Below are 115,343 nucleotides of genomic sequence, written 5' to 3' on the forward strand. Positions count from 1 at the left end.
GGCTGATCCCGATGCTGTGCCGCATCGGTAAGATCACCAAGCAGGAAATCGGCGCCATCAAGATGCAGACCGAAGAAACCTATATCGAGATCGCGCGCGACTGGGTGGATCGTTTCGTCGAGGCGATCGGTCCGAAGCGGGCGCTCGAAAAGGGCATCACTGTGACGCAGCTCGACGGTATGCCCGATTTGTCCGGCGGCTCGCGTGGTGCGCCGTTTGCCGGCAAGAAGCCATATCCGGCCAAGCAGGCCGACTGGAACGGCGAGAAGCCCAAGCGCAAGTTCGAGGGCAAGCCCGATTTTGCGAAGGCCGACAACCGCCCGGCTGAAAAGACCGACAGCAAGCCATGGACCAAGAAGGCCGGCAAGCCTGCTTTCGACAAGCCGAAATTCGATAAACCGAAATTCGACAAGCCGAAGTTTGACAAGCCTGCGACCGAGGGCGTCAAGCGCAAGCCGTTCAAGAACAAGACGAACTGATTGAATTATCTGGCGAGTAGGTACAGCCTGCTCGCCAGAGACTGAAAAATCCGCGTATCGAAAGATGCGCGGGTTTTTCGTTGGAAGAGAATGCGTGCTCTATGCGCTTGCTGTGCCAAGCCGCTTGATCTTGCCGGCAAGCGTGGAGGCGAGCCGTGTGCTGGCGCCGCAGGCGATGACCATCTGCGGCAGGATCATCCATTCCAGGGTCCAGGCTGCGCCGGACCGTTCCTGTTCATGCACCATCGACTGGTGAATGCCGGAAAGCTGGACGGCATTGAAGCGGGCTAGCGACACAAGCGTTTCGGCATTGACCGGGTTCTGCTTGTGCGGCATGGCCGACGAGCCGCCGCCGCCCGAAAGCGTAATTTCGGTTCCCGATTGAGCGAGCAGGGTGATATCCTGGCCGAATTTGCCAAGGCTGCCTGAGATCAGCGACAGGAGGTGGGCGATATCGCCGATGATAGCGCGCTGGCTTTGCCATTGCGGGCGATCGGAAAGGCCGAGGGTTTCGGCCAGCGTCGCCCGAACGGCGCCCGCCTTGTCGCCCAATTTATCGAGTGTTCCTGCGGCTCCGCCGAATTGTACCGGGAATGACGTTTTTTGCAGCCTGTCGCCATAATCGGCAAGCGGCGATGACCATGCGGCGATGCGATCGGCGACGGCGATCGGGATGGCCGCCTGCATCCGGGTGTGGCCCATCAGCTGGCCTTTCCCCCAATCGCGGCCAAGACTGGCGAACGAACCGAGCAGTTCCGACAATCTGTTGGAAAGCACATCCGAAGCCGCCTTCAGCCGCAGCATCAGGCTGGTGTCGATGACATCCTGGCTGGTGGCGCCGAAATGGACCCTTTCCGCTGCTTCCCGGCCGACCGCCTTGCGCAACTGTTTGACAAGTTCGGGGATCACCACGCCATCACTTGCAACGGCTTGGCGCAATGCAAGGACGTCGGGCTGAAACGTGGCACAAACTTCGGCGATACGAACAGCCGCTTCCTTTGAAACGACACCGTGATCCGCTTGCGCCTGTGCCAAGGCCGCTTCGAAGGACAGCATGGCGCGGATATCCGCGTCCGCCGAAAACAAGGCGGAAATTTCCGCGTCGCCGAGAAGGCCCGAGAGATAGGGATGGTCGAAGGGCGAAGCGGTCATGTCTGTCCTTGGTCCAGGGGCTCTAGCAGGCTGCTGAAAAATCCTGAAGATGATGATTTGACGAAAGCGGTACCCCACCCTCCGTCATCCTCGCCCTTGTGGCGGGGATCCAGCGACCCGACGTCTGTCGGGTCAAAAGACTCTTTCAGCTCAAGGACTTGAGCCGGCTGGATTCCTGTGACGAGCACAGGAATGACGCAGGAGTTGGCAATCGCACAATTTCCAAAATGATCTACCAAATGCCGAGAGAATGACTTTATCAGCAGCCTGCTAGATGTCGAGGAACACGGTTTCCTTGTCGCCCTGCAAATGGATATCGAACGTATAGACCGATCCGTCGCGCGGCGCGACCAGGGTCGACACGCGGTGGCGGTGTTCGATGCGGGCAAGCAGCGGATCTTCGGCATTGGCTTCCGGCTCATCGGCAAAATACATGCGGGTGTGCAGGCCGATATTGATGCCGCGGGCGACGATCCAGACGGTGATGTGCGGCGCCATCCTGCGCCCGTCCTTGTAGGGCGCGCGTCCGGGCTTGATGGTTTCGAACGTGAAGACACCGTCATCAGCGCCGGTCGGGCAGCGGCCCCAGCCGGTGAAATTGGGATCGGCGGTGCCGCGCAGGTCCGACGGGCTGTTGTAGAGGCCGGCGGCATCAGCCTGCCAGATTTCGACCAGCGCGTCCTTCAGCGGCGCACCGGCACCGTCGATGACGCGGCCGCGCACGGTGATGCGTTCTCCCAGCGTCCGGTCGTTGACCATCGTGATGCCGAGATCGGTTTCGTAGACACCGGTAATGCCAGCAAAATTCGGGGTGCAGCCGATATGGACGTAAGGACCGGCCGTCTGCGACGGCGATTCCTTCAGGTAGCCGAGATCCTGGACCATCAGTTGCCCTCCATCCGGTTTTCAAACAGCGTCGAACGGCGGCCGCGCAGGACAATGTCGAACTTGTAGGCGCGCGCATCCATCGGAATGGTATTGGCCCAGTCGAGCGGCGCGATCAGCTGTTCGATGGCGCTTTTGTCCGGGATGGTGGTGACGATCGGACACTTCCAGATCATCGGATCGCCTTCGAAATACATCTGGGTGATCAGCCGCTGAGCAAAGCCATGACCGAAGATCGAGAAATGGATATGGGCCGGGCGCCAGTCGTTGACGCCGTTCGGCCAGGGATAGGCGCCGGGCCGGATGGTGCGGAACCGGTAGCTGCCGTCCTCGTCGGTGATCGCACGGCCGCAGCCGCCGAAATTGGGGTCGAGCGCGGCGAGATAGCTCTCCTTCTTGTGACGGTATCGTCCGCCGGCATTGGCCTGCCAGAATTCCAGCAACGCGCCGGGAACGGGTTTGCCGCGTTCGTCGAGCACACGGCCATGGACGATGATGCGTTCGCCGATGGCGCTCTCGCCGGGCTTGGCGAAATTGTGGATGAGATCATTGTCGAGTTCGCCGAGCAGCGAATGGCCGAAGACCGGGCCGGTGATCTCGGACAGCGTGCCATCAAGCGACAGCAGCGCCTTTTGCGGCGAGCGCAGCACCGAGGTTTTGTAGCCCGGGGTCAGGGCAGGGGCATGCCAGGCGCGGTCGCGCTGGAAGAATGCGCCGGTCTCAGGCTTGTTGTTGGAAAGATCGGACATGTCATTCTGCCTCATGCCGCCTGTTCGGCGTCCATCTGTTCGAAAACCTGCTTGGCGATCTTGATCGCCCGGTTGGCGGCGGGAACGCCGGCATAGATCGCCACATGCAGCAGCGCTTCGCTGATATCCTCGCGGCTGGCGCCGGTATTGGCGGTGGCGCGCACATGCATCGCCACCTCCTCGTCATGGCCAAGGGCAGCCAGCAGGGCGATGGTGACCATCGAGCGCTCGCGTTTCGTCCAGGTCGGCCGCGACCAGAGGTTGCCCCAGGCGGCCTCGGTGATCAACTCCTGAAACGGCTGGTCGAAATCGGTGGTCGCGGATTGTGCCCGATCGACATGGCGGTCGCCGAGCACGGCACGGCGGGTGACCAGGCCCTGACGGTAACGTTCGGTGGGAACTGCGGCCTCACTCATGGGCTTTTTCTCCAGACAGGACGGTATCGATGAAAGCGCGCAGCACGGCGGTCAGCGTCTCCGGTTGCTCGACGCAAGGGATATGGCCGGCATCCTTGATAACCTCGTAGTGCGCGCCGGGAATGAGTTTTGCGGTCGACAGGACGAGATCGGGCGGCGTCGAGCCATCCTGATCGCCGACGATGCAGATAGCCGGAACGGCGATGCGCTTGGCTGCGTCGGTAAAGTCGGCATCGCGGATCGCAGCGCAGGTGCCGGTATAACCGGTGACTGGCTGGCGGATCAGCATGTTGCGATAGCCGTGCAGGGCGTTGTTTTCCGGCCGGCGAAAGGCGGGCGTGAACCAGCGTTCGAGAACGCTGTCGGTAATGCTGGCTATGCCATTCTGTTCGATGGCGGCGATGCGGGTGTTCCACAGATCCGCCGTGCCGATCTTGTGGGCGGTATCGCAGAGTGCCAGCGCCCGTACGAGATCGGGCCGGGCGGCATAGAGGCCCTGTGCGATCAGGCCGCCGACCGAAAGGCCGCAGATGATCGCCTGCTTGACGGCTAGGAGATCGAGCAGGCCGGCGAGATCGGCGACGTGCAGGTCCATCGAATAGGGCATGTCGCCGACATCGGAGAGGCCATGGCCGCGCTTATCATAGAGAACCATGGCAAAATCCCCGGCGAACCGGACGATCACGTCGCGCCAGATGCGGAAATCCGTGCCGAGCGAATTGGCAAAAACCAGCACCGGCTTGTCATTGGCAGCGCCGATGACCTGATAGTGAAGCGTGACGTCGTTGATGCGGGCAAACTGCACGGGAACTCTCCTCGGGAAACAGATTGGAACTTTAATCTGGTTCGGTAAAATGACATTTTATTGCCTATCATTAACTCCTGAGTTATGAGTTGCCATGATCGACGCTCGCGTGAAATTCCGCCATCTGCAGACCTTTGTCGAGGTCGCCCGCCAGAAGAGCGTGATGAAAGCCGCTGGTCTCCTGCATGTCAGCCAGCCGGCGGTGACCAAGACCATCCGCGAGCTGGAAGAGGTTTTGGGCGTTTCCGTCTTCGAGCGCGATGGCCGCGGCATCAAGATCACCCGCTATGGCGAGGCTTTCCTGCGGCATGCGGGAGCGGCGCTGACGGCGCTCAGGCAAGGGCTGGATTCGGTGTCGCAGGTGCGCTCCGGCGATGGTCCGCCGGTCAGGATCGGTGCGCTTCCGACGGTTTCAACCCGGATCATGCCGCGCGCCATGGCGAATTTTCTCAAAGAGGAAACCGGCAGCCGCATCAAGATCGTCACCGGCGAGAATGCCGTGCTTCTGGAACAGCTGCGGGTCGGCGATCTCGATCTGGTTGTCGGGCGGCTTGCGGCACCGGAACAAATGACCGGGTTTTCTTTCGAGCATCTCTATTCCGAGCAGGTCGTCTTCGTCGTGCGGACCGGCCACCCGCTGCTGTCGGCCAAACAGTCGGTGTTCGACAATCTCAGCGTCTATCCGGTGCTGATGCCGACACGCGCCTCGATCATCCGGCCGTTCGTCGAACGGTTCCTGATCACCAACGGTATCGCCAGCCTGCCCAACCAGATCGAAACCGTCTCGGATTCCTTCGGCCGGGCTTTCGTGCGGGCGAGCGATGCCATCTGGATCATTTCTGCTGGCGTCGTGGCCGGCGATATCGAGGATGGAGTGCTGGCGGCCTTGCCGATCGATACCAGCGAGACCAAGGGTCCGGTCTGACTAACGATGCGGGCCAATGCCATTCCCTCGATGCCGCTGTCGATCCTGATGCAGACGATCCGCGAGGCTGCGGCCGACGTTTCGGCTGCTCCGGTTGAGCGCCGGTAGGCTGCCCCAAGGCTGCCAGCAGCCGGATGGTTTGCCTGTACCAAAACGCCACCGGCTGATAATCTGCATTCAACTCCAAGTTTTGGATTTCATTGGCGTTTAAAGGGTCAAAGGAAAAGCATGTCGGAAGCAATGGGTGAGCCTGCCGCAAACGGCCGGCCGACGGTCTGGACAAAGCCGCTGAGATCGCTTCTGGGGCTTGCCATGGCGGCTCTGCTGATCGCCGTTTCGGGAACGCTGATCAGTCTGGGCTATGTGCGGGCGCGCGACGCGGCGCTGACCAATGCCGAGGCCGACATGCGGGCCTTTTCCGAGCGGCTGATCGACCGGCTGGGCATTCTTTCCGGACGAACGACGGCGCTGGTCGGGTTCACGGCGTCGATCGCCAATTCCTTTCTGGTGCCGCCACCAGAACGTATGACCGACAAGATCAAGCTGCTGCGCGAGATCATTGCTCAATCCTCCAATCTGGACGGCATTTACGCCGGCTACCCGGATGGCGAGTTCATCCAGGCGGTCGATCTGAGAGCGCCGGCCTGGCGCACAGCTCTTGAGGCGCCGGACATGGCGGTGATTGCGGTTCGCTCGATGCAAATGGAACAGACGGGCGACCGCAGCAACCGGCTGATCTTCCTCGACAAGGACGGCAATCAGTTATTGGAGCGGCGTCTCCTTTCAACCGGATTCGATCCGAGGAAACGTCCCTGGTATCAGGCTGCAGTCAACGGCACGATGCCGGCAGCGATCGGTCCCTATACGATGGTGACGACCGGGGCGTTGGGCATGAGCATTTCCCAGGCGCATAGCGGCAATGGCGGCATCGTCATCGGTGCCGATATCGACCTTGGAACGATTACCGAATTCATGGCGCGCGAACGGCTAACCGCCGAAACGGTCGCTTTTGTCATGGACGCCGCCGGAAAACCGATCATGCATTCCGATCGCGGGCTAATGGCGCATATGGCGACGCAGAAGGAAAAGGGGGAGCTGGATGTTTCAAAGCCCGTCGATCCGCTGCTGACAGGTATCAAGGCCAATCTTCCGGCTGGCAACGGTGTGAGTTTCGCCGATATCGAGGGCCGCACCTACATCATCATGGCGACCTCGGTGAAATCCGTGCTTTTGCTTGCAGGACACCGGACCGTGGTGGCAGCCCCGCTTGACGAATTGACGGCCGCCGCCAATCGCAACCTCTATCAGGGGCTTGCCATCGCCGCTGCCATCGTCATTCTCGGACTGCTCGCAGCGCTGTTCCTGGCGCGGCTGATCACGCAGTCGCTGAGCCAGCTGACCGCCAATGCCAACCGGCTGCAGGATCTCGACTTTACAGCACCAAGCCACGTGTCCTCGCATGTCACCGAGATATCGACGCTTGGCCGGGCGATGAACCGGGCGCGCGATGCGATCTTCACCTTCGCGCTCTATGTGCCGAAGGAACTGGTGCGCAAGGGCATCGAATCCGGCCAGTTTGCCGGCAGGGGCGCGCGGCGCCAAGAGGTGACGGCCTGGTTTACCGATATCTACGACTTCACCACGCTCAGCGAGCAGCGGACACCGGAAGAGGTCGTGGCGTTGCTGTCGGACTATTTCGATATCTTCAACGAGACCGTCAGCGCCCATGGCGGCGAGATCATCCAGTTTCTCGGGGATTCGGTGTTTGCCATGTGGAATGCGCCGGTGGCCGATGAGCACCATGCGGAAAACGCCTGCCGCTGCGCTCTGGCGGTCGAGAGAAAACTTAAAGTATTCAATGCCAATCTGAAGGCGCAGGGGCTGCCGGAATTGCGCACCCGCTTCGGCATTCACACAGGCACGGCGGTGGTCGGCAGCGTCGGCGCCAGAGATCGGCTGCAATATACCGCGATGGGCGACACCGTGAACGTGGCGTCGCGGCTCGAGGGCATGAACAAGGTCTATGGCACGGCGATTCTCGCCAGCAGTGCCGTGGTTGCACTGTGTGGTGACGCAATCGCCTTTCGTCCGCTCGGGGAGGCGCAGGTCAAGGGCCGGGCGACGGCGTTGCAACTGTTCGAGGTTGTCGGTGAAAAGACCGAAGCGGACTGGTCGCAGACGCAAGCTGCACTCCAAACCTGACGATCAGTCGTCCGAGTAGCGCTGCTCGCGCCAGGGATCGCCGAGCATGTGATAGCCGTTCTTTTCCCAGAACCCGGCCTGGTCACCGGCAAGGAATTCGATGCGGCGCAGCCATTTGGCGCTTTTCCAGAAGTAGAGATGCGGGATGACGAGGCGCATCGGGCCGCCATGGTCGCGCGTCAGCGGTTCATCTTCCCAGGCTGTTGCGAGAATGCCGTCTTCGGAGGCGAAATCGGCGAGCGGCAGGTTGGTGGTGTAGCCGTCATAGCTGGTCAGCATGACGAAATTGGCCTCTGGTCTTGGCACGACCAGATCGAGCAGATCGTGGGTCGAAACGCCCTGCCAGCGATTGTCGTAGCGCGACCATGTCGTCACACAATGGATGTCGGACAGCTTGCGGCTTTGCGGCAGCCGGTGGAACGCATCCCAGTCGAGTTTGACAGGATTTTCGACACCGCCGACGATCTGCAGCGTCCACTCCGCCTGTGGGATGAGCGGCTGCTGGCCGAGATCGAGCACCGGCCAGTTGGTGACCAGATGCTGGCCGGGCGGCAGGCGGTCGGTTTCCGGATGGGTGATTTTTCCTGTCAGGAACTTGCCTTGCTCGGCCCAGCGGCGTTTGGACAGCGTCAGTTTCGTTTCCGGGCTTTCATCGGTCATGATGGGAACTCGCTGCTTGTAACTTGCCTGTCGATGGGCAGCCGAATTACAGGTTTAATGGCCTGATGTGTCAAGGCATCCCGCAAAGCCAGCCGCACTTCTGAAAGGAACAAGGCCGCACAGCTTTCGATGCGCGCCCTTGTATTATCTTGCTCCGATCTGATCAGACCGGCAGCTGGAAGTATGCGTTTGCGGCGAGAACGACGGCGAGGCCGCCGGCGAGTGCTACATAGGGCAGGATACCGGCTTTCTTGACGCCGAGGTCCTGGCCGACGAGGCCAAGGTCTTCCATTGCGCCTGCCGGGAATTTTCCGCCGTCACGCACATAGTGGCGATAGGCAAAGACCGGCAGGATGAGGGCGGCGAAGATGAAGCCGACCCAGAGCGCGTTGGAATAGCCCCAGACCTTGGCACCGGCGCCGAGGAACAGCGCGTTGACGAAGGCAAGAACGGTGTTGAGGCCGATCAGCCAGGTCGGTGCCTTCCAGGGGCGCTGGATGTGGCTGGAGTCCATCCGGTGGATCCAGCCGGCATTGAGGTTGAGGAAGTTGAAGATGATGTAGCCGACATTGGAGACAGCAAGCACGAAGAAGTAGCCGGCCACGTCGGAGGCGATGGCAAGCAGGATCAGGTTGAAGGCGAAGTCGGTCCACATGGCGCGGGTTGGTGCGCCGTGTTCGTTGACGTGGTCGAGATATTTCGGCAGCCAGCCATCCTTCGAGCCCTGGTAGAGGGTGCGCGACGAACCGGCCATAGCGGTCATGATGGCCAGGAACAGCGCCATGATCATCAGGATGACGAGGATCTGGGTGACGATCCGGCCGCCATGGACGAGGCTTGCCAGTGCTTCCGCAACACCCGTTCCATCGACGATGCCGGGTGCGAGCATGCCGGCATGGCCGAGAACGCCCTGGAAGGTGAAGGGAATGAGGAAGAAGAACAGGCAGCAGAGCAGGCCGGAATAGAAGATCGCCTTGAACGTATCGGTCTTCGGGTTCTTCAGCTCGCGGGTGTAGCAGACGGCGGTTTCAAAGCCGTAGGTCGACCAGGCGGCGATATAGAGGCCGCCGAGGAACAGCGTCCAGCCGCCATTGCTCCACACGCCGTCAATGCCGGAATAGCCGGCGGTCGGCGGAACCAGATTGGTGATGTTGGCGCTGTCGATCTGGCCGGAGAAGATCGGATAGAGGCCGATGATCAGCAGCGGCAGGAGAACGATGATGGCGAGCCATTTCTGGACGCTGGCCGTTCCCTGGATGCCGCGATGTTGGATCGCAAAGATCACCAGCATCAGGATGCCGCCGATGACGAAGGTGGCGTTGAGATTGGCCTTGGCGAGGAAGGGAATGTCGAAGGTGATCAGCGACCAGCTGCGGATCGCCGGGGTCAATGCCGCGATCGCATCGGTCGAGAGCAGAGCGGAAATCGCATCCTGTGGAGCCTTGCCGGCATTGGCAGCAAGCCATTCCGCAACGCGCGGGCTTTCGGCCGTCAATGTGGCCATATTGGCGTTGATCCATTCCATCACTGCCGGGCTATCGGCACCGGGAATGGGGAACAGGGCGTTGAGGATATAACCTGCCGCGATGGCGCAGCCGAGCGACAGGACCGGCGACCAGGCGAACCAGTTGCACCATACAGACAATGGCGCGATGAATTTCGAATAGCGCAGCCAGGCGGTGGCGCCATAGATCGATGCGCCGCCGGATTTGTTGCCGAACATGCCGGCGATTTCAGCGTAGGTAAAGGATTGCAGGAAGCCCATGACCATGGAAATGATCCAGACCACGAAGGCGAGCTTGCCCGTCGTGCCGGCAATGCCGCCGATGGAGAAGAGCACCAGCGGCGGTACGCCGGCAGCGACCCAGAATGCCCCTTTCCAGTCCAGCGCGCGGATCAGGCCGGTGCTGGGCGCAGCGGTCGACCCGTCGGTCTCAACGATAGATGCCATAAACAGTCTCCTCGACCAGTTTTGTCTTGAAGCGCGTTGCCGCGCGTTCCCTAAGGATGGTTATCGCTGCGGCTTCTTCGCTGGATGGCGCCTGCGTTTTCGCAGTGTCACCACCTGTTCCCGTTCGTATTTCGCGGCCGCAACTTATCTTCATAGTGAATTTTTTTTCTTCTCGGTCAAGTCTCTCTTTACTTTCGACGGCCTCCCATAGGATAGTTTGGCCATATTGCCGGTGCATAAAGTGGTGCTTATAGACCACTGAGCCGACTGTGCCTTCGGGTGGGAGTTGAGATGAGCGATTCCGGACAATTTGCCGGCACCTTGATGCCGCCGCGGCCCAGCACGATTCTGCGGCCGGGCATTCCAGCGCTCGCCCCCGGCGTCGAGCGCTACCGCGTCAAGGGGCGCGGCACGACGGTCGTCAAGGTGATGGCCGGCGATCGGATCAGCATCAAGGATATCGAGGGCGGCCAGCTTTGTGAGGTCAGCTTCATCGATGCGGGAGGCCGTTTCAATGCGGCGGGTCTTGGTGTTGGGTTTTCAGGGCCCGCCTATGGGCTACAGGAGATATTTGCCCGCGATGAGGACAGCGCGCGGCGAACGCTCAGCGCTTTGAAACGGCGAAACGTCGATCCGGCAGGCGCGCAGGCGCTGGTATTGTTCGGTGAAAGTTCGTCGCCGGGTGTTTCGGCCGAATTGACCATCGGACTTGACGGGCTGCTGATCGTCGCGGCACCGGCGCCACCGATGGATGCGGCGGCACAGAATACCGCGACTGCGCTGGAACTGCGGGTGACCCGCTCTCGAGTTGAACGCACCTACGAGGAAATGCTGCCGGAACCGATGGCCGATCCGGTGCAGGAGCTGCGCATCATGGCGGCGCGGGCTTCGGCCTATTTCGTGCGGGCCGGTGAGTTCATTCAGGTCATCGATGTTTCGGGACGGCAATGTACCGATTTTCAGGCTTTTTCGGCCCGCAAGGTCGACAAGGGGCTGGATCTGGCGCTCGATGCGACGGTGACGCGCACGCTGCTCGGGCGCAGCTACCCGACGCCAGGCCTGCCTTCGAAGGCGTTCGACCGTGATTTCGAGCCGCTGGTGGAGATCGTGCAGGATACGGTCGGGAGACACGACGCCTTCGCCACCGCCTGCAATTCGCGTTACTACGACGACATGGGCTATCCAGGGCATGTCAACTGCACCGATAACTTCAACGATGCGCTGGCGCCCTACGGCATTGCGCCGCGCAAGGGTTGGGAAGCGCTCAATTATTTCTACAACACCAATGTCGATCATCACAATCAGCTCTATCTCGACGAGCCATGGTCGCGGCCGGGCGATTATGTGCTGATGCGGGCGCTGACCGATCTGGTCTGCGTGTCGTCGTCCTGCCCCGACGATATCGATGCGGCCAATGCCTGGAACCCCACCGACATTCATGTCCGCACCTATTCGGACACGGAAAAATTCTCGCGCGCCGTCGCCATCCGAATGACCCCTGATGCAGAGCCCGAAATGACCCAGGAAACCGCCTTCCATCCGCGCCTGTCGGCACTGACGCGCAACCACACCGAATATCGCGGCTATTGGCTACCCAACCGCTTCAACAACGAAGGGCCGATAGAGGAATACTGGGCGTGCCGGGAAAAGGCGGTGGTGATGGACCTGTCGCCGCTCAGGAAATTCGAGGTGACCGGGCCGGACGCCGAAGCGCTGCTGCAATACTGCTGCACCCGCGATATCCGCAAGCTGTCGCCGGGGCAGCTGGTCTATACCGCGATGTGCTACGAGAATGGCGGCATGATCGACGACGGCACGGTGTTCCGCCTGGGCGAGAACAATTTCCGCTGGATCGGCGGCGACGACGTCAGCGGTATCTGGCTGCGCGAGCAGGCGGAGAAGATGGGCTACAAGGCCTGGGTGCGCTCCTCCACCGACCAGATGCACAATCTGGCGGTCCAGGGGCCGAGCAGCCGCGAGATTATCAAGGAGATCATCTGGACCGCACCGTCGCAGCCGTCGATCGGCGAGCTCGAATGGTTCCGCTTCGCCGTCGGCCGCATCGGTCATTTCGAAGGCGCACCGGTCGTCGTCTCAAGGACCGGCTATACCGGCGAACTCGGCTATGAAATCTTCTGTCATCCGAAGGACGCGCTCGCCGTGTTCGATGCGGTCTGGGATGCGGGCCAGAAACATGGGTTGAAGCCGATGGGGCTCGAAGCGCTCGACATGGTGCGCATCGAGGCGGGGCTTGTCTTTGCCCACTATGACTTTTCCGACCAGACCGACCCGTTCGAAGCCGGTATCGGCTTTACCGTGCCGCTGAAATCGAAGACCGAGGATTTCATCGGCCGCGAGGCGCTGATCAAGCGCAAGGAAAACCCGCGCTACAAGCTGGTCGGGCTCGATATCGACGCCAATGACGCCGTCGGTCATGGTGACACGGTGCATATCGGCCGCGCCCAAGTCGGCGTCGTCACCAGCGCAACCCGCTCGCCGCTTCTCAAGAAGACGATCGCGTTGGCGCGGATGGATGTGCTGCATTCGGAGATTGGTACCGAGGTGGAAATCGGCAAGCTTGATGGTCAGCAGAAGCGTCTACCGGCGAGAATCGTGCCGTTTGCCCATTACGATCCGCAGAAGCTGAAGCCTCGGTCGTGAGTTGGCGGCTGATTGCCGATGAACCGTGACCACGTTCTTAAAGTTTCAGGAGGCGTACGCTTCTTGCCGGAACGACTGCGAGGATGACGACGGTACAGTTGGTCTCCTCATAGAGAATGATATGGCTCTGATGCTCGTGCCGCCGTACCCCTTCGCCTATTGATGGGGCGAGCCTTCCCATCTTTGGACGCGATGCGATCAGCCGGAAACAATGTCCAAGTTCGTCCTTGTAGCGACGGGCCTGGGGTAGGCCGAACATCTCGATGCCATCGAGAAACAGAGCGAGCAAGTCATCTTCCGCCCGCTCTGTCAGCGTGTAGCTAGTCACGCACGACGCCCCTTGCTTTGGCAAGACGTTCGGCATTCTGGAAAATTTCGTCGATGCTCTGCTTGCCAGGGCCACTGAATCGTGATTCTGTAACGATCTGGCGTAAGTCTTCGATCGTCAGTTCCTGGTCCCGGCGGGATCGGTCGCGGCGCACAAGGTCGCGGACATAGTCGCTGGTGCTTGCGTATTCACCCTTGCTGATCTGGGCTTCGATCCATTCTTTCATGGGGTCGGGCAGGGATATGGTCATGGTCGCCATTTGGAATACTCCTTTCGGGTATTCTATCATGGATAAGAATAAATCACAAAAACGCTTATTATACGCCGCGCGCCATCAGCCCGATTTACCCTGCGCCGTTGCAATCTGCCGCGCGACGGCTTCGGAATCGTTAGCCAGCGTGCGCATTTCCGAGGCAAGCACGGCAAAGCCGGCGCCGGCGGTTCCGGCGCGTGCTGCTTCGATGCCGGCGTTGACGGCGAGCAGTTTCAGATAGCGCAGGGAATGCAGGATTTCGGCTGTTCGAGAGGCCGTAGCTCGCATGTCGGCGGTCTGTTCGTCGATGCGCTGGTAGAGGGATTCGATGTTGACGATGCTGCCTTCGAGGTAGAGCAAATCGCCATTTGCGTCCCAGACACCGCCACCGGTTTCCGTCACCCAGATGAAGTGACCGCTGTTGTGGCGGATGCGGTATTCCAGCGTCCAGTCTGTGCGGCTTTCGAGCGCCTTGCCGACCACCGCATCCATGGCGGGTACGTCATCCTCGCACATGATCGAGGTGAAGGTGCGCACACGGTTGCCGACGATTTCGTCGGTGGGATAGCCGAAGATCCGCTGGATGCCGTCTGTCATGTCGAGCATCGTATAGTGCTCGTCGGCCCGGCACCGGTAGAGAAACCCGTTCATGCGGCCGAGAACGCTGCTCAGAAAGTCCATGGCTGATCCGGTCATGGCTGGAGGGTGGGCGAAAAGACGAATGAATTTATCTTGGAATATTTTGGCGATCTGAAATCGTTGCGCCGAAGGCCGTTGCATTGGCCTTCGGCTGCGTCAGCGGGAAATGCGATCAGTTCTTCAGATAGACTTCCAGCGTATCGTCCATCGCTTCCAGCCACGGCGTATGGTGCTTGGGCGCCATCGTGCCGGTCATCAGCGATTTGTAGGCATTGTCGCGGAAGCCCATGATGTTTTCGCCCTTGTGGTGCTCCCATTCCATGAAGGTCTTGTTGGTACCTTCGACGTCGAACTTCGGATAATCGGTATCCTCGAGCAATTCGATGACGTAATCGCCCTGGAACCAGATCATCTGCTCGGCATCCTCAAGCGTTTCCTCGCGGGCGCGCCATGTGTCGAAATGGGCCTTCATCTCCTCCTTGGAGGGGAGCTTGATGCGGTCCATGATCACGTCGCGGGCGAACCAGGCCTGCGCGTCGAACATGTTGAACGTGTAGAACTGATCCTGCATGCCGATGTACATCAGCTGCGGATTGTCCTCGTAAACCACGCCTTTGTAGAGATTGTCGGACCACAGGCGGTTGGCGGTCTTCAGGCGCAGGTCGTCCGGCAGGAACGGGAAGTGGTGGAGATAGCCGGTGCACAGGATCAGCGCATCGACTTCCTTGGTCGATCCATCGGCGAAATGCGCCGTCTTGTTGACGAGCTTCTGCAAGAGCGGGCGTTCCTCAAAACGCTCCGGCCATTTGAAACCCATCGGCTTGGAGCGGTAGGTGGTGGTCACCGACTTGGCACCGTATTTCCAGCATTGCGAACCGATGTCCTCGGCCGAATAGCTGCGGCCGACGATCAGCACATCCTTGTCCTTGAACTCCAGCGCATCGCGGAAATCATGGGCATGCAGGACACGGCCGCCGAAGGTTTTAACGCCTTCGAAATAGGGGACGTGGGGGGTCGAGAAATGGCCGGAGGCGACGACGACATAGTCGAAGATCTCGTCATACATGACGTCGTTGACGCGGTCGTGGGCGGTGACAGTGAAGGTCTTGGATTCCTCATCGAAGCGGACCATGCGCACCGGCGTCGAGAAGCGCACCCATTTGCGCACGTCGGCCTTTTCGACGCGGCCCTTGATATAGTCCCAGAGCACGGCGCGGGGCGGGTAGGAGCCGATCGGTTTTCCAAAGTGTTCTTCAAAAGAATAGTCGGCGAATTCCAGGCATTCCTTCGGTCCGTTCGACCAGAGGTAACGGTACATGCTGCCATGGACCGGTTCGCCATATTCGTCGAGGCCTGTGCGCCATGTGTAGTTCCACAGACCACCCCAGTCGGCCTGTTTTTCGAAGCAGACCACTTCGGGGATATCGGCGCCCTTCTGGGCAGCGGACTGGAAGGCTCTCAATTGAGCGAGGCCCGAGGGTCCCGCGCCGATCACGGCTACTCTGCTCATGTCTGTCTGTTCCCTTTGTTTTTGTTCGTACGTGCATTGCTTGTGGAGAAGCCCCCTCCCAACCCTCCCCACAAGGGGGAGGGCTTAACGTGCCGGTCCCTCTCGCCAGCGCATTCCAGCGCCGCTATTCCTTGTGACTGCCGAAAAGAACATCGGCGGAGCCCAGAAAGAGGTCGCTCCCTCCCCCTTGTGGGGAGGGGTGGGGAGGGGCCTTAAACCCCCTTAATCCGGATAGATCCCCGCACTTGTCGGTGCCCCGTCGTCATATTTCGCCAGCCAATCGATCATGATCGGCCGGTTGCGGGTCAGGCCCTTGTAGTCGATGATCTCAGGCGGCAGGGTTTTTAGCACGCGCGGCAGGCGGCGGGCCCATTTGGGGACGGTCACCAGCTCGTCCAGGCTGATCAGGTAGCAGCGGATGACGAAGAGGATGGCGTTGGAGCGCGGCAGGCGCCAAAGGCTCTGCAGTTCGACGCGCAGGTGCATCTTCTCGCCGACATTCTCCGGTGTCACGGTCAGGCGGTCGGGACCCCATTTGTGATAGTTTTCCGGTGAGGTATCGAGCCTCGGGTTGACGGTCATCGTCCAGTTGAGGCGCCGCGTCGGCTTGCCCTGCTGCAGGTTGAGCAGGAATTTCAGCGCCCGGTCGAACACGCCGATCTGGTGGGCGAGCGGCACGGGACCGTGCCATTCCATGAAGTTCATGCCGATATCGAAATCGAGCGACCAGTCGGCCTGGGTGGTGACCATGCCGGCGTCCATCCAGAGATTGTTGTCGCGCTGATCGACGATGCAGAAATCGCCCTGGGCCTGGCGGGTGATATATTCCATCGGCGGATGGGGCAGAGTGGAGGGATCACCGAAGGTGAAGGTGTCGTCGATACCCATCGGCCGGTTGATCCAGCGCCAGCGGTCGCCGGTCTTCGTCAGCGTGAAATGCTCGGGATAGTCCTGCGCCTGATGCTCCATCAGCAGTTCCAGCACATCCCACTGCGCCGCCATCATGTGCGGCAGCGCCTGGCAGCGCAGCGGATCCTCCTTCAGCACCATCGCCCGGTCCTGCATCTCGGCGACATAGTGCTCGTCGACATCGATCAGGTTTTCAAAGACGCTGTCGGCCTTGCCGCGGATATGCGGCTCCATGTTGACCGAATACATGTATTCGTCGCGGTCGAACGGGAAGGGAAAGCGCCTGATATTGGTGAGGCTGTTGCGGAAGGTGAAGTCGTCACGGAACGTTTCGCTCCTGAACGTGATGGTCATCTGTCCGGTCCCCTTGATCTAGAGTTGAAGAACGAGTTGCTGGCCTTTGAAACGCGAGACGCAGATCATGACTTTGTTGCCGGACGCCTTTTCCTCGTCCGACAGGTAGATATCGTTGTGCTCAAGCGTTCCATCGCAGGACGAGACCGCGGTTTCGCACTGGCCGCAGGCGCCGCCGCGGCACATATACGGAGCATCGCAGCCATGGGCTTCGGCCGCTTCCAGAATGCTCTGGTGTTCGCCGACGGTCATGTGGATGTTGGATTTTTCGAGGAAGACCTGGAACGGCAGGCCGGCAGGTGGCGCCAGGAAGCGTTCCGAGTGCAGATTTTCCTTCGGCCACCCGGCTTTCAGCGCCGTCATCAGCACGCCGTCGATCATGCCGGCCGGGCCGCAGACATAGAGATGCGTGCCGAGCGGCTGGTTGTCGGCGATTTCGGCAACGGGAATGTAGGTCTTTTCCTCGTCGACATGGATCTTGATGCGGCGCGGGCCGTAGCGGTCGAGCAGTTGCTGCCAATAGGCGCCGTGTGACCGGGAACGGATGGCGTAGTGCAGTTCAAAGGCGATGTTGTCGCGGCTGAACTGTTCCATCATGGCGATGAAAGGGGTGATGCCGATGCCGCCGGCAATCAGTATATGCTTGCGGCCGCGATGATCAGGTGCAAACAGATTGACCGGCTGGCTGACGGTCAGCTGATCTCCGGGACGCACCTGTTCGTGCATGAAGATCGAGCCGCCACGGGAATTCGGAACCCTGAGCACGCTGATTTCATAGGCGCTGTTGTCGTCGGGATTGGACATCAGCGAATAGGGGTTGCGGCGCAAAAGGCCATTGTCGTTCATCGAGACGACGACATGGGCGCCGCCGGAAAAGAACGGCATGGGATGGCCGTCCAGCCGCTCGAAGCGGAAGCGTTTGACCAGATCGGTCACCTGCGTCACCGCGGCGACCCGGACAGGCATGTCGGTATTGAGGCTCACGGGAACATCTCCTCAGGGGCAGGCGCAGTACCCGGTTCTTCCGCATCGATATTGACGCCCTGGAAGGCGCCGAGGCGTCTGGAGTAATGATCGCGCACCAACAGCGGCAAGCCGCAATGGCTGCAGGCAAAGGGGCTGGTCGTCACATTGTCGGTGATGCCCTTGCAGTGCACGCATTGCACCCGGCGCGCCGTCGAGCCACGATGTTCGGTGTGGATCGAGTTGAAATCGATGCCGAATTCGAGCGCCACCTGCATGATCTGGCCGATGAAGCCCTCGGTGCCGGCGATGTAGAGCCGCGTTCCCATCCGCGCCTGCTCAAGACAGGCGCGCAGGCGAAACAGCAGCGGCTGAAGTGTCGGCGCCTGCCAGAAGATGTCCGGCGACAGAGCAGACAGCACTGCATCATAGGCTTTGGGCGCAGCACCAGCGGCATGATAAAGGATTTCTGATCGTGTGAGGAAATCCTTGCCCTTTATGTCCACCTGATCGGTGAGGGCAGCCGCCCCTTCGCCCTCGAGGACGAAGAGGTGGCGTTTTGCGTGGGGATCGATGTCGAGCCCCTTATATTCCGGCCTGCTTTTGATCCCTTGTACGAGCATGCCGTCAGCCTTGCGCCGTCCGTTTCGTCTTTTTCGGATCATCGAAGGTGATCGTGTGGGCGATCGCCGGTGCGTTGACCGTCTTGCCCTTCACCTGGAGCCTGGTGCCCTGGACGGCATAGGGAACCTCGACGCGCATGATCGCCATCGAGCGGTTGGTCAGCTTGGAATAGGACGGGCAGGTGATGACGCCCACCTTTTTATCGCCATCCCAGACCTCGTCGCCGAGATCGGCTGGGCCATCGGCCTCGACCAGGAGCCCGAAGATCTTGAAGCGTTCCTTGCCTTTGAGACGGGCATGTTCCTCGGCGCCGCGAAAACCGGTCTTGCCGGGGCTGACGGTGAAATCGAGGCCGAGTTCCCACAGGCTGTCGCCGGGCTGCTCGTTGGCAAAGGGGTACATCTGCGAATTGTCGTAAGGATAGAACAGCAGGTAGCTTTCGACGCGCAGCATGTCGAGAACGCTGAAGCAGACGGGGATGATGCCCATCGCCTTGCCTTCGTCGACGATCCGGTCCCAGACCATGCCGGCATCCTGGCCGCGCACGAAGATTTCGTAGCCGCGTTCGCCGGTATAGCCGGTGCGCGAGATCATCACCGGGGCGCCGAATAGGGTCGTCTGCATGTGATGGAAATATTTGAGGTCGCGGATGCCGGGCACGTATTTTTCGAGATAGTCCACGGCGAGCGGACCCTGCAGGGACAGGTCGTGCAGGTCGTCGTCGAACAGCACGGCGCAATTGCGGCCCTGTGCCTGCTTGACGATTTCCTCGAAGCCGGAGCCCGAGCCGTGCACCAGCATCCAGGAATTCGGGCCGGTGCGATAGACGATGCAATCGTCGGTGAAATGACCGCGATCGTTGAGCATGCAGGCATAGACCGACTTGCCGGGATAGACCTTGGTCATGTCGCGGGTGGTGATATATTCCAGGATGGCGATGGCATGCGGGCCGACCAGATGGACCTTCTTCAGGCCGGAGACATCCATGATGCCGGCCTTGGTGCGCACGGCGATGTGTTCTTCGGAGATATCCTTGTCGTAGGTCCAGGCGGTTCCCATGCCGCTCCAGTCTTCCAGATTGGATCCCAGTGCCCGATGCCGATCGCCCAAGGCGGAGAAACGCCAGCTAAGTGCCATGATTTGTTCCCTTATTTATTTCACTCTGTGGAAATAATTATTCCTGAGTATATTCGCGTTTTTGGGAACGGCAAGCCCGGGATGCGGATTTCTCGCCGGAAAGTGCGGTGTCGCGAACGGCGAAAACCATGCCGCATTTGTGCTTCGGCAGGCATTCAACGCCGGGCCGGCGGCATTTTCAAGCGGCAAATATTGGAGGGGAACCCAAAACAAAAATGCCCGGATCGAAGGTCCGGGCATCGGGGTCAATGGAGAGGCGGGGAATCAGGCGAGCATGCCCTCTTCCTTCATGGCAGCGGTAAACGAGGCCCAAGCCTTCTGCGGGCTGCGGATGCCATCGAGAGCGTCGAGGCAGTGCTGCAGGGCACGGCGATAGGCGAGGCCACGGTTGCCGGGCCAGCGGCGCAGGAACTCCACAGCGTCCCAGGCGGTCGCGATGACGTTTTCCTGGCTCTGTTTGATGATCACTCTGACGGGGGTTGGAAAGCGTTTGTAGCTCACGTCGTCCTCATGCCTCTTCTCGAAATTGCAGCACTGGAACGTCCGAGATTCGAGAAGGTTCCTGAGCGGGATTCATTTCGGAATCTGCTTGTGAAACGATGTTCTGAACAACGGTCTATTCGATCTCCCGCATGAGTGCAGATCGATCGGTAGCCGACATCCGCGCCAGCCATTCCGCGCCGATCTTCCATCGCCGCAGGACATCCAGCGGGTCTTCCGCATCAAGCCGCGAACAGATGCGGTAGACCTCCAGCACTTCGGCGCTCATCTCTCCCTGATGGTAGAGGAAGGTGGCGGCGGCATAGCGGGTGCGGCCGGACCATTCGATGCCCGGCGGTGTTTTGATCAGCTCCCAGTTCTGGCGCGTTTCTCCGTCCATGTCTCACCCGTCAGAACAGGCCAGGCGGGGAAGCGGCGCGGCGGTCGAGCTTGATGAAGGGGCGCGGCACGATGCGGGCGCGTTTCATCATCTTCTGGTATTGCAGCTCGCGCAATGCGTAGATTTCCACCCAGAGGTCTTCGGTGAGGCGCGTGCCATAGGGCCGCGTCAGGCTGGCGATGGCGATGTTGCGCTTGGCAAGCGGCGACCAGATCGCGGCGCTGACGAGACCTGCTTCGTGCTTTTTCCGATGATAGACGATTGCCCCGTCAGCCGGAATATTGCCTTCAATTTCAAGGCCGACGAGCACGTGCTTCAGAGTTTGATTCCGCCTGGCTTCAAGTATCGCTTTACGTCCGTTGAAGTTTACCTTTTCGGCATCGACCAGCCAATCCAGTCCGATTTCGTCGGGCATGCGGGCACGGTCGGCGCGCAGCGCCGTCTCGGCCGTCATGAAATCGGCATTGGCGACGATGAAGCCGGCTTCGATGCGGGCGCGGTTGAGGGCGGCATAGCCGATGGCGCGGATGCCATGAAGCTGCCCCGCCGCCCAGAGACGATCCCAGAGGCTGAGTGCTGCTTCGGCCGGGACGAAAAGTTCATAGCCGAGATCGCCGGTGAAGCCGGTGCGCGAGATCGTGACCGAGCCGCCCTCGTGCCGGAAATCTGCAAGCTGGAATGGTTTCAGCCGTTCGATGCCCTCAAAGCCGGCTTTGGAGAGCACGGCGAATGATGTGGGTCCCTGCAGGGCAAGCCCGGCGATCTGCATCGTTTCTTCCTCGATCCCGACATCGAAACCGATGGCGCTGTCGATGAGCCAGGGCAGGTGGCGTTCCTGGCAGCAGAGGCGAAACGTGTCGGGCGCAAGCCGGAACAGCGTGCCATCGTCCAGCACATGACCGTGGTCGTCGCACCATGCGGTATAGTGGACGCGGTAGGTGCCGAGCTTGGCGACATCGCGCACGGTGAGGCGGTTGAGATAGCGCTCGGCGTCCGGTCCGGCGATACGATATTTGACCATCGGTGAAATATCGAACAGCGCCGCCGTCGAGCGGATAGCGAAATATTCGAGTTCCTCGTCAAAGACCGAATGCGGCGCCTTGTAGCCCGCCCATGTATACCAGTCGCTGGTTTCGCTGAGGGCGGCGATACGCGGATGAAACGGGGTTTCGAAACGCGGAGTGGAGATATGGCTTTGCAGGACGCGGCGGGTGTTAATCTCCAGCATCATCTGTCTCCCGAAAGAATGTGGCGCGCGGCGAGGAGCCCCGGCAGGCCGGAAATGCCGCCGCCCGGATGCGAACCGGCGCTGGCAAGATAGAGACCGGACAGCGGCGTCGTATAGCCGGCGGCTGCATTAACAGGGCGGTTGACCAGCAGCTGATCGGCCTGCAGCTCGCCATGATGCCAGTGGCCGCCGGGCAGATGATAATGGGTTTCCATATCGGCCGGTGTCATCAGGTTGCTAGCGACGATGCTCTGGCTCAAGCCCGGCGCGTAGACCTCGAGTGTTTCGAGGATCATCCTTTCGAAGGCCACCTTGCCGCTTGCCCAGCCGCCCTTGAGGTCGTAAGGCGCGAACTCGACCAGAGCCGAGAGCGTCGCGCCACCGGAAGGTGCGAGCGCCGGATTGGCGAGGCTTGGCAAAATGATCTCCATCACCGGATCGGCGGAGAATTCGCCGTATTTTGCCGGGTTGAAGGCATTTTCGACATGGACGATGGAGCGGGCGATGACCAATCGGCCGCGATGATCGTCCGCCGAGACGCCGGTGAATGTGGGCGGCTTGTCGAGCGCCAGATCGAGTTTGGCGACATTGCCTTTCGAACGGATATTGCTGACGGCGCGGACGAAGCCGGTGCCGAGTTCGGCGGTGTCGCAGAGTGTCAGAAATGTCGCCTGCGGATGGATGGCGGAGACAATGACGGGTGCGTTCAGCTGCTCGCCATTGCCGAGAATGACGCCGGTTGCGGTGCCGCGATTGGCGATGATGCGGGCAACACTGGCGCTCGTGCGGATAAAGACTCCGGCGGCCGTTGCTGCCTTTTCGAAAACCGGGGCAAGGGTGTTCATGCCACCCTGAGGTACGTATTGCGCACCCGTCTCGCCACCGGTTTCTCCGGTCAGGCGATAATAGAGGCCGAGCAGCGATGTCGGCGATCTCGGCCCGAGATGAATGCCGAGCGTGGCGTCGAAGGCGATGAGGCCCTTGAGGCGGTCGTCGCTCAGATATTCGTCGGCGACATCAGCGACATTCATCAGCAGCATGCGCAGGAAGTCGCGGCCTTCTTCGCGACCTTTGGTGATGAGGCTGAGGCCCGCGCCGGCAAAGGCGCCGAGATCACGCATGGCGACATTGCCGATCTCCGGAGGACGACGCTTCAGGAAACGTTTGAGAATACTCGCCTGGAACATCAGCTTCTTGCGCATGGCGGCAAAGGCCTTGGCTTCGGCGGGGATGACTCCGTCGATGGTCTCGCCATAGGCGCCGCGCAGGACGGCGTGCCTGCCGTCCGGGGAGAGCGCGACGGTTGGCAGCGGCGCTCCGGATGCGGTGCCGGCATCCAGCTTCAGCAGTCTGGCGACCTCCGGGGCGAGCCGGTTGACGATATGGGCGAGACCGGCAGAGCGGTATCCGGGGTGGAATTCGAAACCGCGCATCGCGCCGCCGGTGCTTTCGGCTGCCTCGAGCACAATCACCTTTCGGCCGTTCTGGGCGAGCAGGGTGGCGGCCGTCAGGCCGTTATGGCCGCCGCCGATGACGATGGCGTCGAAGTCTGCGGCATCAAAGTCTTTGGTCCGGGCGAGATCAGATGACGTCATGGGCCGGGCTCATTTCAGCGAGTTTCAGTTTCAGGTCGCGCAGGATTTCGGCGGCGGCATTGCGGCCGGGCGCGCCCATGACGCCGCCGCCTGGATGAGTGGAGGAGCCGCAGAGATAGAGGCCGGGCACCGGCGTGCGGTATTGCGAGTAACCGGGCACCGGGCGGTTGAACAGCAACTGGTCGAAGGTCAGTTCGCCCTGGAAAATATTGCCTTCCGTCAGGCCCACTTCCGCTTCGATCTCGCGCGGTGTGCGCACCTCCATATGCAGGATGCGGTCACGGAAACCGGGGGAATAATCGGCGATCTGGCTGACGACGGTGTCGGCAAACGCGTCGCGGTCGGTATCGGTCCAGTCGTGGCCGTCCAATTGCGGCGGCAATATTGCACGAAACAGCTCATGAAATGTTTGCCCGGCGGCGCCATGGTCGGATCGAGCGTCGTGGGGATCACCATATCGACGAAGGGATCGGCGGAATAGCGCCCACCCTTCCAGTCGTCATAGGCGCGCTCCATCCGCTCCATCGAATCGGTGAAATGCAGGTCGCCGCGAATGCAGGAGGAATTTTTCGGCAGTGCGGGGAATTCCGGCAGGCTGTCGAGCGCGATATTGCGCTTGCCGGACGAGCCGCGCATCTTGAAGTGCTTGACCCGGTGGACGAAGGTTTCGGGCAGGGCGTCTTCTTCGACGAGCTTGAGGAAGGTGCGCTTGACGTCGGCATTGGAGACCACGAGGTTGCCGCGCACTTCTTCGCCATCGGCAAGCACGCCGCCGGTGGCGCGGCGGCTGCGGGTCATCACCCTTGCCACATCGGCGCCGGTGCGGATCGTGCCGCCCGATGCCTTGAAGGACGAGGCGAGCGCCTGCGTCACCGCGCCCATGCCACCGCGCGCGTAACCCCAGGCGCCGACGGAGCCATCGACTTCGCCCATGTAGTGATGCAACAGCACGTAAGCCGTGCCGGGGGACATCGGTCCAAGCGCCGTACCGATGATGCCGGACAGCGCTAAGTAGGCCTTGATGACGTCGGTTTCGAAATACTCGTCGAGAAAATCGGAGATCGACATGGTCCAGAACCGCAGCGTCTGTGCCATGTCATGGGCGGAGAATTCGCCGAACTTTTTGCCGAGATAGAGCAGTTCGGAAATGTCGCGCGGCTTGAACGAGAACGGATCGGGGGCGGTGCGCATCAACAGCGGCTGGATGAAGCGGCATTGGCGTGTGACGTCGCGGGCGTAGCGGTCATAGGCCTCGGCGTCGCGCTTCGAATAACGGGCAAATTCGCGGCGGTGGCTGTCATGGTCGCGGTAAGAGGCGATGTAGTCGCCGTCGCGGGTGAAGACCGCGCCGCCTTCATAGGCGATGACCTGCAAGCCGTGTTTGGGCAGTTCGAGGTCGCGCATGATTTCCGGCCGGAACAGCGAGCAGACATAGGAACAATTGGAGTATAGGAAGCCCGGTGTCAGCTCGCGGCTGGTGGCAGCGCCACCGACCCAGTCGTTCTTTTCAAGCACCAGCACATCAAGCCCGGCGCGCTGCAGATAGCAGGCCGCGACAAGGCCGTTATGGCCACCTCCGATCATCACCACGTCGTATTTTTTCATGATGCCGTCTCCCTCAATGCGAAAAATCTGGCATGAAAAGCAGAATGTTGTCCAGTTATATTGAATGAGTATTCAGCAAGTATGTTGCAATCCTCTGATAATGCGATAGGATTTCGTGTCAGAGGTCAGGCGGCGGAAAAGCGGGCATGCAGAAGGTTCTTGACACTGGTGAACATTGTCCCACTCATCTGCGCGGTGAAAAACCGGGCGGGAGCGCGTGATGAGCGTTGTTCTGAGCCTGAAGGACAAGAAGGTAACGTTGAGAATGAAGGCAGTGTCTGCGGCGGTGCAAGCCGGCGAAAGCGAAAAGCGGGGCCGCAAGGCGTCCAAGGAAACGCGGCGCCAGCAGCTGGTCGAGGCGACGATCGATTCGCTCGCCAAGCGCGGCTATTCCGAGACGACGCTCGCCGATGTTGCCGATGGCGCCGGTCTATCACGCGGCATCGTCAACTTTCATTTCGAGAGCAAGGAAAAGCTGCTGATCGCCACGCTGCAGTTCATGGCCGATGAGTATGCCGCCCATTGGGGCGTGGCACTGGACAAGGCAGGCGAGGCGGCATCGTCGCAGCTCTGGGCGCTGGTGGCGGCCGATTTCGACCGAAAAATCTGTACCAAGCGCAAGCTGGCCGCTTGGTGCGCCTTCTGGGGCGAGGCGAAATCGCGACCGACCTATCAGGCGCTTTGCGGCGCCCGCGACACCAAGTACCAGGAGCTGTTCGTGGCGCTCTGCGCCCAGATGAAGGCCGAAGCATCCTATACCTATGACGCCGAAACCATCGCGCTGGCGCTGAGCGCCATGATGGAAGGCCTGTGGTTCCGGCTGATGATGGGCGACGGGCTGACGCGCGAAAAGGCCCATGCGGCCGCGATCGAATATCTGGTCTCGGTTTTTCCGGGCCATATGACCCACAAGGGTCCGAAATAGGGGAAAAGCTGAAACAGCGAAGGAGACCGGAATGCGGATAATGGGAATGCTCAGACATTCGAGCAAGGCCGCGTTGCTGGCCTTGCTGCTGTCCGGCGCGGCTTTTACGGCTCGCGCCGCCGATAATATTACCGTCTTTGACTGGTCCGGCTATGAGGACCCGGCCTTTCATCCGGCCTATACTGCGAAATATGGAACCGAGCCGGATTTCAGCTTCTTTGGCGATGAGGAAGAGGCGTTCCAAAAGCTGCGTTCCGGCTTCAAGGCGGATCTTGCCCACCCCTGTTCGCAGAGCGTCAACAAGTGGCGCGAGGCTGGCCTGCTGGAGCCGCTCGATACTTCCAAGCTCACCGGCTGGAATGACATCTTGCCCGGCATCAAGGCGATGAAGGGGCTGATGACGTCCGATGACGGCACCGCCTGGTTCCTGCCGTTCGAATGGGGCAATACGGTGCTGACCTATCGCACCGACACGGTGAAGCCGGAAGAGGTTCAGTCGCTGAAGGCCTTTGCTGATCCGAAATTCAAGGACCGTGTCTCGATCGGCGACAATGTCGATGATGCCTATGCGCTGGCCAGCCTTGTCGTCGGCGTGAAGGACTGGACGAAAATGACCGATGCGCAGTTTGCGCAAGCGTCCGCGTTCCTGCGCGAGGTGCACAAGAATGTCCGCCTCTACTGGACCGACAATACCGAAGTCAGTCAGGCGATGGCGAGCGGCGAGGTCGATCTCGCCTGGGCCTGGAACGAGACTGTGACGACGCTGCAGAAGGACGGCGTGCCGGCCGACGTCAAGCGGGATACGACAGAAGGGCTTTCCACCTGGGTCTGCGGCTATGTCCGGCTGAAGGGCGCCGAGGGCGACACGGCAAAGCAGTACGATTTCCTGAATTCGATCAGCGATCCGGCCATCACCACCTATGTGGTCAACGACTGGGGTTACGGCCATTCCAACGGCAAAGGGATGGCTGCGGTGGATCCGAAGATCCTTGCCGATAAGGGTTATGCCGATGTCGATAAGTTTATCGACAAGACGCTGTTCCAGTCGCCGATGCCGACCGAGTTACGCCAGAAGATGATTGCAGAATTCGAGAAGATAAAGGCGGGCTATTGAGCGGATATGATGCAGATGTGATCGTCGCCGGGGCCGGTTTTACCGGCCTTTCGGCGGCTGATGCCCTGGTTTCGGCCGGGCTTGATGTGATTGTGCTCGAAGCGTGCGACCGTGTTGGCGGACGAGTCGAGCGCACGGCTTTTGCCGATGGCGTGGCGATGGATACCGGCGGGCAGTTCGTCTGCGACGAGATGCCGAATGTCACGGCACTGGCGCGGCGCTTCGGCTTGAGGCTGGCGGAAACGCCGTTGGATGGGGAATTCGTGTTTCGACCGCAAGCGTCGGCCAACCCGGAGGCCGTCTTTGCCGAAACCGACCGAATCCATGCCAGGGCCGAGGGGATGGATCCACGCGATCCAAAGATTGCCGGGCTGACGGCGGGTGAGTGGCTTGCCCGGCAGAACGATCCACCGGACGCGAAAGCCGGCTATCAGGCTATGGTTGAGGGGCTTTGGTGCCGTCCGGCTGGGGAAATCCCACTCTGGTATCTGATCGATAACGACCGGCGCACGACCAGCGACGGCAACGAACTGCAGTATTTCGTCGAAGGCACGATCCATGCCGCTGCCGAAGCTTTGGCGGCAACGCTGGGTCAGCGCCTGCGGCTCGGAACGCCTGTCGTTCGCATAACGCGTGCGGGTGATTCGGTATCGGTGAGGACGGGCAACGGCGACGTTTTAACTGCGCGGCAGGTGATCATTGCCGTGCCGCCGGTGATGGCCTCGCGCATTGTCCATGAGCCGGGCTTGCCGGCGTCTTTGGCCGGGGCGCTCGGCGCCTGGAAAAGTGGTACGGTGATCAAGGCGCTGGTGCGCTTAGAACGGCCGTTCTGGCGCGATCGCGGTTTGAGCGGCATGATCCTGTGGCGCGATACCCTAGGGCTGTTCGCCTGTGATGTCAGCAGCGCGCAGGCAACGGCTTTGGTCGTTTTCGCAGGCGGCCCGCTTGCCGTCGAATGGAGTGCGAAGGGGCGGGCGTTCATCGAAGCCGAAATTCGCCGGCGGCTGGTGGAAGCGTTGGGAGAAGCTGCCGCCGGTGTCACGGGCCTCTTGATTCGCGACTGGGTTGGCGACCCATGGAGTGGTGGCGGCTACAGCGATGTGATCACGGACCTTCAGGCCTATGATGCCGAGGACATTCTTCGCGCCGGTGCACCACCGGTGCATTTCGCCTCATCGGAACTGGCCTCGTCGTTTCCCGCCTATATCGAAGGCGCGATCGTTGCCGGCCGTGAGGCGGCCGTAAGGGTGATCGCGGCGCATCAATCGGCCATCGCCACCAGCGCATCCGGATCATAGGCCAGCCGGATCGGTGCGCCGACAGGAATATCGTCGGCGCCGAAATTGTTGGTTTCCGATACCGACAATGGTTTTTCCAGGCCCGGAACATCGACGATCAGGTGGGTGATCTCGCCGAAATAGTGCCGGTCGACCACATGGCCGGTCACCTCGCAATCGGCCTTGGCATCGTCCCAGAGCACCCGCAGCCGTTCCGGCCGGATGCCGATGGTGGCCAAACCGTTGGTGGCGGCAAAACCTTTGGGCTTGGCGACGGTGACGTTGCCGAAGCGGGTGGTTTCGACGCAGAGATTGACGGCACTTTCGCTGGTGATCTTTGCCTGCATGAAATTCATGCCGCCGAGAAAATCCGCGACCTGCCGGGTGAGGGGGTGCTGGTAGATCTCTTTCGGCGTCGCCACCTGGGCGATCCTTACACCGAACATCACGGCGATCCGGTCCGACATGGCAAGAGCCTCGTACTGATCATGAGTGACCAGCACGAAGGTGATGCCGACGGCCTTTTGCAGGGTGCGCAGCTCGACCTGCATTTCCTCGCGCAGTTTCTTGTCGAGCGCCGAGAGTGGCTCGTCGAGCAGAAGTACCTTCGGCCGCATCACCAGTGCCCGGGCAAGGGCGACACGCTGGCGCTGGCCGCCGGACAATTCCTGCGCCTTGCGTTTGCTCAAGTGGGCGAGCCGTACCTGTTCGAGCGCATTGCCGACACGCTGGCGTTCGGCGCTCGCGTCCAGTTTGAGGCGCTTCAGGCCATAGGCGACGTTTTCCTCGACATTCAGATGCGGGAAGATCGCGTAGTTCTGGAAGACCATGTTGGTCGGCCGCTTGTTGGGCGGCAGGTCGATGGCGGACTGGCCATCGATGCGGATATCGCCGGATGTCGGCGTGTCGAAGCCGGCGATCGAACGCAAAAGGGTGGTCTTGCCGCAGCCGGATGGGCCGAGCAGCGAGAAGAATTCGCCAGCGGCGATATCGAGACTGACATCGTCGAGCGCGCGGTAGATGCCGTAATAGCGGCTGACGGCATCGATTTCGATCATCGGGGTGTCAGCCATGGACAGCGGCTCCAGCTTTGAGGCGGTTTTCGGCACGGCGGCGCAGGATTTCGGCGGTGGTGACCAGGACGATCGACAGCGCGATCATCAAGGTTCCAAGCGCCAGAACGCTTGGCAGCTTGGCGGCAAAGCGCAACTGCCCCCAGATATAGACCGGCAGCGTCGGTTCGGTTCCCGACAGGAAAAAGGCGAGGATGAATTCGTCGAGCGAAATGGTGAAGGAGACCAAAAGGCTGGAGATGATCGCCGGCGCCACCACCGGCAGCGTCACCCGGCGGAAGGTGCCGATCGCGGTTTCGCCGAGATCGAGCGAGGCCTCTTCCAGTGAGCGGTCGAAACCATCAAAGCCGGAGATCAGCACCGACAGCGCATAGGGCAGACAGAACACCGTCTGACCGAGAATGACGGTTGCCAGCGACAGCTCGATGCCGAGCTGCAGCACGATCATCAGCAGTGACACGGCAACGATGATTTCGGGCAGAAACAGCGGTGCCATCAGCAATCCGGTGGCGGCGCGCTGTCCGCGAAACTTGTAGCGGGTGACGGCGCGGGCGGCGCAGATGGCAAGGCCGGTGGAGAGGATGGAAACGCAGATGCCGACGATCAGGCTGTTGCGCGCCGCCTCAAGCATCACCGTATTGCCCCAGAGTGCGGCATACCATTTGGTGGTGAAGCCGGCGAGCGGGAAGGTGGTGGAAGCTGCGTTGTTGAATGAGAAGAGCGGCAGGAGCAGGATCGGCAGGTAGAGAAAGGCAAGGTAAGCCGTCACGTAGACAGGCAGCCAGCGGGATTTTCGAATGCCGTGACGACCGCTCATCTAATCCGCCTCACAAACAGTTTCAGCGCCAGAACCATAAGGCCTGCCATGGCCGAAACGATCACCATGGTGGTGACGGAGAGGGCAGCACCCAGCGGCCAGTTGGCGCCCTTGCCGAACTGCGCCTGGATGGCGGTGGCGATCATCACGCCGTCCTTGCCACCGACCAGTTTGGGTGTGACATAATCGCCGACGGTCGGGATCATCACGATCAGGAAGGCCGAAATCACCCCCGGCAACGACAAAGGCAGCGTGACGCGCAAGAAACTCCAGAGCTTGTTGTCGCCGAGATCATGTGCCGCCTCAATCAGCGAGCGGTCGATCTTTTCCAGCGAAACATAGATCGGCAGGATGGCAAAGGCGGCCCAGCTGTGCACCAGCGTGATGATCACAGCGTTGGAATTGTAGAGCAGCGAGGTCACCGGCGTGTCGATCAGGCCCGTGGACATCAGCCCGGTATTGAGCACGCCCTGATAGCCGAGGATGACCTTCCACGACATCACGCGCAGCAGGTAGCTCGTCCAGCAGGGCACGGTCATCAGGAACAGCCAGAGGTTTTTGTGCACCCCGCCATGGAAGGAAATGAACCAGGCGACCGGATAGGAAAATGAGACCGTGATGACGCTGACGACGAGCGAGATGGTGAGGGAGCGCCACAGCAGGTCGCGGTAGATCGGTTCGGTCAGGGCGACGCGGTAATTCTCAACCGTAAAACTGCGGTCGATGGTCAGGTAGTCCTGGGACCAGAAGCTGTAGGTGATGACGATGAGGACCGGCAGGAACAGCAGCGCCAGCGCATAAAGCAAGGTTGGCGAGATCAGCGTCAGACCTTTTGCCTCGTCGCTGGACGTCCATCGGCGGCCGCTATCAAGTGGCCGTCTATTCTCCGTTTCAACGGCGCCCGGCAACGCCACCATCAGCGCCGCCTTTCCGGCGGCATGCCGGTACAACAGTGAAAATACAGGGATCGTATCATGTCGTCCGTCCCGGGCGGTTTTCCGCCATTCTTGGTTCCCGGATGCAGAATGAGCGCAAAACAGGATTGAACGCAAGTGTTTTTTCTGTCAATATTGATTGAACGAACATTCAAAATAATCAGAATTATGAATTTAATTCAGATGCTTGATGATAGATACGACCGTAAAATTACCTGTGGAGACGGCATATGGCGGCGAAACGTGACGATGCGACCGGTTCTTTCGAAGCCTCGGAGGGCATGGTGGCGCTGGCGAAAGACCATCTTGTTCAACCCTGGCCGACGGCAGGCGAAATCGGTGCCGAGGCGCGGGGCGGCATCGTCAGCGGCAATGGCATCTATGTCGTCGATGGCGAGGGCCGAAAGCTGATCGATGGCCCTGCCGGCATGTGGTGCGTCAATGCCGGGCATCGGCGCAAGGAGCTGGCCGATGTGCTCTACCAGCAGGCGATGGACCTCGCCTACAATTCGCCATGGTACACGATGAACGAACCGTCGGTGACGCTGTCGGCGCGGCTTGCCGGGCATGCGCCGGGTGACCTCAATCATGTTTTCTACACGACGGGCGGTTCCTCCGCTGTCGAGACTGCGCTGCGCTTCATGCAGTTCGCCAACAATGTGAAAGGCCGCCCGGAAAAGAAGCTGATCGTCTCGCGCCAAGGCGGCTATCACGGCTCGACCTATCTGTCGGCCTCGCTGAACGGCCGTCCGCGCGATCACGACTGGATGGACAGCGCCGGTGAGCAGGTGGTGAAACTGACCTGCCCCAATCCCTTCCGCCGCCCGGAGGGGATGAGCGAGGCAGCTTTTTGCGATTTTCTTGTCGAGGAATTCCGCGTTGTCATCGAGGCAAGGGGAGCTGACCGCATCGGGGCGTTCATTGCCGAGCCGGTGATGGCATCCGGCGGTGTCATCGTGCCGCCGGATGGTTATCTCAGCCGGATGCGGCAGCTTTGCACGGACAATGACATTCTGTTTATCGCTGACGAAGTGGTGACTGCCTTCGGGCGATTGGGGCATGTCTTTGCGTCCAAGGATGTTTTCGGCATCGAACCCGACATGATCACGTTCGCCAAGGGTGTGACCTCCGGTTATTTTCCGCTCGGCGGGGTGATGATCGCGTCGCGTCTGTTCGAAGAGCTGCGCCGGTCCAACCATCCGGATGCGATGTTCGCGCATGGGCTGACCTATTCCAGCCACCCGATCGGCTGCGCCGTGGCGTTGAAGAACCTTGATATCCTGGAGGAGGGACTGCTCGAACATGCTCGCGTCATTTCCGGCCATTTCCAGGCGAGCCTAAAGACGCTCGAAGATCTGCCGCTGGTTGGAGAAGTGCGCGGCGTAGGCCTGATGGCGTGCGTCGAATGTGTCGCCGACCGCGTGCACAACAATCCGCTGACGCTTGATCTCGAAGTCGGCAAACGCATCGACAAGCATTGCCAGGAACTCGGTCTTCTGGTGCGGCCGCTGATCAACATGTGCGTGATGTCGCCGCCACTGACGATCACGATACCGCAGATCGACGAGATGACCGCGATCCTGCGCACCAGCATCCGCCGCACCATGAATGAACTGGTGCGCGAAGGTCTCTGGCACGGCTGAGCGTTGTCTTGAGCAGGGCATTCATTTCCCGCCATGCTCAATTTTAAAGGGCCGGTTTTTCCGGCCCTTTCTTTTGGCTTGTCAGAGCGTGGTTGACCGCAACCGGCCGTTCACGTCTGCCATCTCTCGCTCATCGGGAGCCGAGGCAAGGTTCATCACTGGCAGGATGGCCCGCAGGTGGTCGTGATGGGTGCGCACGCCGTATTCGAGATCGGACAGGTAAAAGCCGCTGAAGGCCTTCGAGGTCATCGATTCGTTCGACCAGATCGTCAGTTGCACGTCCTCGGCCTGGGTGTCGCGATCGATGCGGTGCGCGAGATAGCGGGCGGCGCGTTGCTGCCTTGTCTCGTCGCGGTGCCGGTAGACGCCGCCCCGCAATATCGTTTCGCCCGTCGAGAGCGGAAACTCCTGATAGAACTGCACGGCCTCCGGCGTCACCGCAATCACCGCATTGGCGAAGATGCCGTAATAGATCCAGGCCTTGCGCAGATGCTCCAGCAGGTGTGTTGCTTCCGGGGCGATCTTGACATAGTTGCGCACGCTCCAGCGGCGGCCGGCATGCGGATTGTAGGTGGCGAACGATCGGCAGAGGCCGTTGACGAACGGCTCGTCGTAATAGGTCGAGCCGTAGAGATCCTGCAGCGCCGGATGCGCCATCGCCACGTGATAGCCCTCATTGTCGACATCGCGCACCGATTTCCAGTTGACCGGCGAGGCCTGGGTCCAGATATCCCCGGCGGGAACCATGTCCTGTGTCTTGTATTCCCCCAGTTCGGCGGCGAAGGGCTGCATCAGTTCGGTGACGGAAGGTTGCGGACCGGGCGCGAAACGGATGAAGACGAAGCCCATCCAGACTTCGAGATCGAGTGCGATCAGCCCAAATTCCTGCTTGTCGAGCGGCGGGAAGGAGCGGGGGCGGGCGGCGCCGCGGAGCGTGCCGTCCAGATTGTAGACCCAGCCATGGAACGGACAGACCAGCGCATTGCGGCAGGTCCCCTTGTCGTCGGCAACGACGCGCGAGCCGCGATGGCGGCAGATATTGTGGAAGCCGCGCACCGTGCCGTCCTGGTCGCGCAGGATCAGCGCGCGCTCGCCGACGACATCCATGGTGACGTAATTGCCGGCCTCTGGGATGTCGGAGATGTGGCAGGCGATCTGCCAGTGTTCGCGGAAAACATGTTGTTTTTCAAGCTCAAGCAGGGCGTCGCTGTGATAGCACCAGCCGGGCAGGCCGCGCCGGTCCCAGTCATTGGGAATACCGATGTTCCGGGTCATTTCGTTCATGAATTTCCCCATATCTTGCTGAACGTTCATTCAATATAATCACATTTTTCTATCCGAAGGAATAGGTTGAGGCATCATCGATCCTTGAAGTTTGCCAATTGATGGCGACGTTGGGGAGGTTACTGGTTCGCGCTATTGTGCGAAGGGCGTATGCCAAAGCCTGATATTGTCATGCCGCGAGACGAGCGTGCTCGCTACAAAGTCTACTTTTCCAGTTCCGGATAAATCCGGTCGAGAAAGCCGGGACGCAGCTTTTCACCCATCATGCAATCGGTGGGCGGCGTCATTTGCACGGGGATAATCCGCATGCCCGAACCCTTGCGGCTGACCTCCATGACCAGTTTCTGGCGGATGGCGACGGCGAAATCTTCCGGCTGGTGAACCGGCAGAACGAAGGATCCGGGGCCGCCGATGACGCAATCGGCATAGTACCTGTCCAGCGAAACCGTGCCGCCGGACGGGCGGATGAGAATGGCAAGTCCGTTGATGACGATGCCGCTGGCAACGGCTGCGTTGCGGGCCGGATCGACCGGGGGGCCCAGATTGTTCGGCCCATCGCCGGAGATATCGACTACCCGGCGCATCGCATCGTAGGGGCTGGCTGATATCAGTTTCGATGCGAAGGTTATGGCGTTGGAGATCGATGTGCCGCGGCGGGTGAAAACCGGCCGGGAGGCAAGATGTTCGGCCAGGTCTGCGGCATCCTGTGCGTCGTCGATCAATTGCCAGTTGATGACGGAGGTTTCGTTGACGCTGCCTGCCCATTCGAAATAGCTGACGGCGATGCGGCCGTTGAGGCCGGCAGTGACCGCGTTGATGAAATCCGGATGACGCAGGGCCTCGACATAGCCCCTGCGCTGCACTTGCGCCTCTTCAAGATCCATCGACCCCGACATATCGACGGCGAGCACCAATGCGACATCCACCTGAGCGACGTCGGCGACAGGTGTTGCACTTGGGGTACCCGAAATCGTGAGAAACAGTGCAAGTGTTGTGAACATAAGGTCATCCAATCACTGCTAAGGATCGTATGAAACTAAAATGTAACACAAATAGTAGGTGAGGCGACCGTTCCGGATGCGGGCGACTTCAACAATCGGTGATTTGTACCGGCTGTCATTTTTAGTGAACTTTCGATCGACTGGAGTAAGCCTGCAATGCTTCTGAAAAACGATACCGACACGGTTATTATCGACCGGTTGCAGAAAGCGGCGTTCGGATATTTTCTGGAGTTCGTCAATCCCGAAAACGGCTTGATTGCAGATACCTCGTTGCCGGATGCTCCCTCGAGTATTGCTGCGACCGGCTTTGGCCTTTCCGCCTATCCCACCGGCGTTGAGAGAGGCTGGATGAGCAGGCAGGATGCTGCTGCCAGGACGCTGGTCACCTTGCGATTCTTTGCGCAAAGCCCGCAAAGCCGCAACAAGGATGCGACCGGCTACAAGGGGCTCTACTACCACTTTCTCGACATGAAGACCGGTCTGCGGACATGGCGCAGCGAGCTTTCGCTGATCGACAGCGCGCTTCTGATCGCCGGCATGATCACCGCGGCTGCCTATTTCAATCAGGACAATGAGGTCGAGACGGAGATCCGGTCTCACGTCGATATGCTCTATGCCCGGGCGAACTGGGCGTGGGCACTCGACGGCAAGGGCGCCTTGTGGCTCGGATGGAAGCCCCGGACGGGCTTTATGCCCTATCACTGGGAATCCTACAGCGAAGCGATCATTCTCTATACGCTGGCTCTGGCCTCGCCATCCTATCCGATCGGCAAGGAAAGCTATGATGCCTTTGCCGGGAAATTCGATTGGATGACGGTCAAGGGCAAGCCGTTCCTCTACGCCGGGCCGCTGTTCATTCATCTGTTTTCACATGCATGGATCGATTTCCGGGGCATCCGCGATGGGGCTGTCGCGGCGCATGATACGGATTATTTTGAAAACACGCGTCGTGCCATTGCCGTTCAGCGCGATTATGCGATCGCCAATCCCGGCAATTTTACCGGCTATGGTGCCGACACTTGGGGGCTGACATCCTGTGACGGCCCGCAGCGTCCGCGCCGTTTGCAGGATGGACGGCGCCAGCAATTTGCAGGCTACGCTGCGCGCGGTGCGCCGCTCGGGCCGGACGATGGCACGCTTGCACCCTGGGCACCGCTGGCATGCCTGCCGTTCGAACCGCAGGCGGCGATGTCGGCGACAAGGCATATCCTTTCGAGCTATCCCGACGTCGTTGACGAGGGCCGTTTTATCGGCAGTTTCAATCCCAGCGTTCCCGGCAAGACGGCTGAAGGGTGGATCAACAACCGTTGCGTCGGTCTTGACCACGGGCTGTTGGTGATGATGATCGAGAACTATCGCACAGGCCTTTACTGGAACATGCTGCGCGAAACACCGGTTATCCGGCGCGGCCTCAGACGGGCAGGCTTTTCTGGCGGATGGCTTTAAGGTAAACGGGCTGCCATGCGATGACGGGCGGCCCCTTTGGACGAAAATCGAAAATCAAGCAGTTTTTGCGAGGGCGATCGAGGGCAGGCAGAGGCCGCCACCGCCTGGCAGGCGGAGCATTTTCCGCAGGTTGCCGTATCGCTGGGGGTAAAAGGCGGCGATTTTCTGCCGGTCACCGAGGCATGGCGCCGTGATGGCGATATGGTCGCCGGCCTGCTGGACTATCAGAACCGTTTTGCCACCGGCATGGATGACCGCGTCAGGGCCGCCCATCTCATTTCCTTCTACAGCCATCATCTCAGCATCGCGGCTGCAGCGGTCTATCTGGGGACGATGCTCGTTCCGGACCTCAGCCCGGATGGCCTGGCGTTCCGTTTCGAGCCCGTCGTTCCGCACGATCGCATTTCCCCCATGGAAATGCGTCCATCCGATATCAGCCGTCTTCATTTTCGCTTGGAGCGTTTTGTGCGTGGCGACGACCGGGCATTACTGTTTCACGATCTATTTGTCGCAAGCGTCCTTCCGGTGATCGACGCGCTGCACGCACGCACTGGCCTCTCTCCTGTCGCGCAATGGCGGCTGGCGGCCGATGGCATTGCGGGCGCTTTCCTAGAGGTTGGTACAGCCTTGGGCGACGAGGAGCGCGCCATGGCTGAGGCACTTGCCATCATCAATAGAACGGGATCGCCGCTTTTCTCTAATGCCGTGCGCTATCAGCGAATTGAGGCTGTTTGCGATGGCGTTGCGGTCGAGCGCGTGTTCCGCCTGCGAAGCGGCTGCTGTCTCTACTATCGAACAGAGGGCGGGGATTTCTGCGATGTTTGCGTTCTTCTCGATACGAAGACGCAAAGAGACCGCCTGCACGCCCATATCGAGCGTACCGGCGGCCTCTGATTGCCGTTGCCGCGCAAGCAATGCCTGCGCGGCAACGATTTAGGCTCAGGCCGATTTCAGAAGCTTGTCGTTCAGGTAGCCGGAGATCACGCCGAGCACGATCCAGAATGCCAGTGTCGTTGCCAAGGCGGCGACCGCGAATTCCGCTCCGAGAACGGCCGGAACCGGGCTCGAAATATCAGACGGCTGCGGCGCACCATAGGCATGCGGTGCGGCGATCAGGACGAGCCCGATGATCTTTGCAAGGATTTCATCGCGCAGGACGATGAGATAGACCCCGGCGACAGCGAGAACGATGGTTGCGATCCACCAGATCTGCCGGTCATGCAGATCGGCGGCCGGAAAGCCCGGCAACTCCGGCGGCAGGCCGATGGCGGGCAGAAGATGAACCGTCAACCAGCCGCACGCGCCCCACACTGCGCCGTTGCGCAGGGTGATCGGATAGTTGAAGGCGAGACTGGCACCCGCGAGCAACAGGCCGAAGCCGGCGCCGGCCACCAGATTGGCAAGAAGCGTGCCGGAGAACCGGCTCATGCCGAACATGATGCCGCCCTCGTCTTCATGTTCGCCCTCATGGGCGTAGGCCGGCGTGACCGGCGACAGTGCCGACAGCATTTCGCCGATCACCGAAGAGTGGTTGAGCGACGAATGCTGCTGCTGGCCTTCTGTCGCCGCCGGCGGTTCGGCAGCGGGTTCCTTGACCTCATATTCCTCAGCATGAAGGATGAGCGGGACCACCCGCAATTCCTGCGCCGCCGTCATGAAGACGCCAGCGATCAATCCAGCCACCAATGCGGCCAGCAGTGTTTTGACAATCATTTGATACCCCCAAATTCAAGCGGAGCCGATCTCTCGTCAGTGCTCAACGCTTGTCGTGTTTCAATTCCTCAAGGCAAAAACCGCCCGATGCCAGAGCATGGGCGCAGCCCGCGGCCGCGCGATTTCCAAAAGGAAATCCGCCATCCGCTTCACCGATAGAATGTGGAAAGCCCTCAAGCCTTCCACGGCTCACATCAATGGCACGGGAAGCCGTAGGAATGGCGGACGTCGTGGGCGGTATCATGCAGCACGGCCGAATTGGCAAGGCCGGCGCCGAAAACCAGGAAGCCGCCGATCAACAGGGCGAGAATAGCCGTGGTAATGCGGTCGTTGAGCGAAAGCGGAACGCTTGAAACTGTAGTCGTAGCCATGACAACCTCCGTGATGGCGCGTGGGAAATATCCCACCAATTGGGCACCATGCCCCTCATCAACCGGCAGGTTTCCTGGCTCGCGGCGTCAGGCGCTTTCGCGCCAAGGAGCTTGTCTCACCTTCCCGGGGCAGGGGCCAAGGGCCCGTCGCCGCAGTGGTTTCTACCGGCTGCACATACCGGCATGACAAACTCTGACCGCTCTACAGTCGCGGGGTCGGCCGTGATAAAGATGCCCAGAATGGGTCCATCCGTCACGTTCCCATTTACTCCCCGAAAGCACCTCGCCGCCAGGGAACCAATTGATCCAACGATGATTATGCCGTCGCCCCGGTCATGTCAATTCAGCGCTGCGACCTACAATGACGCATTGTCTGTCTTGATTTTTTAGTACAATATCTAAATCTGATATGTAATGGATTGCCGAATACTCCCTGGTTGCAACTGGTTGCCTCGCGGTAACACTCCGTGGTTGTTTTTTTACGGAAAATACTCTTCTCAAATGATGGAACAATAGTTCTTTAGGAACCTTGGCATAGGGTAAACCGCGCTGATACGCGAAGAATCCTCCACAGAGAAAACCATGAACGCGGCGAGGTCCGAACAGGAATTCCAGAATATTCTTCGCCGCTTGGGAATTGCGCTTGACGCTTCTCAGATCGGTGTGTGGGAGCACGACACCCAGAAAGACGAAGTCGTCTGGGATCTGCAGATGCACCGGCTCTACGCGACTGGCAAGACCAAAAAGCGGGTCAAGGCGGAAGTCTGGATGAACGCGATCCATCCTGAGGATTTTGCTCAAGCCCAAGCCGACTTCGATCGGGCGATTTTGACCAAGGACGTTTATTGTTCGGAATACCGGATCATTCTGGCAGATGGCGAAACACGCTACCTGCGTTCGCGTGCCTATTGTTTTGAGGAAGACGGCCATATCACCTTCATCGGAGCCGAATGGGATGTCACAGCTGACGTGCTGCTCAATCGCGAACTGCGGCGGCAGAAGGCGATCGCCGAGGCGCGCGCTGTCGCGCTGGAAGCAACCACGGAGCGGATCGAATATGCAGCCGAGCACGATTACCTAACGGGACTTCCCAATCGCCGGTTCTTCGACCGGCGATTGGCGGAACTCGCCGGCGAGACCGGCCCCGAAAAGCTGGCGATCCTGCATATCGGCCTCGACCGGTTCAAGCAGATCAACGACACCGCTGGCCACGCAGCCGGAGACGACGTTTTGAAATCCTGCGCCCGGCAGATCGAAGCCGGCGTGCCGAAGAACTCGTTCATCGCGCGTGTCAGCGGCGACGAATTTGCGGTTCTGATCGCAAACTTTACCTCGCTGGATGATCTCAAACACCGCGCTGAGCAGCTGGCGCAGCAATTGAAGCAGTCTGTCTGGCATAATGATGAGGTCTTGCGGACCGGCGCCTCGATGGGGGTCGCGGCGGCGAGCGGCCGCAATATCGCCAGCCTGCTGGCGGAATCCGACATCGCGCTGCAACGGGCCAAAAAACTCGGACGGGGCAGGGTAGAAGTGTACTCGGCGCACTTGAAGGCGCAGCTCAACAACGAGCAGCGCGTCGGCCGGCAATTGGCGCATGGACTGGAGAAAGGGGAGTTCATTCCCTACTATCAGGCTCAGGTCAATGCGCGGACCCGGCGCATTGTCGGAATGGAGGTCCTGGCACGCTGGCGCCATTCAAAGCGCGGAATGATTTTGCCGGGCGAATTCATCAAGGTTGCGAGCAGTCTCGGCCGGCTAGATGACCTCGACGCTGCCATCCTGAGGGCGGCGCTCAAGGATCGGCAGGCCTGGATGCGGCAGGGTGTGCAGGTTCCGCGTATCGCGGTGAACGTTTCGGCCGCCCGTCTGTCGGATCCGCTTTTGATGGATCAATTAAAACATCTGGATATTCAGCCGGATATGCTGTCATTCGAATTGCTGGAAACCATTTTTCTGGACGATAGCGAGGATGAGGTGTTTTCCAATGTGGCCGGTTTGAAGGCCATGGGCATCGACATCGAGATCGATGATTTCGGCTCCGGCCACGCGTCGATCATCGGGCTGGTGAAGCTGAAACCGCGAAGAATGAAAATCGACCGGCAACTGGTGATGCCGACCACGACATCCCGCGAACAGACGCGTTTATTGCGTTCCATCATCGACATCGCCAAAGCGCTGCACATCGAAGTCATCGCCGAGGGCGTCGAGACGCTGGAGCACGCCAAACTTTTGACGCGCCTTGGATGCGATATCCTGCAAGGCTATGCGATCGCCTATCCCGTTCCGGCGGACGATATGCTGGCTCGGTTGATGCAGGACCAGGAACAGAGCCTCGTTGCGCAGTCCTGACGGCGTAAAACGTTTCCTGCTTCCTATTGTATCAACAGGTCCTGCATGGCGCCGATGATGCGGCGGTGCTGGTGCGCGTGGCGTGTTCGGATGCTGGTAGCGGCATAGACGGCCTGTTGAATATGGGGAGCGTCTGTGATCGGAAAGGCGGCGCCTTCGCGTTCGAGCCGCAAGGCAGTGCTACGGGTGACATAGGCAGCGCCGCCCAGCGTTTTAAGCAGACCGGTAATGGCGATATTCTGTCCAGAGGCCAGGGGAGCCGAGGACAGCTGCGGCAGGGCCAGACGATGTGCCCGGTCGAATGCCGGTGAATAGACGGCCTGGATGTATTTTTCGGGCAGTAACTCACTGACCGTCCGCGCCGTCGTGCCGACCAGCGTATAGGTCATGTCACCGATCCGCTCATAGTGAAGATCCGGCAGATAGTGTGGCGTATAGAGGATGGCGAGATCGAGATCGCCGGCCGCCAGATCACGGTTCATCTGATTGGAGTAATCGGTTTCCATATAGATTGAGGTCGTCGGCAGTTCGGTGCGGACGGCCGATAGCCATTGTCCGGCAAAGGCTTCGGCCAGATCATGCTGGATACCCAGCCGCATCGAGCGCTCGTAGGTGCCGGCGTTTTCCACCGCCCGCGTCGCCTCATGCCATTGGTGCTGTAGCGCCTTGGCATGATCGAGAAACCGCAGGCCGGATGCTGTCGGCACCGTGCCGCCCTTGTTGCGGATGAAGAGCTTGCGGTCGAACTGCGCTTCCAGCGCCTTGACGCGATGGGAAACCGTGGATTGCGTGATGTTCAACCGGTCCGCCGTGCGGTTGAAGCTGCGGGTTTCCATCAGGTCGAGGAAGGTTTCGATGAGGTCGATCTGCATGGATGTGTCCCGTGCGTTGTGGTTCAGACCCCTCCCCAACCCTCCCCACAAGGGGGAGGGAGTTTACCGAGAATGCCGTCCGCTCTTTGCAACGTCCGCTTTTTGCAAGAAGTACAGAAGGCGAGACGGAGCACTGTCGCTCCCTCCCCCTTGTGGGGAGGGTTGGGGAGGGGTTTTTCTTCATCCCCCAATCTAATCGAATTCTTCGATCAATAAAGCGAATTCTGGCTGCTTGATGCCATCGTGCTTCGTTGCGAAAACTGATCCCAAACAAGGGAACATACATGTCGAATTTGCCGTCTTATGCGCGCGTCGTGATCATCGGGGGAGGTGCTGTCGGGGCATCCTGTCTCTACCATCTGGCCAAGGCCGGATGGACGGACTGCGTGCTTCTGGAAAAGAACGAATTGACGGCCGGATCGACCTGGCATGCGGCCGGCAATGTGCCGACATTCTCGTCGTCCTGGTCGATCATGAACATGCAGCGCTATTCGGCGTCGCTCTACCGCGAACTCGGCGATCTCGTCGATTATCCGATGAACTACCATGTCACAGGCTCGATACGGCTTGGCCATTCCAAGGAGCGGCTGCAGGAATTCAAGCGCGTCGTCGGCATGGGCCGTTATCAGGGCATGGACCTCGACATCCTGTCGCCTGATCAGATCAAGTCGAAATATCCCTTTCTCGAAACCCATGATCTCACCGGCGCACTCTACGATCCCTATGACGGCGACATCGATCCGGCGCAACTGACGCAGGCCTTGGCAAAGGGCGCCCGGGATATGGGCGCAAAGATTTTCCGCTTCTGTCCCGCCACCGGTGCGCGCCGGGAGAACGACGAGTGGGTGATCTCGACGCCACAGGGCGAGATTCGCTGTGAGAAGGTTGTCAACGCCGCTGGTTATTATGCCCGCGAGGTCGGCAAATGGTTCGGCCGCGATGTGCCGATGATGGTGATGAGCCATCAATATATGCTGTTCGAGGAAATTCCGGAGCTGGCCGCGTGGTCGAAGGAAGCCGGGCACAAGCTGCCGCTTTTGCGCGACGTCGATAGCTCCTATTACCTGCGCCAGGAAAAGACCGGGATGAACCTCGGTCCGTACGAGAAGAACTGCAAGGCCCACTGGATCACCCCTGATGATCCGATGCCGGAGGATTTTTCGTTCCAGCTTTTCCCCGACGATCTGGAGCGGCTGGAATGGTATCTGAATGACGCCGTCGAGCGCGTGCCGATCCTCGGCACCGCCGGCCTGTCGCGGATGATCAACGGCCCGATCCCCTATGCGCCGGATGGCAATCCGCTGATCGGGCCGATGCCGGGCGTGCCGAATGCATTCGAGGCCTGCGTCTTCACCTTCGGCATCTGCCAGGCAGGTGGCGCGGGCAAGGTTCTGGCCGAATGGGTGACCGAGGGCCAGACGGAGTGGGACATGTGGTCCTGCGATCCGCGCCGCTTTACCAGTTTTACCGATCAGGATTATTGCGTCGCCAAGGGCATGGAAATCTATGGCCATGAATATGCCATGCACTTTCCGAAACACGCTTGGCCTGCCGGCCGCAACAAGAAGCTGTCGCCGATCCATGACCGGATCGCTGCCCTCGGCGCCCAGTTCAAACCCTATAACGGCTGGGAGCGCGCCAACTGGTACGCCAAGCCGGGCGACGATCTGTCGGAGGGCGCCACCCAAACCTGGAACCGGGCGGGGCCATGGCAAAAGCGCATTGAGGAGGAATGCCTTGCGGTGCGCGATACCGCCGGCATTCTCGATCTGCCGGGCTTCTCCCGTTTCCGCCTGAAGGGCGAGGGTGCCCGCGACTGGCTGCTTGGCCTCACCACCGGCAAGGTGCCGAAGCCTGGCCGGATCGGCCTTGCCTATTTCTCCGACGACAAGGGCCGCATCGTCACCGAGATGTCGGTCATGGCGCTGGAGGAGGATTTCTTCTTCCTGATCACGGCAGCGACCGCGCAGTGGCACGATTTCGAGTGGCTGCAAAAGCACCTGCCGAAGGACGCGGCGTTTACGCTGGATGATGTCACGGAAGGCTTCACCTGCCAGATTTTGTCAGGTCCCAAATCGCGCGATATCCTTGCAGAGGTCTGCGATGCCGATCTCGCCAAAGGCTGGTTGACGCATCAATCGGTGCAGATTGCCGGGCTGTGGTGCCAGCTGGTGCGGGTGTCCTTTGCCGGTGAACTCGGCTGGGAAATCCATACCAAGATCGATGATACCGCTGCGATCTTCGACGCCGTTTGGGCTGCCGGGCAAAAGCATGGGCTCAAGCCTTTTGGCATGGAGGCGCTGGACAGTCTGCGCATCGAGAAGGGCTATCGCGCCTGGAAGGGCGATCTTTCGACCGATTACACCATCCTGCAGGGCGGTCTTGAGCGCTTTATCGATTGGGCCAAGCCCGACTTCAAGGGCAAGGCGGCGCTGGAGCGTGAGAAGCAGCAGGGCGTCACCAAGCGGTTCGTGACGCTGGTTGTGGACGCCGGAGATTGCGACGCGCCCTATATGTCGACGCTTTGGCATGGCGGCAACGTTGTCGGCGAGACGACATCCGGCAACTGGGGGTACCGCATCGGCAAATCGGTGGCGCTCGGCATGCTGCGCGCCGATTTGGCTGAGCCCGGGACCGAGATTGAGATCGAAATCTACGGCGACCGCTACAAGGCTGTCGTGCAAGCCGATGAGCCGCTGTTTGATCCCAAGAATGAGAGACTGCGCGCATGAGCAAGGCCATCCCCACCAAAGCACGCGCAGTCATCATCGGCGGCGGCGTATCCGGCTGTTCGGTCGCCTATCACCTGGCGAAACTCGGCTGGACGGACGTCGTCCTGCTCGAACGCAAGCAGCTGACCTCGGGCACCACCTGGCATGCGGCCGGCCTGATCGGCCAGCTGCGCGCCTCGCAGAACATGACCCGGCTCGCCAAATATTCGGCCGATCTCTACACCAAGCTGGAGGCTGAGACCGGCATCGGCACCGGCATGCGCCAATGCGGTTCGATCACCGTGGCGCTGACGGAAGAACGCAAACAGGAAATCTACCGGCAGGCCTCGCTGGCCCGTGCCTTCGATGTCGATGTACGGGAAATTTCGCCGGACGAGGTCAAGGCGATGTATCCGCATCTGAATATTTCGGATGTCACCGCCGCCGTGCACCTGCCGCTCGATGGCCAGTGCGATCCGGCCAACATCGCCATGGCGCTGGCAAAGGGCGCCCGGCAGAACGGCGCGACCATCCTCGAAGGCGTCAAGGTAACGGCTGTCCACAAGAAGGACGGCCGGGTGTCGGGCGTCACCTGCGAGCAGAATGGCGAGACGTTCACGATCGAGACCGAGAACGTCGTCAACGCCGCTGGCATGTGGGGCAGGGAGCTCGCCAACATGTCCGGCGTCACCGTGCCGCTGCATGCCTGCGAGCATTTCTACATCGTCACCGAACCGGTCGCCGGGCTTCAGCGCCTGCCGGTCTTGCGTGTGCCGGACGAATGCACCTACTACAAAGAGGATGCCGGCAAGATGCTGGTCGGCGCCTTCGAACTCAAGGCCAAGCCCTGGGGCATGAACGGCATCAGCGAGGATTTCTGTTTCGACCAGCTGCCGGAGGATTTCGATCACTTCGCGCCGATCCTGGAAAAAGCGGTCAACCGGATGCCGATGCTGGAAACGGCGGGGATACACACTTTCTTCAACGGCCCCGAAAGCTTTACGCCGGACGACCGCTACTATCTCGGCGAGGCGCCGGAGCTGAAGGGCTACTGGGTGGCGGCCGGCTACAATTCGATCGGCATCGTTTCTTCCGGCGGTGCCGGCATGGCGCTCGCCCAGTGGATGAACGATGGCGAGCCGCCATTTGATCTCTGGGAAGTCGATATCCGCCGGGCCCAGCCGTTCCAGAAGAACCGCACCTATCTTAGGGAACGCGTCACCGAAACACTTGGCCTGCTTTATGCCGACCATTTCCCCTATCGCCAGATGGCCACGGCACGCGGTGTTCGCCGCACGCCTATCCATGAGCACCTGAAGGCGCGCGGTGCCGTATTCGGCGAAGTGGCGGGCTGGGAGCGGGCCAACTGGTTTGCCAGAGAAGGCCAGGAGCGGGACTACAAATACAGCTGGAAGCGGCAGAACTGGTTCGATAACCAGCGCGACGAACATCTGGCGATCCGGAATGGCGTCGGCCTGATCGACATGACGTCGTTCGGCAAAATCCGCGTCGAGGGCCGCGATGCGCTGGCTTTCCTGCAGAAGCTCTGTGCCAACCAGCTGGATGTTGCGGCCGGTCGCATCGTCTACACCCAGATGCTCAATGCCCGTGGCGGTATCGAAAGCGATCTGACCGTCACGCGGCTTTCGGAAACCGCCTTCCTGCTGATCGTCCCAGGCGCCACGCTGCAGCGTGACCTCGCCTGGCTGCGCAAGCACCTGGCCGATGAATTCGTCGTTGTCACCGATGTCACCGCTGCTGAATCGGTGCTCTGCGTCATGGGGCCGAAGGCGCGCGCGCTGATGCAGAAGGTCAGCCCCAACGATTTTTCCAATGCGGCCCATCCGTTTGGCACGGCGCGCGAGATCGAAATCGGCATGGGCCTCGCCCGCGCCCACCGCGTCACCTATGTCGGAGAACTCGGCTGGGAGCTCTACGTCTCTACCGACCAGACGGTGCATGTCTTCGAGACGCTGGAAGCAGCGGGCGCGGATATCGGCCTGAAGCTTTGCGGTATCCATACGCTCGATAGTTGCCGTATCGAAAAGGCCTTCCGCCATTTCGGCCATGACATTACCGACGAAGACCACGTGCTGGAAGCCGGTCTCGGTTTCGCGGTGAAGACAGGGAAGGGCGATTTCATCGGCCGGGATGCCGTGCTGAAGAAGCAGGAAAGCGGTCTATCGCGCCGTTTGGTGCAGTTCCGGTTGATCGATCCGGAGCCGCTGTTGTTCCACAACGAAGCCGTGGTCCGTGATGGCAAGATCGTCGGCACGATCACGTCAGGCAATTATGGCCACCATCTCGGCGGCGCGATCGGGCTTGGCTATGTGCCGTGCAAAGGCGAGAGCGAGGCGGATGTGCTGGGCTCCGCTTACGAGATCGAAATTGCCGGGACACGGGTGAAGGCGGAGGTCTCGCTTGTGCCAATGTATGATCCGAAGTCGGAGCGGGTGAGGGTTTAGGTCTACCCCTCATCCGCCCTGTCAGGCATCTTCTCCCCGTAAACGGGGAGAAGGGACAAGCGGCAAACTCTGTCGTTCCCTATCCCCGCTTGCGGGGAGAGGGCTAGAGTTAGGGGCGGCTTTTTCTTCTCCCCAGCGGGGAGAAGTGCCGAGCGGATGCGAGGCGATGAGGGGGGCGGTTCGGCAGATGTCTAATCTGCAGCTCCCCCCTCATCCGGCCCTTCGGGCCACCTTCTCCCCGTTGGGGAGAAGAGGGAGCCATACAGCTCCGCAGCATTGAGTGCGCGCGCCGGGACGCGATTTTTCCGGTGAGGTCTTTCAGGAGATAAAAGCATGCTCGCGCCCGAACTTTCCAACAGCGTTGCCGAGGGCGACCGCATCGACCAGCTCGTCGCCGCCCACAAGCCTGGCCATGGTCTCGCCCGGCCGTTCTACCGGGACGTGGATATTTACGAGCGTGATCTGGAGCGTGTGTTTCGACGCCACTGGCATTGCGTCGCGCATGAGAGCGTCATTCCGAAGCCGAACGATTTCGAGGTCTTTCGCATGGCCTCCGAGCAGGTGATCCTGACGCGGCATGCGGACGGGACCATTCATGCTATTCTTAATGTCTGCCGCCATCGCGGCGCCGAGGTCTGCACCAAGGACAAGGGCAATGCCCGTGTCTTCGTCTGTCCCTATCATGCCTGGACCTATGGCAATGACGGATCCTTGCGGGCAGCCCGGTTGATGCCGAAGGATTTCAGGCGGGAAGATCACGGGCTGAAAAAGCTGCATGTCCGCGTCGTCGAAGGCCTGGTGTTCATTTCCTTTGCCGACAATCCGCTTGATTTCACCGAGGTCGAAAATTTGTTGCATGCCACCTGCGGCCAATATGGCTGGGGGCAGGCCAAGGTCGCCTACCGGCAGAGCTATCCGGTCGATGCCAACTGGAAGCTGGCGGTCGAAAACTATGTCGAGTGCTACCATTGCGGTCCGGCGCATCCGGAATATTCGCAGACCCACGCGCTCGAACAGCCGCTGCACATGATCGAGGCGCTGAACGCGGCGATGGAGGAGCGCACCTGCGCGCTCGGCATCCAGGTCGGTTCCGGCGATCACTGGCAGACCTCGGAAAACGGCAAGGAAACCATCCATGCCTTCCGCTATGCGCTCTATGATGGCGTCAAGACCGGTAGCCAGGACGGTTCGCCGCTCAGCACCCTGATGGGCCGCTTCACCGAATTCGACGGTGGCGTCACCTCCGTCCATCTCGGCGGCACATCGTTCCTCGTCTGTTATCCCGACCACGGCATGATCTACCGGTTCATTCCGAAAGGGCCGGAAGCCTGCGAGATGGAGCTGATCTGGCTGGTCAATGGCGAGGCGCAAGAAGGTGTCGACTATGATCTTGAAAAGCTGAAATGGCTCTGGACAGTGACGACCGACGAGGACAAATCGATCATCGAGCACACCTCGCGCGGCGTCCGCTCGCATTATTTCGTGCCCGGTCCGATCGCACCGATGGAGCAGAACGAGCTGCGCTATATCAACTGGTATCTCGACGAGATCAGCCGGCCCTGACCAAGAGCGGGTGCATTATTGCGCTGCCACACCGCGGATGTTGGAAATCTGCGCCGTCCATTTCGGCGCTGCGGGCTCAACGCCGAAGCGGGAGGGGAAGGTGAAGAAGGTTTCGAACGTCTGTTCCCGGCCGGCGGGAACGCGGGCAAGGATCAGGGCCGTGTCTTCGCCGACCGTCTTGCAGACATCATCAGGGCAGTCCTGAAGCGTCACGGTCAGATTGAAATTGGTCAGATTGGCGGCACTTTTGTTCACGACCGTACCGGTGACCCGGTAGCTCGTATCCGGCCGGTTGCGGGTGAACTGCAGGCCTTCCAGCGCAATCTCTTCCGGCAGGATGACCGGACGGTTCTGGGTGAAGGGGGGCGGATCGGTGTCGTTGCTCTCGCCAGCACCGTCTCTCATCCAGACGACGAAAGCCGACACAAGCCCCAAAGCGACAAGAATGCTCAGCACCGGTTCTGCAAAACGCCGGAAGCGCGACGAGCGCATGGCGAAATATACGATTAAAAGGCCTGCTATCGCAGGGAAAATCCAGATCATCAAAGTCCTCCAGCCTCCTATATAGGCGGGGCGGCGCCGCGATGGAAGCGGCTGTGGCACGAACCGGCGATCGTAGGCGCCAGCGGAACAAAGTACGGGATCGACCGTTACTTGCTCGTCGCCCCCGACATGTTTCAATTGCGGAAAAGGAAGAGAACAATGGCCGAGAAAGCCCTGGAAGACCTGTTCTATGATATGCTCAAGGATGTCTACTACGCCGAGCGCAAGATCCTCAAAACCTTGCCAAAAATGGCCAAGGGCGCGCAGAGCCCGAAGCTGAAGGCGGCGTTTGAAAAGCATCGTGATGAGACCGAAGGCCAGATCGAGCGCCTGCAGCAGGTGTTTGAAATCTTCGGCAAGCGCGCTGTCGGCAAGACCTGCCCGGCGATCGACGGTATCGTCGAGGAAGGCGAGGAAATCCTCGAAGAATTCAAGGGCTCGCCAGCGCTCGACGCCGGCCTTTTGGCAACAGCCCAAGCTGTCGAACATTATGAAATGGCCCGTTACGGCACCCTGAAGACCTGGGCCGGTATGCTCGGCCTCACAGATGCGGTCAAGCTGCTGGACGAGACTTTGCAGCAGGAAGGCGCTACCGATCACGCGCTGACCGCACTGGCGGAAGCTTCAGTCAACGCAACGGCGATGAAAAAAGCCGCTTAACGGGACTGCACCACATTGGCCGGAGACCCATCTCCGGCCAATTTTCTATTCCAGGCTGATCCAGTACGAACCACGGAACGGAACTGCGGCAAAGCGCTCGTTGATTTCCTTGAGCGACTGGTCCGGATCGATATCCCCAAAGATCTGCGGCCGCAGCCAGCGGGCAAAAGCCTCCGCTGCCAGAATATTCAGCGGCACGGCGTTGAAAAAATTCCACACCCCATGCACGCGGCCTTTTTGCACGCCCGCCAGGTTGGCCAGAACCGGATTCTTCACGGCTTCGCCGAGCGTCTTGCGGGCCTCGTCGGCCGGAACGCCGGGGCCGATTGAAAAGACGCTATAGGTTCCGCCCGGCGAAGCAGTGGCGATATAGACCTCCGGGTCGGCCTCGATCAGGTACTCGCTGCTGACGATGCCGCCTTGGCGCGGCAGGTTCTTGTCGGCAATGTTGCGGCTGCCGGTAATGCCGATAAATTCGCCAAGGCCGCCTGTGCCATAGGCATAGCAGCAGCGATCCGGATTGGGGAAAGCATCCATCAGCACGGTCGGGCCGGGCGCCGGATTGGCGGCGACCCGGTCGGTAATGCGCTTCAGGTGTTCCTCGTAGAAATCGGCAAAGGCGTTGGCCTGGTCTTCGCGCTCCAGGATCTTGCCGAGCAGCCGCATGTTGTCAGGCGTGTTCTTCAAGGGATCGCTGTTGAAATCGACGACGAAGACGGGAACACCGGTGCTTTCGAGATAGTCTATCGCCCGCTTGCCGAGATCGGTATCGGCCTGCCAGTTGGCCATGATGGCAAGATCGGCTTTCAGCGACAGGATCGTCTCGAAAGACAGGCCGTCGCCGGTGCCATTGCCGATGATCGGAACATCCGCAAGCGCCGGAAATTTTTCAACGAAATCCTTGTAGATTTCCGGGTTGTCGCCCTTCAGGTCTCCAGACCATCCGGCCAGCAGGCTGACGGGATCGGGATGGATCAGCGACAGCGCCACCAGATTGAAGCCGCTGCCGAGCAGGATCGCCTTGGGTTTTTCCCTGATCGTCACCTGGCGGCCAATCGCGTCGGTCAGCGTCAGCGGCCAGCGTTCCTGTGCGTTCGGCATGGCGGTACAAGTCAGAAACAGACAGAGGGTCAAGAGGAGGAGGCGTTTCACCATCATTGCTTTCTTTGGCATTGCTTTCTCTGGGCGGGCAGAGCGCAGAGTTCGCCGCAGCTTGGTATGCCCGGCAAGAGATAACGCAGGCAGCAGACCTTCGGCGGCAGAGGGTTTCTTCGCCTTCCACTTCGTGGCGCAGGCAGCCGAGGAACGGGTTGGCGCTGCCGTCCGGCAGGTGCGGCTGCGAAAACAGCGCGCGCGACGCCCAGGCGTCGCCATCGGCCGGGCGCTCCCGCTCGGTGGCGTTGAAGGCGTAGTCGATATAGACAGCCGCATTGTTCCAGGCGAGTTTTGGCGCAATGCCGCCAAGTGACTTCAATTGCACAAAAATTTCGGCGAGATGCTGGCTGATCAGTGGCATGACGAAGTGCAAAAGGCTCGCGTCCTTGCCTTCGCTCCAATCGCCTTCACGGGCGAGACCGAGCGCGCGCGGCAGCCCGTCTTCGGCAAGCGCGATGGTCATGTCGCTGGCTGCGACCGGCAGAACATGGTCAGCGCGGCGCGCAACGATATAGGGGATCGTCAGCATCGAGAAATAGTAGAGCGACCACATGGACGCAACGGCGCGCCGGTCGGGTTTGCCATGGGTGCTGGCATAGGTATCAAGGGCTGCGGTAAAGCCGCCGGAGCCGAAAAATTCGGCAAGCGGAACGCCACCTTCCAGCTCCGACGACAGCATCATCTTTTCGCCGCACCAGGCATGCTCGCCGGCAAACACCTCCTTCAGGCCGGATGGCCTGAAGGAGGTGTTTGTGTCGTGAGTGGAGGCAGTCGCGTTTGTCAAAAGATCACCAGTCGTCTTCAATGATTTGATGCCTCCCGGCACCAATAGCGGGGACATGGCAAGGGCTTCAAATCGCCTTGTAAGGTGACTTCTTCTATCAAGTTTATTCGGCCGGAAAAGCAAAACTATTCAACCGAGTGAAAATTTCCCGATCCCTGTGGCAGAGGGCTCAGCTGCTTGAAACCAGTTCGTAGTGCTGCACGAGATACAGGAAAGGCCTCGCGCATTGATAGAGCGAGGCCCGTGGCCGGTGATCCTGGTGGCCTGACAGCCTATCCGTGATTGATCATCACATGCCTGACGGCTGTGTAGTCCTCCAGCGCGTAGATCGACATATCCTTGCCGTAGCCCGATTGCTTGACGCCGCCGTGGGGCATTTCGTTGGTCAGCATGAAGTGGGTGTTGATCCAAGTGCAGCCATATTGCAGGCGGGATGCGGCTTTCATCGCCTTGGAGATGTCCTTGGTCCAGACGGAGGAGGCGAGGCCGTAGTCGCTGTCGTTCGCCCATTTCACGGCCTGGTCGTTTTCGGTGAAGCGGGTGATGGAGACGACGGGGCCGAAGACTTCGCGGCGGACGATCTCGTCTTCCTGGGTGGCGCCGGCAACGACGGTCGGCTGGAAGAAGAAGCCGTCCTTGCTGCCGATTGCGCCGCCGGTGGTGATCTCGATATGTTTCTGCTCGGTGGCGCGCTCGACGAAGCTTGCGACCCGGTCGCGCTGGCGCTTTGAGATCAGCGGGCCGATCTCGTTTTCAGTATCGTCGGCCAGATTGTACTTGATCGTCGAGACGGCGGAGGTGAGGTCGGCGACCAGCTTTTCGTAGATGCCGTCCTGCGCGTAGATGCGGCAGGCGGCGGTGCAGTCCTGGCCGGCATTATAGTAGCCGAAGGTGCGGATGCCGTTGACGACGGCTTCGAGGTCGGCGTCGTCGTAGACGATGACCGGCGCCTTGCCGCCGAGTTCGAGATGGGTGCGCTTCACGGTTTTGGCGGCGGCCTGCAGCACTTTCTTGCCGGTGGCGATATCGCCGGTGATCGAAACCATGCCGATCTTCGGATGGTTGATCAGCGTATTGCCGACGGTATCACCGCGGCCGAGAATGACGTTGACGACACCCTCCGGCAGGATATCGGCGAGCAGGCGGGCCATCTTCAGCGCGGTTAGCGGCGTCTGTTCGGATGGCTTGAAGACGACGGTGTTGCCGCCGGCAATGGCAGGCGCCAGCTTCCAGGCCATCATCATCAATGGGTAGTTCCACGGCGCGATCGAGCCGATGATCCCAACGGGATCGCGGCGGATCATCGAGGTATGGCCGGGCAGATATTCACCGGCGACGGTGGCATGCAGCGTGCGGATGGCACCGGCAAAGAAGCGCCAGCAGTCGACGATGGCCGGCAGTTCGTCGTTGCGCACGGCATTGATCGGCTTGCCGCAGTTCAAGGCTTCAAGTGCGGCGAAGGCATCCGCATCCTTTTCGATGGCATCGGCGATCTTCAAGAGATAGCCGGAGCGCTCACCCGGTGTGGTCATCGACCACGTGTCGAAGGCCTTCTCGGCGGCGTCGACGGCACGCTCGATCTGCGATTGCGAGGCTTCGGCGAGGTCGATGATCTTGGCGCCGGTGCGCGGATTGAGGATCAGTTCCTCTGCCTCGGTTCCGGCTTCGAATGTCGATCCGATCAGCAATTGCGTGTCCATAGAAGTTCTCCGTTGTTTTGACGGAGCGAATAGCGAGTAGCGAGTAGCGAACAGGGTCTTTAAACCGCTCGTGGACGTAACACCCTATTCGCTACTCGCTACCCCCTATTCGCTCAAATTCATTTTCCCGCACCGGCGATCTGGTCGCCGTCGCGCGTCAGGTAATAGGCGGCCAGGATCGGCAGGAAGGTGACCAGCATCACCACCATGGCGACGACATTGGTGACCGGCCGCTGGCGCGGGCGGATGAGTTCTTCGAGCATCCAGATCGGCAGGGTCGATTGCTGGCCGCCGGTAAAGGTGGTGACGATCACCTCATCGAAGGACAGCGCGAAGGCGAGCATGCCGCCGGCCAGAAGTGCGGTGCCGATATTCGGCAGGATGATGTGGCGGAAGGTCTGGAACCCGTCGGCGCCGAGATCCATCGAGGCCTCGATCAGCGAGCCGGAGACTCGGCGGAAGCGGGCGACGGCGTTATTGTAGACGACGACGATGCAGAAGGTGGCGTGGCCGAGCACGATGGTCCAGAACGAGAAGGGGATATCGGCAAACGAGAAGGCTGAGCGCAGCGCGATACCGGTAATGATGCCGGGAAGGGCAATCGGTAGAATGACCAGCAGCGAAATGGTCTCACGGCCGAAGAAGCGCGTCTGGCTGACGGCGGCAGCGCACAGCGTGCCGAGGACGAGAGCGATCGCCGTGGCGACGGTCGCGACCTTGACTGACAGGGTGAGGGCTGCCCAGACATCCGGACGGTTCCAGGTGACGGCGAACCATTGCAGCGTCAGGCCGGGCGGCGGGAACTGGTAGCTCTTTTCTTCCGTCGTGAAGGCATAGAGGAAGATCAACAGGATCGGGATATGCAGGAAGGCGAGGCCACCGATGGCGGCGATCTTCAAGGACAGCGGCGCGGAGGTGGAGCGGTCAGAGCGCATCGAAGGCCCCCAAACGTTTGGCCATGAAGAGATAGAGGCCCATGATGACGATCGGCACGACGGTGAAAGCGGCGGCGAGCGGGATATTGCCGGCGGTGCCCTGCTGGGCATAGACGGCCTGGCCGATGAACAGCCGCGACGAGCCGACGATCTGCGGGATGATGTAATCGCCGAGTGTCAGCGAAAAGGTGAAGATCGAGCCGGCGACGATGCCGGGAAGGGCGAGCGGAAACAGCACGTGGCGAAACGTCTGCTGCGGCGTGCCGCCGAGATCGGACGAGGCTTCGATCAGGTTGCCGGGCACGCGCTCCAGCGCTGCCTGGATCGGCAGGATCATGAAGGGCATCCAGACATAGACGAAGACGAGGAAGGTGCCGGTATAGCTGACCGAGAGCGAATTGCCGCCGATAATGGGGAGCGACAGCCAGCCGTCGAGCAGCCAGAGCAGGTGAAGCTTGGCAAAAGCCCAGGTGAGGATGCCCTCCTTGGCGAGGATCAGCTTCCAGGCGTAGATCTTGACCAGATAGCTCGACCAGAGCGGCAGCATGATGCCGAGATAGAACACGGCTTTCCATTTTCCCTTGGCGTAGCGCGCCGCGTAATAGGCGATCGGGAAGGCGATCAGAGCCGAGAAGATCGTCACCACGGCTGCCATCGTCACCGTGCGGACGATGATGTCGAAATTGGCATCCGACAGCAGCTGCCTGTAGGTCGCGAACGTGAACTCGTAATTGATCAGGCCGGAGAAATCATCGATCGAAAAGAAGCTCTGCAGCAAAAGCGCAAACAGCGAGCCGAGATAGATGATGCCGAGCCAGAGCACCGGCGGTCCGAGCAGGATGGCCAGAAAAACATGTGGATGCTTCCATAGGAAGTCCGACAGCCTTCCCATCAGGCCGGGCCTGTTCGGCAGGATTGTTGCGGGAGTGACGAGCGCGCTCATGCTTCCTCCATCAGGTGGAGGTCGTTGCGCGAAAAGGCGAGCTGCACTTCGGCGCCGATATCGGGCACCGGCATGGCGGCGGGGCTGGCGACGATGATCTTTTCGCCGCTGCAATCGACGCTGACGCGGTTGGTCGCGCCCAAAAAGCTGCGGGCGGTGACGGTGCCGGGCAGGCTCAGCTGTTCGGCCCAGGAGGTGCCGATGGCGATGGCTTCGGGCCGCAGGCTGGCGGCTTTCGCCGGAACCCCAAGCCTGGCGCAGGTGGCGCTGGACAGCACATTCGAGGAACCGACGAAATCGGCGACGAAGCGGGTCTGCGGCCGCTTGTAGATATCTTCCGGCGTGCCGAGTTGTTGGATCTTGCCGTCATTGAAGACGGCGATGCGGTCGGCCATCGACAGGGCCTCGCCCTGGTCGTGGGTGACGAAGACGAAGGTGATGCCGAGCGATTTCTGCAGGGTCTTCAGTTCTTCCTGCATCTGCTCGCGCAGCTTCAGATCCAGCGCGCCGAGCGGTTCGTCGAGCAGCAGCACCTTGGGCTTGTTGACGAGGGCGCGGGCCAGCGCCACACGCTGGCGCTGGCCACCGGACAGCTGGCCCGGGCGGCGCTGGCCGTAGCCGGGAAGCTTGACCATGGCGAGCGCGTCTTCGGCTGCCTTGCGCCGCTCCTCCTTGCCGACGCCCTTGACCATCAGGCCGTAGGCGACATTGTCGAGGATGGAGAGATGCGGGAACAGGGCATAGTCCTGAAACACCGTGTTGACGCTGCGGCGATAGGGCGGCACGCCTTCGGCAGTCTCGCCAAAAATCTCGATATGGCCGCCGGTTGGCTGCTCGAAGCCGGCCATCAGCCGCAGGCAGGTGGTCTTGCCGGAACCGGAAGGGCCGAGCATGGCAAAGAACTCGCCGGCCGCAATTTCGAGATCGACCGCATCGACGGCTTTGACGGCACCGAAATGGCGCGAGACGTTTTCAAACAGGACGGCGGCGGTCATGGGGTACTCCGTGGGTAACGGCAATCATTCCTCATCAGCGATGAAGAGTGGCAAGTGTTTGCGGTTGGTTCGGATAACTCCCTCCCCCTTGTGGGGAGGGTTGGGGAGGGGACTTTCTTTAACAGAAAAGAACCCCTCCCGGCCCTTCGGGCCACCCTCCCCACAAGGGGGAGGGAAAGATCAGAAATCAACGCCCGCCGATGACGCCGATATAGTCGGAGACCCAGCGGTGATAGGGGACGCACTCTGTTTCGCTGGCGCATTTCGAGGTCGGTGTCTTCCAAAACTTTACCTTGGCGAAATCGTCATAGCCATTGGCCTTGCAGCCACCATCGGTCAAAAGCTCGTTGCCCTTGCAGGCAGCGCCTACCGAAGGGTTGGCGCCGAACCAAGCGGATACATCGCCCTGAACCTTGGGCGATAGCGAGTGTTCCATCCACATATAGGCGCAGTTCGGATGGGCGCTTTCGGCATGCAGCATGGTCGTGTCGGCCCAGCCGGTGACGCCTTCTTCCGGAATGGTCGAGGCGATCGGCTGCTTTTCGGACTGCAGCAGGTTGACCTGGAACGGCCAGGAGCCGGAGGCGACGACGCCTTCGTTCTTGAAGTCGTCGATCTGGATCATCGCGTCATGCCAGTAGCGGCTAGCAAGCGTGCGCTGGACGCGCAAAACGTCGAGCGCTGTCTTGTACTGGTCTTCGTTGAGCTCGTAGGGGTCTTTGATGCCGAGTTCCTTGTTGTGGAACATCAGGTAGTTGGCGGCATCGGCCACATGGATCGGGCCGTCATAGGCCTGGACGCGGCCCTTGTTGGACTTGCCGTCCGGCAGGGTCATTTCCTTGAAGACGACGTCCCAGCTCTTCGGCGCCTCACCCTTGAAGGCTTCGGTATTGTACATCAGCACGTTCGGACCCCAGACATAGGGTACGCCGTAATGCACGCCGTTGACGGTGTACCAGGGGGACGACTGCATGCGCTCGTCGACGGTCTTGAAGCTCGGGATCAGGTCCGTATTGATCGGCTGGACGCGCTTGCCCGCGACGAGGCGCAGCGAGGCATCACCGGATGCGGTGACGAGATCGAAACCGCCTTCGTTCATCAGCGCGACCATTTCATCGGAGGTCGCAGCCGTCTTGACGCTGACCTTGCAACCGGTCTGCTTTTCGAAGCCGGTGACCCAGTCATAGGCCTTGTCGGTCTCGCCGCGCTCGATATAGCCGGCCCAGGCAACGATCGACAGTTCGCCTTCGCCCTTGCCGAGTTCCTTCAAGGGCTCAGTGGCGAAAGCATGGGTGGCGAAGCTAAGCGAAAGGGTGAGCGCGGTGCAGGATTTCAGAATCTGCTTCATCTTCAGTCTCCCGTTTTGGTGTCCGAATTTTTCGGTCTTGTTCCCAAAACGAAAGGTGCCTCTATTTCGCCGCTTTCGCAAATCCATTAATCAGAATGTCGCTATCGGTTTTTCCGATATCTAGCGATGGTCAGCGTGAACGGCCGCTGCGCAGAGCTTCCGCCACCCCGATAAAATCCTTGGCCGATTGCGGCAGGCCGGACCCCTTGCGCCAGACCATGCCGACCTGGACAACGGGCAGGGCACCGGAGACGTCACGGCTTTCGATCCGGTCGCCTTCCAGAGACCAGGGGCGATAGACCAGATCGGGCAGCAGCGCGATGCCGGCGCCGGTGGCAACGAGACTGCGCACCGCTTCGACGGAACGGGTGCGAAAGGCGACATGCGGGCGGGCGCCGAGCGCCGTCAACAGCTTGCCGGTATTTTCCTCGATTTCATCGACCGTCAGCATGATCAGCGGCTCCTTGGCGATATCGGCGACCGAGATGATATCGGCGGAGACCAGCCGATGGCCGAGCGGCAGCCAGAGGCGGTAGGGCGACGTTTCGATGATTTCGGCCTGCAGCGCCATGCGGTCACGCAGGTTGGAGATCACCATGACCGCGACATCGAGCTCACCGCCGATCAGGAGATGTTCGAGATAGGAACCATTGTCTTCAATGGCGCTGACCTCGACGCCGGGGCAGGCGCGGCGGTAGCGGGCGAGCAGATCGGAGAGCACGTAACCGGCGACCAGCGAGGTGACGCCGAGATTGAGCTTGCCGCCGGTGCGCTCCTCCCGCTCCTGCGAAAACGATCGTCGGGCATCGGAGACGCCGGCGAGGATCTTGGTGGCGTGGCGCAGGAACTGATGGCCATTATGGGTGATATGCAGCCCGCGTGGATGGCGCTCGAACAGCTCGACGCCGAGATCTGTCTCCAGCTCTTTGATCGCCTCGGTGATCGACGACTGCGAGATCGACATGTTCTGCGCCGCGCGGGTGACGGAGCCCTGTTCGGCGACGGCGATGAAATACTGGAGCTGACGGAGCGTGAAGGCCATGGCCTAGCTAACACGGTTGCGGGGGGAGATGGCAAGGCTCACAAAGGTTTGGCGTAACCCTCTCGATCAACTGTCGTCCCAGTCCTCGGGAAAATCCCGGCCTCCGTAGAAAATGCGCAGGATGCGAACAGTCTCGCTTTCCACGACGAACGCGATCGATGCGCGCCGTTCGAAGCCAATGATCCGCAGACCCGGATAAAGGTCGTCGCGCTTTGCGCCACGAAAGGTAAATTCAGCAAGGGAGATGCATGCATGTTCGATACGGCCAATATAGGCTCCGGCCCGATCATGGCTGCTGTTTTCGGCGATGTACTCATAGAGTGCGACAAGATCGTGTTCCGCAAAGGGACGGAAGACGATCTTGTAGGCCATGCTCACTGCCCTTCGGCATGACGGGCGCGAAGCCGTGCGAAGACATCGGCTGCCGGTATATCGGGCCGGGGATCGTCGATTGCTTCCCGGATTTTCGCGCGCATTATCTCGCTCAAAGCAGCCTCTTCGCGGTCAAGCGCACGCAAACCGGCGCGGATAACTTCGCTGGCGGATTCGTAGGCGCCTGACTGCAGGCGATCGTCCAGCAGAGCCTGCTGTTTTCCAAGCGTGACGGTGATGGGTTTGCTGGTTCGCATGCGCAGATATTAACATGGGTGCATGACATTGTCATACCCAGACGGCTGGGGAATTTGCAGGATGTCGGATTGAGGACAGAACGGTCCCAAAAATCCGGGTATGTTCGGGTATCAAATCAGGATCGTTTCTTCATGACCAAAGATCGCCCAATCCCCACCGAACCCGGCATTCTTGCCTTCCACAAGCGCTGCCAGGATTTCTATCCGGCCGATGCCGTCGATGCGTCCATCCAGCAGCAGCGGGACTGGTATGATGTGCTGTGCGCCGAGTTCGATGCACCGTCGCCGGAAGGGCTGAAGCGGCAAGACGAGACGGTTAGCGGGCGCATTTCCGTGCGCCGGTACCGGCCGGCCGATATAGCCACGCGAACGCGGATTTTCTACATTCATGGCGGCGGTTTCGTCGTCGGATCGCTGGACAGCCATGATGCCATCTGTGCCGAGATTGCGCATGCGGCAAAGGCGGAACTGGTGTCCATCGATTACCGGCTGGCACCGGAGCATGTCTGGCCGGCCGCGTTTGACGATTGTTTCGAGGTGCTGCGATGGCTGTTGGCCGATGGGCGGCCGCTGGTCGTGGCGGGTGACAGTGCCGGCGGCAATCTGGCGGCGGGAATGGTGCTGAAGGCCAAGGTCGAGAAAATTGGCGGTATCGTTGGGCAGGTGCTGATCTACCCAGGGCTTGGCGGCGATCTTGTCTCGGGCTCCTATGCTGAGATGGCAGAGGCGCCGGGCCTGACGACGGCCGATGTCGCCTATTACCGGGATGTACTGAAAGCATCGGCAGACAATGTCTTTGCCCATCCCTTGAAAGCGGCCGATTTTTCCGGCCTGCCGCCCGCCTATATCACGGCGGCGCATTTCGATCCGCTGCGCGATGATGCCGCTTTGTATGCGCAACGGCTGATCGCTGCGGGCGTCAACGTCACCTACCGTGACGAACCGCAGATGATCCATGCGTGGCTGCGCGCCCGTCACATGAGCGAGGGCGCGCGGGAAGGCTTTGGGCGGCTGTGCCGTGGTGTCAGCGAATTCGTTGGAACGCTCTGATCAGCCCTTGGCTTTCAGAACAAGAACCGGAGTGGCGCTGAATTCCGTCGGGAACAACGCCTTGAGGTTTTCGATCTTCGGCATGTCGTTATAGACGATGTAGGGATAGGTCGGGTTGAGCGTCAAGAAATCCTGGTGATATTCCTCGGCCGGATAGAAGGCGCTCATCTCGGACACCTTGGTGACCACCGGTTCGCCGTATACCTTCGCCTTATCGAGCTGGGCGATATAGCTTTGCGCGATTTTCTTCTGCTCGCTGTTGGTCGCAAAAATTTCCGAGCGATATTGCGTGCCGTGGTCCGGGCCCTGGTAGTTCAGCTGGGTCGGGTTATGCGCCACCGAGAAGTAGATCTGCAGCAACTGGCCATAGGTGACCATCTTCGGATTATAGGTGACTTCGACGGCCTCGGCATGGCCGGTATCGCCCCCGCTGACGGTCTCATAGGTGGCGGTATACTTGGCGCCGCCGGAATAGCCGGAGACGGCGTTCTTGACGCCCTTCACATGCTGGAAAACGCCCTGCACGCCCCAGAAGCAGCCGCCGGCGAAGACGGCTTTCTCTGTGGTGGCAGTCGCTGCCTCGTCGATGGCGGGCGGTGGAATGACCACGGCCTCTTCGGCGGCAATGCTGAAGGTCGAGGACATCGAAAACACCGCAGCGGCAATGGCCGTCACGCCGGCAAGCCCGAAAATGAGCGGGCGTTTGGATGTATTCGAAATCCTGTCTTTTCCAAGCTGCGGCATGATAATCCTCCTACGATGGCTTTGGTACAGGCACCCGCTACCGATTGCAGCGATATGCGCCCTTGCTTTATGAGCAAACTCTGGCCAACAGAGGCCGGCTGGTCAAATCGCAAATGCGTGCGTAACGCCAAAGTGACAAGCCTCCGAGCCGGATACACGTCGGTGTGATCCAGCAGGGTTAAGGCAAGGGGAGAGAAATGAGCGGCATTACCGATCTCAAAACGCTGTTGCGCGAGATGCGGCCGGACTTGCGGCCGGGCGACTATGTCTATTGCAGCGTTCCGGCAGATGCGGATGAATGGCTTTCGCTGAAGCCGCTGGGCTTCTTTCGCGAGGACGAGGGGCTGACCCTGATTGTCGAAAAGGCTGATGCCGACAAGGCCGGGCTAAGCTATGGCCCGGTGATGCGCTGCATCACGCTGACGGTGCATTCGGCGCTTGAGGCCGTCGGGTTGACGGCGGCGGTTGCGGTGGCGCTGACGCGGCATGGCATCAGCGCCAACGTGGTCGCTGCCTATCACCACGACCACGTTTTCGTGCCTGCTGACGATGCGGAACGGGCACTTGCGGCCCTGGCAGAGGCCGCCCCCGTTCTCACATGAAGTCGCGTGGCACGCGCGTTTCGTCGAAAGTTTTTTCGAAGATCTGCGTCTCCCCTTCGAAAGCAACTACGGAAGCAGACGTCAGCCATTCGGTCGCCGTGCAGGCGATCCGCGAGACCGAAACGGTCTTGACCGACCAGTTTTCGCGTTTCGCGATACAGGTCCAGGTCGAAACTCCCGTCATCGACAACGGGTCGTCCGTGGCGATCGTCCAGGTTTCGTCGCGGATATCCTGGGTGGCCAGACCGGTATCGGGGTGTTCGGTCAGGCCGCCATCCTCGTAGATGTAATAGTGCGTCCGGCCTGTCGTCATATCGCGCTCGACCCGGCGGCGGGTGCTGCCGGCCGTATGCTCGATATATTTCGGCAATGGATCGGGATTGGTTGGCTCCGGCATGGTGATGACCTGATGTTCGCCGAGCTTTGGCATAGCCAGTCCCAGCGTGGCGAGATCGAGCGTCAGGCCGGGATCGGACGGGGCGGGCAGGATCATCGGCCAATAGGCGGTGGAGAGCGACAGCCGGATGCGATGCCCCACGCCAAACCGGTAGCCGCAGGCGTCGAGCACCAGCTGCACCCTGGTCTTCTTGCCGTTTTCCATCGGCTTCGGCTCGGCATTGCCATCGCGGTGGGCAAGGTTCAGCACGCCGAATGTGACGCGGGTGGCGCTGCCGTCGGGATGGATATCGACGACACGGACAACAAGATTGGCCCAATCGTCATCGCAGGTCAGCTCAACCGTCAGCACCGGCTGTCCGAGATAATCGACGGCCTCTGTCAACGGCGCCGTTTCGAAGGTCAGCGAACCGGCATCGTCGATGCGCTGGTCGCCGGCCATTTCGGCGTCGGGTTTCAGGGTGAACCATTCGCCGGACGCCGTGCCGGTGTCGAGCGGCGATTTCAGGTAGGCGTTGTGATCATGGGCGCCGGCAATCGGCATGCCCTCGTTAAGGCTGCCGAACTGGTCGATATAGAAGGTCTGCATTTCGGGCGGATGCCACTCGTCCTTGGCCACCCAGAAACCGGGCTCGACATTGCGGCGCAATGCCGGTTTCGGGCCGTCAAGGATGAAGGCGCGCATCTGCGGCAGCGCTTCGACGCCGGTTTCTTCGCCGCGCAGCCAGTGGTTCCACCAGGCAATCGCCTCGCCATGGAAATCGGCACGCGGTTTTGGCCAGGCGAAATGCGGATATTTGTGTACCCATGGACCGATCAGGGCTTTCACCTTGTCGCCCAGACCTTCAGCTGCCTTCATCGGCGTGTTGCGGTAGCCGTCGGCCCAGCCGGCAATGACCATGGCGGGGACCGGAAAGCCTTCGAAATCCTCGCAGATCGAGCCGTGCTGCCAGAATGCGTCCCGGCGCTGGTGCTTGAGCCACTCTTCCATGAAATAGGGCTCGTTTTCCAGCCGTTCCAGCCACATGTCCTTCCACTTGTCGCCGACCAGCGCCGGATCGGGCGAGCGCGACTGATAGGCAAGCATGGTCGCAGCCCAGGAGAGCTGGGCTGAAAGATGGGTGCCGTTCTTGTAGTGGATGTCGTCATTGTAGCGATCGACGGTGGAGGCGATGGAGATCACCGCTTTCAGCGCCGGCGGCTTCAGGGCTGCGACCTGCAGGCAGTTGAAGCCGCCCCAGGAAATGCCCATCATGCCGACATTGCCGTTCGACCAGGGCTGGGCAGCGATCCAGGCGATCAGCTCACAGCCGTCGCTGAGTTCGCGTGGCGTGTACTCGCCATCGATGACGCCGTCGCTTTCGCCGGAGCCGCGGATATCGACGCGCACACCGGCAATGCCGGCCGCCGCAAATACCGGATAGGTGGATTCGTCGCGGGCATTGGTGCCGCCGCGCTTGCGATAGGGCAGGTATTCGAGCACCGCTGGAACGGGGCTGGCGTCAGCGCCGTCCGGCATCCAGATGCGGGCGGAAAGCCGGGTGCCGTCGGCGAGAATAATCCACTCGTTCTCGATCAGGGTAAAGCTGCGTTTGGACATGCTATCCATCTCTGTGATTCCGCTTTTCAATTGTCGAACCAGACGCGGCTTGCCACGTAGCCGTTCGAAAGGTCATTGCCGATATCGTGGACAAAGCCCTTCAGCGATGTCGAAGCGGCGTTCACATAGTCGTTGAAGACCGGCAGGATGAGGCCGCCTTCGTCCCGGACCGTCAGCGCCATGGTGCGATAGAGCTCCTTGCGTTTGGTCTCGTCGAGTTCGGAGCGTGCCTGGAGCAGGATCTTGTCGAAATCGTCGCGCTTGAAGCGGGTATCGTTCCATTCAGCGGTCGACAGATAGGATGTCGAGTAGCGCGAATCCTGGGTTGGGCGGCCGCCCCAGTAGGAGGCGCAGAACGGCTGGACGTTCCAGACATTGGTCCAGTAGCCGTCTTCCGGCTCGCGCTGGACCTCGATCTGGATGCCGGCCTTGGCAGCACTTTCCTGAAACAGCACGGCGGCATCGACGGCACCAGCAAAGGCTGCGTCCGAGGTGCGCAGCGGGATCGGCCGGTCGTGGCCGGATTTCTTGTAGTGAAAGGCCGCCTTATCCGGATCGTAAGTACGCTGTTCGATACCTTCGGGCGCCAGCGCATAGTTCTCGTTGACTGGATAGTCGTTGCCGATCTTGCCGTAGCCGCCGAGGATGCGGTCGAGAATGGCCTGGCGGTCGATGGCGTATTTCAGCGCCAGCCGCAGGTCGGTATTGTCGAAGGGCGCAGTGTCGCAGTGCATCAAGAAACTGTAGAAGCCTTTGCCTGCGGTTTTCAGGATCTCGACTTTTGGCGCGCGCTTCAGCATCGGGACCGTCTTCGGATCGATATTGTTGATGAAATGCACTTGGCCGGAGGCAAGCGCCGCGACCCGTGCCGTGTTGTCGTTCATCACGATGATTTCGACACTGTCGACGAAACCACGATCCGAGCGCCAGTCGGCGGCGTTTTTTTCGAAGGTGGCGCGCAGTCCTGCTTCATAGCTCGAAAGCTTGTAAGGGCCGGTTCCGATCGTCGAGGTAGGATTGCTGACGCCGCCGCCTGGCTGGATGATCAGGTGGTAGTCGGTGAGAATCAGCGGCAGGTCGGCATTGCCTTCGGTCAGCGTCAGGACAAGCTCGCCGCCCTTGTCCTCGATCGTCTTGATCGAGCGCATCAGGCCGAGTGCTCCGGACTTGGAGCCTTCGTCGGCATGGCGCTTCAGGGTGGCGATGACATCGGCCATGGTCAGCGGGCTGCCATCGTGGAACGTCACGCCGCTGCGCAGCTTGAATGTCCAGACCGAAGCATCGGGCGACGGCGTCCAGGATTCGGCAAGCGAAGGCAGGGCAGCACCTGTCGCCGGATCGGACTCAACCAGCGTATCGCCCCAGAGATGGCCTATGGTGAACAGGACGGAACCGCTATAGGTGGCCGGATCGAGGGAATCGGTGGTGGCGCCGCCCTTGAGGCCAAGCTTGAGGTGGCCGCCACGCTTGGGCTCCTCCGCGCTCGCCTTGCCGGCGATCAATGTGCCGGAGAAACCGGCTGCAAGTCCGAACGCTACCGTGCCGCCGAGGAAAGTCCGGCGATTGACGCCGCCGCTGGCAATCAGGCCGTCGGGCTTCTGGGTGAAATCACGCATTCGCTGTTCCCTTTATCGCTGTTTTTCATCAGGAAACGTAACGGTAAAAGTGATGGGCACAATTTCGCGACTTGACGCTGATTGACGCGACTTTACGCTATGAAAAACTGCGAAGGGAATTGTCCGTGTCCGGTATCGATGCTTTTACGGAAAATCTGCGCTTTGCCTGCGCCACGTGGCCGTCGATATCGCAGATCTGCCGGGAGATCGGCATCAATCGCCAGCAGTTCAACCGTTATATTTCCGGCGAAGCCCGGCCGTCGGCGCACAACCTTGCCCGGATCGCGGCATTCTTCGGGGTGGGGGCTCAGGACTTTTCCCTTGCTTCGTCGGTATTCCAGACACGCTTGATGCGCCCGGATCAGCGCAGGGTGGATGGCGGCCTTTTGCTGGAAGGACTTCCGGGCGATCTGCCGTCTCTTCGCCGCCATCTGGGCTATTTCCAGACCTATCATCTATCACCCTCCTGGCCGGGCCTTGTCGTCTGTTCCTGTGCCCGGCTTCTGGAGGAAAACGGTTCCGTCCACGTCAAATCGATCGAACGCATCCGTGATGCGGCCCACGAGATCCGGCAGTATTCGAAATATGTGGGGCTGGCGGCGTTCCTGCGAAACCGCATTTTCATCACCGAGCGCAGCGTCAGCCGGCAGCCGATGATGTCGCAGACGATTTTGATCCCGTTCGAGGTGCACCAGAGGGTCTATCTGCGCGGCGTCACCATGGGGGTTTCCTGGCGCAAGGAAAACCTGCCTTACGCCTCGCGCGTCATTTGGCGCCATCTCGGCACCAATCCGGACAAGCGCCAGGTTTTGTCGCGCTGCGGCGTGTTGCCGGAAAACTCGCGGCAATTGCCGGCAACCGTGCGCAGCTATTTTGATACGCCGTCATCCGGCATCCTGTCCGTTCCGGAGAATTTCTAGGCAGCCCGTCGCGCTGCTGTCCGTTTCGTCATAAGGTTCGAGCGACGCAAGCGGGAAGGATATTGTCATGTTGAAGGTGGTTGTTGCTGGATTGATGCTGATCGGCTTTTCCGCCCCGCCGGTTATTGCCGACGATGCGGCGCCTTCGCCGCTTGCCGGCTGCGCCATGTCCGGCGCGTCGAGTGTTTTCATCGGCGGCGCGCCGGCGCTCAGGCTGTCGGATGTCGTCAATTGCCCCGCCGATCGCTACGAAATCGTTCCAGGCATCATGATCGAAGGTCAGCCGCTTGTCCGGGTGCGTTCCGGATCATCCGAAAAAGCCGATTGCGCCACCAAGGGCGAAACGACGGTCACCGCAAACAACCAGCCCATGCAGCGGCTGGGCGATGTCAGTTGTAACACCAAATAGTCAGCTGACGGCGTTCCTTCCCTTCAATAAATGCGTGAAGGGAAGGCCATTTTTGTGGGTTTCAGTTGCCGGCGCTTTCCATCCGGCGGGTGGTCAGAACCTTTTCCAGCCAGCCGATTTCCATCTCCGGAACCGACTTCAAGAGCAGGTCGGTATAGTCGTCGAACGGTGGCGAAAGCACTTTCGACTTCGGCCCGAAGCGCACCAGCTTGCCGCGATGCATGACGGCGACCGAGTCGGCGATGGCGCGGACGATGGCGATGTCGTGGGTGATAAAGACATAGGAAACAGCGGTTTCCTCCTGAAGTCTCAGAAGCAGATTCAAGATACCTTCGGCCACCAGCGGATCAAGAGCCGAGGTCGGCTCATCGCAAAGGATCAGTTCCGGCTTTGCCGCAAGCGCCCGTGCGATCGCTACGCGCTGCTTCTGGCCACCCGACAGTTCGGCCGGGTAGCGGTCGAGGAAACGGTCGCCCATCTCGATCTGGTCGAGCAGCTGCTTGACCCGCTCCGTCTTCTTCGCCCCATGCAGGCCGTAGTAGAAGGAAATCGGCCGGCCGATGATATCGCGAACGGTCTGGCGCGGGTTCATCGCCGTGTCGGCCATCTGGTAGATCATCTGCACGCGGCGCAGCTCTTCCTTGCTGCGCCCGCTAAGCGCCTTTGGGAGCACCTTGCCGTCAAAGGTGATCGTGCCTTCGGAGGGCGGCAGAAGCCCGGTGATGACGCGGGCGAGCGTCGACTTGCCGGAACCGCTTTCGCCGACAATCGCCAGCGTCTGGCCCTTCGGCAGGTGCATGGACACATTGTGCAGCACCTTGAAGCCATTGGCGTATCCGGCGCTGATATGGTCGATCTTCAGCAGCGTATTGCTCTGATCCCTGGCTTCGTCGCGGCGCGCCTGGCGGACGCTGACCAGCGCTCGCGTGTAGTCCTCGTTCGGCGCCTTGATGATCTGCCTGGTCGTGCCGTATTCGACGGTCTTGCCATGGCGCAGCACCATGATGTCGTCGGAAATCTGGGCGACGACGGCAAGGTCGTGGGTGATGTAGAGGGCCGCCGTATGCGTCTCCTCGATCGCATGCTTGATCGCCGCCAGCACATCGATCTGCGTGGTAACGTCAAGCGCTGTGGTCGGCTCGTCGAAGACGATCAGTTCCGGATTGGGGCAGAGCGCCATGGCCGTCATGGCGCGTTGCAACTGGCCGCCGGAGACCTGGTGGGGATAACGGTCGCCAAACGTTTCCGGGTTGGGCAAGCCGAGCACCTGGAACAGATACAAGGCCCGCTTTTCGGCTTCCGGCCGGGTCATGATCTTGTGGCGCAGTGCCGCCTCGATCACCTGTTCGCCGAGCTTGTGGGCCGGGTTGAAGGCTGCGGCTGCCGATTGGGCGACATAGCAGACCTTGCAGCCGCGGATGGTGCGGACACCGTCGCGGCCGAGCGTTAGGATGTCCTTGCCGTTGAGCAGGACCTGACCGCCGGTGATCGCGGCGCCCCCACGGCCGTAAGCAAGGGCGGAGAGGCCGATGGTCGATTTGCCCGCACCGCTTTCGCCGATCAGGCCAAGCACCTTGCCCTTCTGGACGTCGAAAGAGACATTTTCCACTAGGGTCACCGTTTTCGGCGGTTCGCCCGGCGGATAGCTGGTGGCTTCGATCTTCAAGTTCCTGACGGACAGAAGACTTTTGTTAGGCAAAGATTCAGGCATCGCCGCGCCCTCCCTTGAGGCTCGAGGTACGCTTCATCAGCCAATCGACGACGAGGTTGACGCAGATCGCAAGGCCGGCAATCGCACCACCCGGCACAAGGGCTGCCGAGATGCCGAAGATGATGCCGTCCTTGTTGTCCTTGACCATGCCGCCCCAGTCGGCGGCTGGGGGCTGAATGCCGAGGCCGAGAAAGGAGAGGGTGGAGAGGAACAGGATGGAGAAGGCGAAACGCAGGCCGAACTCGGCCAGAAGCGGCGACAGGGTATTGGGCAGGATTTCCCGAAAAATGATCCATCCGGTGCCTTCGCCGCGAAGGCGTGCTGCCTCGACGAACTCCATGACGGCCACATCCAGCGCCACGGCACGGCCGATGCGGAAAACGCGGGTACTGTCGAGGATGGCCATGACTAGGATCAGGATCCACAGCTGCTGCGGCAGGACGGCCAGCACGACCAGCGCGAAAATCAGCGTCGGGATGGCCATCATCAGATCGTTGAAGCGCGAGAACAGCTGATCGATCAGGCCGCCGGTGACGGCCGCCGTGAACGACAGGAGCATGCCGAGCGAAAACGAGATGACCGTTGCGGCAAGCGCCACGAAGATCGTCGTTCTCGCCCCGAAGATCAGGCGGGACAAGAGGTCCCGGCCAAGGTTGTCGGTGCCGAGCAGGAAGTCGCCGCCCATCGGCAGCCATATATCGCCGACGACATCGCGTTCGCCGAACGGCGCGATCCAGGGTGCGAAGATGGCGCAGAAAAGGGCCAAGGCGATGCCGATGAGGCCGACCCAGGCGCTAAGGGGAATGGAGCTCAATCTCATCGTGGGTGCCTCAATCTCGGATTGGCGAGGATGGCGAGAATATCCGCCGCCATGTTGAGGAAAATGTAGAAGGCGGCAAAGATGAGGCCGCAGGCCTGCACCACCGGCATGTCGCGTACCGTGACCGCATCGACCATGTACTGGCCCATGCCCGGATAGACGAACACCACTTCCACCACGACGACGCCGACCACGAGATAGGCGAGGTTGAGCGCGATGACATTGATGACCGGGGCGACGGCATTGGGAGCGGCGTGCCTGGCAATGATGCGGAAAGCGCTGAGGCCCTTGAGTTCCGCCGTCTCGACATAGGCAGATGCCATGACGTTGAGGATGGCCGCACGGGTCATGCGCATCATATGGGCAAGAACCACCAGCACCAGAGTTGCCACCGGCAGCGCGATGGCGGAGAGCCGTTCACCAAAGCCCATACTGTCGTAGACGGTGGATGGGAAGGTCGCGACCCCCATCTGAACGGCAAAGAACAGGATCAAGAGATAGCCGACGAAGAATTCCGGCAGCGAGATGGCGGCCAGGGAGATCACGTTGATGATCTTGTCCGGTAGCCGGTTCCGATATTGCACGGCGAGCATGCCGAGGGCGACGGCGAGGGGAACGGACACGATCGCGGCGAAGAAGGCCAGGAACAGGGAGTTTCCAAGCCGCTTGCCGATTTGCTCGCTGACGGAGTTCTTGCTGGCCCAGGATTTTCCGAAGTCGCCCTTGACCGCGCCGCCAAGCCACGTGAGGTAGCGTTCGGCAAGCGGCTTATCGAGGCCAAGATCCTTGCGGATGTTTTCCACCGCCTGCGGAGTGGCCGACTGGCCGAGATAGGTGGTGGCGAAATCACCCGGCAAGGCTTCCACGCCGCCGAAGATCATCAGCGACACGGCGAAAAGGAGACCAACGCTCAAACCAAGACGCTGGACGATGAGAGCCGCCAAGGGGCGGCGAAGGGTGAAACGGCGCCAGAACGTGCCGGTGACGGCCGATTCGGGCGTCACCATTGCTCCGGAAACGGGCGCAGGCTGCGAGAGGCTTTCGCCCCCCGCAGTAGCAGTACCCGTTATCAACGCCGGACCCTTGATCGGTCCGTCGCCCGTCATCAAGCGTCAAGCCAGACGCGGGTTGCGACGTAACCGTTCGACATGTCGTTGCCGATATCGTGGACATAGCCCTTCACCTGCTTGGTGGAGGCGTTCACGAAGTCGTTGAACATCGGCAGGATCAGGCCGCCTTCGTCGCGGACCATCATGGCCATCGAGCGGTACATGTCCTTGCGCTTGGTTTCATCCAGTTCCGAGCGGGCTTCAAGCAGCACCTTGTCGAAGTCGGGACGCAGGAAGCGCGTGTCGTTCCAGTCGGCGGTCGAAAGGTAAGCCGTCGAGTACATCTGGTCCTGGGTCGGTCGGCCGCCCCAGTAGGATGTCGAGAAGGGCTGCACGTTCCAGACGTTCGACCAGTAGCCGTCGCCGGGTTCGCGCTTCACCTCGATCTCGATGCCGGCCTTCTTGGCGCTTTCCTGATAGAGCACCGCCGCATCGACGGCACCCGGGAAGGCCACGTCCGACGTGCGCAGCAGGACCGGACCGCTATGGCCGGACTTCTTGTAATGGAAGGCCGCCTTGTCCGGATCGTAGGCGCGCTGCTCGATGCCTTCCGGGAAGAGGGCATAGGTCGAGTTGATCGGGAAATCATTTCCGACCTTGCCGTAGCCGCCGAGGATGGTTTGCACCATGTTCTCGCGGTCCATCGAGTATTTCAACGCCATGCGCAGGTCGTTATTGTCGAACGGCGCGGTGTTGCAATGCATGATGAAGACGTAATGGCCACGGCCGGCAGTCGAAAGGATTTCGACGGTCGGCGCGCGCTTCAAGAGCGCCACGGTCTTCGGATCGACACGGTTGATATAGTGAACCTGGCCCGAGGAGAGCGCCGCAATACGCGCCGTCGCATCGTTCATGTTGATGATTTCGACACTGTCGACATAGCCGCGGTTCGGGTTCCAGTCGTTCTGGTTCTTCTCGAATGTGGCACGTACGCCGGGCTCGAAGCTGGTCAGCTTGTAGGGACCGGTGCCTATAGCAGCGTTCGGATTGTCATAACCGCCGCCCGGCTGGATGATCAGATGGTAGTCGGACAGAAGCAACGGCAGGTCGGCATTGCCCTCGGTCAGGGTCAGGACGAGATCTCCGCCCTTTTCCTCGATCGTCTTGATCGACTTCATTACGCCGAGCGCTCCGGATTCCGACTTCTCGTCGGTATGGCGCTGCAACGTCTTGACGACGTCGGCGATGGTCAGTTCCTTGCCGTCGTGGAAAATCACGCCCTTGCGGATCTTGAATGTCCAGACGGCGGCATCCGGCGAGGGTTCCCAGCTTTCAGCCAGTGCCGGTACGGCTGCCCCCGTCAACGGATGGGATTCGACGAGCATATCGCCCCAGTTGCGGCCGACGCAGAACAGCACCTGCGACAGCGCCTTGGCCGGATCAAGCGCATCGGTGGCCGAACCACCTTCCAGGCCGAGCTTCAGGTGGCCGCCCTTTTTCGGCTCCTGTGCCTCAGCGCTAGAGGCAAACAAGGTGCCGGCGCTGGAGAGCGCCACACCGGCAGCCACGGCGCGGCCGATGAATTCGCGGCGGTTCATCTTGCCCAGCATGACCTGATTGGCGAGATAGTTCTTGTAGTCACTCATTCCCCTGTTCCTTTTTGTTGTATGGCTTTTCGCCGTTTATTGTTTTCTGCAATTGTTACCGATCGTGTGTTCCTAGAATGCTTGCCCGGGGGCAGGTAGGCCAGTCACTTTTGCGGTTGGTTTGCCGCGATCGAGCCTTTCGTGAAATGGGAGTTTCGACGCCGAAAACCCCGTTAAAATTAATGGTATCTGCTGAGAGATGCTCTGTATTCACGTAAAAATTTTGCAGTTATCATAAGCAAGGCTTATGAGAGTAGGACACAGAAAACCCTGTCACCCCGTTGTCCCTTATGCAGCGCGGCAGTTATTTTCCCTTCCACACCGGATCGCGTTTTTCCGAAAAGGCCCGCGCGCCTTCCAGCTGATCGTCGCTCGAATAAAGGATGTCGACCGTCTTGAACTGGCGCTTGGTGATCTTGTTCATCGTCGTCTGGAAATCCTCGCCCTCGGCAGCGCGCACCACTTCCTTGATGGCGGCGTAGACCAGCGGCGGGCCGCTTTCGAGCAGGCGGGCGAGTTCCCAGGCACGCTCCATCAGTTTGTCGGCGGGCAGGATCTCGTTGACAAAGCCCCAGCGGTGCGCCTCGGTGACATCCAGCCAGCGGCCGGTGAACAGCATGTCCATGGCGATATGATAGGGGATGCGCTTGGGCAGCTTGATCGAGGCGGCATCGGCGACGGTACCGGAGCGGATTTCCGGTAGCGCAAATGTTGCATGTTCGGCGGCGAGGATCAGGTCGGCCGACAGGGCGATTTCCAAGCCGCCGCCGCAGCAGATGCCGTTGACGGCAGCGATGACCGGCTTGTTGAGGTCGCGCAGTTCCTGCATGCCGCCGAAGCCGCCGATGCCGTAGTCGCCATCGACCGCATCGCCGCCGGCAGCCGCCTTCAGATCCCATCCTGGACAGAAGAATTTTTCACCGGCGCCGGTGATGATCGCGACGCGCAACGTTTCGTCGTCGCGAAAGCCGGCGAAGATTTCGCCCATGATGCGGCTGGTCACCAGATCGATCGCGTTGGCCTTCGGCCGATCGATGGTGACTTCGAGAATGCCGCCTTCGCGGCGGGTTCTGATAGGTCCGGTCATAGGCGTCATTTCCTTCGACGGATCAGGGCATCGGCTGCAACGGTTCCAGACCCTTGCGGCAACACCATGATAGGATTGATATCGAGTTCTTCGAGTATTGTAGCGTTTGCTGCGACATAGGATGCGACGGCAGCGACAGCGGTTGCGAGCGCTGCAATGTCGCCCTTCGGGCCGCCGCGATAACCATCGAGCAGTTTCTTGATTTTCAGGCCGGAAATGGCTTCGGTAATGGCTTCCGGCGTGGTTGGAAGGATCAAAATCGCCGAATCCTCCAGCAATTCGACCAGAATGCCGCCCGCGCCGATGGTCAGCACCAGTCCGGCAACGGGATCTCGCAGTGCCCCGACGATGATTTCAGCGACGGGTTTTGCGATCATTTTTTCAACGAGATAGCCGGACGCAACGCTTTTCATGGCGTCTGCCGCGTCCAGAACCGACTGGCGGTCGGCCAGATTGAGTTTGACGGCTCCCGCTTCGGTCTTGTGGGCGACGCCTAGACCTTTGAGCACCACGGGAAATCCGAGGGTTTCGGCTGCGTCAGCAGCTTCGTCTGCCGTGGAGGCAGTTTTGCCCATCGGCACAACGAGACCGAATTTCGCCAGTTCGGCCTTAGCCTCGTTCTCGCTGATCGTGATGATCGCGCCGTCTTCCGCACGTGCGGACAAAAGCGGTGCCGGAGCCGGTTTTGCCCAGATGGCGCCGATGCCGGCCGAGATCTCGGCAGCAGCCAGTGCCTCGTCGATGCCGGAGAAGGCAACGACACCGGCAGCCATAAGGGACAATGCCGTGTCTTCCGGCATATTTTCGCCAAGGCTGGCGACGATACCGGCAACGGCGCCAGTTGCGTTGGCGGCGGCAATCACGGCATCGCAGGTGGTGTTCCAGTCGGCCGCGTCGCAACGGTCCTGTCGGGGGAAATCGAGCACGATGAGATTCAGCGCATAATCGCCCTTCATTATCGCTGTAAACGCTATCGTCTGCTTCTCCAGATTGCCCCAGACAAAAGTGTGGTAGTCGAGCGGATTGGCGATGGTGACCATTTCGCCGAGGCTTTCGCGCAAGGGCTGGCGCTGTTCGTCCTTCAGCGCCCGGAACATGGTCTTCCGTTTCACGCCTGCATCGGCCATCAACGAAGCCTCGCCGCCGGAGCAGCTCATCGAGGAGACGTCATAGTTTTTCAGCGGCGGGTGCAGATGGAGCAGTTTAAGGGTTTCCAGCAGTTCCGGCAATGTATCGACCCGGCCGATGCCGAGACGTTCGAGCACGGCGCTTGAAACGGCGTCGTTGCCCGCAAGAGATGCGGTATGCGAGACCGTCGCCAGCTGGGCGGCTTCGGATTTTCCGACCTTCAGGGTGACCACAGGCTTTTTCAGTTCGCGCGCCCGCGTTGCCAGCCGCTGCAGGGCCTCGATGCTGTCGAAGCCCTCGATATGCAGGCCGACGGCGGTCACGCGCGGATCTTCGAGTGCTGCGATGGCGAGTTCGGAAAGGCCGGTCTGCGCCTGATTTCCGGCCGTCATGATATAGGCGAGCGGCAGGCCGCGCATCTGCATGGAAATGTTGCAGGCGATGTTCGACGACTGGGTGAGAACGGCAACGCCGCGCGCGACGCGCTGCATGCCATGCTGGTCCGGCCAGAGCAGGGCGCCGTCGAGCGCATTGATGAAGCCGTAGCAATTGGGACCGACGATCGGCATGTCACCGGCGGCTGCGACCAGCGCTTCCTGCAAGTCGCTGCCATCGGCAAGCTCGCTGACGGCTTCGCGAAAACCGGATGCGTAGCAGATGGCGCCCCCGGCACCCCTTGCGGACAGATCGCGGATGATCTCGATGGTCAGCTGGCGGTTGACGCCGACAAAGGAAGCGTCGGGCGCTGCCGGCAGTTCGGCCACCGAGCGATAGCAGCGGCGGCCGAGAACTTCGTCCTGTTTGGGATGCACCGGCCAGATATCGCCGGTGAACCCCATCTTGTCACATTGTTCGATGACCCGGCGCGCCTCCTTGCCACCGAAGACGGCGATGGATTGGGGCCGGATCAGGCGGTCAAGGGATCGCGTCATGATCTTGCTCCGAACACGCCGTTCCTCTTCTCCCCATCGGGGAGAAGGTGGCCCGAGAGGGCCGGATGAGGGGGGCGCAAAGCGCAGAAATGGCGAGTTTGAGCCTTGGAGTTATCATTCGCACCGGCTCGGGGCGATGGCTTCGCCCCCCTCATCCGGCGCGTTGCGCCACCTTCTCCCCGCTGGGGAGAAGAGGGAGACTGCCGCGCCGTCTGAAACAGAGACATGGATATTATGATCATCCTCACGCTCCGAGCGGCCGCAGGAGGTCGCGGCTGATGATGTGACGCTGGATTTCCGAGGTGCCGTCCCAGATGCGTTCGACACGGGCGTCCCGCCAGAAACGGGCGAGCGGCAGGTCGTCCATCAGGCCCATGCCGCCATAGATCTGGATCGCTTCGTCGGTGATGCGCGACAGCATTTCCGAGGCATAAAGCTTGGCCGAAGCGATCTCGCGGTTGGCCGGAAGTTTCTGGTCGAGCCGCCAGGCGGCGGCCAGAGTCAGGTAATCGGCCGCATCGATCTCGGTGATCATGTCGGCAAGCTTGAAGGAAACACCCTGGTTGGCGCCGATCGGCTTGCCGAACTGTTTTCGCTCGGCTGCATAGGGTAGCGCATAGTCGAACACCCGGCGGGCGCGGCCGACGCAGGTGGCGGCAACGGTGATGCGGGTGGCGTAGAGCCAGTCATTGGCGATATCGAAACCCTTGTGGACTTCGCCGAGAATGGCGGACGAGGGCAGGCGGCAATCATCAAAAGAGAGAATGCAGTTCTTGTAGCCGCGATGGGAGACCGAGTCGTAGCCGTTGCGTATTTCAAAGCCCGGTGTGCCGCGATCGACGAGAAAACAAGTGATCTTCTTCTTCGGGCCGCGCGGGGTCTCCTCTTCGCCGGTGGCGATGAAGACGATGACGAAATCGGCGATATTGGCATGCGAAATGAAGTGCTTGGTGCCGTTGACGATCCAGTCGTTGCCATCGGGCTTGGCAAAACATTTCATGCCGCGCACGTCGGAACCGGCATCCGGCTCGGTCATGGCGAGCGCATCGAATTTCTCGCCCTTGACGGCGGGGATCAGGTATTTTTCGCGCTGCTCGTCATTGCAGGCCATCAGGATGCCGGAGGGGCGGCCGAAGAACACGGTAAGGCCCATCGAGCCACGGCCAAGCTCGCGCTCGACCAGCGTAAACGTCTGGTGATCAAGGCCGGCACCACCGACCTCTTCCGGCATGTTGCAGGCGAAAAAGCCGAGATCCTTGCACTTTCGCGCAATCTCCTGGCCGAGCTCCTTCGGCACGATGCCGGTGCGCTCCACCTCGTTCTCGTGCGGATAGATTTCCGTCTCGACGAAGCCTCGCACGGTATCGACGATCATCTGCTGTTCTTCGTTCAGTGCGAAATTCATATCAAATCCCTCCTTTTTTGCCTTCGGCGCGCATGTGCTCCGAGGCGCTCCCTCCCCCTTGTGGGGAGGGTTGGGGAGGGGACTTTTTTAAAGAAAGAACCCCTCCCGGCCCTGCGGGCCACCCTCCCCACAAGGGGGAGGGAAAATCACTACCTTTTCTGCCCCACAGCGCGTCCGACACCATCCGGCTTCGGCAATCCCGCGTGCGCCTCCGCAATCGCCTTCACCCGATCAAGCACGGAGGCTGGTGCAGGCACCGCCTTGCTCTCCTTGGAGGCGACGTGCAGCATCATCTGTTCGGCGGTTGCCACCGCCTCATCGGTGGCCGCGTTGTAGATGGTCGAGAAGATGTGCAGGCGCTTCTCGTCATAGGAGAGGATCTGGCAGGTTGAGTAGAGGGTATCACCGAGCTTGGCCTCGCCGAGATTGCGGATATGGGTTTCGACCGTATAGTAGCTGTGACCGTTCTTGACATAGTCCAGATCGACGCCGATCAGGCGCAGGATGCCGTCGGACGTATCGCCGAACACCTGCAGGTAGCGGTGCTCGGTCATGTGGCCGTTGTAATCGACCCAGGCGGCGTTGACCTTGGTGTCGAGGATGCGGATCGGCTGGGCGTCTCCCAGATCGGTCTTCGGCTTTTCGGCGTTGGCCCACAGGCTCTGCTCGAAGTCTGCCAGAAGCTTGCCGGCGCCCCAGCCCTTGCCGCCGTCGCCGCTCTTCAGCGCGTGCATGATGCCGACGAGGTTTTCGTCGCGGATGCGCTCAAGATCGCGGATGCCACGGGCGCCGGATTGCGCATCGGACTGGCCGGCGATCTTGTTCACCAGTTCATCGTCGAGATCGACGACATCCATCAGCTTGGTCCACGGCCAGGACAGGCAGGGGCCGAACTGGGCGAGGAAGTGGCGCATGCCGGCTTCACCACCGGCAATGCGGTAGGTCTCGAACATGCCCATCTGCGCCCAGCGCATGCCGAACGAATAGCGGATGACGTCGTCGAGCGTTTCGGTGTCGCAGATATCGTCCTTGATCAGCCACAGGCCTTCACGCCAGACGGCTTCGAGAAGACGGTCGCCGACGAAGGCTTCGATCTCCTTGTTGATGATGACGCCCTTCATGCCGATCGGTGCAAGCTTGGCTTTCGCATCCTGCAACGTGGCTCTGCTGGTCTTTTCGCCGCCGACCAGTTCGGCCAGCGGCAGCAGGTAGACGGGATTATAGGGGTGAGCGACGAACATGCGCTCGGGATGTTTCATGTCGCGCTGCAGCTCGGTCGGCATGATGCCGGATGTGGACGAGCCGATCAGCGCTGTCGGCGAGGCGGCGGCATCGATCTGGGTGATGACGTTGCGCTTCAGATCCACCCGTTCGGGAACGCTTTCCTGAATCCAGTCAGCGCCTTGTACCGCTTCTTCAACGCTCTTGACGAAGGTCAGCTTTCCCTTGGGAGGCAGCGGCGCCATGGTCAGCATGGCATAGGCACGCTCGGCATTGGCCAGCACTTCGCCGACGATGCGTTCTGCTTCCGGATGCGGATCGAACATGTTGACGTCGATGCCGGCCAGGATAAAGCGCGCCGCCCAGGCCCCGCCGATAACGCCGCCGCCGATGCAGGCCGCCTTGGTGATTTTGGTCATTGGTATTCCACCTTTGTTGTTTTAAGGCCCCGCCCCAAACCCCTCCCCACAAGGGGGAGGGGCTTAACTCGCCGCTCCAACATCAATCCACATCAACGTTTCAGCTTGCTCTGCGCTCAATTTTCTGGCGCGGACGGTGCCGCATATTTAGCCCTCCCCCTTGTGGGGAGGGTTGGGAGGGGTCTTTTATCGCTTCGTCAGCTTCAGCTTCTCACGCACTTCCGCCGGGCCGATGATCTTCGCGCCCATGCCTTCGATGACGCCAACGGCCTTTTCGACGAGCTGGGCATTGGTGGCTAGCTGGCCCTTGCCGGCATAGAGATTGTCTTCCAGCCCGACGCGGACATTGCCGCCGGCGAGAACGGCTGCGGCCGGATAGGCGAGCGCGTTGCGGCCGATCGAAAAGGCCGAGAAGGTCCAGCTGGACGGCACGTTGTTGACCATTGCCATGAAGGTGTTGAGGTCGTCGGGCGCGCCCCACGGAATGCCCATGCAGAGCTGGATGAGCACCGGGTCCTCGATCAGGCCTTCTTCGACGAGCTGCTTGGCAAACCAGAGGTGACCGGTGTCGAACGCCTCGATTTCCGGGCGCACGCCCAGATCGGTCATCATCTTGGCCATGGCGCGCAGCATCGACGGCGTGTTGGTCATGACATAATCGCCGAGCGAGAAGTTCATCGTGCCGCAATCGAGCGTGCAGATTTCCGGCAGGCATTCGGCGACGTGGGAAACGCGCTCTGTGGCCCCGGCCATGTCGGTGCCGTTGGGGTTGAGCGGCAGCGGGCTTTCGACATTGCCGAAAATCATGTCGCCGCCCATGCCGGCCGTCAGGTTCAGGACCACATCGACATCGGCGGATCGGATGAGATCGGTCACTTCCTTGTAGAGGTCGTTGCGGCGGCTCGGCGCACCGGTCTCGGGATCGCGGACGTGACAATGGACGATCGCAGCGCCCGCCTTGGCAGCATCGATGGCCGATGCGGCGATTTCCTTTGGCGATCTTGGCACATGCGGTGACTTGCCGGCGGTATCGCCGGATCCGGTGACTGCACAGGTGATGAAAACGTCGCGGTTCATGCTCAGTGGCATAAAAGACCTCCCCTTGTTCTTGGCGTACATTACGAGGCAAGAATGACGGCTCTGCTTTTCATTTGTGGATGTTTGTTATACATTTTCGGAAGAAAAATCCGGAGATGAGCGAATGCTCGTTGCAAGCGACGGGACCCAGCATATCGATCTGCTGGTGTTGCCGGAGACCAATCTGATCCTCGTCGCATCGGTGATCGAACCGCTTCGCGCGGCAAACCGCATTGCCGGAAAGGTGCTCTACGACTGGGAGATTTTCAGCCCGGACGGCCAGGCGATCGAGACCAAAAGCGGCATCCCGATCCCCGTTGCCGGGCCGTTCCGGCCGCAAAACGAGACGGCGCCGCTGTTCGTACTCTCAAGTTACAATTGGCGGGCCTATGCGACGACGCAGCTGAAGATGCTTCTGTCGAGAACCGCACGGCATCGCGAAATCATGGCCGGGATCGAGGCTGGCAGCTGGTTTCTGGCCGAAACCAGCCTGCTCGACAATTTCTCGGCCACCAATCACTGGGAGGATTTTGAGGATTTTGCCGCCGCCTATCCGCAGATCAATATGGTGCGCGAGCGTTTCGTCATCGATGGCAAGCGGATCACCACCGGCGGATCGTTGCCGACGCTCGACCTGATGCTGGAACTGATCCGCCGCCAGCACAGCTATTCCCTGGCGCTCGAAGTGTCGCGCCTGTTCATCTACGAACAGGAGCGCATGCGAGGAGACCTTTTGCAGATGCCTGCCATCGGCAATATGCGCATCCTCGATGCCCGGGTCGGGTCGGCCGTCAAGCTGATGGAGGAGACCGTCGATGCGCCCTTGACGCTTGCCCGTCTCGCCCGACGGACGGGGGTCAGCGCCCGCCATCTGCAGGACCTGTTTCAGGAGACGATGGGGGTGGCGCCGCATGCCCATTACCTGGCGCTCAGGCTAAATGCGGCGCGGCGCAATGTGATCGAGACCCGGGCGGATTTTGCCGATATCGCCGCCGCCACCGGCTTCAATTCCTCCTCGGCTTTTTCCCGAAGTTATCGCGCCCACTACCGCGAAAGCCCAAGCGAGACGCGCAGGCGGGTCAAGCTGAAGATCTGAGACGGTAAGTTCATGAAGTGATTCAACGTCGGCGGATTTCTGAGTCACATCAGATGCTTGCCGCCCGTCGTGCAGGAAGTGATTCAATCGGGATCAACCGCGATGCCGGATGTCTGCTCTGCCAGCATCATGCCGAGCATCGCTTCCGCCACCTGCCGGGAAAGGGCGTTTTTCTGCCAGGCCAGCGACAGGCTTTGCATGTAGTCTGGGCCGAGCCTATGCATCGCCGGGGGATTTCGGACGCGGGCGGCGGAGCTTTCAGGCAGCACCGAAAGATAGCCGTGGTCCATCACCAGATTGAGGATGACGGGGATCGAATCGACTTCGGTCAAGGTCAGCCTATTGCGCTCCTGTTCGGTCAGCGTCGCCTCGATGAAATGGGCCGCCTGCTGGCGTAGTCCGCTCTTGAGGCTGGGCACTGCGATCGGATTGGCCTGCAGCAATGCGGCGATATCGTCGCCGTATCTTGCAAAAAGTGACGGGTGGCCGGCGAGCGCCAGCGGCGTGCGCGAGATCAGAGCGCCTTCGAACTCGGACGGGAATGTTTCCAGATCAAGCAGCACCACGTCGAAGCGGCGGTTCTTCAGTCCGGCAATCAGTTCGTCGGCGGTCGTACTGGAAACGAACAGCGGCTGGCGCGGGCGGGCGCGATGCCACTTGGCGGTCAGTGCGGCCAGCATGCGGGCGATCTCGCTTTCCGGCCCCAGCGGCATCACCGAGCCGAACCGCCAGGTCGCCGCCGCCCGGCGGAACCGGTCGCCGGAGGCCCGCGACAGCCTGCGCCAGATGTCGAGCAGGTTTTCGACGATCGGGATCGCCGCCAAGCCTAGCGCTGTGCAGGTGATGCCGGATGGCGAACGGATCATGAGCGTATAGCCGAGGTCCCGTTCCAGATCGTTCATCTGCCGCGTCAGCTGCGGTTGGCCGGTTGCCGATATCTTGGCGGCGCCGCGAATGCTGCCGCTACGGGCGACGCTGACAAAGCGTTCCAGCGCGGTCAGGCTGATCGAGGGTATTGAACAATGAATGTGAGCGTTGGCGATGCTCTCCCTCTTCTCCCCGGCGGGGAGAAGTGCCGAACGCAGTGAGGCGATGAGGGGGCGGTTCGGCACATTCACAGCTTGTCGCCCCCTCATCCGGCCCTTCGGGCCACCTTCTCCCCGCTGGGGAGAAGAGGGAGCCGACTGAAAACTATTCGATCGTAGTGGTTCTGGCCGGGGATCTGAGGTCGTTGCAGGCCGTAACAGGGATTGGATCGCCTCGTTTGCGGCCGCAAGGTCAGCCATCCGGCTCTGCGCCTCCAGCGTCGGCACGAGATTGCCGCGTTCGCGCCGGACAAGAGGGACGGCGATGGCGGCTTCGAAGCGTTTCAAGGCTGCACTGACGCTTGCGGGTGGCCTGCCGCTCACCTTTGCTGCCCGGCGAATTCCGCGCTCTTCAAGGACCGCGTGGACTAGGGCAAGGGTGGCGATGTCCATCGGCGATCTTGATCCTCAAAGTGAAATTAAAGGCTGCTGCCAGTCTGTACCGTTATCGGCATCTCATGTTTCATTTTTGGGATATAACACAAACCGGGATATTGGGCATAGCATGTCGCCAACAAGGTGAGTCAAAGCATGCATGCATCCATGAAAACCATCCTTCTCAACGGCAATCCGCTGGATTTCTCCGCATTGGAGAAAATCGGCTCCGGCCTGTTCGTGCCCGTTGTCGCCAATCAGTCGTTCGACAGGGTGGAGGCCGCGCACAAAGTTATCGCTGATCGTATCGCCATGGGCCTGCCGGTCTATGGCGCCAATACCGGCGTCGGCTCGATGAAGGATCGGCTGTGGACGGTAGATGATCTCGTGGAGTTCAACACGGCACTGGTCAAGGCGCATCATTTCGGCACCGGTCCGCTGTTTTCCAAGGCCATCGTGCGCAAGGCCATCGCCATCCGCATCAATACGGCACTCGGCGGCCATACCGGCTGCAGCGTCGATCTGGTCAAGGCGTTCCTTGCACTACTGGAACGTGGCGTCGTTCCCGCCGTTCATCGCCACGGCTCGATCGGTTGCGCCGATATCGGCCTGATGGGGCAGGTTGCCTCGGTACTGTCCGGCACTGGCGAGGCCTTCTTCGAGGGCGAGCTGCTGGATGCGGGCGAAGCCTTGCACCGCGCCGGACTCCAACCCTTCGTCATGCTGCCCCGCGATGCGCTGGCTGCGCTGAGCGTCAACGCGACAGCCTTTGCGGCCGCCGCCGATGTGCTGCGCGAAGCCGCCTCGGCCGTGCGCGTGCTGATGACCACTGGGCTGATGTCGTCGCTGGCGCTTGGGGCCTCGGCCGATCCGTGGCGCGTGGCGGCGACATTGGGGACGCGCGGCGAAGCGCTGGTGGGTTCATGGCTTTATGGGCAGTCCGATTGTGTCGACTGGCCGTTGCCGACGGCGATCCATGATCCGCTCAGCCTGCGCATGACCGCCCAGGTTTTTGGTGCTGCCGTCGATACGCTGCTGGTTGCTGCCGAACGGCTGGTCGATGCGACCTATCTGTCCGACGACAATCCGGTGGTGCTCGGCGGACAGGTGCATGCGTCCGGGGCCTCGCTGCCTCTGACGACGACGCTCTATATCGAGACGGCGCAGATCGCCTTTTCGCATGTGGCACGCAACGTGCTCAACCGTTGCATTCTCCTGTCCAATGGCGTCCGGCGAAACCTGCCGATCAACCTGGTCGCACCCGGCGAGGTCGCCAGCGGCCTTGGCCCGGTGATGAAGCTGGTGGTCGAGCTTTATATGCGCGTCCAGTCGCTGGCAGTTCCCCTGTCGGCGCAATCGATCGTCGTTGCCGGCGGATTGGAAGAAGAGGCGACCTTCCTGCCCTTGATCGTCGAGCGCATGGAAACGCAGGTGCGCGACCTCCGGCAGATGGCGGCGATCGAGGCCATGCTGTCGGCACAGGCTGTCGATCTCCTGGGCGATATGCCACAGGGCGTAACCCAGATTGCCTATGACCGGGTGAGGGCCGTTAGCCCGATCTATCTCAGGGACCGGCCGCTCTCCAAAGAGATTGAACTTCTGCACCATGAATTTGCCTGCGGGCGTCTGCTTGAGGCGATCGTGGCGGCGGCGCCGATGCCCGAATTCGACGATTTCTTCGCGCTCGGACAGTAAGGGAGACAAACATGTCTGACTTCGATCTGGTTCTGAAAGGCACCGTGGTTCTTGCCGATCGTGTCGTCGAAGGCGGATTTGTCGCCGTGCGCGATGGCAAAGTCGCGTTCGTCGGGCAGGGCGCCATGCCGGGAGCGCGCGAGCGCCACGATCTCGGCAGCGCGCTGATCCTGCCCGGCGCCATCGATGCGCAGGTGCATTCGCTCTCGCAGAAGGACCAGGAGGATTTCATCTGGTCGACGCGCTCGGCGGCAGCAGGCGGCGTCACCACCATCGTCGATATGCCTTATGACGAAGGCGATCTGGTCTGCTCGGCCGATGCAGTAAAGCGCAAGATCGATCATGCCGGAAAACAGGCACGTATCGATTTCGCGCTCTACGGCACGATCGACCCGGAGGAAGGCCCGGCGCGGATCGGCGAAATGGTCGAGGCCGGCGTTGCTGCGTTCAAGTTCTCGACGTTCGGTACGGATCCGAAACGGTTTCCCCGCATTCCGGCCGGTCTGCTGGAGGATTGTTTTGCGGCGATAGCGCCGACCGGGCTGACGGCCGGTGTGCACAACGAGGACGACGAGGCGGTGCGGGCCGCGATCGGCAAGGTCAAGGCGGCTGGTATCACCGACTATCGCGCACACGGGCTGTCGCGTCCGCCGCTGACGGAACTGCTTGCCACCAACCAGATCTATGAAACGGGGGCCGCGACAGGCTGCCCGGCCCATGTCGTGCATTGCTCGGTCGGGCGCGGTTACGATATTGCCAGCGCCTATCGCGCACAGGGTTTTCGCGCCACGATCGAATGCTGCATCCATTATCTGGTTCTCGATGAGGAGAACGACGTGAAGCGGCTGGGCGGCAAGGCGAAGATCAATCCGCCGATCCGGCCGCGCGCCGAGGTGGAAAAGCTCTGGCGTCATGTGGCCGACGGCAAGGTGACGATGGTTTCGACCGATCACGTCAGCTGGTCGGAAAACCGCAAGACCAATCCGGATATGCTGGCCAATGCCTCGGGTGTACCGGGGCTGGAAGTGATGATCCCGTTGTTCGTCAAGGGCCTGCTTGAGCGTGGCATCCCGTTGACGCGGGCCGCCGAACTGATGTCACTCAATCCCGCCCGCCATTTCCGGCTGGATCATCAGAAGGGCGCGCTTGAGGTGGGCAAGGATGCGGATATCACCGTTCTCACACCGGAACCCTACAGCTACGATGCGGCGGCAAGCGGCAACAATGTCGTCGGCTGGTCGCCTTACAATGGCATTCGCCTGCCTTGGCGAGTGGCTGCGACCTATAATCGGGGCGCACAGGTTTTCGACGGCAAGACGGTGCTGGCAGCGCCGGGCTCCGGCCAGTTCGTCCGGCCGCTCGCCAGTCTGCCGCTGCGCGAGGGCATCTGATGGCTGCAGTCGAAACCAATCTTCCCGTCAATGCCGGCCGGATCGCCGATATCATCAAGGGCCTTGCCCGCATCACCGAGCCGGACAAGCCTTATACGCGCCGTGCTTTCACGCCGCTGTTTCTGGATGGCCGCGCCTTTCTCGAACAGCGCTTCAAGGCGGCCGGACTGGAAACCCGGATCGATGCCTCCGGAAACCTGATCGGCCGCCGCAAAGGTCGCAAGTCGGCGCTCGGGACGATCATGCTCGGTTCGCATTCCGATACGGTGCCGGAAGGCGGACGTTTCGATGGCATCGCGGGGGTGGCAGCGGCGCTGGAAGTGGCGCAGGCGCTTGGTGATGCCGGTATCCGGCTCGATCACGATCTGGAGATTGTCGATTTTCTCGCCGAGGAAGTCTCGATCTTCGGCGTCTCCTGCATCGGCAGCCGTGGTTTGGCGGGATTGATCCCGGATGGCTGGCTCAGCCGGACGCAAGGGGAACTCACTCTGCGGCAAGGCATGATCGATGCCGGCGGCGACCCGTCGCGGCTCGCCAGACAGAAGCGGTCGGATATCAAGGCCTTTCTGGAACTGCATATCGAGCAGGGGCCGGTGCTTGAATCAGAGCGTTGCGATATCGGCATCGTCACGGCGATCTCAGGCATTACCCGCATCGAAATCTTGTTTGATGGACAGGCGGATCACGCAGGCACCACGCCGATGGGCCACAGGCGCGATGCGCTTGTGGCGGCTGCGCGGATGGTCGGCGACGTCGAACGGCTTGGTCTCGAGTTTTCGAAGGGCGAAGGGCATTTCACCGCAACCGTTGGCGAGTTCTCGGTCGAGCCGAATGCCGCCAATGTCGTTCCGTCCCGCGCCCGCATCCTGATCGATGCAAGGGCGGAGCTGCGGCCTGATATGGAACGGTTCATTGCCGAGATCGATCAGATCGCCGTCGATATCCAGCGCGAGACCGGCGTCTCGATCGCTTCGCCAAAGCTGATTTCGGACAATTTTCCAACGCCTGCCGATCCGCTTGTCATGGCCAATCTCGAACAGGCCTGTGACCGTGTTGGGGCAAAGCGCCGCCGCATGGCGTCCGGTGCCGGACACGACACCGCCTGGATGGCCCGGATTTCAAAGTCGGCGATGATCTTCATCGCCTGCCGCGAGGGCCGCTCGCACACGCCGGACGAATGGGCTGAAAACGACGATGTGGCGCTTGGCACGGCGGTTTTGTTTGAAGCCGTGCGCAAGCTCGATAGCGATTTACAGGGAGAGCAATGATGGGCCGGATACTCACGGAAAAGGATGTAGAAGCGGCCGTCAAGGGCGGATCGGTCTATGCGGCCGGCGGTGGCGGCTGGGCCGATCATGGCCGCATGCTGGGCTACGCTGCCGTGTCGATCGGCAAGCCGGAGCTGGTCTCCATTGATGAACTCGACGCCGATGACTGGGTGGCAACGGCCGCTGCCATCGGTGCGCCAGCCTCGACGACGGCCTGGGAGATGCGGGGCGTCGATTACGTCAAGGCGGTCGAACTGCTGCAGGAGGCGCTTGGCGAAAAGGTTGCGGCGCTGATGGTCGGGCAGAACGGCAAGTCCTCGACGCTGAACGGCTGGCTGCCATCGGCCATCCTCGACACCAAGGTTCTCGATGCCGTCGGCGACATGCGGGCACATCCGACCGGCGACATGGGGTCAATCGGCATGGCGGGTTCGCCCGAGCAAATGATTCAGACCGCAGTCGGCGGCAGTCGCGACGAGAACCGCTATATCGAGCTTGTCGTGCGCGGCGCGACTGCCAAGGTTTCGCCGATCCTGCGCACCGCATCCGACATGTCCGGCGGCTTCATAGCCTCGTGCCGCAATCCGCTGCGCGCGTCCTATGTCCGCAAGAATGCAGCCCTCGGCGGTATTTCACTGGCCCTGACTCTGGGTGAGGCAATCATCGCGGCGGAAGGCAAGGGGGGCAGCGCCATCATCGATACCATCGCCAAGACCACCAATGGCACGATCCTTGCCGAAGGTGTCATCACCGACAAGTCGGTCATCTACACCAAGGAAGCCTTCGACATCGGCACCGTGACGCTCGGCAAGGGCGATGACTCGACGGTACTCCACGTCATGAATGAATACATGGCCGTCGAGAATGCCGGCGGCACGCGGCTTGCGACCTTCCCGGACGTCATCACCACGTTATCGCCGGAGGGCGAGCCGCTGAGTGTCGGTCAGTTGCAGGTTGGCATGAAAATCTTCGTTCTACATGTGCCGAAGACCGTCATTCCGCTGGCCTCCAGCGTGCTTGATCCAACCGTCTATCCTTCGGTAGAAAAGGCCATGGGGATCGAGCTGGCGAAGTATGCACTTTCACCCTCCCCTTGAGGGGGAGGGTCGGCGCGTAGCGCCGGGGTGGGGTGATTTTTTGCTCACCTAACGATCACCCCACCCGCGCGTTCCGCGCGACCTCCCCCTCAAGGGGAGGTGGGAGACTGCCGCAACGGCTCGTGCAACGAAGCGATCAAGGACAACACCATGCCCAAACCAAACCCCCGTCACCCCAACTTCCCCATCCCCGGTGGCCCGGAGCTGCGTGCCAAGGGGTGGCGGCAGGAGGCTTTGCTGCGGCTTCTGGAGAATGTGCTGTCGGTCGGCGAGGATCCGGACAATCTGATCGTCTATGCGGCGCTCGGCAAGGCGGCGCGCAACTGGGCGTCGCACAGGGCGATCGTCAGGACGCTTCTGGAGATGGATGAGGATCAGACGCTGGTCATCCAGTCGGGCAAGCCGGTGGGCCTGCTCAAGACCCATGCCAAGGCGCCGCTGGTGATCATGGCCAATTGCAACATCGTCGGCCAGTGGGCGAAGGCCGAGGTGTTCTACGAGCTGGAAAAGCAGGGGCTGATCTGCTGGGGTGGGCTGACTGCCGGCGCCTGGCAATATATCGGCAGCCAGGGGGTCATTCAGGGCACCTATGAAATCTTCATGCGCATTGCCGAAAACCGGTTCGGTGGCGATCTGGCCGGGCGATTCATTCTGACTGCGGGCTTGGGCGGCATGGGTGGTGCGCAGCCGCTGGCCGGCCGGATGGCGGGCGCGGCGATCTTGTGCATCGATATCGATCCCGTCCGTGCGGAGAAGCGCAAGGCAATCGGCTATCTCGAACATGTGGCGCCCGATCTCGACACGGCGCTGGCGATGATCGATCAGGCGGTCAAGGAAAAGCGCGCTACCTCAATCGGCCTTGTCGGCAATGCGGCTGCGCTTTATCCGGAAATCGCCAAGCGCGGCATCGTGCCGGATATCGTCACCGATCAGACCTCGGCGCATGATCTCGTCTATGGCTATGTACCGAAGGGCATGAGCCTTGACGAGGTCAAGCGGCTGCGTGTCGACGGGAAGGGGCAACTGATGGCCGCCAGCCGTGCTTCGATAGTCGATCATGTCAGGGCGATGCTGGAATTCCAGGCGAAGGGTGCGGAAGTTTTCGACAATGGCAACCTGATCCGCACCCAGGCGCGCGAGGGCGGCGTGACCAATGCCTTCGATATCCGCATCTTTACCGAGGCCTATCTGCGGCCGCTGTTTGCCCGCGCCATCGGCCCCTTCCGCTGGATGGCGCTGTCGGGTGAGGAGAGCGATATCGCCCGCATCGACGACCTGTTGCTGGAGATGTTCCCGGACAACAAGATCGTCACCAACTGGATCCGCCTTGCGCGCGAAAACGTGCCGTTCGAAGGACTGCCCGCCCGCATTGCCTGGCTCGGTCATGGCGAGCGGACGCAGCTTGCGGTGGCTGTCAATGCACTGGTCGCATCCGGAGAGCTCAAGGGGCCGATTGCCTTTTCGCGCGATCATCTCGACGCGGGTGCCATGGCGCATCCGAACATCATGACCGAGCGGATGAAGGACGGCTCCGACGCCATAGCCGACTGGCCATTGCTCGATGCGATGCTGCTCTGCTCGTCGATGGCCGACCTTGTCGTCGTCCATTCCGGCGGCGGCGGTTATGCCGGCTATATGACCAGCTGCGGCGTGACTGTGATTGCCGATGGAACGGAAGCGGGCGCAGAACGGCTCAGCCACGCGCTGACCAACGACACGTCGCTCGGCGTCATCCGCTATGCCGATGCGGGCTATGAGGAATCGGTGGACGAGATCGGCAAGAAGGGAATCGGGTACATCGCGCTCGACTAACGGTGATCGCGCCGTTGCCGCCTTTTGCGCCGGAGACCAGCGCCGTCTTCCTGATGGCCGGCAAGCGAGCCCTTGCGGATTTATATATTTAGTTTCGCTAAAATAAACTCTTGTACTCTGCCCTCCACGTGTCATCCTGTTCCCGGCCTGAAAGGCGGAGGGGACGGGCTGGCTTGAGGCTGCGAGGGAGGTTGCCGTGAAAGCGACACTGGGGGGATGCATCGCGCTTGCTCTGGTTTTCTCGAGCGTGCCGCCGAGTTCGCCTGGCGACGAACTCTCCCCTGGAAAAATCATCTCCGAGGACGACGCGCGGATTATCAGCGGGCGGCTTTACTCGGCCATCCTGGTGAAAGCCTGCCGGAACGGATGGCGATATCCCCTCAGCCGTGTGAAAAGCGGCTTCAAGCGCCATTTCACCGAATTCAAATTGCAGCTTGTCAATAATGGTTACATCGTCGTTCCCGGCGGCGCGGTCAGGGACGGCCACAGGGAATATCAGGCATCGACGGCCATTGCCGATGACCGCGTTGCGCGCCGGTTTGGGTGTGACCGGCAATATTGGCTGGATGATCGCCGATAGTGAGAAGGGCAGGTCAAGCTGCCCTTCCACAGCGCTTGGTATCAGGCGTTGACCAACGCCAACTGCGCGCGTGCAGCCAGAATCTGCGAGCAGGCATTGGCCGCTTCCACGCCCTTGAAGACGAAATGGTCGGTAAAGAATCGGATATGCTGTTCGGATTCTTGGAAGTGATGCGGGGTGAGGACGGTCGACAGTACCGGCACACCGGTGTCGAGCTGGACGCGCATGATGCCGTCGAGCACCGTTTCGGCAACGAAATCGTGGCGGTAGATGCCGCCATCGACGACGAAGGCGGAGCCGATGATCGCCGAGAAGCGGCCGGTTCTGGCCAGCGTCTGGGCATGCAGCGGAATTTCAAGCGCGCCGGGGACGTCGAAGATTTCGACATCGGATGCGTTGCCGCCAAGCTTCTGCCAGTGGGCAACAAAGGAATTGACGCATTGATCGACGATATCGGCGTGCCAGCGCGCGCGGATGATGGCGATTTTCTGGGTCGGGTGGGAAGCGATTGTCATGTCGGTCTGGCCTTTCAAGGTTGCCATTTTTCAATGATCCCCTTGGGCGAACACGCAGCCGCAGCGACCCCTTTTGACAGGTGCCACTTGGTCTGCTTGCTCTCTTTCATCCGGACTTTAACCGTCGGCTCCGGAATTCAACCGGATCTGCTGACCTTCCTACCTGGATGCGTGCATCCGGGTAGGAAGCGCTCGCGGGCTCCGGGAATTGCTTCCCGTTACCGCCGGTGGGGAGTTTCACCCCGCCCTGAGAACGTGCAGCGTCAACTATAAGGATCGGCAGGCGGGCGTCAAATGCGCTGAGCGACGCGTACAACGACAAAGGCGACAGGTTTTTCCTGAAAATCCATCGCCTGAAACATATTTTTTCGGGTATTGCGCTTACTCGCGGATGATCAGCAGGTCGCTTGCGGTGAACCGCAATGTGGCGATCTCGCCGACAGCCGGCGGCATCAGGCCTGGCGCGTTGAACATGTCGAAGGAAATGACGGCGTCGCCGACCTTCATGCGGGTGCGGATGACGGAGCCGAGGAAGTTCGAGGAGACGACTGCGCCGGTGAGCGCGGTATCGCCCTTGGCGCCTTCGGCGATCGAGCCCGCCTCCGGGCGCAGTGCCAGCGAAACCTTGTCGCCAGCCTTGGCAATCGCGCCGAGCGGCTCGCGCAGCGTGATCTCCTGGTCACCGATGATGATCCGGTTGGTGGCGGGATCGACGACCTTGGCTTCGATCAGGTTCAGCGTTCCAACGAAGGAGGCAACGAAGCGTGTGGCCGGTTTGTTATAGATGTCGAACGGCGTGCCGATTTGGTCGGCGCGTCCACCGTTCATCACGACGATGCGGTCGGAGATCGACAGCGCTTCTTCCTGGTCATGGGTGACGAAAACCGTGGTGATGCCGAGCTTCTGCTGGATCGCCCGGATTTCTTCGCGCAGCGACACGCGGATCTTGGCGTCGAGCGCTGACAGCGGCTCGTCGAGCAACAGGACCTGCGGCTTGGGTGCCAAGGCGCGGGCAAGCGCCACACGCTGCTGCTGGCCGCCGGACATCTGGTAGGGATAGCGGTCGGCCAGATGGTCGAGATGGATGAGGCCCAGCATTTCCTTGACGCGGGCATCGACAGCCGATTTTTCCATGCCGGCAATTTTCAGGCCGAAGGCGACATTGTCGTGCACGGTCATGTTCGGAAACAAAGCATAGGCCTGGAAGACCATGCCGATATTGCGTTGGTTCGGTTTCAGCTCATTCTGGTTGCGGCCGTTGATGACGACCGTTCCGGCCGACGGCGTCTCGAAGCCGGCGATCATGCGCAGGATTGTCGTCTTGCCACAGCCTGACGGTCCGAGAAAGGAGACGAATTCTCCCTTTTCGATGGTCATGTCGAAATCCTTGACCACCTGTACGGGGCCAAAGCTCTTCTGAATGCCGGCGAGTTCGAGAAAGGACATGGACGATCAATACCTCAGGGCTTGGAAGGAGCCGATTTGCTGAAACGGGAAACGAGCTGCAGAAGAACCATGCACCCCCAGGTGATGGCGAACGCGATGACGGCGAGTGCCGGCGGCTCATAGGCGCGGTTGGCGCCGATCAGCTGCAGGTAGGGACCGAAGGCCGGGCGGTTGAGCAGCGACGGCATTGTGAACTCGCCGATGACGATGGCAAAGGTGATGAAGGCGCCGGAGAGAACGCCGCTCATGACATTGGGGAGAATGCATTTGAACATGATGGTCGGCCAGGAGGCGCCAAGGCTTTGTGCCGCTTCCGTCAAGGTGCCGACGTCGATGGTGCGCATCGCGGTATCGACCGAGCGGTACATGTAGGGCAGCGACAGCGTCATGAAGGAGAACATCAAAAGCGCATCGGTGCCGCGCGTCGAGCCGGTGAACGGAATGAACGAGGACGAATTGTAGATCCGCAGATAGCCGAAGACGATGACGATGGCCGGAATGACCAGCGGCATCAGGGTGATGAACTCGACCACCGGCCGCATCTGCGGCAGGCGCAGGCGAACCCAGTAGGCAGTCGGCACGACCAGAAGTACCCCGAAGACGATCGTCAGGATTGCCATCACGATCGAGTAGCTGAAGGATTCGCGGAACTGGACGTCCGAAAAGACCGAGCGATAGGCATCGAAGGAATATTCGCCGCGACGCATGCGCAGCGAGAATTCGAACGTGGCGATCAGCGGCACGACGAAATAGGATGCACCGAAGAAAATCGCGAGCCAGGCGCCGATTTTTTGTGTCTTCATTTCTGCCACCGTTCGGCGCGCATGCGCAGCCAGATGTAGATGAGGTTTGAAATGCCGGTGATGACGATCATGCCGAGCGCCAGGGCATAACCGAGATTGGGATTGTGCAGAACGTCGCCGCGGATCTGGGCATAGAGCTGGATCGGCACGATGTTGAAGGTGGAGCCGGTCAGCGAATAGGCCGTCGCAATCGCGCCGAAAGCATTGGCGAACAGGAGCAGCGTCGTGCCGAGGATGCTCGGGAACAGGATCGGCAGGGCGACCTTGGTCCAGTATTGCGTGTTGGTCGCGCCAAGAATTTCGGCAGCTTCGCGCCATTCCTTTTTCAGACCGTCAAGCGCCGGCGTGATGATCAGCACCATCAGCGGGATCTGGAAATACATGTAGGTCAGCGTCAGGCCGATGAAGCTCAACAGATTGAAGCCGGAAGCATAGAGATTGATGCCGAACCAGTCGCGCAGCAGCATGGTGACGAGACCGGTGCGGCCAAGCGTTGCCAGAAAGGCGAAGGCGAGCGGCACGCCGGCAAAATTGGATGCGACGCCGGAAAAGGTCAGAAGCGATGAACGGATCCAGGAGGGCAGGCCGCCGAGCACCACGGCCCAGGCGAGCCAAAAGCCGATCAGGGCACCGCCGATCGAGGAGGCCAGGCTGATTTTAATGGAGATCCAGTAGGAAGCGAGAATCTTGTCGGTGAAGAGCCCGCCAATGTTCTCGAAGGTGAATTCGCCCGCCGGATTGAGGAAGGCGCCGGTGACGAGATAGAGCGTCGGGGCGATCAGGAACATCACCGCAAACAGCAGAAACGGTGTGATCCCGAGCCAGTCGATGGCCGTCTTCTTCAAATCAATGGCCCTGTTGGCGCTCATCCGGAAACCGTGTTTTGAAAATTGAAAAATAGCCTTCCCGCAGGGTCGCGGGAAGGCCTTGTTGCGACAGTCTTACTGTACGTTGGCGCCAACGACCGTATCCCAGCCCTTGGTGATGACGTCCTTGTAGGCTTCCTGTTCGGCGAGCGTCGGGAACACGGCCTTTTCATAGGCAGCGGCCGGCGGCAGCTTGTCGAGCAGCTCCTTCGGGATCTTGTTGTTCTTGGCAAGATCATTGAAGCGGATCGGATGGCAATAGCCCTTCAGCCAGCCGAGCTGACCTTCGTCGGAATAGAGGTATTCCATCCACAGCTTTGCAGCGTTCGGATGCGGAGCGTAGGCCGAAATTGCCTGGACGTAGACGCCGGCAACAACGCCCGTAGCCGGGATGACGACGTCGACCGGCGGGTTTCCGGCCAGCGTGTCACGGTCGGACAGCGCATTGTAGTCCCAACGCAGGATGATCGGGGTCGTGCCCTGGGCGAGCGGAGCCGACTTGCCGATGACCGGAACGAAATTGCCCTTGGCATTCAATTCCTTGAAGAAGGCAAGGCCAGCTTCGCCGGACTTGGCAACGTCACCACCGGCGCCCGAAAGGCCAGCTGCGAAAACGCCCGAAATCGCCTGGTTGGCAGTGCGCGGATCACCGGCAAGAGCCACCATGTTGGCATATTCCGGCTTCAACAGGTCGGCCCAATCCTTCGGGCTTTCCTTGACGAGGTCCTTGTTCACTTCGAAGGCCATGACGCCGTAATAGTCGCCGTACCAGTAGCCGTCAGCGTCCTTGGCCGTGTCCGGGATCGAATCCCAGGTTTCGACCTTATACGGCTGGATCAGGCCTTCGGCCTTGGCGGAGGGGCCGAAAGAGAGGCCGACGTCGATCACGTCAGGAGCCTGGTCGCCCTTGTTGTCCTTGTTGGCCTTGATGGCTTCGATTTCGTCGCCCGAGCCGGCGTCCGGGTTGAGTTCGTTGACGGTCAGGCCGTACTTGGCCTTGAAGCCTTCGATGACGCCGCCGTAGCCGCACCAGTCGTGGGGCAGGGCGATGGTCGTCAGGGTGCCTTCTGCCTTGGCAGCGGCGATCAGTTCGGCGCTCGGTTCGGCAGCGGCGATGGCGGTCGATGCCATGACCATGGCGGTCGAAAGCGAAAGCAGGCGGCGCATGTGTGAAATCACTGGTCTTCTCCTTGTGGTTATATCAGTCAACTTCGATGAAGCTGATACTGGGGTCCTATGAAGCTTATGTGACAGGTGTTGTCTCCTTTGCGACCAGAGGTTCGCAGGCGGAACACCTTCATTTCATTTTCAAAATTTACATCCGTCCGGGTGCTGGCGTTTTGTATTGCATTCCAAATCGCGGACCATGGCATCCCCGCGCCGGTCAACCCGGCGCCACGTTCCGTACCGCTTCCTCCTCCTAAAGCGGCTTTCGAAAAAGCCTCGTTGAATCGAACAGGCCTTCGAGCGTTTTCATGCGGTCATGCGTCTCGTCCCAGATGGAACTCTGCACGGCCTCGATCAGCGCTTCGACGGCAAACAGGGTGACAACCGAGCTATCCCAGGCCGAAGGTGCTTCGATCTGGATGCGGAAGACGCGCCGTGCCGACTTGGCGATGGGCGAGCTCCACTGGTCGGTGAACAGGATGATTTCGACGCCGCGATCGCGGGCGATGCGCGACAGCGTTTCCATCTCCTGCTCGTAGCGGCGAATATCGAACATGATCAGGACGTCGCCCTTCTTCATGTCGAGCACGTAATGCGGCCAGGAGCTGGAATTGGAGGCGATCTGGGTGACGCCGGAGCGGATGACCTGGAGATGAGTGAAGAAATAGTCGGCAAGGGCACGGGTGATGCGGCCGCCGACGAGATAGATATTACGCTTGCGGTCGGCGATCATCGCCGCAGCGCCATCGAACTCGGCGGTTTCCAGCTGCGCCAGCGTTGCGCGCATATTGTTCATCGTTGCATCGGCGAAACGGTTGAGGATATGCGTGCCCGGCGCATTGGCCGCCCAGCGGTCGTGCTTGCTGATCGGGTTGGAGATGGTCGCCTCAAGCTCCTGATGCAGCCGCGATTGAAAATCCGGGAAGCCGCGAAAGCCGATTTTCTGCACCATGCGGGCGACCGTCGGCGTCGACACGCCGGCATTCTCGGCCACAGTCGTGATGCTGCCGAGTCCGGAAACCGGATAGTTGTCGAGAAGCGTCGCAGCCAACTGTTTTTCCGCGCGGGTGAGCACGGCAAAATGGGCGTTGATCACATCCGACACCGTCATGGTGCCTGCGGTATTGGTCAAAATTCATCCCCTAAACCGGTCTCTGCCAGCTTTGTGACAGAGTAAACATCGCTGTCATAATTCGAGTCAATTGATTTTTTGAAGAGATCGTTTCAGATTCCGATTGACACAGGTCAAAACGTGAAGAATTCTTTTCAGTATCGGCAGTCACGCATGAGTTGAAAAAAATGACTGGCTGACCGATTCTTGTTTCCATGCGTGATTTCAGGGGCTTCCAGCCCATCCTGGAAATGCGTGGCGCCGATGAGGCAACCGGAAGGGGACCGGAGTTGACGGGACTTTTGACAGAGGCGGATGGATCGCCAGTCGCAGTGGAAAACCTGGAGGCGCTGAGCCCGGTGCTGCTGGTCTGCGAACACGCCTCGCGCCGCCTTCCGGAAAAGATGGGGTCGCTTGGTCTTTCCGAAGACGCACTCAAAAGCCATATTGCCTGGGATCCCGGCGCGCTTGCCGTCTCGCAGCTTTTGGTCAAAAGCCTCGATGCCGCGTTGATCTATCAGCGCTTTTCCCGCCTGATCTATGATTGCAACCGCCCGCCGGAGGCTGAAGCCGCCATGCCGCCGGTCAGCGAAGTTTTTGAAATACCCGGCAACGCATCCATTTCCGCTGCCGAGCGACTGGCCCGGACGGATGCGCTGTATGTGCCGTTCCGTGATCAGCTTTCGAATTTCATCACCACGCGCAAGGCCGCCGGACGGCAGCCGGTGCTGATCACAATGCACACTTTCACGCCCGTCTATCACGGCAAGCAGCGCGACGTCGAAATCGGTATCCTGCATGATGTGGATAGCCGGCTGGCAGATGCGATTCTGGCTGCCGCGGGCGGAACGTCTGCTTACGTGGTGCGCCGCAACGAGCCCTATGGACCGGCGGACGGCGTGACGCATACTCTGATCCAGCATGGCTTGAAGAACGGCCTGCTCAACGTAATGATCGAGATCCGCAACGATCTCGTTTCAAATGAAATCGGCCAAAAGGTCATGGCCGATTATCTGACAGGCATTCTGGGCGAAAGCCTTACCGCACTGTCGCAATAAAAAGACCTGGGGAGCGGCATGTCCGCGGAGACTGGTCCATGGGCTTCCATGGACACACTGGCATTTCGGCATCCGGCAATACCGCCGGAGGCTGGCTGATACAGGGGAAAAACATGTCAGACTATTCAGATAATGATAAACATGAGGACATGAAGGTCCTCCATTCGATGGGCTATGCGCAGGAACTCGAACGGCGCATGAGCTCTTTCTCGAATTTCGCCGTTTCCTTCTCGATCATCTGCATCCTTTCCGGCGGCATCAACTCGCTCGCCCAGGCAACGTCGGGGGCGGGCGGTGCCGCGATCGGCATCGGCTGGCCGCTCGGCTGCTTCGTTTCTCTCGTCTTTGCCGTCGCCATGGCGCAGATCAGCTCGGCTTATCCGACGGCCGGCGGCCTCTATCACTGGGGTTCCATCCTCGGCAACCGGTTCACAGGCTGGGTGACTGCCTGGTTCAACCTGCTCGGTCTCGTCACGGTTCTCGGCGCCATCAATGTCGGCACCTATTACTTCTTCATGGGATCATTCGGCACACCTTATTTCGGTCTGGAAGACACCACGACCGTCCGTATCCTGTTCCTGGTCGTCATCACCGGCGCGCAGGCTATCGTCAACCATATGGGCATCGGCCTGACGGCCAAGCTGACGGACTTCTCGGGTTATCTGATCTTTGCAACGGCGATCGCACTTTCAGTCGTGTGCCTGGCTGCAGCGGATACCTACGAGTTCGGCCGGCTGTTCACCTTCTCCAACTATTCGGGCGAAGCCGGCGGCAATGTCTGGCCGGCGACCTCGGGCACCTGGGTCTTCCTGCTCGGCCTGCTCCTGCCGATCTACACGATCACGGGCTACGACGCTTCCGCCCATACGTCGGAAGAAACCGTCAAGGCGGCAACCTCGGTTCCGCGCGGCATGATCTCGTCGGTTCTATGGTCGGCGCTGTTCGGCTACATCATGCTGTGCAGCTTCGTTCTGCTGCTTCCCAGCATGGACGAGGCCGCCAAGCAGGGCTGGAACGTATTCTTCTGGGCAATGGACACGCAGGTCAATGCGACCATCAAGGATATCCTCTACTTCGCCATCCTGGTCAGCCAATGGCTGTGCGGCCTGGCAACTGTGACGTCCGTATCGCGCATGATCTTCGCCTTCTCGCGCGATGGCGGCCTGCCGGCTTCCAAGGCTCTGGCCAAGGTCAGCCCGACCTATCGCACGCCGGTTGCCGCCATCTGGACCGGATCGATCCTGTCGGTGCTGTTCGTCTGGGGTTCGTCGCTTGTCACAATCGGCGAGACGCCGGTTTACACCATCGTCGTTTCCTGCACGGTCATCTTCCTGTTCTTCTCCTTCGCGATCCCGATCACGCTGGGCCTGTTTGCCTGGGGTACGTCGAAATGGGACAAGATGGGTCCGTGGAACCTCGGCGAAGGCGTCTTCAAGCTGTTTGCCGTGCTGACGATCCTGGCCATGATCCTGATCTTCGTGCTCGGCGTCCAGCCGCCGAACACGCCCGCCCTTTATGTGACCGTCGGCTTCCTGATCCTGACCGGTATCGTCTGGTTCGGCTTTGAACGCCGCCGTTTCAAGGGGCCGCCGATCGGCGACGAAGTTGCGCGCCGCTCCGCTGAAATCGCAGCGGCCGAAAAGGCCGTTGGACAGAAGTGATCCAATAAAGACAAGGCAGAAGCCGCATATGCGGCTTCTGCCAGACGTCCGCAGACGCAGCCGCGCAAGGCAGCGTTACGATCAAGCACGGGATTTTTGCAATGAGCGCGAGCTATTCGTTTGAAGAGTTAAAGAAGGATGTTGCCGAAGGCCGCATCGATACGGTTCTGGCCTGCCAGGTCGATATGCAGGGACGCCTGATGGGCAAGCGTTTTCACGCGCAGTTTTTCGTCGATGGCGCCTGGGAGGAAACCCACAGCTGCAACTACCTCCTGGCCACCGACCTCGAGATGGAAACGGTCAACGGCTACAAGTCGACGAGCTGGGAGAGCGGCTACGGCGATTACACGATGAAGCCCGATCTTTCGACGCTTCGCCGCATTCCATGGCTTGAAGGCACGGCGCTGGTTCTCTGCGACATGCTCGACCATCACACCCACAAGGAAGTGCCGCATTCGCCGCGCGCCATCCTGAAAAAGCAGGTCGCACGCTTGGAGGCCATGGGCCTGAAGGCCTTCATGGCAACGGAGCTTGAATTCTTCCTGTTCGATCAATCCTACGACAGTGCCCGCGAAAGCGGCTATCGCGACCTGAAACTGGTCAGCGGTTATAACGAAGATTACCACATCTTTCAGACGACCAAGGAAGAGGACGTCATGCGGGCGATCCGCAACGGCCTGCAGGGGGCGGGTATCCCTGTCGAGAACACCAAGGGTGAGGCATCCGCCGGTCAGGAAGAAGTCAACGTGCGCTACGCCGATGCGCTTGATATGGCCGACCGGCATGTGATCATCAAGAATGGCTGCAAGGAAATTGCCTGGAGCAAGGGCAAGGCGATCACCTTCCTGGCCAAGTGGAACTACAACGCCGCCGGCTCGTCGTCGCACATTCACCAGTCGCTCTGGAGCGTTGACGGCAAGAACTCGAAATTCTTCGACAAGGACGCCAAATACGGCATGTCGGAAATGATGCGCCAGTATGTTGCCGGGCTTTTGAACCATGCCGGCGAAATCACCTATTTTCTTGCGCCTTACATCAATTCCTACAAGCGCTTCGTGGCCGGCACCTTCGCGCCGACAAAAGCCGTCTGGAGCAAGGACAACCGTACTGCCGGTTATCGTCTCTGCGGCGAGGGCACCAAGGCTATCCGTATCGAGTGCCGGGTCGGCGGCTCCGATCTCAATCCCTATTTGGCGATGGCTGCGCTGATTGCTGCCGGGATTGCCGGGATCGAGAACAAGATGGAACTGGAACCGCCATTCGTCGGCGACGCCTATGGCGGCAAGAACATCCGCGAGATCCCCCGCACATTGCGCGACGCCACCGAAGTGATGCGCGGCTCCAAGATGCTGATCGATGCCTTTGGTCAAGACGTCATCGAACACTATACCCGGGCGGCCGAATGGGAGCAGGAAGAATACGATCGCCGCATCACGGATTGGGAAGTGGCAAGAGGGTTCGAACGGGCATGAGATTATCGCAACATGTTGCGAATAACTGATGATCCCTTTATGTTGCTCGGATGGTCAAAACATTCTCGGGGCGAAGGCATGGCGACTATCGATACTGTGTGGTTCCATCGACAACTGGATGCGCGCAATCAGTCAGTACGAGCCCTTGCGCGCTTCATGGATATTGATGCGAGCGCAGTCTCCCGCATGCTGAAAGGCGAACGCAAAATGAGTGCGGAAGAACAAGACCGGATTGCCGATTTCTTCGGTCTCGGTCTTGAAGAGGTCGCGGCCCATCGACGGGGCGATGTTTCGGGCTTTTCCGAATCGAAACAGGAACCGTATTCGGCGGCGATGGATACCCGGCAGGAGCCGCCGGTGAAGATGTTTACCGAAGCGGACGTTGTCTACAAGGACGGCAAACGCTGGATGGAAACACCGGACGGAACCCTCCTGGAACTTCATCCGATTTTTGGATGCATGAAAGGAACAATGACGATTCCCGACGATCTGGATCTAACGGCTCCCGCTGATCCGGACTGGGGAAAAGTGTATGAGGACGACTGACGCTTATCTGTTAGACACCTGTGCGATGATTTGGGCTACGCAGTTTTCTCCTATGAGCAACGAAGCATCCCTCGTGCTGAATGCCAAGCCGTCCGCGCAAAGGCAGTTGAATGTTTCAGCGATGTCGGCATGGGAAATCGGTATGCTGATTGCGAAAGGGCGGTTGCCGACGAAAAAGAATGCGCTGAGCTGGTTTGCGGATTTTGTGAAAGATGCTGACGTGGCCGTATTGGATGTAACGCCTCAATTGCTGGTGGAGTCATCGTTCCTGCCCACGCCAGTTCACAACGATCCGACGGATCGCATTCTTATCGCGACCGCCCGCGAATATGACCTGACCATTATCACCCGTGACCGCGCGATCCTCGCCTATGGCGCCGCCGGTCACGTCAAGACACTTGCCTGCTAAGCTTTTGGAGCGAACAACGAATGACCATGATCCAATGCATTTCCCCGGTGAACGGGGAGGTTTACGCGGAACGGCCGGCGGTTGATGCCGCCGTCGCCTCGGCTGCCGTTGCGCGTGCGCGTGCTGCGCAGAAAAGCTGGGCCAAGCGGCCGATCGAAGACCGCGTCAAGCTGGTGCTTGCCGGTGTCGCGCGCCTCAACGAGATGGTCGACGAGGTCGTGCCGGAGCTTGCCTGGCAGATGGGCCGGCCGGTGCGTTATGGCGGCGAATTCCGCGGCTTCAACGAGCGTTCCAACTATGTGGCGGCGATTGCCGCCGATGCGCTGGCGCCGATCATCGTCGAGGACAGCGCCAGTTTCGAGCGCCGGATCGAGCGCGTCGCCCACGGCGTCGTCTTCGTCATCGCGCCCTGGAACTATCCGTACATGACCGCGATCAATACGGTTGCGCCGGCGCTGATGGCGGGCAATACCGTGATCATCAAGCATGCCAGCCAGACGATCCTAGTCGGCGAGCGCATGGTGCGCGCCTTTGTCGAGGCCGGTGTTCCGGAAGACGTGTTCCAGAATATCTTCCTCGATCATGCGACCACGTCGCAGCTGATTGCGGCCAAGAGCTTTGATTTCGTCAACTTCACCGGTTCGGTCGAAGGCGGCCGGTCGATCGAGCGGGCAGCGGCAGGGACCTTTACCGGTCTTGGCCTCGAACTTGGCGGCAAGGACCCGGGCTACGTCATGGAAGACGCCGATCTGGATGCTGCCGTCGATACACTGATGGACGGCGCGATGTTCAATTCCGGGCAGTGCTGCTGCGGCATCGAGCGCATTTATGTCAACGAAAACCTCTACGACGATTTCGTCGAGAAGGCCGTCGCCTTTGCCTCGGCCTACAAGCTCGGCAATCCGCTGGAGCAGGAAACCTCGCTCGGGCCGATGGCGCACAAGCGTTTTGCCGCCGAAGTGCGGGCGCAGACCGCTGAAGCTGTTGCCAAGGGTGCCAAGGCCCTGGTCGATCCAAAACTGTTTCCGCAGGATGATGGCGGCGCCTATCTCGCCCCGCAGGTTCTGGTCGATGTCGATCACTCGATGAAGGTGATGACCGAAGAAAGTTTTGGCCCGGTCGTCGGCATCATGAAGGTGAAGAATGACGCGGAAGCACTCGCGCTGATGAACGATTGCAAATACGGCCTGACCACCTCGCTCTGGACCAAGGACCCGGAACGCGCTGCCCGCATCGGCAACGATCTGGAAACCGGCACCGTGTTCATGAACCGCGCCGATTATCTCGATCCGGCGCTGTGCTGGACCGGCGTCAAGGAAACCGGCCGTGGCGGCTCGCTGTCGGTCATCGGTTTCCAGAACCTGACCCGCCCGAAATCCTACCATCTGAAGAAAGCCTGAACGATGACCATCACTGCCAACTGGAGCTACCCGACATCCATCAAGTTCGGCGCCGGCCGGATCAAGGAACTTGCCGATCATTGCAAGGCGCTCGGCATCAAGAAGCCGCTTCTGGTCACCGACCGTGGCCTGGCGCCGATGCCGATCACCCAGAATGCGCTCGATATCCTTGAGGCTGCCGGGCTTGGCCGCGCGCTGTTTGCCGATGTCGACAGCAATCCGACCGACGTCAATCTCGATGCCGGCGTAAAAGCCTTCAAGGCCGGCGGCCATGACGGCGTCATCGCCTTCGGCGGCGGTTCGGGCCTTGATCTCGGCAAGTGCGTCGCCTTCATGGCCGGGCAGAGCCGCCCGGTCTGGGACTTTGAAGATGTCGGTGACTGGTGGACCCGCGCCAGCGTCGAGGGCATCGCGCCGATTATCGCGGTTCCGACAACCGCCGGCACCGGTTCGGAAGTGGGCCGGGCCTCGGTCATCACCAACTCGCAGACGCACACCAAGAAGGTGATCTTCCATCCGAAGTTCCTGCCTGCGGTCACCATCTGCGATCCGGAACTGACGGTCGGCATGCCGAAGATCATCACGGCCGGTACCGGCATGGATGCCTTTGCCCATTGCCTGGAAGCCTATTCCTCGCCGTTCTATCATCCCATGTCGGCCGGTATCGCGCTCGAAGGCTTGCGTCTCGTCAAGGAATACCTGCCGCGCGCCTATAAGGACGGCGCGGATATCGAGGCCCGCGCCCATATGATGTCGGCCGCCGCCATGGGGGCCGTTGCCTTCCAGAAGGGGCTCGGCGCCATCCACTCGCTGTCGCATCCGGTCGGCGCCATCTACAACACCCATCACGGCATGACCAACGCTGTTGTCATGCCGCCGGTGCTGCGCTTCAACCGCCCGGCCATTGAGGACAAGATTGGTTTGGCTGCCGCCTATCTCGGCATTTCCGGTGGCTTCGACGGCTTCTATGATTACGTGTTGAAGCTGCGCGAAGAACTCGGCGTGCCGGACAAGCTGTCGGCACTCGGCGTCGGCACCGACCGCATCGACGAAATGGCAGCAATGGCAATCGTTGATCCGACGGCAGGCGGCAATCCGGTCGAATTGACGCTCGACGCTGCCAAGAAATTGTTTCTCGAGTGCATTTAAAATGGATTCCAGTAATGCTTCTTTCGTCTCGATACGTGATTGTTGCTACGATAGCGCTGGGGTCCTGCTTGCCGGATGTTGCCAACGCCGAATCCTTTACTGCTTTGTCAAAGCAAGGCTATTCTGTTGGAAAGCTTGGCCAGGGAAAGTCCGGCGCCTTGGGCTGGGTTGTCTCTAGCAACAGCAAGCGGTTCTTTTGCAAGATGAAGGTGAGCATGGCGTATTCCGGTAAGAGCGGGATGGTCAGTTTCACGGCGAGCGGAAGGATGGTTGAAATCGATCGTGCCGTGTTCGAGTCCACTATCGGTGGCCATGATCCGACGATTCCCCAGTTGGCCGATCTGAAGTCAGGCCGCGTGCAGCCCAAACATGTCGGATCTTGCAATCCGGTTTAACGACGCTCGCCAAGACGTCATGATCAATACCATCGTCATACCGCTGGGCAGACTTGCCTCCGTTAAAGCGGTCTTTTTTCGAATGGAGCCGGCATGCGATGCCGGCTCCCTTTTCATTTTCCGGCTAATAGAATCACATCACGAAAACTATTAAACTCCCTTATGTGCGTTCAGTTTCCGTGTCTTGAGGCAGGGCAATCGTTAATTCTCGGGAGGGGTGCATTCAGTCTTTGTTAACCACGATCTGAAAGGTTTGGTTCATCGAAGCGCGATGGGATTTGCGCTCTCCGGGAGCCATGCAGGGGCTCCGACTTTTCAGACAGGAACGGACATGCCAGTCATTACATTCGCAAACACCAAGGGCGGCGCCGGCAAGACGACTGCCGCGCTGATCCTGGCGACCGAACTGGCGCGCACCGGCGCCCGTGTCACCATTCTCGATGCCGACCCGCAGCACTGGATTTCCCATTGGCACGATATTTCGGGGAAGGTTCCGAATATCGAGGTGATCTCCTATGTGACGATGGCGTCAATCCAGACGCATCTTAACGACAACCGGGCAAAGACCGACTATTTCATCATCGATCTCGCCGGCGCACGCAACACGCTGATGGCAACCGCCATTGGGCTGTCGGACCATGTGATGATCCCGATCCAGGGCTGTGCCATGGATGCCAAGGGCGGCGCCCAGGTGCTGGAGCTGCTCGGTTATCTCGAAGAGAAGGCGGGTATCCGCATTAACCATTCCGTCGTTCTGACGCGCGTCAACTCGCTGGTGACGACACGGGCGTTGCAGGTGGTTAAGCAGTTGCTCTCCGAGCGCTCTGTGCCGGTACTTGATACCCCGATCATCGAGCGCGCGGCCTTCCGCGATATTTTCGATTGCGGCGGTACGCTCCAGACGATGGACCCGGCCCGGGTCAGCAATCTCGACAAGGCCTGTCAGAACGCCCGCGCTTTCGGCGACGAAGTGCGCAGACTTGTTCCGCTCCGGTTGACCCGCAGCATGCGCCACGCCGCCTGAAGAGTTTTGGCCGGAAAATTCAACGCCGCGTGTTTTCACGCGGCGTGTTGTGTTTGACGAAGTCTAAAATCGGCGGTCGATGAAATGCTTGGCTTGTGCGCCGGCATGATAGAAGGCCGATTTGATGCTGCGCAAAGGATCGGGTGTGACCGGCGTTTCGGCTAGCGGCAGCGCGTTGGGCTCACCCATGACGTGATTGGCCAGCGCACGGCCAAAGACCGTGCCCGGTGCGATGCCGCGCCCATTGTAACCGCTGACGGAAAAGACGTTCGGGGCCATCACGTGCATCTGCGGCAGGTTGTTGGTGGTCATGCCGATACGGCCATCCCACCAGTATTCGAAGCGGAAATCGCCGAGCGCCGGAAACAGCTTACGCAGCGAACGCTCGGCAAAGGCACGGTGGGTGCCTTCGGCCAGCGCATCGAGACGGCCGACGCTGCCGAAGATCAGGCGGTTCTGCTGGTCCATCCGGAACGAGGTCATCACCAGCCCGGTGTCCCAGCAGCCCTGGCGTTCCGGTAGAATGGTGCGGGCGATGTTGTCGGAGAGCGGATTGGTGGCGAACTGGAAGTAGGGCAGGATCGTCAGTTCCTGGGTATAGGATGTCCACGGCGTCTGGGCGAACATGTCGCCATAGGCGTTGGTCGCGACGATGACGGATTTGGCGGTGATCGTGCCGCCTCCGGCGGTCAGGCTCCAGAGGTCGCCCTTGCGTTGGGCGGAGCGCAGCGGCGTTTCGGTATAGATCTGCGCCCCGGCGGCAAGGGCCGCGCGGGCAAGGCCCCGGGCATAGGCCAAGGGCTGGATCGTTCCGGCCCGCCGGTCGAGCAGCGCGCCGGAAAAACCGGGCGCGCCGGTCAGTGTTTGGGCGCGGTCCGCATCGACTACCTCCACTGGTGCGCCAAAGGTCTTCCACTGGCGTTCACGGTCGCGGATGTCCTTCAGGCCCTCGGTGCCGACGGCGAGATGCAGCGTGCCTTTGCGGACGGCTTCGCAGGCGATGTCATGTTTTTCGACGAGTTGATAGACCAGCGACGGGCCGTCGCCGAGTTCGGTCAGAAGCCGCGTCCCCACCTGCGTTCCGAGCGTTGCAATCAGGTCCTCGGGCTTGGTCCACATGCCGGCATTGACGAGACCGACATTGCGGCCGGAGCCGCCAAAGCCGATCATTTTCGCTTCGGCGATCGCGACCTTGACGCCTTTTTCGGCAAGATGCAGGGCTGCAGATAATCCGGTAAAGCCGCCGCCGATCACCGCGACATCGACCGTGATATCGGTTGCAAGCGGCCCTGTCTGCGGGGCTGCAGGTGCCGTGGCATGCCAGAGGTTGGGAAGAGTACGTTCGGCGGCCATTACGGCATTCCTCGTCTATCGGAATTGGTGTTTCAGTTCTCCGACAGATAAAGCATCGCGGCAATGTCTTTTAATGACAATATCTGATGAGGTCATGAGGCCGGAATATCGGCCTTAGCCATCAATAGGGCATCAGGTGGGTGAGGTCGCGGCGTTACCAAGCTCAACGCCACGACCCCCGATCTCCGCCTCCGCGAAACTGTGCCCAATCATATCGCGTTCCGTACCGGCAAGCCGGTGCGGCGACGGGGTATGCGCGTCAAGGATGCAGTTGATCGTAACCTTGACGCAACCATCTTGACCCATGCAAGCGGCCCGTCACCCCCCAAATAGGGGAGGTTTTGGCAAATACACGTCTTTAGTCGAGGAATTCCACAGTCGTGCCGACACTGACCATCTTGGCGAGCTCCGTCGCGTCCCAGTTGGTCAGGCGAACGCAGCCATGGCTCTGGGTCTTGCCGATCTTGGACGGTTCCGGGGTGCCGTGGATGCCGTAGGTCGGCTTCGACAGCGCGATCCAGACCGTGCCGACCGGACCGTTCGGACCAGGCTGCAAGGTCAGGACCTTGTCGTTTTCACCCTGCTTGAAATTGATCTTCGGGTTGTAGGTGTAGCCGGGGTTCAGGGCGATGCGATCGACCTGCACGGTTCCTGACGGCGATGGGGTGTCGGACGATCCGATGGTTGCCGGGTAGGCCGCAATCAGCGTGCCTGCCTCGTCATAGGCAAACACCTGCTTGCGGTATTTGTCGGCGACGATGCGGGTAACCTTGCCCGACTTTGCCTCACCCGGATTGATGACCTTGATGATGGTTCCCGGGATGGTGAAATCGATGCCCGGGTTCAGTTCGCGCAGATAGGCTTCGTCCATGTGGAATTTTTCGCCCAGCATTTCCGTCGTCGATGTGAAGGAGAGGTGAGGCAACACGGCCTTATGGGCGTAATCCTCCGGAATGGAGGCAACGTAGGGGCCGGCCGCGTCGGCAGCGGTGATGGTATAGGTGGTGATCGGCAGGCCGCCGGTGAAGCGCAGACGCTCGAGAATATCGTCGGTATTGTTCGGATCCAGCGTTTCGCCGGTGGCCTGTTGCCAGGCTTCGATCGCCTTGGTCACATTGGAACCGGTCTTGCCGTCGATGACGCCCGGAGAAAAGCCTTCCCGATCAAGAAAAACCTGCAGTGCGGTGATTTCGGCGCTGGATTTCTTGGTGATCCGGGCAACGGATGGCAGCGCCTGGCGCGCGGGCGCGTTGTCCTCCGGCGGCAGGGCGGCCATGTCGTTCTCGTCCTGCATCGGCAGGCTTGCCGGCAATTCTTCACGCTCGACATTGCGCGGCGCCGAATCACGATAGTCCGGGATCGAGCCTGTGACGTCGCCGGGCCGGGAATAGCCCTGGTCGGTGAAGGCCGGATCGGAATAGCCATAGTCGGGATTGGTATAGACGTCGCGGTTGCGCTCACGGCGGCGCACGTCATTGCCTTGACGGCCGGATCCCATCACGGTCGCAACGACATTGCCCCAGCTGTCGACCAGAACGGTGCGGCCACGGCCGTCGCGCATCATCCGCACGTCGCCGGATTCGGGCGTGTAATCGAGAATCTCACCCTGCGGCGTCACCAGCACCGAATTGGGCGGCAGGCGTCCAAAGCTGTCCTGCGCCTCTGCGGCTGTGGCAAGAGCAAGCACGCTGACGGCGGAAAAAACGGCAAGGCGGGTTCTGGAAACGAACGTCACGGTGAAACCTGTTATCTGGCAGTTGAACTCGGGGCGTACAAATCAAATGGGACGTTAATATGAATAAACTGAATTCATTATGAACAGTTCCCTAAAATCCTTCGAAATCGGTGGGTTGCACGTTTTCGACAGGTGATGAACGCCTTTCATTGCGCTAGTTTTGGCGTGTTACCGGTCCATCCGGCTGAGACGCACGGGAGAACATGCAATGTCGATCCAGATTTCTGGCGGTTCCAAGGAAGAAAGCTTCCAGATTCTTCTCGACCGGCAGTCTGCGCTGGATATCGGTGCTTTCGTGGTTGATGGCGTCGATCTGTCGCCGGGAACGGCAATCCCGTCAGACGGCGACCGGCGCATCGATCATGCGCTGCAGGGGTTTTTCTTCACCTGCGGACCGGACCACATACGGCATCCTGAGCCCATCGAGGGACGCGATGACGGGCAAACGTTCCCGTTGCACGGCTCACTCTGCGGCACGCCGGTCGGCCAAACCCAGATGTCGGCGCCGGGTGAACCGCCGGGCTGCACCGCGCAAACCGACGTGGTGCTCGCGAATGGTGGAACGGCAAGGTTCTCCCGGCAATGGTCTGTCAATGCCGATACGGCGGAGGTGACGCTGTTCGACCGTGTCACCAACATTGGAGACAGGCCGTTCGCGCCGATGCTGATGTACCACATGAACATCGGCGGCTGGCTTGCAGGTAACGAAACACAAATCGGCGGAACGATGTTCGGGGATGAAAAGCGGCCTTGGCGGTTCGGCGAGGGCGACCGCGGGCTTTTCTGTCTACCGGCGGCACCCGGTGCCGAAGACGGCTGGGCGCAGGTGACGCTCGGGCCTTTCGAGGCACTGGCCGGCCGCTCCCTGGTCGTCCGGTTTTCCACGGACACATTGGCGTTCCTGCAGGTCTGGCGCTGCCAGATCGGCGCGGCCAATGTCATCGGAATCGAGCCTGTGTCCCACCGGCTTGCAAAACGGACCGAGCTGGCTGCCGCTGGCGAAATGCCGATGCTTGAGCCGGGCGGGACGATCGAATACGCACTGGCGTTCCAGATCCGCTGATCCGCCTTTCCAATTGACGCGCTACGCGGCCGGTCTTACATCAGTCCGGGCATTATTTTGAGGAAGGCACAGCCATGGACATTCGCCAGATCAACGATGAATATTCGGTCACCGGACAGATCTCCGTCGAGGACCTCGATACGATCAAGGCGCTGGGTTTCAAGTCCATCGTCTGCCATCGCCCGGATTTCGAACAGCCCGACCAGCCGCAGTTCGAAACGATCGCCGCCCGTGCCAAGGAACTCGGCCTCGACATCACCCATATCCCGGTCGGCCCGATGGGCGTGACCGCCGATGCGGTGCGCGAAATGGTCGATGCGCTGGATACGTTCGAACGCCCGATGCTCGGCTATTGCCGCTCCGGCGCCCGCTCGACCAATGTCTATCAGCAGACCCAGCACATTCGCGGCTGATATTTTGGACGGCGCGCATTCTTGCGATCGCGCGCCGGTCGTCCTTGGATGAAGCCTAGCCGTTCCGGATCTGGCTCAGCGTCCGCGTCGGCGTGATCGCTTCCGGATCGAGCCTGATCTCGATGATCGACGGCTTGCCGCTTTGGCGGGCGCGCTCGAAGGCACCGGCAAAATCCTCCGTCTTTTCGACGAGTTCGCCATGGCCGCCATAGGCGCGGGCAAAAGCTGCGAAATCTGGATTGGTCAGGTCGGTACCGCTGACCCGGCCCGGATATTCCCGCTCCTGATGCATGCGGATCGTGCCGTAGATGCCGTTGTTGATCACCAGGGTTATGAGCGCCAGATTGTAGCGCACGGCGGTGGCAAATTCCTGCCCGTGCATCATGAAGCAGCCGTCACCGGCAAAGCAGATCACTTCGCGCTGCGGAAACAGCTGTTTGGCGGCAACGGCTGCCGGCAGGCCGTAACCCATCGAGCCGGATGTCGGGGCCGCCTGCGTGTTGAACTGCTGGAACCGGTGGAAGCGGTGTAGCCAGGTGGCGTAATTGCCGGCGCCGTTGGCAAATATCGTATCTTTTGCCGTGTTCGCTTCGATGTAGCGCATGATCGGTCCCATCTGCACATCGCCAGGGCCGGTTTCCGGCGGAGTGGACCAGGTGAGATAGGACTGGTGCATTCTCGCCGTCCGTTCGGACTGAGAACGTGGTTGCGCCGGGGGCAGGGTCTCAAGGGCGGCGGCGAAATCGGCGGGGGAAGCAGCAATTGCCAGATCCGGACGGTAGACCCGGCCGAGTTCGCCGGGATCGGGATAGACATGGACCAGTGTCTGCTGTGGGTAGGGCACCTCCAAAAGGGTATAACCGGAGGATGGCATCTCGGAGAAGCGGCCGCCGACCAACAGCACGAGGTCTGCCTCGCGGATGTCCTTGGACAGCGCCGGGTTGATACCGATGCCGACATCTCCGGCGTAATTTGGATGCAGATGATCAAACAGCATCTGACGGCGGAATGAACAGCCGACCGGAAGGTCGAAGCGCTCGGCGAAAGACTGGAACTGCCGGACCGCCTGTTCGCTCCAGCGCGTGCCGCCGAGAATGGCGATCGGCCGTTCGGCTTTGGCGAGCAGGGCTTCCAGCGCCCGCATCTGGCTTGGCCCGGGATGGCTTTCCACCGGTTGATACGGCTTTGCCAGGGCCGCTTCCGTCTTCTGCGTTAGCATGTCCTCCGGCAGGGTCAGAACCACCGGGCCGGGGCGGCCGGATGTGGCGACCGCAAAGGCACGGGTGACGAGCTCCGGGATGCGGGCGGGATCATCGATTTCGCCAACCCATTTGGCGATTTCGGTGAAGGCGCGGCGATATTCGATTTCCTGGAAGGCTTCGCGCTCGCGGGCATCGCGCTGGACCTGGCCGATGAACAGGATCATCGGGATCGAATCCTGGCGGGCGATATGCAGGCCGGCAGAGGCGTTCATGGCGCCCGGACCGCGCGTGACCATGCAGATGCCGGGTTCGCCGGTCAGCCGCCCCCAGGCGTCCGCCATCATCGCAGCGCCCCCTTCCTGGCGGCAGACCACGACCTCGATATCGGTATCGTAGAGCGCGTCGAGCACGGCGAGATAGCTTTCGCCCGGTACGCAGGACACCCGCCTGACGCCGTTTGCCTTCAGCGCCTCAACGATCAATTCTCCGCCTGTCTTCATGTCTGCTCCTCCCAAAGCACGTCACTCACGTTTGTCAGATGGCCGGCGATACCGGCGCGATACCTGCTGTTTTGTTGACCCGGCGCTCGCGCCAGATGATGTAGAGGCCGGAACTGATGATGATGGCGATGCCCAGCCATTTCAGCGCGTCCGGCAGATGGCCGAACACCAGCCATCCGAAAATCGTCGCCGAGACGATTTCCAGATATTGCAGGGGCGCCAGCACCGAGGCGGGCGCGGCGCGATAGGCATAGACGCCAAGCACCCCGGAGATTGTCGCGGTGACGCCGACACCGAGCAGGTAAAGACCGGCGGTCGTATCCGGCACGACCGGATCGAAAATTTCCGACCCGCTTCCATCGCCGATGTAAAGCAGGATGCCGCAGAACACCGCACCCCAGACGCCGGCGTGAAACTGCATCGACCATGGGTCCTCGTTCTGCGCCACCAGACGGGTGACCAACAGGAAGATCGCCAGCCCGAAGGCCGAGACAATTGGCAAAAGTGCGATCCAGCCGACTTCCTGCATGCTCGGCTGGATGACCAGCAGAGCGCCGAAAAAGCCGACGCCGCAGGCGGTATACCGCCGCCAGCCGATGGTTTCCTTGAGGAAGATGCTGCCGAGGATGGTCAGGATGATCGGCTCGACGAAGAAGATGGCGATGGCATCGGCGACTTCCATCGCCTTCAGCGTGGTGATGAACGACAGCATGGTCACGACCAGCAGGCCGCCGCGCAGCATATGCAATCCTGTCTTCTTCCAGGTCAGATCGAACAGCGTGCCGCGGACGATGACAACAGGCAGGATGAAGATCATCTGCAGCACGAAGCGCACGGCGGTGATTTCAGCCGATGGAATTTTGGTGATGGCAAGTTTTGCAAAGATATCGATCAGTGGCGAGATCAGCACCGCGATGACCATCAGGGTGAGACCGAAGGAAACATCGTTGCTGCGTGTCGCCGGTTTTGCGGAAATGCCGGTCATGCCAGGTCTTTGCTCATTTCCGCTGCTCCACGACGCAGAGGCACCATGCGGCGAAATCCTGCATGGCGCCGTCGCGCTCAAGTTCGTTCAGGGTTTCGTGGCGCATTGACGGGTAGATGGTCGCCGTTACCTTTTCCAAACCGGCTGCTCGCATACGCCCAGCCAGCCATGAAATTTCCCGGCCACCATTGGTGGCTGGATCCTGGCCGCCGCCAACCAAGTGGACCGGCAAGTTTTTCGGCAGCCGGCTCAGCCGATCCGGCTTTGCGCCGTCGAAGGTCAGCGTAAACAGGTCGATCCACATCGAAACGCTGGCATCGAAACCGCAGAGCGGGTCGTCGATGTATTTTTTGACTTCCACCGTGTCGTGCGACAGCCAGTCATACTCGGTCCTGCGGTTGGGGATCGATTTGGCCCAGGCGGCGAAAGTCAGCTTCGACAGCAGGCCGCTCGGCACATCGGAGCCTTTCAGCATTTTCTCGACGGCGAGGACGGCTTGGGCTGCGCGTCCGGCCAGCCCCGGATTGAAATTCGAATTCCAGACAGCCAGTCCATCGTAAAGGCCCGGATCTTCTTCCGCCGCATTCAGCGCGATCAGGCCGCCCATGGAATGGCCGAACAGGATGACGGGCAGGCCGGGATGGCGGCTGGCAGCCAAGGCGCGCATTGCCCTGACGTCATCGATGACCTTGGCTGCCCCTTGCGATTGGCCATAGCGGCCGAGCGGTGCATCGGCAGCTTTGGTTGCGCCGTGGCCGCGATGATCGTGCGCATAGACGTTGAAGCCGTGGGTGGCCATGAGTTTAGCGAAGCGGGCGTAGCGGGCGGAATGTTCGGCCAGTCCGTGGCTGACGAGCAGCACGGCCTTTTCCGGTGTGGCAGCAGGCCAGTGACGCCAGGCAATCGCGGCTCCGCTCGGGCTTTGCAACGTTTCGACCGTGGTGAACACCCCTTAGATCCTCCCAGGCGAAGTTCGTGCGCTGAACGCTATCAAATTGATTTACCAGCCAAAGGCAACAAGCGCTTGGTGCTTGTTTGGTATCAGGTCAGAAAAAATCGATCGAGCATGGATTTCAGGTTGCAATTTTCCCGTTTTAATCGCTAAATGATCTTGTTTTGTTCTGTTTTGGGGAGGCCGGCATGCAAAGGTATGTGAGGACTATCGTCGTGTCGTTTCTGCATCGTCTGGGGCTGATCATGATTGCCGCGATGTTTGTTTCACCGGTCTTTGCGGAGGAAAAAGCCACAGCCGCCAAGGGCAGGACCGAATACATTCTCGCTGTCAGCTGGCAGCCGGGATTTTGCGAGATCCGCCCGACCCGCAAGGAATGCGCCGGGCAGACCGCGGAGCGCCATGACGCGACGCATTTTTCCCTGCATGGCCTCTGGCCAGTCAAAAAGAGCTATTGCGGCGTCTCTGCGGATATCAAGGCCCGCGATCAGAAAGGCAACTGGCTGGACTTGCCGCAATTGGCCATGGCTGAGGAAATTGCGGCCAGGCTGAAGGTGGCGATGCCGGGAACCCAATCCGGGCTCGACCGGCATCAATGGCTGCGCAGCGGCACATGCCATGGTGGCACGGCACAGGACTATTTTTCCGTGCAGCTTCGCCTTGTCGAGGACATCAATGGCTCGGCCGTGCGCACCCTGTTTGCCGGCCGGATCGGGCAGGATGTGACGGAGGGCGAGGTCAAGCAGGCGTTTGACGACAGTTTCGGCAAGGGGGCGGGCGACCGCGTCAGGATGCGCTGCCAGAAAGCCGGAGCCCGCAGCGTCGTCACCGGGCTGACGATCGGCCTGTCGGGCGATCTTTCGGCCAGTGCCGGCCTCTCAAGTCTGATCCTTGCCGCAGGTGATACCGATTTCAAATGCGCAAAAGGCACCGTCGATGCAGCCGGCATTCAGTGAATGGCGTTGCGAAAACCGGTTTCTTCATTGCTCCGCCGGGATAATTCGCCTACATAGCGGGCAAAATCCCATTCCGTCGGAGCAGTTTTCTCTATGGCACGTCAATTCATTTATCATATGTCCGGGCTGAACAAGTCCTACGGCACCAAGAAGGTGCTGGAGAATGTCAATCTGTCGTTCTATCCGGACGCCAAGATCGGTATCCTCGGCCCGAACGGCGCCGGTAAATCGACCGTGCTGCGCATCATGGCCGGGCTCGACACGGAATATACCGGCGAAGCCTGGGTCGCCCAAGGTGCGACCGTCGGCTACCTGGCGCAGGAGCCGCAGCTCGACCCCACCAAGACGGCGATGGAAAACGTCATGGAGGGGGTGGCCGACAAGACCGCCATTCTCGAGCGCTACAATGAACTGATGATGAACTATTCCGACGAAACGGCGGAAGAGGGTTCGAAGCTTCAGGACATTATCGACGGCCAGAACCTGTGGGATCTCGAAAGCCAGGTCGAAATGGCGATGGAAGCGCTGCGCTGCCCGCCCGGCGATGCGGATGTGACCAGCCTTTCGGGTGGTGAGCGCCGCCGTCTGGCATTGTGCAAGCTGCTGCTCTCCAAGCCGGACCTCCTGCTGCTCGACGAGCCGACCAACCATCTCGACGCCGAAACCATCGGCTGGCTGGAAAATCATCTGCGCATGTATGCAGGCGCCGTGATGATGATCACCCACGATCGCTACTTTCTCGACAATGTCACGGGCTGGATCCTCGAGCTCGACCGTGGCCGCAGCATTCCCTACGAAGGCAACTATTCGGCATACCTGCTGGCCAAGGCCAAGCGCATGCAGCAGGAAAACCGTGAAGACGCGTCCCGCCAGAAGGCGATCAGCCGTGAACAGGAATGGATCGCTTCCAGCCCGAAAGCCCGCCAGTCCAAGTCGAAGGCCCGTATCAAGGCCTATGACGAACTGGTCGATGCGGCCGACAAGATGCGTCTTGGCGATGCGCAGATCATCATTCCGATCGGCGAGCGCCTTGGTCAGGTGGTTATCGAAGCCGAAAACATCACCAAGGGTTACGGCGACCGCGTGTTGATCGATGACCTGTCGATCAAGCTGCCGCCAGGCGGCATCGTTGGTGTGATCGGCCCGAACGGCGCCGGCAAGACGACGCTGTTCCGCATGATCACCGGTCAGGAAAAGCCGGATAGCGGCACATTCCGCGTCGGCGATTCCGTCAAGCTTGGTTATGTCGACCAGAGCCGCGATGCCCTTGATGGAGCTAAGACCGTCTGGGAGGAGATTTCCGGTGGTGCCGAAGTCATCAAGCTCGGCAAGCTGGAAATGAATTCGCGGGCCTATTGCGGCGCGTTCAACTTCAAGGGCACCGACCAGCAGCAGAAGGTCGGCAATCTCTCCGGTGGTCAGCGCAACCGCGTTCACCTTGCCAAGATGCTGAAGGCCGGCGGCAATGTGCTGCTGCTCGACGAACCGACCAACGACCTGGATACGGAAACACTGGCCGCGCTTGAAATCGCGCTGGAAAACTTCGCCGGCTGCGCCGTAATCATCAGCCACGATCGCATGTTCCTCGACCGGTTGGCCACGCATATCCTCGCCTTCGAAGGCGACAGCCATGTGGAGTGGTTCGAAGGCAACTTCGAAGACTACGAGAAGGACAAGATCCGCCGCCTCGGTCCGGAATCGGTCAACCCGAGCCGCGTCAGCTACAAG

Annotated in this window: 99 protein-coding genes, 3 pseudogenes and 2 riboswitches (2 of these 104 cut by a window edge); of the genes and pseudogenes, 39 read left to right on the top strand and 63 right to left on the bottom strand. The window is 60.6% G+C overall.

The genetic code is table 11. From position 1 onward, the window contains the following. Positions 1-479 carry the end of a DEAD/DEAH box helicase gene (locus ACP7BS_RS01075; RefSeq protein WP_426235419.1) on the top strand. 1,453 nt of this gene lie to the left of the window's left edge, so the window shows 479 of its 1,932 coding nt (coding positions 1,454-1,932); the start codon falls outside the window, past its left edge; its stop codon occupies positions 477-479. Between the two features lie 99 nt (positions 480-578). Here the strand turns inward: ACP7BS_RS01075 and ACP7BS_RS01080 are convergent, their stop codons facing one another. The 5 genes from ACP7BS_RS01080 to pcaD form a co-directional block, all read right to left on the bottom strand. Beyond that, positions 579-1,631, bottom strand: coding sequence for a 3-carboxy-cis,cis-muconate cycloisomerase (locus ACP7BS_RS01080; protein WP_426235421.1), 1,053 nt, complete (start codon positions 1,629-1,631; stop codon positions 579-581). 270 nt (positions 1,632-1,901) lie between these two features. Continuing rightward, positions 1,902-2,516, bottom strand: a complete 615-nt coding sequence (gene pcaG / locus ACP7BS_RS01085) for a protocatechuate 3,4-dioxygenase subunit alpha (protein WP_426235422.1) — start codon at positions 2,514-2,516, stop codon at positions 1,902-1,904. Beyond that, positions 2,516-3,265 (bottom strand): protocatechuate 3,4-dioxygenase subunit beta, encoded by a 750-nt coding sequence (gene pcaH, locus ACP7BS_RS01090; protein WP_426235424.1) that lies wholly within the window; start codon positions 3,263-3,265, stop codon positions 2,516-2,518. The genes pcaG and pcaH overlap by 1 nt, the downstream gene beginning before the upstream one ends. An 11-nt stretch (positions 3,266-3,276) precedes the next feature. After that, the gene (gene pcaC / locus ACP7BS_RS01095; protein ID WP_426235426.1) at positions 3,277-3,681 is read right to left on the bottom strand and encodes a 4-carboxymuconolactone decarboxylase; all 405 of its coding nucleotides are present in this window, start codon (positions 3,679-3,681) and stop codon (positions 3,277-3,279) included. Next, on the bottom strand, positions 3,674-4,486 hold the full coding sequence (pcaD, locus tag ACP7BS_RS01100) for a 3-oxoadipate enol-lactonase (RefSeq protein ID WP_426235428.1): 813 nt from the start codon (positions 4,484-4,486) through the stop codon (positions 3,674-3,676). The genes pcaC and pcaD overlap by 8 nt, the downstream gene beginning before the upstream one ends. Before the next feature lie 94 nt (positions 4,487-4,580). On the opposite strand from pcaD, the pseudogene pcaQ reads away from it, so the two are divergent. Then, positions 4,581-5,519, top strand: a pseudogene (gene pcaQ / locus ACP7BS_RS01105) (pca operon transcription factor PcaQ). Between the two features lie 120 nt (positions 5,520-5,639). After that, complete coding sequence (locus ACP7BS_RS01110) at positions 5,640-7,613, top strand: adenylate/guanylate cyclase domain-containing protein (protein WP_426235430.1); 1,974 nt, start codon at positions 5,640-5,642, stop codon at positions 7,611-7,613. A 3-nt stretch (positions 7,614-7,616) separates the two neighbouring features. Here the strand turns inward: ACP7BS_RS01110 and ACP7BS_RS01115 are convergent, their stop codons facing one another. Further along, the gene (locus ACP7BS_RS01115; protein ID WP_426235432.1) at positions 7,617-8,273 is read right to left on the bottom strand and encodes a sulfite oxidase-like oxidoreductase; all 657 of its coding nucleotides are present in this window, start codon (positions 8,271-8,273) and stop codon (positions 7,617-7,619) included. 163 nt (positions 8,274-8,436) lie between these two features. After that, positions 8,437-10,224, bottom strand: a complete 1,788-nt coding sequence (locus ACP7BS_RS01120; RefSeq protein WP_426235434.1) for an APC family permease — start codon at positions 10,222-10,224, stop codon at positions 8,437-8,439. Between the two features lie 291 nt (positions 10,225-10,515). Here ACP7BS_RS01120 and ACP7BS_RS01125 point away from each other — a divergent pair, with 291 nt between their 5' ends. Beyond that, complete coding sequence (locus ACP7BS_RS01125; RefSeq protein WP_426235436.1) at positions 10,516-12,885, top strand: DUF1989 domain-containing protein; 2,370 nt, start codon at positions 10,516-10,518, stop codon at positions 12,883-12,885. A 37-nt stretch (positions 12,886-12,922) separates the two neighbouring features. On the opposite strand, the gene ACP7BS_RS01130 is transcribed toward ACP7BS_RS01125, so the two are convergent. The 13 genes and pseudogenes from ACP7BS_RS01130 to ACP7BS_RS01190 form a co-directional block, all read right to left on the bottom strand. Next, positions 12,923-13,213 (bottom strand): type II toxin-antitoxin system RelE/ParE family toxin, encoded by a 291-nt coding sequence (locus ACP7BS_RS01130; protein ID WP_426235438.1) that lies wholly within the window; start codon positions 13,211-13,213, stop codon positions 12,923-12,925. Next, on the bottom strand, positions 13,206-13,472 hold the full coding sequence (locus ACP7BS_RS01135) for a type II toxin-antitoxin system ParD family antitoxin (protein WP_426235440.1): 267 nt from the start codon (positions 13,470-13,472) through the stop codon (positions 13,206-13,208). Before ACP7BS_RS01135 ends, ACP7BS_RS01130 begins: the two co-directional genes overlap by 8 nt. A 75-nt stretch (positions 13,473-13,547) precedes the next feature. Next, complete coding sequence (locus ACP7BS_RS01140) at positions 13,548-14,147, bottom strand: PAS domain-containing protein (protein ID WP_426235442.1); 600 nt, start codon at positions 14,145-14,147, stop codon at positions 13,548-13,550. Positions 14,148-14,277: 130 nt separating this feature from the next. After that, positions 14,278-15,615, bottom strand: coding sequence for an NAD(P)-binding domain-containing protein (locus ACP7BS_RS01145; RefSeq protein ID WP_426235444.1), 1,338 nt, complete (start codon positions 15,613-15,615; stop codon positions 14,278-14,280). A gap of 222 nt (positions 15,616-15,837) precedes the next feature. Further along, a complete protein-coding gene (locus tag ACP7BS_RS01150; protein ID WP_426235446.1) occupies positions 15,838-16,878 on the bottom strand; it encodes a heme-dependent oxidative N-demethylase family protein in 1,041 nt (346 codons plus the stop codon). A gap of 18 nt (positions 16,879-16,896) precedes the next feature. Then, a complete protein-coding gene (locus ACP7BS_RS01155) occupies positions 16,897-17,862 on the bottom strand; it encodes a PDR/VanB family oxidoreductase (protein WP_426235448.1) in 966 nt (321 codons plus the stop codon). Then, positions 17,859-18,464 (bottom strand): dimethylamine monooxygenase subunit DmmA family protein, encoded by a 606-nt coding sequence (locus tag ACP7BS_RS01160; protein WP_426235450.1) that lies wholly within the window; start codon positions 18,462-18,464, stop codon positions 17,859-17,861. The genes ACP7BS_RS01155 and ACP7BS_RS01160 overlap by 4 nt, the downstream gene beginning before the upstream one ends. A 4-nt stretch (positions 18,465-18,468) precedes the next feature. Continuing rightward, positions 18,469-19,602 carry an aminomethyltransferase family protein gene (locus ACP7BS_RS01165; RefSeq protein WP_426235452.1) on the bottom strand — a complete coding sequence of 378 codons (1,134 nt, stop codon included), beginning with the start codon at positions 19,600-19,602 and terminating at the stop codon, positions 18,469-18,471. A 264-nt stretch (positions 19,603-19,866) separates the two neighbouring features. Continuing rightward, positions 19,867-20,103 (bottom strand): DUF982 domain-containing protein, encoded by a 237-nt coding sequence (locus ACP7BS_RS01170; RefSeq protein WP_426235454.1) that lies wholly within the window; start codon positions 20,101-20,103, stop codon positions 19,867-19,869. Positions 20,104-20,218: 115 nt separating this feature from the next. Continuing rightward, entirely contained in the window at positions 20,219-20,482 is a 264-nt protein-coding gene (locus tag ACP7BS_RS01175; protein WP_426235456.1) for a hypothetical protein, read from the bottom strand. A 10-nt stretch (positions 20,483-20,492) separates the two neighbouring features. Continuing rightward, positions 20,493-21,710 (bottom strand): aminomethyltransferase family protein, encoded by a 1,218-nt coding sequence (locus tag ACP7BS_RS01180; protein WP_426235458.1) that lies wholly within the window; start codon positions 21,708-21,710, stop codon positions 20,493-20,495. Further along, positions 21,710-23,305 carry a phytoene desaturase family protein gene (locus ACP7BS_RS01185; protein ID WP_426235460.1) on the bottom strand — a complete coding sequence of 532 codons (1,596 nt, stop codon included), beginning with the start codon at positions 23,303-23,305 and terminating at the stop codon, positions 21,710-21,712. The genes ACP7BS_RS01180 and ACP7BS_RS01185 overlap by 1 nt, the downstream gene beginning before the upstream one ends. Then, positions 23,292-24,910 (bottom strand): annotated as a pseudogene (locus ACP7BS_RS01190) (phytoene desaturase family protein). The gene ACP7BS_RS01185 and the pseudogene ACP7BS_RS01190 overlap by 14 nt, the downstream one beginning before the upstream one ends. Before the next feature lie 265 nt (positions 24,911-25,175). Between ACP7BS_RS01190 and ACP7BS_RS01195 the strand changes: the two are divergent. From ACP7BS_RS01195 to ACP7BS_RS01205, 3 genes are read left to right on the top strand one after another with little or no spacing between them, the layout of a single operon-like run. Then, on the top strand, positions 25,176-25,835 hold the full coding sequence (locus tag ACP7BS_RS01195) for a TetR family transcriptional regulator C-terminal domain-containing protein (protein ID WP_426228503.1): 660 nt from the start codon (positions 25,176-25,178) through the stop codon (positions 25,833-25,835). A 40-nt stretch (positions 25,836-25,875) separates the two neighbouring features. After that, entirely contained in the window at positions 25,876-26,949 is a 1,074-nt protein-coding gene (locus ACP7BS_RS01200) for an extracellular solute-binding protein (RefSeq protein WP_426236436.1), read from the top strand. Continuing rightward, positions 26,946-28,247, top strand: coding sequence for a flavin monoamine oxidase family protein (locus ACP7BS_RS01205; protein WP_426235462.1), 1,302 nt, complete (start codon positions 26,946-26,948; stop codon positions 28,245-28,247). Before ACP7BS_RS01200 ends, ACP7BS_RS01205 begins: the two co-directional genes overlap by 4 nt. Here the strand turns inward: ACP7BS_RS01205 and ACP7BS_RS01210 are convergent. From ACP7BS_RS01210 to ACP7BS_RS01220, 3 genes are read right to left on the bottom strand one after another with little or no spacing between them, the layout of a single operon-like run. Then, the gene (locus tag ACP7BS_RS01210; protein ID WP_426236438.1) at positions 28,211-29,284 is read right to left on the bottom strand and encodes an ABC transporter ATP-binding protein; all 1,074 of its coding nucleotides are present in this window, start codon (positions 29,282-29,284) and stop codon (positions 28,211-28,213) included. The genes ACP7BS_RS01205 and ACP7BS_RS01210 overlap by 37 nt on opposite strands. A gap of 7 nt (positions 29,285-29,291) precedes the next feature. Next, positions 29,292-30,116, bottom strand: coding sequence for an ABC transporter permease (locus ACP7BS_RS01215; protein ID WP_426235464.1), 825 nt, complete (start codon positions 30,114-30,116; stop codon positions 29,292-29,294). Beyond that, positions 30,113-31,024, bottom strand: coding sequence for an ABC transporter permease (locus ACP7BS_RS01220; RefSeq protein ID WP_426236440.1), 912 nt, complete (start codon positions 31,022-31,024; stop codon positions 30,113-30,115). The genes ACP7BS_RS01215 and ACP7BS_RS01220 overlap by 4 nt, the downstream gene beginning before the upstream one ends. Positions 31,025-31,281: 257 nt before the next feature. Between ACP7BS_RS01220 and ACP7BS_RS01225 the strand changes: the two genes are divergently transcribed. Further along, entirely contained in the window at positions 31,282-32,694 is a 1,413-nt protein-coding gene (locus tag ACP7BS_RS01225) for an aminotransferase (RefSeq protein ID WP_426235465.1), read from the top strand. Positions 32,695-32,775: 81 nt separating this feature from the next. Here ACP7BS_RS01225 and ACP7BS_RS01230 read toward each other — a convergent pair whose 3' ends face one another. Together ACP7BS_RS01230 and ACP7BS_RS01235 are read right to left on the bottom strand one after the other, a co-directional pair. Continuing rightward, entirely contained in the window at positions 32,776-33,978 is a 1,203-nt protein-coding gene (locus ACP7BS_RS01230) for an aromatic ring-hydroxylating oxygenase subunit alpha (protein WP_426235467.1), read from the bottom strand. 203 nt (positions 33,979-34,181) lie between these two features. After that, positions 34,182-34,979, bottom strand: coding sequence for a DUF1194 domain-containing protein (locus ACP7BS_RS01235; RefSeq protein WP_426235469.1), 798 nt, complete (start codon positions 34,977-34,979; stop codon positions 34,182-34,184). A 156-nt stretch (positions 34,980-35,135) separates the two neighbouring features. Between ACP7BS_RS01235 and ACP7BS_RS01240 the strand changes: the two genes are divergently transcribed. Together ACP7BS_RS01240 and ACP7BS_RS01245 are read left to right on the top strand one after the other, a co-directional pair. Beyond that, positions 35,136-36,425 carry a glucoamylase family protein gene (locus ACP7BS_RS01240; RefSeq protein WP_426235471.1) on the top strand — a complete coding sequence of 430 codons (1,290 nt, stop codon included), beginning with the start codon at positions 35,136-35,138 and terminating at the stop codon, positions 36,423-36,425. A 36-nt stretch (positions 36,426-36,461) separates the two neighbouring features. Beyond that, on the top strand, positions 36,462-37,319 hold the full coding sequence (locus ACP7BS_RS01245) for a (2Fe-2S)-binding protein (protein ID WP_426235473.1): 858 nt from the start codon (positions 36,462-36,464) through the stop codon (positions 37,317-37,319). 45 nt (positions 37,320-37,364) lie between these two features. Here the strand turns inward: ACP7BS_RS01245 and ACP7BS_RS01250 are convergent, their stop codons facing one another. Further along, complete coding sequence (locus tag ACP7BS_RS01250) at positions 37,365-38,138, bottom strand: CbtA family protein (RefSeq protein ID WP_426235475.1); 774 nt, start codon at positions 38,136-38,138, stop codon at positions 37,365-37,367. A gap of 194 nt (positions 38,139-38,332) precedes the next feature. Continuing rightward, the gene (locus tag ACP7BS_RS01255) at positions 38,333-38,509 is read right to left on the bottom strand and encodes a CbtB domain-containing protein (RefSeq protein WP_082512317.1); all 177 of its coding nucleotides are present in this window, start codon (positions 38,507-38,509) and stop codon (positions 38,333-38,335) included. A gap of 47 nt (positions 38,510-38,556) precedes the next feature. After that, positions 38,557-38,826: riboswitch (cobalamin riboswitch) on the bottom strand. Between the two features lie 265 nt (positions 38,827-39,091). Here ACP7BS_RS01255 and ACP7BS_RS01260 point away from each other — a divergent pair. Next, positions 39,092-40,858 (top strand): bifunctional diguanylate cyclase/phosphodiesterase, encoded by a 1,767-nt coding sequence (locus ACP7BS_RS01260; protein WP_426235476.1) that lies wholly within the window; start codon positions 39,092-39,094, stop codon positions 40,856-40,858. A gap of 23 nt (positions 40,859-40,881) precedes the next feature. Here ACP7BS_RS01260 and ACP7BS_RS01265 read toward each other — a convergent pair whose 3' ends face one another. Then, positions 40,882-41,730, bottom strand: coding sequence for a LysR family transcriptional regulator (locus ACP7BS_RS01265; RefSeq protein ID WP_426235478.1), 849 nt, complete (start codon positions 41,728-41,730; stop codon positions 40,882-40,884). 284 nt (positions 41,731-42,014) lie between these two features. Here ACP7BS_RS01265 and ACP7BS_RS01270 point away from each other — a divergent pair, with 284 nt between their 5' ends. The 3 genes from ACP7BS_RS01270 to ACP7BS_RS01280 all read left to right on the top strand — a co-directional run bounded on the left by ACP7BS_RS01270 (position 42,015) and on the right by ACP7BS_RS01280 (position 48,469). Continuing rightward, entirely contained in the window at positions 42,015-44,462 is a 2,448-nt protein-coding gene (locus ACP7BS_RS01270) for a GcvT family protein (RefSeq protein WP_426235480.1), read from the top strand. After that, complete coding sequence (locus ACP7BS_RS01275; protein ID WP_426235482.1) at positions 44,459-46,906, top strand: GcvT family protein; 2,448 nt, start codon at positions 44,459-44,461, stop codon at positions 46,904-46,906. The genes ACP7BS_RS01270 and ACP7BS_RS01275 overlap by 4 nt, the downstream gene beginning before the upstream one ends. Before the next feature lie 333 nt (positions 46,907-47,239). Then, positions 47,240-48,469 carry an aromatic ring-hydroxylating oxygenase subunit alpha gene (locus ACP7BS_RS01280; protein WP_426235484.1) on the top strand — a complete coding sequence of 410 codons (1,230 nt, stop codon included), beginning with the start codon at positions 47,240-47,242 and terminating at the stop codon, positions 48,467-48,469. Between the two features lie 15 nt (positions 48,470-48,484). Here ACP7BS_RS01280 and ACP7BS_RS01285 read toward each other — a convergent pair whose 3' ends face one another. Continuing rightward, a complete protein-coding gene (locus tag ACP7BS_RS01285; protein ID WP_426235486.1) occupies positions 48,485-49,012 on the bottom strand; it encodes a hypothetical protein in 528 nt (175 codons plus the stop codon). 159 nt (positions 49,013-49,171) lie between these two features. On the opposite strand from ACP7BS_RS01285, the gene ACP7BS_RS01290 reads away from it, so the two are divergent. Continuing rightward, a complete protein-coding gene (locus ACP7BS_RS01290) occupies positions 49,172-49,672 on the top strand; it encodes a ferritin-like domain-containing protein (RefSeq protein ID WP_426122594.1) in 501 nt (166 codons plus the stop codon). 45 nt (positions 49,673-49,717) lie between these two features. On the opposite strand, the gene ACP7BS_RS01295 is transcribed toward ACP7BS_RS01290, so the two are convergent. From ACP7BS_RS01295 to ACP7BS_RS01340, 10 genes and pseudogenes are all read right to left on the bottom strand, one after another. Further along, positions 49,718-50,773 carry an ABC transporter substrate-binding protein gene (locus ACP7BS_RS01295; RefSeq protein WP_426236442.1) on the bottom strand — a complete coding sequence of 352 codons (1,056 nt, stop codon included), beginning with the start codon at positions 50,771-50,773 and terminating at the stop codon, positions 49,718-49,720. A gap of 53 nt (positions 50,774-50,826) precedes the next feature. Further along, a pseudogene (gene fhuF / locus ACP7BS_RS01300) lies at positions 50,827-51,509 on the bottom strand (siderophore-iron reductase FhuF). A 374-nt stretch (positions 51,510-51,883) separates the two neighbouring features. Continuing rightward, the gene (locus tag ACP7BS_RS01305) at positions 51,884-53,311 is read right to left on the bottom strand and encodes a gamma-aminobutyraldehyde dehydrogenase (protein WP_426235488.1); all 1,428 of its coding nucleotides are present in this window, start codon (positions 53,309-53,311) and stop codon (positions 51,884-51,886) included. Positions 53,312-53,430: 119 nt separating this feature from the next. Further along, entirely contained in the window at positions 53,431-54,246 is an 816-nt protein-coding gene (locus ACP7BS_RS01310; RefSeq protein WP_426235490.1) for an ABC transporter permease, read from the bottom strand. Then, entirely contained in the window at positions 54,236-55,189 is a 954-nt protein-coding gene (locus tag ACP7BS_RS01315; RefSeq protein ID WP_426235492.1) for an ABC transporter permease, read from the bottom strand. Before ACP7BS_RS01315 ends, ACP7BS_RS01310 begins: the two co-directional genes overlap by 11 nt. Further along, positions 55,186-56,184, bottom strand: coding sequence for an ABC transporter ATP-binding protein (locus tag ACP7BS_RS01320; protein ID WP_426235494.1), 999 nt, complete (start codon positions 56,182-56,184; stop codon positions 55,186-55,188). The genes ACP7BS_RS01315 and ACP7BS_RS01320 overlap by 4 nt, the downstream gene beginning before the upstream one ends. A gap of 187 nt (positions 56,185-56,371) precedes the next feature. Then, on the bottom strand, positions 56,372-57,532 hold the full coding sequence (locus ACP7BS_RS01325) for an ABC transporter substrate-binding protein (protein ID WP_426235496.1): 1,161 nt from the start codon (positions 57,530-57,532) through the stop codon (positions 56,372-56,374). Between the two features lie 130 nt (positions 57,533-57,662). After that, positions 57,663-58,574 (bottom strand): LysR family transcriptional regulator, encoded by a 912-nt coding sequence (locus ACP7BS_RS01330; protein WP_426235498.1) that lies wholly within the window; start codon positions 58,572-58,574, stop codon positions 57,663-57,665. A 66-nt stretch (positions 58,575-58,640) separates the two neighbouring features. Next, a complete protein-coding gene (locus ACP7BS_RS01335; protein ID WP_426235500.1) occupies positions 58,641-58,946 on the bottom strand; it encodes a type II toxin-antitoxin system RelE/ParE family toxin in 306 nt (101 codons plus the stop codon). Between the two features lie 2 nt (positions 58,947-58,948). After that, positions 58,949-59,203 carry a type II toxin-antitoxin system ParD family antitoxin gene (locus ACP7BS_RS01340; RefSeq protein WP_426235502.1) on the bottom strand — a complete coding sequence of 85 codons (255 nt, stop codon included), beginning with the start codon at positions 59,201-59,203 and terminating at the stop codon, positions 58,949-58,951. 132 nt (positions 59,204-59,335) lie between these two features. On the opposite strand from ACP7BS_RS01340, the gene ACP7BS_RS01345 reads away from it, so the two are divergent. Next, positions 59,336-60,253 carry an alpha/beta hydrolase gene (locus ACP7BS_RS01345; RefSeq protein WP_426235504.1) on the top strand — a complete coding sequence of 306 codons (918 nt, stop codon included), beginning with the start codon at positions 59,336-59,338 and terminating at the stop codon, positions 60,251-60,253. Here the strand turns inward: ACP7BS_RS01345 and msrA are convergent, their stop codons facing one another. After that, a complete protein-coding gene (gene msrA / locus ACP7BS_RS01350) occupies positions 60,254-60,973 on the bottom strand; it encodes a peptide-methionine (S)-S-oxide reductase MsrA (protein WP_426236444.1) in 720 nt (239 codons plus the stop codon). 221 nt (positions 60,974-61,194) lie between these two features. On the opposite strand from msrA, the gene ACP7BS_RS01355 reads away from it, so the two are divergent. Continuing rightward, the gene (locus ACP7BS_RS01355) at positions 61,195-61,599 is read left to right on the top strand and encodes an ACT domain-containing protein (RefSeq protein WP_426235506.1); all 405 of its coding nucleotides are present in this window, start codon (positions 61,195-61,197) and stop codon (positions 61,597-61,599) included. Here the strand turns inward: ACP7BS_RS01355 and ACP7BS_RS01360 are convergent. After that, positions 61,592-63,595: a CocE/NonD family hydrolase gene (locus ACP7BS_RS01360; RefSeq protein ID WP_426235507.1), complete on the bottom strand. Its 2,004-nt coding sequence runs from the start codon at positions 63,593-63,595 to the stop codon at positions 61,592-61,594. The two genes, ACP7BS_RS01355 and ACP7BS_RS01360, sit on opposite strands and share 8 nt — an antisense overlap. 26 nt (positions 63,596-63,621) lie before the next feature. Next, the gene (locus tag ACP7BS_RS01365) at positions 63,622-65,211 is read right to left on the bottom strand and encodes an ABC transporter substrate-binding protein (RefSeq protein WP_426235509.1); all 1,590 of its coding nucleotides are present in this window, start codon (positions 65,209-65,211) and stop codon (positions 63,622-63,624) included. A 134-nt stretch (positions 65,212-65,345) separates the two neighbouring features. On the opposite strand from ACP7BS_RS01365, the gene ACP7BS_RS01370 reads away from it, so the two are divergent. After that, positions 65,346-66,131, top strand: a complete 786-nt coding sequence (locus ACP7BS_RS01370) for a helix-turn-helix domain-containing protein (protein WP_426236446.1) — start codon at positions 65,346-65,348, stop codon at positions 66,129-66,131. A gap of 67 nt (positions 66,132-66,198) precedes the next feature. Continuing rightward, complete coding sequence (locus tag ACP7BS_RS01375) at positions 66,199-66,540, top strand: hypothetical protein (RefSeq protein WP_426235511.1); 342 nt, start codon at positions 66,199-66,201, stop codon at positions 66,538-66,540. 61 nt (positions 66,541-66,601) lie between these two features. Here the strand turns inward: ACP7BS_RS01375 and ACP7BS_RS01380 are convergent, their stop codons facing one another. From ACP7BS_RS01380 to ACP7BS_RS01420, 9 genes are all read right to left on the bottom strand, one after another. Continuing rightward, on the bottom strand, positions 66,602-68,251 hold the full coding sequence (locus ACP7BS_RS01380; RefSeq protein WP_426235513.1) for an ABC transporter ATP-binding protein: 1,650 nt from the start codon (positions 68,249-68,251) through the stop codon (positions 66,602-66,604). Then, entirely contained in the window at positions 68,244-69,071 is an 828-nt protein-coding gene (locus tag ACP7BS_RS01385; protein WP_426235515.1) for an ABC transporter permease, read from the bottom strand. The genes ACP7BS_RS01380 and ACP7BS_RS01385 overlap by 8 nt, the downstream gene beginning before the upstream one ends. Continuing rightward, entirely contained in the window at positions 69,068-70,177 is a 1,110-nt protein-coding gene (locus ACP7BS_RS01390; protein WP_426227548.1) for an ABC transporter permease, read from the bottom strand. Before ACP7BS_RS01390 ends, ACP7BS_RS01385 begins: the two co-directional genes overlap by 4 nt. After that, a complete protein-coding gene (locus ACP7BS_RS01395) occupies positions 70,177-71,766 on the bottom strand; it encodes an ABC transporter substrate-binding protein (protein ID WP_426235517.1) in 1,590 nt (529 codons plus the stop codon). Before ACP7BS_RS01395 ends, ACP7BS_RS01390 begins: the two co-directional genes overlap by 1 nt. A gap of 304 nt (positions 71,767-72,070) precedes the next feature. Beyond that, a complete protein-coding gene (locus ACP7BS_RS01400; RefSeq protein ID WP_426235519.1) occupies positions 72,071-72,853 on the bottom strand; it encodes a carnitinyl-CoA dehydratase in 783 nt (260 codons plus the stop codon). 5 nt (positions 72,854-72,858) lie between these two features. Continuing rightward, positions 72,859-74,913: an acetate--CoA ligase family protein gene (locus ACP7BS_RS01405; RefSeq protein ID WP_426235521.1), complete on the bottom strand. Its 2,055-nt coding sequence runs from the start codon at positions 74,911-74,913 to the stop codon at positions 72,859-72,861. A 244-nt stretch (positions 74,914-75,157) separates the two neighbouring features. Then, on the bottom strand, positions 75,158-76,318 hold the full coding sequence (locus ACP7BS_RS01410; protein WP_426235523.1) for an acyl-CoA dehydrogenase family protein: 1,161 nt from the start codon (positions 76,316-76,318) through the stop codon (positions 75,158-75,160). A gap of 149 nt (positions 76,319-76,467) precedes the next feature. Continuing rightward, the gene (locus tag ACP7BS_RS01415; protein WP_426235525.1) at positions 76,468-77,958 is read right to left on the bottom strand and encodes a carnitine 3-dehydrogenase; all 1,491 of its coding nucleotides are present in this window, start codon (positions 77,956-77,958) and stop codon (positions 76,468-76,470) included. A gap of 186 nt (positions 77,959-78,144) precedes the next feature. Then, complete coding sequence (locus ACP7BS_RS01420) at positions 78,145-79,047, bottom strand: 3-keto-5-aminohexanoate cleavage protein (protein ID WP_426227559.1); 903 nt, start codon at positions 79,045-79,047, stop codon at positions 78,145-78,147. 112 nt (positions 79,048-79,159) lie between these two features. Here ACP7BS_RS01420 and ACP7BS_RS01425 point away from each other — a divergent pair, with 112 nt between their 5' ends. Continuing rightward, on the top strand, positions 79,160-80,131 hold the full coding sequence (locus ACP7BS_RS01425; protein ID WP_426235527.1) for a GlxA family transcriptional regulator: 972 nt from the start codon (positions 79,160-79,162) through the stop codon (positions 80,129-80,131). An 83-nt stretch (positions 80,132-80,214) separates the two neighbouring features. Here ACP7BS_RS01425 and ACP7BS_RS01430 read toward each other — a convergent pair whose 3' ends face one another. Beyond that, entirely contained in the window at positions 80,215-81,609 is a 1,395-nt protein-coding gene (locus ACP7BS_RS01430) for a LysR family transcriptional regulator (protein ID WP_426235528.1), read from the bottom strand. A gap of 138 nt (positions 81,610-81,747) precedes the next feature. Here ACP7BS_RS01430 and ACP7BS_RS01435 point away from each other — a divergent pair, with 138 nt between their 5' ends. The 6 genes from ACP7BS_RS01435 to ACP7BS_RS01460 all read left to right on the top strand — a co-directional run bounded on the left by ACP7BS_RS01435 (position 81,748) and on the right by ACP7BS_RS01460 (position 89,434). After that, a complete protein-coding gene (locus ACP7BS_RS01435) occupies positions 81,748-83,286 on the top strand; it encodes an aromatic amino acid lyase (protein ID WP_426235530.1) in 1,539 nt (512 codons plus the stop codon). Positions 83,287-83,297: 11 nt separating this feature from the next. Further along, entirely contained in the window at positions 83,298-84,677 is a 1,380-nt protein-coding gene (locus ACP7BS_RS01440; RefSeq protein ID WP_426235532.1) for a dihydroorotase, read from the top strand. Further along, positions 84,677-85,945 (top strand): Zn-dependent hydrolase, encoded by a 1,269-nt coding sequence (locus ACP7BS_RS01445; RefSeq protein WP_426235534.1) that lies wholly within the window; start codon positions 84,677-84,679, stop codon positions 85,943-85,945. Before ACP7BS_RS01440 ends, ACP7BS_RS01445 begins: the two co-directional genes overlap by 1 nt. Further along, the gene (locus ACP7BS_RS01450) at positions 85,945-87,042 is read left to right on the top strand and encodes a DUF917 domain-containing protein (RefSeq protein ID WP_426235536.1); all 1,098 of its coding nucleotides are present in this window, start codon (positions 85,945-85,947) and stop codon (positions 87,040-87,042) included. The genes ACP7BS_RS01445 and ACP7BS_RS01450 overlap by 1 nt, the downstream gene beginning before the upstream one ends. Before the next feature lie 150 nt (positions 87,043-87,192). After that, positions 87,193-88,854 carry a urocanate hydratase gene (locus ACP7BS_RS01455; RefSeq protein WP_426235538.1) on the top strand — a complete coding sequence of 554 codons (1,662 nt, stop codon included), beginning with the start codon at positions 87,193-87,195 and terminating at the stop codon, positions 88,852-88,854. A 196-nt stretch (positions 88,855-89,050) separates the two neighbouring features. Then, on the top strand, positions 89,051-89,434 hold the full coding sequence (locus ACP7BS_RS01460) for a hypothetical protein (protein ID WP_426235539.1): 384 nt from the start codon (positions 89,051-89,053) through the stop codon (positions 89,432-89,434). A gap of 41 nt (positions 89,435-89,475) precedes the next feature. Here the strand turns inward: ACP7BS_RS01460 and ACP7BS_RS01465 are convergent, their stop codons facing one another. From ACP7BS_RS01465 to ACP7BS_RS01490, 6 genes are all read right to left on the bottom strand, one after another. Continuing rightward, complete coding sequence (locus ACP7BS_RS01465; RefSeq protein WP_426236448.1) at positions 89,476-89,949, bottom strand: 6,7-dimethyl-8-ribityllumazine synthase; 474 nt, start codon at positions 89,947-89,949, stop codon at positions 89,476-89,478. A gap of 94 nt (positions 89,950-90,043) precedes the next feature. Continuing rightward, a riboswitch (FMN riboswitch) is annotated at positions 90,044-90,208 on the bottom strand. Between the two features lie 122 nt (positions 90,209-90,330). After that, positions 90,331-91,395 (bottom strand): ABC transporter ATP-binding protein, encoded by a 1,065-nt coding sequence (locus ACP7BS_RS01470; RefSeq protein WP_426235541.1) that lies wholly within the window; start codon positions 91,393-91,395, stop codon positions 90,331-90,333. A 14-nt stretch (positions 91,396-91,409) separates the two neighbouring features. Further along, positions 91,410-92,198 (bottom strand): ABC transporter permease, encoded by a 789-nt coding sequence (locus ACP7BS_RS01475; RefSeq protein ID WP_426227577.1) that lies wholly within the window; start codon positions 92,196-92,198, stop codon positions 91,410-91,412. Next, on the bottom strand, positions 92,195-93,067 hold the full coding sequence (locus tag ACP7BS_RS01480; protein ID WP_113316066.1) for an ABC transporter permease: 873 nt from the start codon (positions 93,065-93,067) through the stop codon (positions 92,195-92,197). Before ACP7BS_RS01480 ends, ACP7BS_RS01475 begins: the two co-directional genes overlap by 4 nt. 72 nt (positions 93,068-93,139) lie before the next feature. After that, positions 93,140-94,243, bottom strand: a complete 1,104-nt coding sequence (locus tag ACP7BS_RS01485; protein ID WP_426235544.1) for an ABC transporter substrate-binding protein — start codon at positions 94,241-94,243, stop codon at positions 93,140-93,142. Between the two features lie 241 nt (positions 94,244-94,484). After that, the gene (locus ACP7BS_RS01490) at positions 94,485-95,342 is read right to left on the bottom strand and encodes a MurR/RpiR family transcriptional regulator (RefSeq protein WP_426228520.1); all 858 of its coding nucleotides are present in this window, start codon (positions 95,340-95,342) and stop codon (positions 94,485-94,487) included. 290 nt (positions 95,343-95,632) lie between these two features. Here ACP7BS_RS01490 and ACP7BS_RS01495 point away from each other — a divergent pair, with 290 nt between their 5' ends. From ACP7BS_RS01495 to ACP7BS_RS01535, 9 genes are all read left to right on the top strand, one after another. After that, on the top strand, positions 95,633-96,400 hold the full coding sequence (locus ACP7BS_RS01495; protein ID WP_426236450.1) for an N-formylglutamate amidohydrolase: 768 nt from the start codon (positions 95,633-95,635) through the stop codon (positions 96,398-96,400). A 113-nt stretch (positions 96,401-96,513) separates the two neighbouring features. Then, a complete protein-coding gene (locus ACP7BS_RS01500; protein WP_426235546.1) occupies positions 96,514-98,061 on the top strand; it encodes an amino acid permease in 1,548 nt (515 codons plus the stop codon). Positions 98,062-98,162: 101 nt separating this feature from the next. Further along, the gene (locus ACP7BS_RS01505) at positions 98,163-99,533 is read left to right on the top strand and encodes a glutamine synthetase family protein (protein ID WP_426235548.1); all 1,371 of its coding nucleotides are present in this window, start codon (positions 98,163-98,165) and stop codon (positions 99,531-99,533) included. A 78-nt stretch (positions 99,534-99,611) separates the two neighbouring features. Next, complete coding sequence (locus ACP7BS_RS01510) at positions 99,612-100,079, top strand: helix-turn-helix domain-containing protein (RefSeq protein ID WP_426235550.1); 468 nt, start codon at positions 99,612-99,614, stop codon at positions 100,077-100,079. Then, positions 100,066-100,488 carry a type II toxin-antitoxin system VapC family toxin gene (locus tag ACP7BS_RS01515; protein WP_426235552.1) on the top strand — a complete coding sequence of 141 codons (423 nt, stop codon included), beginning with the start codon at positions 100,066-100,068 and terminating at the stop codon, positions 100,486-100,488. Before ACP7BS_RS01510 ends, ACP7BS_RS01515 begins: the two co-directional genes overlap by 14 nt. Positions 100,489-100,508: 20 nt before the next feature. After that, the gene (locus ACP7BS_RS01520; RefSeq protein ID WP_426235554.1) at positions 100,509-101,888 is read left to right on the top strand and encodes an aldehyde dehydrogenase family protein; all 1,380 of its coding nucleotides are present in this window, start codon (positions 100,509-100,511) and stop codon (positions 101,886-101,888) included. Positions 101,889-101,891: 3 nt separating this feature from the next. Then, positions 101,892-103,037: an iron-containing alcohol dehydrogenase gene (locus ACP7BS_RS01525; RefSeq protein ID WP_426235556.1), complete on the top strand. Its 1,146-nt coding sequence runs from the start codon at positions 101,892-101,894 to the stop codon at positions 103,035-103,037. 68 nt (positions 103,038-103,105) lie between these two features. Continuing rightward, positions 103,106-103,432 carry a hypothetical protein gene (locus tag ACP7BS_RS01530; protein WP_426235558.1) on the top strand — a complete coding sequence of 109 codons (327 nt, stop codon included), beginning with the start codon at positions 103,106-103,108 and terminating at the stop codon, positions 103,430-103,432. Between the two features lie 331 nt (positions 103,433-103,763). After that, a complete protein-coding gene (locus ACP7BS_RS01535) occupies positions 103,764-104,456 on the top strand; it encodes an AAA family ATPase (protein WP_426235560.1) in 693 nt (230 codons plus the stop codon). A 63-nt stretch (positions 104,457-104,519) separates the two neighbouring features. On the opposite strand, the gene ACP7BS_RS01540 is transcribed toward ACP7BS_RS01535, so the two are convergent. Together ACP7BS_RS01540 and ACP7BS_RS01545 are read right to left on the bottom strand one after the other, a co-directional pair. Next, entirely contained in the window at positions 104,520-105,809 is a 1,290-nt protein-coding gene (locus ACP7BS_RS01540; RefSeq protein WP_426235562.1) for an NAD(P)/FAD-dependent oxidoreductase, read from the bottom strand. A 358-nt stretch (positions 105,810-106,167) separates the two neighbouring features. Beyond that, the gene (locus ACP7BS_RS01545) at positions 106,168-107,544 is read right to left on the bottom strand and encodes a L,D-transpeptidase family protein (RefSeq protein WP_426235564.1); all 1,377 of its coding nucleotides are present in this window, start codon (positions 107,542-107,544) and stop codon (positions 106,168-106,170) included. Positions 107,545-107,752: 208 nt separating this feature from the next. On the opposite strand from ACP7BS_RS01545, the gene ACP7BS_RS01550 reads away from it, so the two are divergent. After that, on the top strand, positions 107,753-108,607 hold the full coding sequence (locus ACP7BS_RS01550) for a DUF4432 family protein (protein ID WP_426235566.1): 855 nt from the start codon (positions 107,753-107,755) through the stop codon (positions 108,605-108,607). A gap of 74 nt (positions 108,608-108,681) precedes the next feature. Beyond that, complete coding sequence (locus tag ACP7BS_RS01555) at positions 108,682-109,020, top strand: TIGR01244 family sulfur transferase (protein WP_276120851.1); 339 nt, start codon at positions 108,682-108,684, stop codon at positions 109,018-109,020. 55 nt (positions 109,021-109,075) lie between these two features. Here ACP7BS_RS01555 and ACP7BS_RS01560 read toward each other — a convergent pair whose 3' ends face one another. The 3 genes from ACP7BS_RS01560 to ACP7BS_RS01570 are packed head-to-tail and all read right to left on the bottom strand — an operon-like array spanning position 109,076 to position 112,656. Then, positions 109,076-110,722: a thiamine pyrophosphate-binding protein gene (locus ACP7BS_RS01560; RefSeq protein WP_426235568.1), complete on the bottom strand. Its 1,647-nt coding sequence runs from the start codon at positions 110,720-110,722 to the stop codon at positions 109,076-109,078. 34 nt (positions 110,723-110,756) lie between these two features. Beyond that, positions 110,757-111,707, bottom strand: a complete 951-nt coding sequence (locus ACP7BS_RS01565; RefSeq protein WP_426235570.1) for a DMT family transporter — start codon at positions 111,705-111,707, stop codon at positions 110,757-110,759. A 13-nt stretch (positions 111,708-111,720) separates the two neighbouring features. Further along, positions 111,721-112,656 carry an alpha/beta fold hydrolase gene (locus tag ACP7BS_RS01570; RefSeq protein ID WP_426235572.1) on the bottom strand — a complete coding sequence of 312 codons (936 nt, stop codon included), beginning with the start codon at positions 112,654-112,656 and terminating at the stop codon, positions 111,721-111,723. A 203-nt stretch (positions 112,657-112,859) separates the two neighbouring features. Here ACP7BS_RS01570 and ACP7BS_RS01575 point away from each other — a divergent pair, with 203 nt between their 5' ends. Continuing rightward, positions 112,860-113,615, top strand: coding sequence for a ribonuclease T2 (locus tag ACP7BS_RS01575; RefSeq protein WP_426236452.1), 756 nt, complete (start codon positions 112,860-112,862; stop codon positions 113,613-113,615). 93 nt (positions 113,616-113,708) lie between these two features. Then, positions 113,709-115,343, top strand: partial view of an energy-dependent translational throttle protein EttA gene (gene ettA, locus ACP7BS_RS01580; protein WP_426227605.1) — the 5' portion only. The gene runs 15 nt beyond the window's last position; the window shows 1,635 of its 1,650 coding nt (coding positions 1-1,635); it begins with the start codon at positions 113,709-113,711; its stop codon lies beyond the right edge, outside the window.

This window comes from Pararhizobium sp. DWP1-1-3 (assembly GCF_049896125.1).
Taxonomy (GTDB): Bacteria; Pseudomonadota; Alphaproteobacteria; order Rhizobiales; family Rhizobiaceae; genus Pararhizobium.

What these genes read in the sequence shown, in the direction of transcription:
- ACP7BS_RS01515 (WP_426235552.1), top strand. Translation starts at nt 100,066, where the DNA reads ATGAGGACGACTGACGCTTATCTGTTAGACACCTGTGCGATGATTTGG.
- ACP7BS_RS01400 (WP_426235519.1), bottom strand. Translation starts at nt 72,853, where the DNA reads ATGACCGGACCTATCAGAACCCGCCGCGAAGGCGGCATTCTCGAAGTC.
- ACP7BS_RS01525 (WP_426235556.1), top strand. Translation starts at nt 101,892, where the DNA reads ATGACCATCACTGCCAACTGGAGCTACCCGACATCCATCAAGTTCGGC.
- ACP7BS_RS01410 (WP_426235523.1), bottom strand. Translation starts at nt 76,318, where the DNA reads ATGAATTTCGCACTGAACGAAGAACAGCAGATGATCGTCGATACCGTG.
- ACP7BS_RS01215 (WP_426235464.1), bottom strand. Translation starts at nt 30,116, where the DNA reads ATGAGCGGTCGTCACGGCATTCGAAAATCCCGCTGGCTGCCTGTCTAC.
- ACP7BS_RS01135 (WP_426235440.1), bottom strand. Translation starts at nt 13,472, where the DNA reads ATGGCGACCATGACCATATCCCTGCCCGACCCCATGAAAGAATGGATC.
- ACP7BS_RS01455 (WP_426235538.1), top strand. Translation starts at nt 87,193, where the DNA reads ATGCCCAAACCAAACCCCCGTCACCCCAACTTCCCCATCCCCGGTGGC.
- ACP7BS_RS01285 (WP_426235486.1), bottom strand. Translation starts at nt 49,012, where the DNA reads ATGATCTGGATTTTCCCTGCGATAGCAGGCCTTTTAATCGTATATTTC.
- ACP7BS_RS01405 (WP_426235521.1), bottom strand. Translation starts at nt 74,913, where the DNA reads ATGACGCGATCCCTTGACCGCCTGATCCGGCCCCAATCCATCGCCGTC.
- ACP7BS_RS01365 (WP_426235509.1), bottom strand. Translation starts at nt 65,211, where the DNA reads ATGCGTGATTTCACCCAGAAGCCCGACGGCCTGATTGCCAGCGGCGGC.
- ACP7BS_RS01330 (WP_426235498.1), bottom strand. Translation starts at nt 58,574, where the DNA reads ATGGCCTTCACGCTCCGTCAGCTCCAGTATTTCATCGCCGTCGCCGAA.
- ACP7BS_RS01175 (WP_426235456.1), bottom strand. Translation starts at nt 20,482, where the DNA reads ATGGACGGAGAAACGCGCCAGAACTGGGAGCTGATCAAAACACCGCCG.
- ACP7BS_RS01480 (WP_113316066.1), bottom strand. Translation starts at nt 93,067, where the DNA reads ATGAGCGCCAACAGGGCCATTGATTTGAAGAAGACGGCCATCGACTGG.
- ACP7BS_RS01250 (WP_426235475.1), bottom strand. Translation starts at nt 38,138, where the DNA reads ATGATTGTCAAAACACTGCTGGCCGCATTGGTGGCTGGATTGATCGCT.
- ACP7BS_RS01280 (WP_426235484.1), top strand. Translation starts at nt 47,240, where the DNA reads ATGCTCGCGCCCGAACTTTCCAACAGCGTTGCCGAGGGCGACCGCATC.
- ACP7BS_RS01305 (WP_426235488.1), bottom strand. Translation starts at nt 53,311, where the DNA reads ATGGACACGCAATTGCTGATCGGATCGACATTCGAAGCCGGAACCGAG.
- ACP7BS_RS01080 (WP_426235421.1), bottom strand. Translation starts at nt 1,631, where the DNA reads ATGACCGCTTCGCCCTTCGACCATCCCTATCTCTCGGGCCTTCTCGGC.
- ACP7BS_RS01565 (WP_426235570.1), bottom strand. Translation starts at nt 111,707, where the DNA reads ATGACCGGCATTTCCGCAAAACCGGCGACACGCAGCAACGATGTTTCC.
- ACP7BS_RS01355 (WP_426235506.1), top strand. Translation starts at nt 61,195, where the DNA reads ATGAGCGGCATTACCGATCTCAAAACGCTGTTGCGCGAGATGCGGCCG.
- ACP7BS_RS01275 (WP_426235482.1), top strand. Translation starts at nt 44,459, where the DNA reads ATGAGCAAGGCCATCCCCACCAAAGCACGCGCAGTCATCATCGGCGGC.
- ACP7BS_RS01380 (WP_426235513.1), bottom strand. Translation starts at nt 68,251, where the DNA reads ATGCCTGAATCTTTGCCTAACAAAAGTCTTCTGTCCGTCAGGAACTTG.
- ACP7BS_RS01555 (WP_276120851.1), top strand. Translation starts at nt 108,682, where the DNA reads ATGGACATTCGCCAGATCAACGATGAATATTCGGTCACCGGACAGATC.
- ACP7BS_RS01310 (WP_426235490.1), bottom strand. Translation starts at nt 54,246, where the DNA reads ATGCGCTCTGACCGCTCCACCTCCGCGCCGCTGTCCTTGAAGATCGCC.
- ACP7BS_RS01470 (WP_426235541.1), bottom strand. Translation starts at nt 91,395, where the DNA reads ATGTCCTTTCTCGAACTCGCCGGCATTCAGAAGAGCTTTGGCCCCGTA.
- ACP7BS_RS01520 (WP_426235554.1), top strand. Translation starts at nt 100,509, where the DNA reads ATGACCATGATCCAATGCATTTCCCCGGTGAACGGGGAGGTTTACGCG.
- ACP7BS_RS01255 (WP_082512317.1), bottom strand. Translation starts at nt 38,509, where the DNA reads ATGGCTACGACTACAGTTTCAAGCGTTCCGCTTTCGCTCAACGACCGC.
- ACP7BS_RS01415 (WP_426235525.1), bottom strand. Translation starts at nt 77,958, where the DNA reads ATGACCAAAATCACCAAGGCGGCCTGCATCGGCGGCGGCGTTATCGGC.
- ACP7BS_RS01335 (WP_426235500.1), bottom strand. Translation starts at nt 58,946, where the DNA reads ATGGCCTACAAGATCGTCTTCCGTCCCTTTGCGGAACACGATCTTGTC.
- ACP7BS_RS01160 (WP_426235450.1), bottom strand. Translation starts at nt 18,464, where the DNA reads ATGCTCGTACAAGGGATCAAAAGCAGGCCGGAATATAAGGGGCTCGAC.
- ACP7BS_RS01360 (WP_426235507.1), bottom strand. Translation starts at nt 63,595, where the DNA reads ATGTCCAAACGCAGCTTTACCCTGATCGAGAACGAGTGGATTATTCTC.
- ACP7BS_RS01185 (WP_426235460.1), bottom strand. Translation starts at nt 23,305, where the DNA reads ATGACGTCATCTGATCTCGCCCGGACCAAAGACTTTGATGCCGCAGAC.
- ACP7BS_RS01325 (WP_426235496.1), bottom strand. Translation starts at nt 57,532, where the DNA reads ATGAAGCAGATTCTGAAATCCTGCACCGCGCTCACCCTTTCGCTTAGC.
- ACP7BS_RS01510 (WP_426235550.1), top strand. Translation starts at nt 99,612, where the DNA reads ATGGCGACTATCGATACTGTGTGGTTCCATCGACAACTGGATGCGCGC.
- ACP7BS_RS01505 (WP_426235548.1), top strand. Translation starts at nt 98,163, where the DNA reads ATGAGCGCGAGCTATTCGTTTGAAGAGTTAAAGAAGGATGTTGCCGAA.
- pcaG (WP_426235422.1), bottom strand. Translation starts at nt 2,516, where the DNA reads ATGGTCCAGGATCTCGGCTACCTGAAGGAATCGCCGTCGCAGACGGCC.
- ACP7BS_RS01500 (WP_426235546.1), top strand. Translation starts at nt 96,514, where the DNA reads ATGTCAGACTATTCAGATAATGATAAACATGAGGACATGAAGGTCCTC.
- ACP7BS_RS01550 (WP_426235566.1), top strand. Translation starts at nt 107,753, where the DNA reads ATGTCGATCCAGATTTCTGGCGGTTCCAAGGAAGAAAGCTTCCAGATT.
- ACP7BS_RS01375 (WP_426235511.1), top strand. Translation starts at nt 66,199, where the DNA reads ATGTTGAAGGTGGTTGTTGCTGGATTGATGCTGATCGGCTTTTCCGCC.
- ACP7BS_RS01435 (WP_426235530.1), top strand. Translation starts at nt 81,748, where the DNA reads ATGCATGCATCCATGAAAACCATCCTTCTCAACGGCAATCCGCTGGAT.
- ACP7BS_RS01450 (WP_426235536.1), top strand. Translation starts at nt 85,945, where the DNA reads ATGGGCCGGATACTCACGGAAAAGGATGTAGAAGCGGCCGTCAAGGGC.
- ACP7BS_RS01475 (WP_426227577.1), bottom strand. Translation starts at nt 92,198, where the DNA reads ATGAAGACACAAAAAATCGGCGCCTGGCTCGCGATTTTCTTCGGTGCA.
- ACP7BS_RS01290 (WP_426122594.1), top strand. Translation starts at nt 49,172, where the DNA reads ATGGCCGAGAAAGCCCTGGAAGACCTGTTCTATGATATGCTCAAGGAT.
- ACP7BS_RS01165 (WP_426235452.1), bottom strand. Translation starts at nt 19,602, where the DNA reads ATGGCACTTAGCTGGCGTTTCTCCGCCTTGGGCGATCGGCATCGGGCA.
- ACP7BS_RS01270 (WP_426235480.1), top strand. Translation starts at nt 42,015, where the DNA reads ATGTCGAATTTGCCGTCTTATGCGCGCGTCGTGATCATCGGGGGAGGT.
- ACP7BS_RS01235 (WP_426235469.1), bottom strand. Translation starts at nt 34,979, where the DNA reads ATGTTCACAACACTTGCACTGTTTCTCACGATTTCGGGTACCCCAAGT.
- ACP7BS_RS01180 (WP_426235458.1), bottom strand. Translation starts at nt 21,710, where the DNA reads ATGCTGGAGATTAACACCCGCCGCGTCCTGCAAAGCCATATCTCCACT.
- ACP7BS_RS01315 (WP_426235492.1), bottom strand. Translation starts at nt 55,189, where the DNA reads ATGAGCGCGCTCGTCACTCCCGCAACAATCCTGCCGAACAGGCCCGGC.
- ACP7BS_RS01200 (WP_426236436.1), top strand. Translation starts at nt 25,876, where the DNA reads ATGGGAATGCTCAGACATTCGAGCAAGGCCGCGTTGCTGGCCTTGCTG.
- ACP7BS_RS01320 (WP_426235494.1), bottom strand. Translation starts at nt 56,184, where the DNA reads ATGACCGCCGCCGTCCTGTTTGAAAACGTCTCGCGCCATTTCGGTGCC.
- ACP7BS_RS01110 (WP_426235430.1), top strand. Translation starts at nt 5,640, where the DNA reads ATGTCGGAAGCAATGGGTGAGCCTGCCGCAAACGGCCGGCCGACGGTC.
- ACP7BS_RS01260 (WP_426235476.1), top strand. Translation starts at nt 39,092, where the DNA reads ATGAACGCGGCGAGGTCCGAACAGGAATTCCAGAATATTCTTCGCCGC.
- ACP7BS_RS01150 (WP_426235446.1), bottom strand. Translation starts at nt 16,878, where the DNA reads ATGACCATCACGTTCAGGAGCGAAACGTTCCGTGACGACTTCACCTTC.
- ACP7BS_RS01385 (WP_426235515.1), bottom strand. Translation starts at nt 69,071, where the DNA reads ATGAGATTGAGCTCCATTCCCCTTAGCGCCTGGGTCGGCCTCATCGGC.
- ACP7BS_RS01195 (WP_426228503.1), top strand. Translation starts at nt 25,176, where the DNA reads ATGAAGGCAGTGTCTGCGGCGGTGCAAGCCGGCGAAAGCGAAAAGCGG.
- ACP7BS_RS01445 (WP_426235534.1), top strand. Translation starts at nt 84,677, where the DNA reads ATGGCTGCAGTCGAAACCAATCTTCCCGTCAATGCCGGCCGGATCGCC.
- pcaH (WP_426235424.1), bottom strand. Translation starts at nt 3,265, where the DNA reads ATGTCCGATCTTTCCAACAACAAGCCTGAGACCGGCGCATTCTTCCAG.
- ACP7BS_RS01535 (WP_426235560.1), top strand. Translation starts at nt 103,764, where the DNA reads ATGCCAGTCATTACATTCGCAAACACCAAGGGCGGCGCCGGCAAGACG.
- ACP7BS_RS01145 (WP_426235444.1), bottom strand. Translation starts at nt 15,615, where the DNA reads ATGAGCAGAGTAGCCGTGATCGGCGCGGGACCCTCGGGCCTCGCTCAA.
- ACP7BS_RS01125 (WP_426235436.1), top strand. Translation starts at nt 10,516, where the DNA reads ATGAGCGATTCCGGACAATTTGCCGGCACCTTGATGCCGCCGCGGCCC.
- ACP7BS_RS01240 (WP_426235471.1), top strand. Translation starts at nt 35,136, where the DNA reads ATGCTTCTGAAAAACGATACCGACACGGTTATTATCGACCGGTTGCAG.
- ACP7BS_RS01430 (WP_426235528.1), bottom strand. Translation starts at nt 81,609, where the DNA reads ATGGACATCGCCACCCTTGCCCTAGTCCACGCGGTCCTTGAAGAGCGC.
- ACP7BS_RS01265 (WP_426235478.1), bottom strand. Translation starts at nt 41,730, where the DNA reads ATGCAGATCGACCTCATCGAAACCTTCCTCGACCTGATGGAAACCCGC.
- ACP7BS_RS01140 (WP_426235442.1), bottom strand. Translation starts at nt 14,147, where the DNA reads ATGGACTTTCTGAGCAGCGTTCTCGGCCGCATGAACGGGTTTCTCTAC.
- ACP7BS_RS01345 (WP_426235504.1), top strand. Translation starts at nt 59,336, where the DNA reads ATGACCAAAGATCGCCCAATCCCCACCGAACCCGGCATTCTTGCCTTC.
- ACP7BS_RS01490 (WP_426228520.1), bottom strand. Translation starts at nt 95,342, where the DNA reads ATGACGGTGTCGGATGTGATCAACGCCCATTTTGCCGTGCTCACCCGC.
- ACP7BS_RS01560 (WP_426235568.1), bottom strand. Translation starts at nt 110,722, where the DNA reads ATGAAGACAGGCGGAGAATTGATCGTTGAGGCGCTGAAGGCAAACGGC.
- ACP7BS_RS01340 (WP_426235502.1), bottom strand. Translation starts at nt 59,203, where the DNA reads ATGCGAACCAGCAAACCCATCACCGTCACGCTTGGAAAACAGCAGGCT.
- ACP7BS_RS01120 (WP_426235434.1), bottom strand. Translation starts at nt 10,224, where the DNA reads ATGGCATCTATCGTTGAGACCGACGGGTCGACCGCTGCGCCCAGCACC.
- ACP7BS_RS01225 (WP_426235465.1), top strand. Translation starts at nt 31,282, where the DNA reads ATGGCGGCGAAACGTGACGATGCGACCGGTTCTTTCGAAGCCTCGGAG.
- ACP7BS_RS01440 (WP_426235532.1), top strand. Translation starts at nt 83,298, where the DNA reads ATGTCTGACTTCGATCTGGTTCTGAAAGGCACCGTGGTTCTTGCCGAT.
- ACP7BS_RS01425 (WP_426235527.1), top strand. Translation starts at nt 79,160, where the DNA reads ATGCTCGTTGCAAGCGACGGGACCCAGCATATCGATCTGCTGGTGTTG.
- ACP7BS_RS01395 (WP_426235517.1), bottom strand. Translation starts at nt 71,766, where the DNA reads ATGAGTGACTACAAGAACTATCTCGCCAATCAGGTCATGCTGGGCAAG.
- ACP7BS_RS01115 (WP_426235432.1), bottom strand. Translation starts at nt 8,273, where the DNA reads ATGACCGATGAAAGCCCGGAAACGAAACTGACGCTGTCCAAACGCCGC.
- ACP7BS_RS01390 (WP_426227548.1), bottom strand. Translation starts at nt 70,177, where the DNA reads ATGACGGGCGACGGACCGATCAAGGGTCCGGCGTTGATAACGGGTACT.
- pcaC (WP_426235426.1), bottom strand. Translation starts at nt 3,681, where the DNA reads ATGAGTGAGGCCGCAGTTCCCACCGAACGTTACCGTCAGGGCCTGGTC.
- ACP7BS_RS01210 (WP_426236438.1), bottom strand. Translation starts at nt 29,284, where the DNA reads ATGATCGAAATCGATGCCGTCAGCCGCTATTACGGCATCTACCGCGCG.
- ACP7BS_RS01230 (WP_426235467.1), bottom strand. Translation starts at nt 33,978, where the DNA reads ATGAACGAAATGACCCGGAACATCGGTATTCCCAATGACTGGGACCGG.
- ACP7BS_RS01420 (WP_426227559.1), bottom strand. Translation starts at nt 79,047, where the DNA reads ATGCCACTGAGCATGAACCGCGACGTTTTCATCACCTGTGCAGTCACC.
- ACP7BS_RS01295 (WP_426236442.1), bottom strand. Translation starts at nt 50,773, where the DNA reads ATGCCGAACGCACAGGAACGCTGGCCGCTGACGCTGACCGACGCGATT.
- ACP7BS_RS01465 (WP_426236448.1), bottom strand. Translation starts at nt 89,949, where the DNA reads ATGACAATCGCTTCCCACCCGACCCAGAAAATCGCCATCATCCGCGCG.
- ACP7BS_RS01540 (WP_426235562.1), bottom strand. Translation starts at nt 105,809, where the DNA reads ATGGCCGCCGAACGTACTCTTCCCAACCTCTGGCATGCCACGGCACCT.